At 41.1% G+C, this 115343-nt stretch carries 78 protein-coding genes (2 of these 78 running past the window's edge); 45 read left to right on the plus strand and 33 right to left on the minus strand.

All coding sequences use genetic code 11. From position 1 onward, the window contains the following. The 9 genes from BACINT_RS02985 to BACINT_RS03025 all read right to left on the minus strand — a co-directional run. On the minus strand, positions 1-2638 hold the 5' portion of the coding sequence (locus tag BACINT_RS02985; protein WP_007660517.1) for an alpha-mannosidase. Its footprint begins 584 nt before the window's first position; only the first 2638 of its 3222 coding nucleotides appear in the window; the start codon lies at positions 2636-2638; the stop codon falls past the left edge of the window. A gap of 211 nt (positions 2639-2849) precedes the next feature. Further along, positions 2850-4364, minus strand: coding sequence for a glycoside hydrolase family 71/99-like protein (locus BACINT_RS02990; protein ID WP_021968032.1), 1515 nt, complete (start codon positions 4362-4364; stop codon positions 2850-2852). Between the two features lie 92 nt (positions 4365-4456). Then, the gene (locus BACINT_RS02995) at positions 4457-5179 is read right to left on the minus strand and encodes a DUF3823 domain-containing protein (RefSeq protein WP_021968031.1); all 723 of its coding nucleotides are present in this window, start codon (positions 5177-5179) and stop codon (positions 4457-4459) included. A 27-nt stretch (positions 5180-5206) separates the two neighbouring features. After that, complete coding sequence (locus BACINT_RS03000) at positions 5207-7222, minus strand: RagB/SusD family nutrient uptake outer membrane protein (protein ID WP_007660520.1); 2016 nt, start codon at positions 7220-7222, stop codon at positions 5207-5209. Positions 7223-7240: 18 nt separating this feature from the next. Beyond that, entirely contained in the window at positions 7241-10420 is a 3180-nt protein-coding gene (locus BACINT_RS03005; protein ID WP_007660521.1) for a SusC/RagA family TonB-linked outer membrane protein, read from the minus strand. A gap of 80 nt (positions 10421-10500) precedes the next feature. Then, positions 10501-12219, minus strand: coding sequence for a PL29 family lyase N-terminal domain-containing protein (locus BACINT_RS03010; protein WP_007660522.1), 1719 nt, complete (start codon positions 12217-12219; stop codon positions 10501-10503). A 431-nt stretch (positions 12220-12650) separates the two neighbouring features. Further along, positions 12651-14357 carry a family 43 glycosylhydrolase gene (locus tag BACINT_RS03015; protein WP_007660523.1) on the minus strand — a complete coding sequence of 569 codons (1707 nt, stop codon included), beginning with the start codon at positions 14355-14357 and terminating at the stop codon, positions 12651-12653. Then, a complete protein-coding gene (locus BACINT_RS03020) occupies positions 14354-16678 on the minus strand; it encodes a glycoside hydrolase family 31 protein (RefSeq protein WP_021968029.1) in 2325 nt (774 codons plus the stop codon). The genes BACINT_RS03015 and BACINT_RS03020 overlap by 4 nt, the downstream gene beginning before the upstream one ends. Positions 16679-16688: 10 nt before the next feature. Beyond that, on the minus strand, positions 16689-19553 hold the full coding sequence (locus BACINT_RS03025) for a glycoside hydrolase family 3 C-terminal domain-containing protein (protein WP_044154684.1): 2865 nt from the start codon (positions 19551-19553) through the stop codon (positions 16689-16691). 213 nt (positions 19554-19766) lie between these two features. Between BACINT_RS03025 and BACINT_RS03030 the strand changes: the two genes are divergently transcribed. Then, entirely contained in the window at positions 19767-22364 is a 2598-nt protein-coding gene (locus BACINT_RS03030; protein WP_007660527.1) for a hypothetical protein, read from the plus strand. A 94-nt stretch (positions 22365-22458) separates the two neighbouring features. Here the strand turns inward: BACINT_RS03030 and BACINT_RS03035 are convergent, their stop codons facing one another. The 3 genes from BACINT_RS03035 to BACINT_RS24115 form a co-directional block, all read right to left on the minus strand. Beyond that, on the minus strand, positions 22459-23694 hold the full coding sequence (locus BACINT_RS03035; protein ID WP_007660528.1) for a glycoside hydrolase family 71/99-like protein: 1236 nt from the start codon (positions 23692-23694) through the stop codon (positions 22459-22461). 25 nt (positions 23695-23719) lie between these two features. Then, positions 23720-26149, minus strand: coding sequence for a glycoside hydrolase family 95 protein (locus BACINT_RS03040; protein ID WP_021967943.1), 2430 nt, complete (start codon positions 26147-26149; stop codon positions 23720-23722). A gap of 199 nt (positions 26150-26348) precedes the next feature. Further along, positions 26349-26561 (minus strand): hypothetical protein, encoded by a 213-nt coding sequence (locus BACINT_RS24115; protein WP_157448644.1) that lies wholly within the window; start codon positions 26559-26561, stop codon positions 26349-26351. Between the two features lie 102 nt (positions 26562-26663). Between BACINT_RS24115 and BACINT_RS03045 the strand changes: the two genes are divergently transcribed. The 8 genes from BACINT_RS03045 (at position 26664) to BACINT_RS03080 (ending at position 34179) form a co-directional block, all read left to right on the plus strand. Continuing rightward, on the plus strand, positions 26664-27911 hold the full coding sequence (locus BACINT_RS03045) for a glutamate-5-semialdehyde dehydrogenase (protein ID WP_007660533.1): 1248 nt from the start codon (positions 26664-26666) through the stop codon (positions 27909-27911). 58 nt (positions 27912-27969) lie between these two features. Next, positions 27970-28923: a Rossmann-fold NAD(P)-binding domain-containing protein gene (locus tag BACINT_RS03050; RefSeq protein ID WP_007660534.1), complete on the plus strand. Its 954-nt coding sequence runs from the start codon at positions 27970-27972 to the stop codon at positions 28921-28923. 190 nt (positions 28924-29113) lie between these two features. Continuing rightward, the gene (locus BACINT_RS03055) at positions 29114-29755 is read left to right on the plus strand and encodes a PASTA domain-containing protein (protein WP_007660535.1); all 642 of its coding nucleotides are present in this window, start codon (positions 29114-29116) and stop codon (positions 29753-29755) included. 59 nt (positions 29756-29814) lie between these two features. Then, positions 29815-30888 (plus strand): RluA family pseudouridine synthase, encoded by a 1074-nt coding sequence (locus BACINT_RS03060; protein WP_007660536.1) that lies wholly within the window; start codon positions 29815-29817, stop codon positions 30886-30888. Next, complete coding sequence (locus BACINT_RS03065; protein ID WP_007660537.1) at positions 30885-31859, plus strand: D-alanine--D-alanine ligase; 975 nt, start codon at positions 30885-30887, stop codon at positions 31857-31859. The genes BACINT_RS03060 and BACINT_RS03065 overlap by 4 nt, the downstream gene beginning before the upstream one ends. Before the next feature lie 73 nt (positions 31860-31932). Then, a complete protein-coding gene (locus BACINT_RS03070) occupies positions 31933-33090 on the plus strand; it encodes a hypothetical protein (protein WP_007660538.1) in 1158 nt (385 codons plus the stop codon). Between the two features lie 8 nt (positions 33091-33098). Then, positions 33099-33785: a NigD1/NigD2 family lipoprotein gene (locus tag BACINT_RS03075; RefSeq protein ID WP_007660539.1), complete on the plus strand. Its 687-nt coding sequence runs from the start codon at positions 33099-33101 to the stop codon at positions 33783-33785. A gap of 4 nt (positions 33786-33789) precedes the next feature. Then, positions 33790-34179, plus strand: coding sequence for a rhodanese-like domain-containing protein (locus tag BACINT_RS03080; RefSeq protein WP_117707097.1), 390 nt, complete (start codon positions 33790-33792; stop codon positions 34177-34179). A gap of 97 nt (positions 34180-34276) precedes the next feature. On the opposite strand, the gene rpmH is transcribed toward BACINT_RS03080, so the two are convergent. Beyond that, the gene (gene rpmH / locus BACINT_RS03085; protein ID WP_002558970.1) at positions 34277-34438 is read right to left on the minus strand and encodes a 50S ribosomal protein L34; all 162 of its coding nucleotides are present in this window, start codon (positions 34436-34438) and stop codon (positions 34277-34279) included. Between the two features lie 189 nt (positions 34439-34627). Here rpmH and efp point away from each other — a divergent pair, with 189 nt between their 5' ends. From efp to BACINT_RS03120, 7 genes are all read left to right on the plus strand, one after another. Beyond that, complete coding sequence (efp, locus tag BACINT_RS03090) at positions 34628-35194, plus strand: elongation factor P (RefSeq protein WP_007660543.1); 567 nt, start codon at positions 34628-34630, stop codon at positions 35192-35194. Positions 35195-35408: 214 nt separating this feature from the next. Further along, a complete protein-coding gene (locus BACINT_RS03095; protein ID WP_007660544.1) occupies positions 35409-36398 on the plus strand; it encodes a glycosyltransferase family 2 protein in 990 nt (329 codons plus the stop codon). Between the two features lie 19 nt (positions 36399-36417). Continuing rightward, entirely contained in the window at positions 36418-37104 is a 687-nt protein-coding gene (gene radC, locus BACINT_RS03100) for a RadC family protein (protein WP_007660545.1), read from the plus strand. Between the two features lie 246 nt (positions 37105-37350). Next, positions 37351-37662, plus strand: coding sequence for a metal-sulfur cluster assembly factor (locus tag BACINT_RS03105; protein ID WP_007660546.1), 312 nt, complete (start codon positions 37351-37353; stop codon positions 37660-37662). Between the two features lie 45 nt (positions 37663-37707). Then, positions 37708-38472: a UDP-2,3-diacylglucosamine diphosphatase gene (locus BACINT_RS03110; RefSeq protein ID WP_007660547.1), complete on the plus strand. Its 765-nt coding sequence runs from the start codon at positions 37708-37710 to the stop codon at positions 38470-38472. Between the two features lie 46 nt (positions 38473-38518). Further along, positions 38519-40378, plus strand: coding sequence for a serine hydrolase (locus tag BACINT_RS03115; protein WP_007660548.1), 1860 nt, complete (start codon positions 38519-38521; stop codon positions 40376-40378). Between the two features lie 114 nt (positions 40379-40492). Then, positions 40493-40702, plus strand: a complete 210-nt coding sequence (locus BACINT_RS03120; RefSeq protein WP_007660550.1) for a hypothetical protein — start codon at positions 40493-40495, stop codon at positions 40700-40702. Between the two features lie 124 nt (positions 40703-40826). Here the strand turns inward: BACINT_RS03120 and BACINT_RS03125 are convergent, their stop codons facing one another. From BACINT_RS03125 to pta, 3 genes are all read right to left on the minus strand, one after another. Further along, positions 40827-42227, minus strand: a complete 1401-nt coding sequence (locus BACINT_RS03125) for an alkaline phosphatase (protein ID WP_007660552.1) — start codon at positions 42225-42227, stop codon at positions 40827-40829. 181 nt (positions 42228-42408) lie between these two features. Beyond that, positions 42409-43611, minus strand: a complete 1203-nt coding sequence (locus tag BACINT_RS03130) for an acetate kinase (RefSeq protein WP_007660554.1) — start codon at positions 43609-43611, stop codon at positions 42409-42411. Between the two features lie 27 nt (positions 43612-43638). Next, positions 43639-44649, minus strand: a complete 1011-nt coding sequence (gene pta / locus BACINT_RS03135; RefSeq protein ID WP_007660556.1) for a phosphate acetyltransferase — start codon at positions 44647-44649, stop codon at positions 43639-43641. A gap of 308 nt (positions 44650-44957) precedes the next feature. On the opposite strand from pta, the gene BACINT_RS03145 reads away from it, so the two are divergent. The 5 genes from BACINT_RS03145 (at position 44958) to BACINT_RS03165 (ending at position 49787) form a co-directional block, all read left to right on the plus strand. Further along, a complete protein-coding gene (locus tag BACINT_RS03145; protein ID WP_007660560.1) occupies positions 44958-45296 on the plus strand; it encodes a CidA/LrgA family protein in 339 nt (112 codons plus the stop codon). Next, positions 45293-45988, plus strand: a complete 696-nt coding sequence (locus tag BACINT_RS03150) for an LrgB family protein (protein ID WP_007660562.1) — start codon at positions 45293-45295, stop codon at positions 45986-45988. The genes BACINT_RS03145 and BACINT_RS03150 overlap by 4 nt, the downstream gene beginning before the upstream one ends. A gap of 54 nt (positions 45989-46042) precedes the next feature. Further along, positions 46043-46960 (plus strand): DUF2156 domain-containing protein, encoded by a 918-nt coding sequence (locus BACINT_RS03155; protein WP_007660564.1) that lies wholly within the window; start codon positions 46043-46045, stop codon positions 46958-46960. A gap of 76 nt (positions 46961-47036) precedes the next feature. Beyond that, positions 47037-48080 carry a GNAT family N-acetyltransferase gene (locus BACINT_RS03160; protein WP_007660566.1) on the plus strand — a complete coding sequence of 348 codons (1044 nt, stop codon included), beginning with the start codon at positions 47037-47039 and terminating at the stop codon, positions 48078-48080. Between the two features lie 450 nt (positions 48081-48530). Then, the gene (locus BACINT_RS03165; protein ID WP_007660567.1) at positions 48531-49787 is read left to right on the plus strand and encodes a cupin domain-containing carboxymuconolactone decarboxylase family protein; all 1257 of its coding nucleotides are present in this window, start codon (positions 48531-48533) and stop codon (positions 49785-49787) included. A gap of 20 nt (positions 49788-49807) precedes the next feature. On the opposite strand, the gene BACINT_RS03170 is transcribed toward BACINT_RS03165, so the two are convergent. The 5 genes from BACINT_RS03170 to folP form a co-directional block, all read right to left on the minus strand. Continuing rightward, positions 49808-50272, minus strand: a complete 465-nt coding sequence (locus BACINT_RS03170; protein ID WP_007217031.1) for a cupin domain-containing protein — start codon at positions 50270-50272, stop codon at positions 49808-49810. Between the two features lie 79 nt (positions 50273-50351). Continuing rightward, positions 50352-51671: a TldD/PmbA family protein gene (locus BACINT_RS03175; protein ID WP_007660568.1), complete on the minus strand. Its 1320-nt coding sequence runs from the start codon at positions 51669-51671 to the stop codon at positions 50352-50354. Further along, a complete protein-coding gene (locus BACINT_RS03180) occupies positions 51671-53209 on the minus strand; it encodes a TldD/PmbA family protein (protein ID WP_044154688.1) in 1539 nt (512 codons plus the stop codon). Before BACINT_RS03180 ends, BACINT_RS03175 begins: the two co-directional genes overlap by 1 nt. Before the next feature lie 98 nt (positions 53210-53307). Continuing rightward, positions 53308-54072 carry a diadenylate cyclase CdaA gene (gene cdaA / locus BACINT_RS03185; protein ID WP_007660570.1) on the minus strand — a complete coding sequence of 255 codons (765 nt, stop codon included), beginning with the start codon at positions 54070-54072 and terminating at the stop codon, positions 53308-53310. A gap of 59 nt (positions 54073-54131) precedes the next feature. Then, entirely contained in the window at positions 54132-54998 is an 867-nt protein-coding gene (gene folP / locus BACINT_RS03190; RefSeq protein ID WP_007660571.1) for a dihydropteroate synthase, read from the minus strand. A gap of 125 nt (positions 54999-55123) precedes the next feature. Here folP and BACINT_RS03195 point away from each other — a divergent pair, with 125 nt between their 5' ends. The 3 genes from BACINT_RS03195 (at position 55124) to BACINT_RS03205 (ending at position 60590) form a co-directional block, all read left to right on the plus strand. Then, positions 55124-57091: a tetratricopeptide repeat-containing sensor histidine kinase gene (locus BACINT_RS03195; RefSeq protein ID WP_007660572.1), complete on the plus strand. Its 1968-nt coding sequence runs from the start codon at positions 55124-55126 to the stop codon at positions 57089-57091. A 149-nt stretch (positions 57092-57240) separates the two neighbouring features. Beyond that, complete coding sequence (locus BACINT_RS03200) at positions 57241-59190, plus strand: tetratricopeptide repeat-containing sensor histidine kinase (protein ID WP_007660573.1); 1950 nt, start codon at positions 57241-57243, stop codon at positions 59188-59190. Between the two features lie 101 nt (positions 59191-59291). Further along, positions 59292-60590, plus strand: a complete 1299-nt coding sequence (locus tag BACINT_RS03205; protein ID WP_007660574.1) for a UDP-N-acetylmuramoyl-tripeptide--D-alanyl-D-alanine ligase — start codon at positions 59292-59294, stop codon at positions 60588-60590. A gap of 11 nt (positions 60591-60601) precedes the next feature. On the opposite strand, the gene BACINT_RS03210 is transcribed toward BACINT_RS03205, so the two are convergent. After that, positions 60602-60994, minus strand: a complete 393-nt coding sequence (locus BACINT_RS03210; protein WP_007660575.1) for a VanZ family protein — start codon at positions 60992-60994, stop codon at positions 60602-60604. Between the two features lie 104 nt (positions 60995-61098). On the opposite strand from BACINT_RS03210, the gene BACINT_RS03215 reads away from it, so the two are divergent. Further along, entirely contained in the window at positions 61099-62469 is a 1371-nt protein-coding gene (locus BACINT_RS03215; protein ID WP_007660576.1) for a sodium-dependent transporter, read from the plus strand. Positions 62470-62472: 3 nt separating this feature from the next. Further along, positions 62473-63405: a helix-hairpin-helix domain-containing protein gene (locus BACINT_RS03220; protein WP_007660577.1), complete on the plus strand. Its 933-nt coding sequence runs from the start codon at positions 62473-62475 to the stop codon at positions 63403-63405. Positions 63406-63410: 5 nt separating this feature from the next. Here the strand turns inward: BACINT_RS03220 and BACINT_RS03225 are convergent, their stop codons facing one another. Next, positions 63411-63950, minus strand: a complete 540-nt coding sequence (locus BACINT_RS03225) for a hypothetical protein (RefSeq protein WP_229107114.1) — start codon at positions 63948-63950, stop codon at positions 63411-63413. Positions 63951-64172: 222 nt separating this feature from the next. On the opposite strand from BACINT_RS03225, the gene BACINT_RS03230 reads away from it, so the two are divergent. From BACINT_RS03230 to BACINT_RS03275, 10 genes are all read left to right on the plus strand, one after another. Further along, the gene (locus BACINT_RS03230) at positions 64173-66497 is read left to right on the plus strand and encodes a TonB-dependent receptor (protein WP_007660579.1); all 2325 of its coding nucleotides are present in this window, start codon (positions 64173-64175) and stop codon (positions 66495-66497) included. Positions 66498-66678: 181 nt separating this feature from the next. Next, entirely contained in the window at positions 66679-68958 is a 2280-nt protein-coding gene (locus BACINT_RS03235; RefSeq protein ID WP_044154689.1) for a GH92 family glycosyl hydrolase, read from the plus strand. A gap of 108 nt (positions 68959-69066) precedes the next feature. After that, positions 69067-71616 carry a hypothetical protein gene (locus BACINT_RS03240; RefSeq protein WP_007660581.1) on the plus strand — a complete coding sequence of 850 codons (2550 nt, stop codon included), beginning with the start codon at positions 69067-69069 and terminating at the stop codon, positions 71614-71616. Positions 71617-71799: 183 nt separating this feature from the next. Then, a complete protein-coding gene (locus BACINT_RS03245) occupies positions 71800-74901 on the plus strand; it encodes a SusC/RagA family TonB-linked outer membrane protein (RefSeq protein WP_007660582.1) in 3102 nt (1033 codons plus the stop codon). Positions 74902-74917: 16 nt separating this feature from the next. After that, positions 74918-76513, plus strand: coding sequence for a SusD/RagB family nutrient-binding outer membrane lipoprotein (locus tag BACINT_RS03250; protein ID WP_007660583.1), 1596 nt, complete (start codon positions 74918-74920; stop codon positions 76511-76513). Positions 76514-76530: 17 nt separating this feature from the next. Continuing rightward, positions 76531-77592, plus strand: coding sequence for a glycoside hydrolase family 99-like domain-containing protein (locus BACINT_RS03255; RefSeq protein ID WP_007660584.1), 1062 nt, complete (start codon positions 76531-76533; stop codon positions 77590-77592). 15 nt (positions 77593-77607) lie between these two features. Continuing rightward, positions 77608-78699 (plus strand): metallophosphoesterase family protein, encoded by a 1092-nt coding sequence (locus BACINT_RS03260; RefSeq protein WP_007660585.1) that lies wholly within the window; start codon positions 77608-77610, stop codon positions 78697-78699. Position 78700: 1 nt separating this feature from the next. Beyond that, the gene (locus BACINT_RS03265) at positions 78701-79828 is read left to right on the plus strand and encodes a metallophosphoesterase family protein (protein WP_007660586.1); all 1128 of its coding nucleotides are present in this window, start codon (positions 78701-78703) and stop codon (positions 79826-79828) included. Beyond that, positions 79828-80697 carry a metallophosphoesterase gene (locus tag BACINT_RS03270; RefSeq protein ID WP_007660587.1) on the plus strand — a complete coding sequence of 290 codons (870 nt, stop codon included), beginning with the start codon at positions 79828-79830 and terminating at the stop codon, positions 80695-80697. Before BACINT_RS03265 ends, BACINT_RS03270 begins: the two co-directional genes overlap by 1 nt. An 18-nt stretch (positions 80698-80715) precedes the next feature. Next, positions 80716-81867 (plus strand): alkaline phosphatase, encoded by a 1152-nt coding sequence (locus BACINT_RS03275; RefSeq protein ID WP_007660588.1) that lies wholly within the window; start codon positions 80716-80718, stop codon positions 81865-81867. On the opposite strand, the gene BACINT_RS03280 is transcribed toward BACINT_RS03275, so the two are convergent. The 3 genes from BACINT_RS03280 to BACINT_RS03290 all read right to left on the minus strand — a co-directional run bounded on the left by BACINT_RS03280 (position 81854) and on the right by BACINT_RS03290 (position 85528). Then, positions 81854-82522: an ABC transporter ATP-binding protein gene (locus tag BACINT_RS03280; protein WP_007660589.1), complete on the minus strand. Its 669-nt coding sequence runs from the start codon at positions 82520-82522 to the stop codon at positions 81854-81856. The genes BACINT_RS03275 and BACINT_RS03280 overlap by 14 nt on opposite strands. 126 nt (positions 82523-82648) lie before the next feature. Continuing rightward, on the minus strand, positions 82649-83359 hold the full coding sequence (locus BACINT_RS03285; protein WP_007660590.1) for a tRNA threonylcarbamoyladenosine dehydratase: 711 nt from the start codon (positions 83357-83359) through the stop codon (positions 82649-82651). Between the two features lie 33 nt (positions 83360-83392). Next, positions 83393-85528 (minus strand): cation:proton antiporter, encoded by a 2136-nt coding sequence (locus BACINT_RS03290; RefSeq protein WP_007660591.1) that lies wholly within the window; start codon positions 85526-85528, stop codon positions 83393-83395. Positions 85529-85681: 153 nt separating this feature from the next. On the opposite strand from BACINT_RS03290, the gene BACINT_RS03295 reads away from it, so the two are divergent. Then, positions 85682-86689 carry an aspartate-semialdehyde dehydrogenase gene (locus tag BACINT_RS03295; RefSeq protein ID WP_007217016.1) on the plus strand — a complete coding sequence of 336 codons (1008 nt, stop codon included), beginning with the start codon at positions 85682-85684 and terminating at the stop codon, positions 86687-86689. A 361-nt stretch (positions 86690-87050) separates the two neighbouring features. Here the strand turns inward: BACINT_RS03295 and BACINT_RS03300 are convergent, their stop codons facing one another. The 3 genes from BACINT_RS03300 to BACINT_RS03310 all read right to left on the minus strand — a co-directional run bounded on the left by BACINT_RS03300 (position 87051) and on the right by BACINT_RS03310 (position 93377). After that, complete coding sequence (locus BACINT_RS03300) at positions 87051-88100, minus strand: winged helix DNA-binding domain-containing protein (protein WP_007660592.1); 1050 nt, start codon at positions 88098-88100, stop codon at positions 87051-87053. A 164-nt stretch (positions 88101-88264) separates the two neighbouring features. Beyond that, positions 88265-89962 carry a RagB/SusD family nutrient uptake outer membrane protein gene (locus tag BACINT_RS03305; protein WP_044154717.1) on the minus strand — a complete coding sequence of 566 codons (1698 nt, stop codon included), beginning with the start codon at positions 89960-89962 and terminating at the stop codon, positions 88265-88267. Positions 89963-89984: 22 nt separating this feature from the next. After that, positions 89985-93377: a SusC/RagA family TonB-linked outer membrane protein gene (locus BACINT_RS03310; protein WP_007660594.1), complete on the minus strand. Its 3393-nt coding sequence runs from the start codon at positions 93375-93377 to the stop codon at positions 89985-89987. A 421-nt stretch (positions 93378-93798) separates the two neighbouring features. Here BACINT_RS03310 and BACINT_RS03315 point away from each other — a divergent pair, with 421 nt between their 5' ends. Next, positions 93799-95124, plus strand: coding sequence for an ATP-binding protein (locus BACINT_RS03315; RefSeq protein ID WP_007660595.1), 1326 nt, complete (start codon positions 93799-93801; stop codon positions 95122-95124). A 90-nt stretch (positions 95125-95214) separates the two neighbouring features. On the opposite strand, the gene BACINT_RS03320 is transcribed toward BACINT_RS03315, so the two are convergent. The 4 genes from BACINT_RS03320 to BACINT_RS03335 all read right to left on the minus strand — a co-directional run bounded on the left by BACINT_RS03320 (position 95215) and on the right by BACINT_RS03335 (position 103574). Further along, positions 95215-96657, minus strand: coding sequence for a glycoside hydrolase family 10 protein (locus BACINT_RS03320; RefSeq protein ID WP_007660596.1), 1443 nt, complete (start codon positions 96655-96657; stop codon positions 95215-95217). Between the two features lie 97 nt (positions 96658-96754). After that, on the minus strand, positions 96755-98167 hold the full coding sequence (locus BACINT_RS03325) for a DUF4623 domain-containing protein (RefSeq protein WP_007660597.1): 1413 nt from the start codon (positions 98165-98167) through the stop codon (positions 96755-96757). A 52-nt stretch (positions 98168-98219) separates the two neighbouring features. Next, entirely contained in the window at positions 98220-100082 is a 1863-nt protein-coding gene (locus BACINT_RS03330; protein ID WP_007660598.1) for a RagB/SusD family nutrient uptake outer membrane protein, read from the minus strand. A 12-nt stretch (positions 100083-100094) separates the two neighbouring features. Then, complete coding sequence (locus BACINT_RS03335; RefSeq protein ID WP_007660599.1) at positions 100095-103574, minus strand: SusC/RagA family TonB-linked outer membrane protein; 3480 nt, start codon at positions 103572-103574, stop codon at positions 100095-100097. Positions 103575-104048: 474 nt separating this feature from the next. Here BACINT_RS03335 and BACINT_RS03340 point away from each other — a divergent pair, with 474 nt between their 5' ends. The 7 genes from BACINT_RS03340 to BACINT_RS03370 all read left to right on the plus strand — a co-directional run. Further along, a complete protein-coding gene (locus tag BACINT_RS03340) occupies positions 104049-104897 on the plus strand; it encodes a hypothetical protein (RefSeq protein WP_007660601.1) in 849 nt (282 codons plus the stop codon). Positions 104898-105337: 440 nt separating this feature from the next. Continuing rightward, the gene (locus BACINT_RS03345) at positions 105338-108859 is read left to right on the plus strand and encodes a SusC/RagA family TonB-linked outer membrane protein (RefSeq protein WP_007660602.1); all 3522 of its coding nucleotides are present in this window, start codon (positions 105338-105340) and stop codon (positions 108857-108859) included. Positions 108860-108871: 12 nt separating this feature from the next. Then, the gene (locus BACINT_RS03350) at positions 108872-110695 is read left to right on the plus strand and encodes a RagB/SusD family nutrient uptake outer membrane protein (protein ID WP_007660603.1); all 1824 of its coding nucleotides are present in this window, start codon (positions 108872-108874) and stop codon (positions 110693-110695) included. A gap of 114 nt (positions 110696-110809) precedes the next feature. Beyond that, positions 110810-111457, plus strand: coding sequence for a hypothetical protein (locus BACINT_RS03355; RefSeq protein ID WP_044154692.1), 648 nt, complete (start codon positions 110810-110812; stop codon positions 111455-111457). Positions 111458-111678: 221 nt separating this feature from the next. After that, on the plus strand, positions 111679-112845 hold the full coding sequence (locus BACINT_RS03360) for an exo-beta-N-acetylmuramidase NamZ family protein (RefSeq protein WP_044154693.1): 1167 nt from the start codon (positions 111679-111681) through the stop codon (positions 112843-112845). Positions 112846-112886: 41 nt separating this feature from the next. Further along, positions 112887-114335 (plus strand): sodium:solute symporter, encoded by a 1449-nt coding sequence (locus BACINT_RS03365; RefSeq protein ID WP_007660606.1) that lies wholly within the window; start codon positions 112887-112889, stop codon positions 114333-114335. 22 nt (positions 114336-114357) lie between these two features. Then, a protein-coding gene (locus BACINT_RS03370; RefSeq protein WP_007660607.1) for a golvesin C-terminal-like domain-containing protein crosses the window boundary here: on the plus strand, positions 114358-115343 show its 5' portion. 2143 nt of this gene lie beyond the right edge of the window; 986 of the gene's 3129 nt are visible here — the first part of the coding sequence; the start codon lies at positions 114358-114360; the stop codon falls past the right edge of the window.

Consider the following 115343-nt stretch of genomic DNA (forward strand, 5'->3'; position numbering starts at 1 on the left):
GGTCGAAATTACCAGCACGATTAAACTCATCAGTTGTTAAGGCTACCGCATTATAGGGCAGTTCCAATGGTTGGCATTCAGGAACCGTCAGCAAAGGCTTTTGTTTGAATGTAACCCTAAATGTGCGGGGTTGAAAAGCTTTACCACTGACGATCAGCCTATTACCAGAGAAAGTAACTTCACCTTTTCCTTCCTCTATTCCGTTTACTTCTTTGGCATTTTCAATATCAGATGCAAACTCTATATAAGCTTGGTCGTAAGAACTGCCATAGATCTCATTGATACGAACAATATATCCGCGTCCATCTTCCGCTTTTTTAATAGCTTTCACAGCAATCTGAGGACGGTCTGTACGGGCAAATGAATAAGAACGCCCCAATTTACCCGCATGCTTAGTAGTGGTAAAAGCCAACAGGGGCTGATTGAAATTCTCCGCCTTCCAGGCAATGCCTGCTTGAGCAGCATCCTCTTTATGTCCCACAATGGCATAACGGAAAGCATGATGTCCATGATCCTGATGATCCTGATATGTATAATGCTTACCGGGTTGAGGAGTATGAAGCAATGTCAGACGGATGGTATTATTATCAGGCTTATCCCATCCATATTTAGATTCATTCAAAATGGATATGCCATAAGACGCATCATCGGCAGTCAAGTCGGCCCACTGATGTCCCAGTACCTCAAAAGAGTTCTCGATATTGTTGCCGCGCTTCACATAACCTAAACCCAAGTCATAAGTAGCTTTTTCATTGGAGATTGTGGTTGGAAACTCTGCTTTCAGCAAAGCTTTCTTTCCTTGCCAGTCAAATTCGTTACTGATCTCAATTCTATCATCCTCGGCTCCATCCGTTAACGTGATATATTGTACAAACCTAGAGTCTTCATGAGTACGTTCCACACGTAAAGATGCTCTCAACGGTCCATTCTCTGCCACGGTAATTTTAACATTGTCCGTGATGGAAATACTCGGCCCATCCAGAACTTTCTTGTAAATTTCCCAAGCCGGATAATCAGTAGAAAGATTTTCCGTAAACATCATCAGACGGAACGGCTTACCGGTTTGCACCAGTTCACGATTATTCTTTTTATCAAAAATGGAAGCTATGTCACCCTGTTCATTCAATGCTATCTTATAAATAGTGTTTTCAAGAGTTCCGTTCTTTGCCAGCAGTTTTCCGGAAGATGAAGTTCTTCCCGGTTGAATGCTATATACTGAGAAGCTAAGTGGATCTACTTGCGCTACAAACAAAACCTCGGCTATTCCATTCTCCCAAGAAATCAACTGTGCAGGCATATTTTCCCCTTTCTGAGAGGTTACTTTAATTCCTGACGGTCGTTTATCCATCTTAACCGTAGCCTTCACCACATCTCTCCGACTGGAAGCTACAGGATTATAAACCACAACCGGCATCCCTTTTACTTTGGTATCCAAAGCACGACTCACTGCCCCCACTGCTGTAGTAATGGTTTCTGCAAAACGTGTCTGAGCTATCAGTTCATCATTCCAGGAGAAAGTGTATGATTGCGGAATACTGGTTCCCGTCAGGTCATCGTGAAATTGATGCCACAGGAAACGCTGCCAGTTTTCACGCAAAGCATCGGAAGGATATTCCAAACCTCCCAATGTTTCCGCCACTACAGATGCTCTTTCGGCTGCATCCGCCAAGTGTTCGTTCCGTCGGTTGAAATGTTTCATTGCAGCCTGCGAAGTGTAGCACCCCACTCCATGCACATCCATCAGCAGTTCTCCGTCATAAACGGGTAGTTCGGGATGCTTTTCAAAAGGATAATAATCTTCATATATTTGTCCGGCTTTGGCACTGATAATTTCTAACGGGCCATCTGCCTTCAAACTTTTTTCTAATGAATAGACGGAAGGAAGCGTTGGCGATCCGCCACGGTCTCCTACACCATAATAACTATAAGCCGTATTATCAGGTCCTAGTTTAGCTCTTTCCAGAATGCGGCGATTGATACTGATATCATCGTAGTAATACGATGTACCGTATCCTCCGGCATCCAGTACTGCCATGATCCGCGCACCATCCAGACCTTGCCAAAGCCCTATCTTGAACGGCATTTTTTCTTTTTCTCCAAAATATGGATTTTTCCGCCACTGGAGTTTTTGGGTAGAGAATCCTATCAATCCGCAGTGTGCGGCGATGGTAGGCAATGTGTAACCGAAACCGAAACAGTCCGGCAGATAAATATCGTTTGATTTTACACCAAACTCTTTTTTATAGAATTCCTGCCCTAACAGGACATTCCTGAAAAAGGATTCGGAGGAAGGAATATTAGGGTCTGTCGCTTCCCATGCACTTCCCACTACATTCCAGCGTCCTGCCTTGATGTACTTCTTTACAAGCTCATACTCGTGCGGATAATACTCCTTCATCCACGCATATTTCTGAGCACTCTCAAAGTTAAAGATATAATTGGGGAAACGCTCGAAGAGCCAAAAGTTCTGTACCATTGTACGGTGCAGATAATCATCAATAGATTCGCGTACATCCCAGTTCCACTGCGTATCAAAATGGGCTGTTGCTACCAGATACGCCTTATACTCTTTTTGCTGGCTGTACAATATCTGTACGAAGCAAAACAGTGACAGAATGCAACATAGTATTTTTTTCATCTTTCACTTTTTTAGTTAGAGAAAGTTTTCGTAATAGATTATGGTATCTTTTAGAAATAAGAAGAGTATACCCGAACCGTATCTGAGCCCTACCTGAGCCCTACTTGCTCCGTACATTCTCCAGCCAGAAGTACCTCTGAGTGGAGAATCCCCGGAGATGGTACGGAGCAAGTAAGGCTCAGGTACGGTTCGGATATATAATTATCTACTTTTATCTGGCAGGCCAGGCATTCTTCAAAGGCACTTCGCCACGAAGCATCTTACGAGCCTGCCCCGTAAGCCACAAGTAGTGGTCGGTGGGCAGATCATCTTCAACCCCTTGAAACACGATGTTCAGTTCACTGGCCTTCTTGCACCAGCCACCTTCAAGCTGACTTTCGTCCTTAGGCGAGGAACCATGCCCATAACTGCCTTTCGCCTTATTATACCACACATAGTAATCCGTTTCAGGCACATTGCTCGGTACATCGCTTTTATTAAGGCATTTGAAGATGGCAGTGCCCTCGTCTATTTCATCAAACATTGCGACGTAAATCATTTCTGCTCCCAACTTGATGCCACCATAGATCTGTTCCCAGAAGAATCTTCCACCCAGACGCTCCATCACACTATTATTCGGATGCATATTCAGGTCAGCTCCACCAGGGAAACAGTGGGGAGCATAGTGTACTCCATTTTTCTTGCACCATTGAATGTCCGCATCAATGATAGGCTTGCGATGGCTATTATAAACCTCTATCGAACCATAACGACCTACAAACCAAGGGAAGATGACATTGGCACTCTTCACAATATCAGTATATTTGGCACGCGGCCATTTAGATGAACTATGCGTACGCCAATCATCGTTCACACCCAGCATGATGCTCCAACCCTGCTCTTTCAATGCAGCTATAAGGCTGGCTATCTGGTCTGCATTGAAAGGCTTTTCATCAAACCCCACACCCCAAAGAGCAAGCAACGGTTTGCCATCCTCATAGAGATAGTATTTCTGTTGGTTACGGTCTAACAATTGATACGTATCCATAATGGCCTTCGCATCGGCAAGCAACGCACTTTCATCACGGTTTCCTTCCATAAACCCACCTAAATCATACATCACGCTGATGGCTCGCTGAAATTGGTTACTTCCTTTCATCGCGTGCTTCAACACCATATCGAAATGATCTTTTCCATCAGGATTATTGATTACCTCACCTACAAAGCGTTGCATAAAGACACCATCAATGCCATATTCCTTCATCCATTTGAAATGAAGCAACACACTCGACTCATCGTAAGCACTGTACACCTGAGCTGCTTCACCATTGGGCAATATAAATTTAGAAGAGCGACCTTTAGGTCCATCTACACCCGGAGTGTATCTCTTTTCATATTCAGACATATCGGGCCACATATCAATAGAGTTCTGCAAAACTCCCGGCTTGAACACTTCACTTTCACGATAGTGATACCAAGCCGTGTTATCAGAATTGCTATGCCTGCATCCGTCACCCGGCGCACCAAACCATCCTTGATAGCCTGCCATCACCAAGCCACGATAGGTATCGAACGGTTTGCCGTCTTCATGGAGTTCAAAATCCGGCTTATTATAAACATCTTCTGCAGGAGGTGTTTCTGGCTCTTCTATTGCCGGTGGAATATAGTCACCTTTGTCATCACCACAGGCTACTAATCCCAGGAAAAGGGTACCCAACAGCCAATAATTTATCTTATTTTGTTTCATTATTTCCATTTTTTCAGTTAAAATAAAGGCCGGAAGAACAAACATACGTCTCCCTTCCGGCCATTGTCACAATCTTACTACCTCTGCTCCAACTACTCGTTGGGAACTTCTATCTTTACAATTTCTGTATAATTGTACTTTTCAAATTTATCCTTTACTTTGGCACCCATACGGACAAAGTAAATGTATCCGGGCTTTACCTGCAAAGACACTTCATACGCTATACTCTTGCCATCGTCCTCTTTAGGAATCTTATCCCAAGTTTTCATAACGTTAATCTTGCCGGGCTTATCGTAATAACCAATATGATTGGAAGCACCGCAGAAATGATTCAAACTGAGAAACGGACAAACATCCATAACTTGTGGGAGCCCTTCAGTAATCGGAGCATCCAAACGGCAGGACATGGTGAGTGTGGTTCCCTCAAGTTTCGTTTTGAAGTCAAACAACTTCAAATAAGGCGTCACCTCAAAATTTTGAGTAGTCTTGCTACCGATACCCATACGGATAGTATCAGAAGGCCACCAAGACCCTTCCGGTACCATATCATACGTTCCGGCAAAGAGTTTGGTATTATTGAACGTACCGTCTTCTTTGATGGCAAGATCCTGACTTCCGGGATTAACTTTATAACTCACCTCCCAGATGCGAATATGGCAATCTCCTCGATCAGAAACAATGCCTTCTCCGGTAGTGGAATCTATAATCTTCCCATAGAAATGGCAATCGGGAGCATCGAAGTTATCTACCCCCATGCAGGATACCACCAGCAATGCTGAAGCAGCACATATTAAACTATATATTAACTTTTTCATATCAATACTTTTCTATATAATTATTCATTAATGGCCATCATTACGAACCAGTAACGGATTCTTATTGATTTCACCACCCGGTATTTGATCGTAATAATCTTTCTTATTAAAATTCACCCTACGGCCTTCACGTTCCACTTCAGGCAAGAATATCCACATATATTTTTTATCAGGATCATCTCCCTCCTTCCAATCGGGATTGATTTCATCCAAAACCTGATAAGCCAGCAGTCCATGAGTATACACACCATCCATGAACATAATGTCGGCCACTCTCCAGCGACGAATATCGAACACACGGTGATTTTCAAAGACAAGCTCACGGGCACGTTCATCACGGATATATTGCAGGTTCTCGTCAATCGGGAAACCATAGATTTCGGAACCTATATCAGCCGGATTGGTAACCATTGCATGAGGATGGGCACCTGCACGATCACGGATTTCATTGATATGCTCAAAAGCTTCTGCCTTCAAATCATCACTACCGGTAATCAATCCCAGTTCATAAGCTGCTTCCGCCCAGTTCAGTAAAATTTCACCATAACGGAATACTTTCCAAGGTTGAGAATTGGTAAAGAACACACGGGCATTAGTACCTTCAGCCTGTACATACTTACGAATACAAGCACCCATACGAGAATAGCCTTCATCGCCCGTACCTTCCGCCAAACCATGAATACCGTTAATCTTCACATTGGCATGACCACCGACATCTTTGCGTGTACCGGGCTGAGCAGCTCTCACACGGAACTGAGCAGTATAGTCATTTACACTTCCTTGAGTTTCGGCAGTACCATCAGCTACAGTACCCGGATAGCTAGTATAGACACCAGCCTGAAAATCAAGTTCCGTACCGGACATGCTTTCTTTCATTCCGGTAAAGTAGTAATTGGCACGACATCTAGGTTCCATTTCACCGTTGTTCCAGAGTTCAGTCACACTTTTGAAACGAATGGGGTTCCCAGTTTCCGGATCGATAATGGCAGGCATCTCATACAACCCCATGATTTCCCATGCAGGCTGAAGCGCAACGCCTACGTCACCGGAGAGTCCTACACCCTTAGGCAATACCATACAGTCCCAGCAGTGGAACAAGTTGGTATCGAACGGCGTGCTGGTGTTGGGACCATACTGTTTTACCATGATATCTTCTACCGTATTCGGATTAAGGAATACTTCCGTATAAGCTTTCTCCTTATCAGCACCTGTATGAAGTCTGAATCCAGCATCTTTCAGGAACTTACAGGCATCGTATGCATATTGGAAGAATTCCTGTGCGTGATCTGCAGTCATGCACATCAGACCAGCATTTACAGCTGGACCGGTGACAGCCAAATACTGATTGTATTTGGCAACAGACCCAGCATATAACATGGCACGTGACATCAAAGCCGCAGCTGCATAACGATTGGCACGCCCCACCTCGTCTTTGGAGGCAGTAGCATTCTCCATAGCAAACTTCAAATCTTCATAGATGAACTTCCAGCAATCATACTCAGTATTACGCGGTTGCTGAAGTTCCTCCAATGGAGCCTTTGGGTCAAGTACCTTCTCTACAATAGGCACACCGCCATAGCGTTTCACCATTCCAAAATAGTAGAATGCACGCAAGAAACGCGCCTCACCTAAATAAGAATTATAAACATCTTCCGTAAAATTGCTTTGATACTCAGGCAATTTTTCCAACATATTGTTAAGTTCACGGATACGATCATAAGGCCAATAGTCAAAGCCGCCATAAGAAGTTGCACGACCTGCCGCCTCAGCAGCACAGGATGCTGCACTAGATTTCTGAGCCTGCCACTGATTTCCACCTTTGCTTGAAGTAGCATAACCTTTCTGGTCTCCATTCTGACCATAGTTAAAATCCTCAATGGGCAGATCATGATACGCCGAAGCAAGATACTTCTTGATGCCATTGTCTGATTGAAACAGCACATTCTCGTAAACAAGCCCTTTCGGCTCCAAATCCAAATCATAACAGGAAGTTGCCGTAAGTCCCAATGCAGCTGCTACAAATATATATTTTAATGTTTTCATATTCTATTCTTTTTATCTTTAGAATTTGATGGTTGCACCAATATTAAACGTACGGTTCACAGGGTAGTTATAGAACAAAATTCCAGAATCAGCATTATTGTTCGCACCGCCCTGACGTCCCGGACGTTCCGGGTCTATATTATCCAGACCTGTAAATGTCAAGAGGTTATAGGCATTGAAATAGATACGAAGATTCTGAATTCCTGCTTTGGCTATCCAAGTTTTAGGCAATGTATAGCCAACTTCCAGCGTTTTCAAGCGCAGATAAGATGTATTCTTGATACCCGTTCCGGCATTGCTAAAACTATGACCTGTGGCCGGATAGAGACCGGATACCCACTTCGTGTTCGGATTGAATGGGTCATCACTCGGATTAACCGTATGCCAGCGATCTAGATAAATATCCAATACCGCACCACCATTGAACGGACCTACCTCTGTGAAGACCTCATCGTATGAATTGTAAACACCTGCTGCGCCTTGCCAGTTCATAGATACATCAATGCCTTTCCAATCGGCTCCCATTACAAAACCATAGTTGAATACCGGCAAGTTGTAAGATGCCATCGGATGATTGTCCTCACCATTTATGATACCATCACCGTTCCAGTCCTTGTAATAATAGTCACCAGGTAAAGTTCCCTGCCCATATCCACCACCAGTAAGGTCGTGATAGCGAATTTGTTCATAACTGCTGAAACGTCCTCCTTCTTCATAAGAGAACCAGATATCTTTGTTACGTCCAGATACATCGCGACGCCTCCATGCATCCATAGAGTTGCTGGCCTGACTATCCAAACGATAATCCCAACGATTCTTTGTGGCAGAAATTTGTCCGCCTACCCAATAGTTCACATCACCCACACGATTCCGGTGATTCAAACTGATCTCCCAACCGAAAGTCTGGTCAGCATTTAAGTTCTCTTGAGGTAAATTTGCACCAACTGTACCCGGAACAACCGTTGAAGCTGTAGCAAGCAAACCTTCACGTTTACGCTTAAAGAATTCGACCGTACCACTCAATTTTTGATTCCAAAGGTCGAAATCTAAACCCAAATTCACCGTTTTTGAAGTATACCAAGTCTTATCTGGATTCGGAATGGCAGTTGGCTCTACACCAGTCATCAAAATGCCGTTATAAAACCAAGCGATCCTGTCTTTATTAATATTATAAGCCACCGCTGTTTCAGGATAAGTACCTGCAGCACCATCATCACCCATCTTTCCCCAAGAACCGCGAAGTTTCAAGTTGGTAAGGAAAGGGACTAACTCTTTCACAAATGGTTCTTCACTAATACGCCAACCGGCAGATACACCCGGGAAAAATCCCCATCGGCCATCTTTCGGATAGCGAGACGAACCATCTTCACGGAAAGAGAAATCTACCATATAGCGACCTTTGTAGTCATAGGTCAGTTTACCGACATAGGCCTGTCGGGTTACGTCACCTGCACCACCCATAGAACCAATCTGGCCTTCTTCTTCACCATAAATCAAGTATTCACCTACCAACTGCATGACACGTTGTGCATAGAAACTATCCCAATTGTTATACTGCTCTTCAAACAATACCATGGCACTCACATTATGATCACCGAACTTACGGGCATAATTCAAAGAGAGTTGCATTGTTGTTGCGTATCCCGGATCAGTGCTACGGCGCAAATTGCTGTCAGGATTACGTTCAAAGCTTTCCAAAGTACCATCTTCTCTCCTGTTATACAATTTATACGGACGTTTGTATTGTGTATTATTGGTAGAAGAATAATCATAGCTATAAAAAGCTTTTGCATTCAAACCCTTTACGCCTGGAATGTCGTAAGTCAATGTCAAGGAACCATTAAAGTTAACACGTTTCTCACGGCGATAACCGGTGAGATCACTATTGATAGCAGCTACAGGGTTTTCAGGTTCGCCCATTTCACTATCCCAGGCAGGATAGTTATGATCACCGTCTACATAAGCTTCTGAAGTCGGACGGTAAGTCCAAGCTTTCTTATATACGCTCCAAATATCGGTAAACGGTTGGTTCTTTTCATCCATATAACCACTAGCCTGTACAGAAGCCTTCAAACGGTTAGTAATTTTTGCATCAATATTGCTACGGAAATTCCAACGATCGTAATTCAAAGAACCACTTTTATAAGAACCTTCCTGTTTCAAATAACCGAGATTAAAGAAGTAGTTCACTTTTTCCGAACCACCGTTCACACTGATATTGTACTGTTGCTGCGGAACATTATCATCGAATAATTCTTTTGTCCAGTTCGTACTTTTCTTCTTTCCGGTACTATACTCCATCATTTGTTCCCAAGTATATTTAGCAGGAGTACGGTTAGGATAAGTATTGTCGCCGAAAGCATTATAGTATTTTTCATTGATAAGCAGCATGTGGTCTGCGGCACTTGCAGTCTGTGGCACATAAAGGAACTGTTGCCAACCATAATTAGCAGAGAACGTAATGTCGAACTTACCATTAGAAGCTTCACCACGTTTAGTAGTAACCAAAATTACACCATTAGCAGCACGCACACCATAGATAGCTGCAGAAGCATCTTTCAATACGGATACATTATCAATTTCATTGGCATCCATACGAGAGAAATAAGCCTTGTCACGAGGAACGCCATCAACCACAATCAGCGGTTCACCCATACCACGAATATCAAGGGCATTATCAAATTCACCAGGCTGCGAACTCTTTTGGAAAATACGCACACCAGGAATCTTACCTGAAAGCATATTTACCACATTCTCATTCTTGGTAATAGCAATTTCCTTATTATTAATGGCAGAAACCGCACCTGTCAATGTAGCTTTCTTCTGTGTACCATAACCTACAACCACGACTTCGTCCAAAGCTTGACTATCTTCTTGTAGTGTAATCTTCAAAGTGGTCTTATTTGCCGTAACCACAGCATCCACATAGCCGATAAAAGATACTGTCAATTTTTCATTAGCATCGGCAGCTATCTCAAATTCACCATTAATATCGGTTATGACACCTCGTGTGGTCCCATTGACCCGAACATTAGCTCCAATGACAGTTTCACCCGTCTGATCAACCACAGTACCGCGAACGATGCGGTTCTGGGCCGACATAGGTAACGTCATCAGGAAGCATAGAAGCACAAACATCATCGATTTCCATAAGGAGGATGCACTTCTATCATTATTATTCAGATTTATATTTTCCATGTTATTCTCTATCTATTTAGAAAAGGTCTATAAGAAAATCTCTATTTGCATCAAGAGATTTTCTTATTATTATTTTAAAATTACTCTTCTATCTTAGTGGGGTTATCTACTACACCCTCAGCACAATCACGACGATTGATCCAAAGGAAGCACAAACAGCCATCACTAATATCTCTAGAGCCATAAGCATATTCAAAGCGAACACCAAAGCCTACACGAAGAGCCCAGCCACCATAAGCCTCTGTTGTTTCGAAGTTACCCTCGTTTGTGATTTTAAGACCATTAGCCACCATAGTAGAACCATTAAGCCCATCAAATCCATTCAGAATTTCACCATTGCACTCAGCACCGGCAAACGCTTTCTTTTCATCGTCACTCATAGTCCAACTACGACGTTGAGAAGAAGCGATAGAAGTCTGGCGGTTATAATAGACAACATTACCTTGGAGTTGTTTACCAAAATCATCCACGACCAAAGACGAACCATCAGAATAAACAAGATTATCACCATCAACCTCAGCGATATACCCCTGAAGAGCCTCTACAATTTTGGCACCACCCTCACCATGTTTCAAAGACAATTTGCCATTGGCTATCACATCATATAAATTAAGACTGTTTACTCCAGGAGCAAAAACAACAGGAGCACCTTCGTTCGTACCTTCTGCAGGCATCTCACCATATTCCACATGTGGTTCACCTAAGCCTTTCAAAGAGCCTTTAAACACGTCATCTGCAACAACAGCCAACGGATCTGTTACTACTACATAAATTTTAGCCTTCACAATGTCATCTGCAAGCACGTTTATCAAGAACCCTGAACGATCTGTATTCTCATTAAAGCTTGTTCCCGGTCTTTCACTAAATTTCCACGTACCGTCAGCTTTCAAACTAGACTTCAGCATTTCAATTTTTTCCTGTGCTTTGCCCCCCGGTTGTTTACTTGCTGCTGCAATAGCAAACTCAGCCCTTTCCGGAAGTTCTGAGAACAAATCTTTAAAGTTCAAATCTTTCAATAAATCCAAACCATTAATTGTCATTTCCTTAAAACCATCCGCAAGATCTTGGGGATTATAATCCGCTTTAATCGTAACACCTCCTAAATCTTCAGCTATGGAAGAAAAGTCATCAGACACTTTCACAGTAAAGTAATTAGAGCCAATAATCGTTCCTTTTAAATTCAACTGAAGAGATACAGCATAAGTTTTTCCAGCTTCCGCTTCACCAAGAGCCTTAATAGGTACTTTTATGAAATCGCCTTCCAATGTCACATCTCCGCTCACTTTAAACTGTTCACCATCAGCTGCACGAGTAAGCACATGAGATTCAGCAATTGTAAATTCGGCACCATCCAAGCTTTTGAGAGCCGGTCTTGCCAAGAAATTCACTGTGGTAGCAGTATTACCGATCTCTACAATACCATCTATTGTCTCCGGACTATAAATCAAAGAATTCACTAAAGAACCTAATGGAAGGATATATTCTTCACCTTCTATTGTAATGATAGCCTCCGTATCAGTAACTACTATAGAGATATTTCCTCCACCCGGCTTAATTACAATCTTTTGCCCATCACTCAACGTTAATGTATACGTGCCATTACTTTCATCTACCTTCGTAATGCTCGCACCAGTCATCAAGGCTTTACTTAATTGAGTTTTGATGTCATCAATTGCTACCTCAATTACTGACACTCTTGACTTCAGATCATCAACATCATCATTGTCACATGAAACAAAAGTTCCTGTTGAAAGAACCACTGCTCCCAAAAGGAGCGCATTAAAAAATCGTTTGTTCATAATAATTAAATTAAAAGTTGGTAAATATATAAGTTAGGTCACTAAAAACCTTTATCTTTCTATTGTCATAAGGAAGATTATCCACAGGTGGATGCTTTACGTATACTTGTGCATTTTTCATATTTATTAATTTAGTGTTTTAAATTCTATGAAGGCAAAAGTATGGTACGAACGTTAAAATAGTCCTTAAAAAGACATTAATCGAAGTAGTTTTTTCAAAGGAAAACAAGGGTTTCAGAGCATTTTAACTCTTTCACATTAAAGAATCATATATAAATGGATTAATCGAAGAAAAATAGACCTCAGATAAAGGTTATTCTTGGATTATGTATTATAATTAAGCCTTTCATAAAAACGAAACTTGTGGCTATACAACCCATAAATCAGTTATATAACCACAAGCTTTAATTAAAGATTTCTGTATTGATCAGTTATTTGCCTACACCATTCTCATTAAAAGCACTCACAGAGAAGTAATATTCAGAATCCCTATTGAAATAACGAGCCTCATATTGATTTTCGTAAACCACCATAGAGTGAGTCAATTTCTCTTTTTGTATTCCCCAACGTAAAATATACCCTGTTACATTTTCCTGCGGATTCCATGTAAACCGGTAGATACGTTTATCATTATTATCACGTGAAGCCTGGAATCCTGTAACTTCGGCAGGCACCTTACCACCACCTTGACCAAAGACGCGCAAATCGAACAGAGAAAAACTACCTTCCATGTCTTTAGTGTTACAGATTTTTAGATATTGCACTTTCGCAGGAACATTCAAAGTATGCAGTTTATGAGGAGCATCCTGCAGATTTTTTTCTTCATCCACCAGACGAGTCCACTCTTTGCCATTTGTAGAACCTTCTATACAATATTGATAAACCACAGGATCATGGGGCGCATGTACATTAAAATTATGATCTGCGAAATTCACCTGAATGGCATTCACTTCCATTGGTTTCCCAAGATCTATTTGTAGCCATTCACCAACATTGCCAGTTTGAGCAGCCCACCAGGTTTCAACTTTTTCATCATTAGCCAATTCTGGTTCATACCCCTCAAAATGTGAAGACGAGGATACTTTTTTCTTATATGAAAGCAAGTTCCATCCCATATTAATATCTTCCTTTTCAAAATCGACCTTCCGATCAGGAATACAGAAAGGATAATCAGCAAAAGTTGTCAACGCATACATACCATACTTCTCAGAAACAACTACCGGGAATAAGCCTAAACGACGTTCAAACCAATGACGAACAGAAATAGTCATAGATGCTACATGCCAGTAATTACCATATTTATCTTTGAATGTATGTCCATGACCAGCACCACCGATGAAACCTCCGGGCTTAAAAGAGAATGGATTGTCTTCCACATATTCAAACGGGCCTAACGGATTATCACCAACATAATTACCATCACCATAAATACGGTATTGAGTACCGGGAGCTGCATATTGCAAATAATAGCGACCATTATGTTTCAGTACACATGGACCTTCATTCCAACCTTGACGTGGTTCTTCATTGTTCTTACCAGGAACTTCCCAACCATATTTATCACAATTATGTTGAATCAAAGCTTTAGGCTCTCCAATAGCTCGGAAGGCATCTTTGGGATCCACCTCTACTCCCATTATCGGATCCACATCCGAACATCCCCAATAAAAATACACCCTTTCATCATCATCTTTAAAGAATGCCGGATCATGTTGAGGAAACTCAAACTTTGTATCTACTTCTTCCCAAGTGTCCTTTTCAGGATGAGCGTTTTTATAAATACGGGTGTTTCCACTGGATGCCGTAAAATAAAGAGTATCACCATAAACAAGGATGGTCGGAGCATAATCTTCCATCGTTGGAATGGTTGTACAAGGGATATATTCCCATTTTGCCAGGTCTTCAGAACGCCAGTATCCACCGGATTTAGAGGCAAACATATAATAGTATCCTTTAAAATATTCCAGTACAGGATCAGCCGCTTCACGCCGTGACTCATCATTAGGTTGGAAACGATAGTTCAGATCAATAGGATTGGTTACAATTCTATCATTCTTAACCGGAACTTGCTCGGAAGTACAACTACTTATCAGTCCTGAAACTAAAGTTATACTCACTAATTTCGCTAATTTCTTCATGGTAGTTTTATATTTATTTTTTTCCCTTGGTATTCCACATTTACAGTATATGACTCATTATCCAACCCTAATCCGTCTTGTCCATTTACAAGAACAATATGAAATTTACGTTCTTGCAACATACCATTATAGTTACCTTGACGAGGATGGATAGTCAGTTTTCGCTCCTTATCATTCCACGTCATACGGATAGTGGAGTATTTACCTTTTTCATAGTTATAATTATCATCCTCATCTTCATACAGAGTAAATTCTCCATTAGCTCCTGGATAAATACGAAGCTGTAAATCGTCCCATGATTTCTCTGTTGCAAACTGAACAGTAGGACCAACAGGAATGATAGAACCAGCTTTCACATACAATGGAATTATATCAACAGGTGTTTCACGAGTGATTTCACATCCACCGTCTTGAACTTCGCCAGTCCAGAAATCAATCCACCGGGTTCCTGCCGGCAAATATAAAGAGCGACTTCTGGTCTCGCTGGTAACCGGAGCTACTAATATAGATTTTCCGAAAAGATATTCATCACCCAAATCCAGCACTTCCTTATCTTCAGGGAAATCTGAGAATAAAGCACGCATCAAGCTTTCACCTTCAGAAGTAATCTTCCATGAAGTTGAATAAATATAAGGCAACAGGCGATAACGGAGATTGATCATTTTCTCTTGTGCATCGAAAGCCCAATATCCACGTTCACCAAACATGAAGATTTCCCGAGGCGTGTTTGTACCATGCGAACGCATCATCCCTGTAAAAGTAGCAAATTGCATCCAGCGTACATACAATTCATGGAATGCCGGATCCTTTACACCTTCCGGAAATTTGTTGGCAGAGAAGAAACCACCAATATCCGAGTTCCAATAAGGAATACCTGTCAAAGAGAGATTTAACGCTGCAGATATCTGATTACGTAGCACACCCCAATCAGAAACCACATCACCCGACCACGCTTGTGCAGCATAACGTTGCTGACCGGCAAAGGCAGAACGAGTCAGAATGAAAACACGCTTATCAGAAGTTTCCTGTCTTTGATGATCATATACACCTCCCACGCTCACAATCGGAAAAGCATTACGAACCTTGCGGAAAGAGCCCAGATAAGTCTGAAAGTCCAAATCACCCTCTTTTATCGGACCATGTTCCGGTTCGGTTGCATCCAGCCACCAGCCATCCATTCCGATGCTGAACATATTCTTATTCATATATTTCCAGTAGATATCTCTTGCTACCGGATCATAGGTATCATATACTTTCACTCCATTATTCTGTGGAAAAGTCTCATGCACCATCAACTTATTCTGTGATTTCAATTCTGCATAAATCCCGGTTTCCGGACCAAAAGAAGGCCATACTGAAATAATGGCATGAGCATTCAAACGATGTACTTCTTCCATCATCTTTTTAGGATCAGAGAACTTCGGATTACGGAACTCAACTGCATTCCAGTCTTTATGATCCTCACCCCAGTAACGCCAATCCTGAATGATACCATCCAAGGGAATTTTTAAATCACGATACTTCCTGACCACGCCTACCAGCTCATCCTGACTAACATAGCGTTCTCTTGATTGCCAAAAGCCATAAGTCCAAAGTGGGAACATAGGAGCTTGTCCGGTTAGTTCACGCAATCCAGCCACAACTCCATCCGCTCCACCACCATAAACAAAGTAATAATCACACAAATCACCCACTGCCGAATCAAAGGTCATACCCTCTGCATTATCAGTGAAAGTTGTGGGAGAATAATTATCCCAAAATAAAGCATAACCTTTGATAGAATGAACCAAAGGAATACAGATTTCCGTATTCGCCTGTTGCAGGAAAATAGTCTGGTTACGCTGGTTCATCCGCCCCTGCTGGTGTTGTCCCAAACCATAAATGGCCTCATCACTATCCAACACGAAAGTCTGGCGAACCTGATAGGTAGAATTTCCCGCATCATTGAATGGAGTAAAACCAATAGAAGAAGGCTTCTCAGCTAACAAGACCTTACCATCTTTATCAGTAAAACGAACTTGTTTTTGGGCAATATCCATAATTGCTACTAATTCGGAAGTAGCAAGAATCACTTCACCTTTTGTCTCTTGCAATTTGTATTTTACCTTTTCTGGTTGCATAGTGACAGACAATGATTGCTTATCAGGTGTCTTTCCGACTGGATATTTCTTCACGCGGATGATAGAAGAAGAGAAACATTCCAACTCCATACAAGTCGTTCCAGTCTCTACTTTTACCCCATTTGGAGTACGCAGAACAGATTGCCCCCATGACGGGACAATCTGTACACAGATACATAAGAATGCTAATAGTTTTCTCATAGTATCAAAATTATATAGATAACACTTTATATTTGGTAGTAAATATAACTGGATCCGTATTCTCCTTATCTACACTGAAAGGTATCAGTTTCTCTTCTCCCGGAGCTAACTCATAATGAACGTTATTGCCTACTTTCTTACCTCCGACATACATTTCAATTTTTCCTGTATCCATCAAAGTTCCATTGTTTTTGACAGACACCCAAATAGTTTTCTGATTCTTTACCAAGTTTTCTTCCACTTTGAATAAAGTCAAACCGAAATCTGCAGCAAATTCATGAGTATATTCAAGCATACCGGACAAACCTCTTTTGGAATCTGCATAACCCACACTATCCTTAATACGGTCTTTGGCCACATACTGAGGACTTACACCTCCAACTAAGATTTTGAAAGCACCTTTCTCTACAACCCGGTCCATATGATCGTTCAACAGTGATAGTTCATAAGGTGTCAGTTCAAAAGAAACTGTTTTCGCTTCACCTGGTTTCAGATGAATACGGGTAAAGTCTTTCAATTCTGTAATACGTGTCTTCACACTGGCATACATATCCGTTACATACAGTTGTACCACCTCATCACCGGCCCGTTGACCTATGTTCTTCACAGTAGCCTGCACTGTAATATTACCATTTTCTTTTTCCTGTATTTTCAGACCAGAATATTCAAATGAAGTATAACTCAAACCATATCCGAAATAGTAAAGAGGATAATATTCCATATCCGAATATTCATAACGACGACCGGAAGTTTTAAAGTTATAATAGAGAGGGAGCTGACCTACGTGACGTGGAAAAGTCATCGGCAAACGACCGGCAGGATTATAATCACCAAACAGCACATCTGCTGTGGCCGGACCACCTTCTTGTCCCGGCAACCAATTCACAAGGATAGCCTTACACAACTCTGACGCCTTAGACAGATTATAAGGGCGCCCCGCCTGAAGAATCAATATAACAGGTTTTCCAGTTGCACAAACAGCTTCCAATAATTCCTGTTGTTTACCTGGCAAAATCAAGGTTGCATAATCATGGTTCTCACCGGATGTTTTATATACATCTGTCGTAGCCTCACTGGTTGAACAATCTCCCAAAACCAATAGCACCACATCTGATTGTGAAGCTACTTTTACCGCCTTTGCAATATTGTTTTCACCCAAGCTTGTAAAATCACAACCTTGCTCATAAATCACTTTTGTCTGTTTTCCTACCGCTTGTTTGATACCAGTCAACACAGATTTTAACTGACCAGGCTGAAGTTTAGGAGTGTAATCACCAGGCTGAAGATCATTTGCACCGGGACCTAACACAGCAATCGTACGCATGTCTTTAGACAGAGGTAAAATATTATCCTTATTTTCTAACAGTACAATAGATTCACGAGCAGCCTGACGTGCCATTTCTTTATGACTATCCGAATTCCACCCCGGATAAATCTTATTCCAGTCCAATGGCTTGTTTGGTGCTTTTTCAAACAGTTCATTGCGGAACATCATACGCAACATTGTGCGGCACACCTCATCAAGATTCTCCATATTGATACGTCCATCCTTTGCGGCCTGTATCACCTCCTTATCATTATAAGTATCACCACAGTTTGTAGCAATACCGGCAGCCAAAGCCTGGTTAGCAGCTTCTATTTTATTTTTAGCCGTATAATGCTTACGGGCAGTCAAGTTACCTATAGCACCACAGTCGCTAACGATAAAGCCGCTGAATCCCCATTCCTCACGCAAAATATTATGTAGTAATTCTCTACTTTTAGCTACCGGAACACCCAGGAAATCCGAATAAGCCATCATCAAAGATTGGCAATCATAGTTACGAATCACATGACGGAACGGAACCAAATGTACTTCGCGCATTTCACGTTCAGACAATCCTATATCATGAGAATCGCGTCCTCCCAACGGAGCACCATGACCACCAAAATGTTTCGGAGTAGTATACAACCCCATAGACTGGTAGCCTTTAATCCAAGCTCCACCAATTTGCGATACCAAAACCGGATCCTCTCCAAATGTTTCCTCACAACGTCCCCAACGGGCATCCTGAGCTACATCCAGTACCGGAGACCATGCCTGCATAGTACCTGCCGAAAGAGTTTCATCGCCAACTGCCATTGCCACTTCTTCCGTCAACTTCTTATTCCAAGTTGCCCCCATTGCAAGAGCCTGGGGAAAGATAGTAGCTCCACTACCATATGAGAAGCCATGTACAGCTTCCACCTTTGTAATGGGCGGTACATACAAATGAGGAATACCGGGAATGCCCCAGCCCTCACGTATCAGTTCCATTTTATCTTCCGGCGTCATCACAGACAACAGGCTTTCTACACGTTCTTCCACCGGAAGCGTAGGGTCCATATAGCGTAGCGAAGTCTTTTCTCCTTTCCGATCTTTCAATTCCTTATCAGCCAGAAGAACAGATACCTCCTTTACCATAAAAGGTTTAACACGATCACCTCCCTTAAAAGCCAACCGGACATGTGCCCCATATTTAGGTGAAAACTTCAACCGCATCTCTTTAGCGCTACCCTGTACCTGATAATCGACAGGCACTCCCAGATTCATAGGATCATATGTAACAAAGATATTCATCAGTTGCTTTAAATCCTCTTTAGAAACACCTTGCATCTGAACCCCAAGCTCACATACATCACCAGGAGTCTGGATAGTAAACATCAACCATTGGTCTGCTTTCAAGTCCTGACCACTAACTTCCCACATTGTCTTTTGATCCTTATCAAAAGCTAACGAAGCTTTTTCTACATTAGTCGATGCTGAAACGGACAAAATATCACTTGGCTGCTGAGCCATTAGAAAAGAGCAGGATAATATTCCTGCAAATAAGAATAAGTGCCTTTTTAAGTTCATATTATCAGATTTTAATCTATTTTTATGCAAAGTAAACGGCAACCGCTTAATAAAATGATAAAACAATAATTAATGAAACATTAAAATCCACTTAATGAATCACTTTTGCAGGAAAAGCGAAGCCTAGCCGTAATAATTGCATAAATAAGTAATCGGTTTTCACCAAAAAACACTACTTTTGTACGAGCTAATACTTCATTAAGGACATACAAAATGAAAAAGACACAATCTATTATCTTTCTTCTGTTGATGTGTATGCGTTCAGTCGCTCAGCTTCCTGAATATGGTTTGCATATCCAATCCTACCCGCTTCAGAATTCTGAGTTTACCAGTATGGTATTAGAAGATGGAAAGCCCATAGAGACTAAAGGAGACAAAATTACCCTGAGTTTTAACCTCTGGGTGAGACCCGATAATGTATTCGGAACCGTATTCCGCATCATTACTGAAAACAATAAGAATGTCGATCTGATGTACAGTGTCAGCGAAAACGACCGACGCTTCCCAATTCTGGTCACTGGAGATGCAGTACACCCCATTCAAAAAGAAGTGAGGCGTGAAACTTGGACTTCAGCCAGCCTGACCCTCGATGTTAAAGAGGGAAATATTACCGTATTATATGATAGTACGGAAATCAATGTGAATTATCCCGACCTGAAGGGTACGCAGAAACTACGCTTTGCTTTCGGCTATTGTCCCTATGAGGGCTTCTCTTTAGCCGATGTGGCTTCCGTTAATTTAAGAGATATCAGTATCAAGCGCGGATTACAGGAGATACGTTTGTGGAAAATGGCGCGCCATAATAAGGAAGTCTGTTATGACGAGATTTCCCACAGTCCGGCTTCCGGCAAAAATACCCGTTGGATTATAGACCAGTATATCACCTGGAAGAAGATTCATTCACAGCAATTCAAATCTTCTCCCTCTGTAGCATTCGATCCTACTGTCGGAACTTTCTACATAGCCAACAATAAACAAAAGCTGTATGTTTTCCATACGGATGAAAGGATAACTGACACCATTCAGGTAAAAGGCGGTGAGTTTGTAGCCAACTATCCCAACCAGTTGATATATCTACCAGAGCAACATCAGTTGTTATCCTACAACCTGAATGAAAATCTATATTCATTCTTTGATCCTGCTTCACAAAGCTGGAAAGGGACACAGGCAGCCGTACAAGAACATGACTATTGGAATAATACACTCGTTTATAATCCGGCCAATTCTTCACTGATCAGCTTCGGTGGATATGGACATTATCATTATAATAACAAGCTATTGATCTGCTATCCTTATGAGGATACCCCGCAGCGTCACCTCAATCTGACGAATATTCATCCCAGATACTCTTCCAGTTCTGTCATAGTTGACAGCACACTTTATATCTTTGGAGGACGCGGTTGCCCATCCGGACGGCAAGAATTATCTCCCCGCAACTATTATGATTTGTATGCTGTCAACCTTTTGACCCAGCAAGCCAATAAGCTATGGGAATTCACTCAGATTCCGGACGGAGGAGATTTTCAACCCAGTGAAAACATGGTTTATGATACTGAAAAAAAATGTTTTTACTTCTTCAGTACCCAGCAAGGTGGTACGTTGATGAAAATTGATACTCAAACACCACATTTTGAGCTCATGTCATTGCCTATAGGACTGAAATTAGAGGCTCAGTATATGTATACCAACATATACTATTCACCAAAACAAAAGAAGTTATATACAGTGATTCACCAAGCTGAAGTAAGCGGAAAAGCTGATATAGGCATCTATGAACTGAATTTCCCTCCGATTCCCATTTCATCCTTTAAGCAGCCTGATGTGGTTGCAGACAATACCAGTCAAAACGATCAGCCATCTATATGGCTGTACATTATAGTCGGAATACTGGTTATTGCCGGAATGGGAGTCTTCTATTATAGAAAGAAAAAGGCTGAAATAAACCGGGTCAAGACCGCCGCCGAGAACAACAAGAAAGCGGAAACAAACAGCCTCCAATCAGAAACAGCAGATGGCTCTCTAATCAATGATATATCTGAGATAAAAATAGAAATGCCTATACACACAGAGACAACGACATTCCACAATTATGATTTCTCCAAGGGATGTGTTTGTTTCTTTGGTGGCTTCCATGTTGTGGACAAAGAAGGCAATGACATTACAGCCTTATTTACTCCAACCCTTAAGGCTTTATTGATATTGCTTATACTCTATACCGGAAGAGACTCCAAAGGAATCATTGGTCATAAACTAATCCAGCTATTATGGTATGAAAAGACGGATGAATCTGCCAAGAATAACCGTAATGTATATATGAGTAAACTACGCGGTTTATTGGAAAAAGTAGGCGATATCAAAATATTGAATCAAAATGGCTTCTGGAGCATACAGTTTGAAGAAGGGACTATTTGCGACTATCTGGAAGCACTTCATTTATATAAAGAGAATAATAGTCAGAACTTAGAGAAGCTGCTTGAGTTATTGCTACGTGGTATGATGTTACCTAATATGGAAACCGATTGGATCGATACGTTCAAAAACGATTTTTCAAATAGCACTATCGATCTGCTTTGCAGATTACTGAAGCGGGAAGACCTCTCGGAGACGTTAAAGCTAAAAATTGCAGATACACTATTCCAACATGACTACATCAACGAGGAAGCTCTTTGTGTAAAATGCCGCATTCTTTGTCAGCAAGGCAAGAAAGGGCTTGCCAAGACTGTCTATGATGCTTTCTGCAAAGAATATGCTGCTTCGCTGGGAACAGAATACAAGTTCTCCTTAATGGAAATTATCGACGAACAAAACTGAAACAAATAGAGATACTCCAAAAGAAAAACGTCTGACCTGGATACTCCCAAGTCAGACGTTTCTTATTATATATCCGGATTCTACTTTGATTGATTTATTTACGTTCCGGTTGCTTCATTTCCAACGGTTTTTCTTTACGCAACATTTTACCGGCCTGACCTACCAACCATAAATAATGGTCACTTCCGATCCCTTCTTCAATGGGCACAAATGTACTGGCACCAACAGGAACTTTTTTAGCACACTTAAAGATAGCTGTACCTTCGTCTATTTCATCAAACATGGCTACATAAATCATTTCGGCCCCTTCCTTGATAGCACCGGATAACTGTTTCCAAAGGAACGAACCCTTATTGCGCGGTATTTGCACACTATTCTCATGACCTTTCATATTACGCCAGGAGAAGCCCGGAAAAGCCAGAGGAGCATAGTCTACTTTATTTTTCTTAGCCCAGGCAATATCATCTTTAATCAGTTTCTGATAACGGGGATATGAATTCTCATTATAACGTCCCACGAACCACGGCATCACAACATCACACCGTTTTATCAATTCATGCAAGCGAGGGTCCGACTCAGTATCACCATTCAGTTCACGCCAATGCGTGGGTACTCCCAACATTACATTAAACCCCTGTGATTTCAAACCATTAATAATCTTTTCTGCTTCGTTCAGACCATAACGGCGACGGTCATTGAACCCTACACCCCAGATTGTAACCAGTGGTTTCCCATTATGATACAGATAGGACGGGTTCTTAGCATGATCCTTTAAAGCATGGCGCTGAGCTATGTCGGCAATATCCTTTAGCAGGACCTCTTCATCGCCAGGGCGCATACCACTCAAATCATACATCACACAAATGGCGCGTTCATACTTATTAGCAGCCTTCATTGCTGAGTTCAGTACTACGTTGAAGTGATTCAATCCGCTCTTATTGCGAATCTCGCCTACAAAGCGTTGCATGAAAACTCCATCCAGCCCGTACTCTTTCATCCATCTGAAGTGAGTATCCACCGTAGATTCATCATGCGAAGAGAAAGTATAGGCCGGAGTTCCATCGGCAAACTTGAACTCCGTCTTATACAGCTTTTTATATTCCGATACTTCGGGCCAAAAATCAATCGTACAAGAACCGGGGCGAAAACCGTCGTGCCCGGTATAGTGATACCAACCACGGCCGGCACCGTCGTCAGGGGCATTGAACCACCCCTGATAACCGGCCATCACCAATCCTTTATACGAATTATACTGCTTGCCAGCAGCTTGTGCTGTAACACCTATTGAAAACAGCATACATACAATAAACCAATTTATTCTTTTTACCATAACCTATTTTATCTATATCACTTTTTTAAAACGCTCTTTGCAATGTGTACTTTTCTCCCGGTCGGGTCTGTATATCATACTCGTATATCCTGTACAGGATGGGGTACTGCGCCTTTAGGCCCTCTGCCACCAAGGGCTCCTTGATATCTCCACGTTTCATCAACGGGTTCGGGTTCTCACCTTTAGCTTCTTTCAAGCCGGCACCTTCCAGCGGTACATACGAACGTATACGCAGGTTTCCACCGATACGTGAAGTTACAATAGCCGTCGTCAGCTCACCGCCATCCCAGTCCATATCAACTTCGAAAGCACCACGTGCCACCAGACCTTTCACACTACCTTTGCTCCATGCCGTAGGCAGGGCAGGTAACAGGTGCAGAGCTTCATCATGGCTTTGAAGCAACATTTCGGCTACGCCTGCCGTGAAACCGAAGTTTCCGTCAATTTGGAAAGGCGGGTGTGCATCGAACATATTCGGATAAGTGCGTCCGTCAGGATTACCCTTCTCCACCAGCTTCAGCATATTTTTAATAATTGTATACGCATGATCTCCATCGAGTAGGCGTGCCCAAAGATTAATTTTCCAGCCGATAGACCATCCCGTAGCCATATCACCCCGATAGAGGAGCGAACGCTTAGCGGCTTGGAAAAGCTGCGGATGGGCATAAGGAGAAATCTGATTACTCGGATAAAGCCCATACAAATGGGAAACATGACGGTGATCATTATGCGGGTCATCCACATCAGCAAGCCATTCCTGCAACTGGTTATGTTTGCCTATCTGCATAGGAGGCAAGCGCTTGATCATGCCTTGCAGGCTATCGCAATACGATGTATGATCGGGATATAACAACTTCGTGGCGGACAGTACGGAAGTCAAAGCATCCAATACTATCTGAGTATCCATGGTACATCCAGCGGTCAACATGGTTCCTGTTCCCGGAGGACCTTGCTCGGGAGACATAGACGGTGCACAAACCATCCAACCGTACTTAGGATGCTCTACCAGGAAATCGAGGAAGAAATCAGCTGCCCCTTTCAAAGCCGGATAGGCAGTCTGTAGGAAAGCCTGATCTCCTGTATAGAGATAATGTTGCCACAAGTGCTGACTGAGCCACGCACCGCCCAAAGGCCAAACATACGAAGCACCATCCACCGGACCGGCCATGCGCCACAGGTCCGTATTATGATGCACCGTCCAACCCCGGCAATCATACAAAGTACGCGCAGTGCCTTGTGCCGACTCGGACAGTTCTTTCACCATCTGGAAAAGAGGTTGATGCATTTCGGGCAGATTAGTTACTTCTGCCGGCCAGTAGTTCATTTCCGTATTGATATTGATAGTATATTTTCCATCCCACGGAGCCAGCAATTCATGATTCCAAATGCCTTGCAAACCTGCAGGCTGCCCACCGGGTTGTGAAGAAGAGATAAGCAAATAACGTCCGAACTGGAACATCAGGGCTACCAATCCCAGGTCTTTTCCCTCGTTAAAGTGCTTAATGCGGTAGGAAGTTTCTTCTTTGCTGGAAGCACCTACATTCAGCGAGACACGTCCGAACAGCTTTTGATAAGCTTCCTCATGAGCTGCAAGGGCTTGTGCATAGGGGCGTTTCATGGCCTGCGACAAGAACTCTGTTGCACGGCGGGTTTCATTGGCACTTACGTCTTTATAATTGACAAAGTTAGTAGCAGCGGTTACATAGATCACTGCTGCGTCTGCTCCTTTCACTTCGATACAGTCGTTGGTGACGTTGACTTTGCCTTTCTCGGCCTTTATCTGCGTACGGGTTTCAAAGCGGATGGCACCCGGAATGCCTTCGTGTGCAGAGCCATGTCCGGACAGCAGCAAGCTTTTACCGTTCTTTTTTATTTCGTATTCTTTGTACGGAGTGCTATATCGAGTGGTAAAATTGACTGCTCCCGGTTTGTCGGCTTCGATACGCACAATCAGAGCATTATCTGCCAAGGATGTAAACACGGTACGAGTATAGTTTACTTCACCTATTTTATAACGTACAGAGGCTATCGCTTTCTCCAAATCCAGTTCCCTGCGATAATCGGAATAGTCAGCATGTCCTTCAAATTCCAGCATTAAACTGCCAATGGTTTGGAACGGCATACCATGTTGTCCGGTAAAAAAGTTATCGGCAATCACTTTTTCAGCTTCCTTCTCACGTCCGGAAAAAAGCAACTCCCTGACCGTAGGCAATACGCCGAGTGCCTTCGGACTATCGTTCCGGTGCGGACCACCACCCCAGACGGTCTCTTCATTCAGCTGTATTTGCTCGTTAACTACTCCGCCATAGACCATGGCGCCTAAACGCGAATTACCCAGAGGTAATGCTTCAGTCCATACTTTAGCCGGTTGCTTGTACCACAGCTTCAGATCGTCAGCTTTGACCATCATGCAACAAGCACACAGCAGGCACAGACTTATTAAACGGTTTTTCATGATTCTTAAAATTTACATTTTCCAAATGCAAAGAAAAGCGTATCTCATTAATAAATTCGATGAAAATGCATTAATATCGACTTAAAATTATATTAATGCATATCGGATGATGGAATTTACTCAAAATCGTACAAAAATGAACTAAATGCAATAGCTAACTCCGTTCTTAGGCATTCCTATACTTTTTCCCTTCCAACGGTTAGCCTTTTCCATCCGAACGTTTATTCTTTCCACCGTGGAGTTTCTTTCTTTCCACCATGGTGGAAAGAAAGTTTCCCCGTGATGGAAAGCAACTTTCTCCATGGTGGAAAGAATAAGCACCTACTACAATTTTCCTTAACCATCGTAGCGAAAAGAGATAAAAGTGGCGATGCGGCGGCTTAACCTCTAATGGTATATAGATCCCTGCCATCCCCTCCTTTCTCTACACATTCTTTTTCAAAGAGATAAAGCAGGCATTCCCAATATAATTACTACATTTGCAGAATAATCAACTACAAAAAGTACAAAGAAGATGGACTTAAACAGAGTATTTGCCACCGTGCAGGAAGCCAGTCGGAAATTGCTGTCGTTAAGCGACCGGGAAATCAATCAGATACTGCTGGCTGTAGCGGATGCCGCCTTGGCAAAGTCAGACTTTATTCTTGCAGAGAACAAGAAAGATCTGGAAAGAATGGATCCTAAAGATCCGAAGTACGACCGACTGAAATTAACCGCCGAACGCCTTCAAGGCATCGCAGCGGATACACGCAACGTAGCTACCCTCCCCTCTCCCGTAGGGCATATACTGAAGGAGAATACACACCCCAAAGGAATGAGACTTAAAAAAATAAGTGTTCCATTCGGTGTTATCGGCATCATATACGAGGCTCGTCCGAACGTTAGTTTCGACGTATTCGCACTTTGTCTGAAAAGCGGCAATGCCTGTATATTGAAAGGCGGTAGCGATGCTGACTACTCCAACCGGGCTATTATTAGCGTTATACACGAAGTTTTGGAACGTTTCCAAGTCACCCCTCATATCGTAGAATTATTGCCTGCCGACAGGGAAGCAACAGCCGAACTACTAAATGCAAGGGGGTATGTGGATTTGCTTATTCCCCGTGGCAGCAGCAGCCTCATCAACTTTGTGCGTCAGAATGCTACCATACCGGTTATTGAAACAGGTGCAGGTATCTGTCATACATTCTTCGACCGCTATGGTGATGTGGAGAAAGGTGCCGCCATTATCAACAATGCCAAAACCCGTCGCGTCAGTGTATGCAACGCTTTAGATTGCCTGCTGATTGATGAAGAGCGCCTCAGTGACCTATCGGTACTTTGTGCTCCGTTGCCAGATAGCCATGTGACAATCTACGCAGATACACATGCATACAACGTCCTGAAAGGCAGCTATCCCACCGATTTACTGAAAGAAGCTACGGAAGAAGATTTTGGAACGGAATTTCTGGATTACAAAATGTCTATCAAAACCGTCCAGTCTATCCGCGAAGCCATAGCACATATCCAAAAATACGGTTCCAAGCATAGCGAATGTATCGTAACAAATGATAAAGCTCATGCCGAACAGTTCTGCCGTGATGTGGATGCCGCCTGTGTGTATGTCAACGTACCAACGTCCTTCACGGACGGAGCGCAGTTCGGACTGGGTGCCGAGATCGGCATCAGTACACAGAAGCTTCACGCCCGCGGCCCGATGGCATTGGAAGAGCTCACCACATATAAATGGATTATCGAAGGCGAAGGACAGATAAGGGAGTGATAAGTGATCAGCCAAAGCTCCACCATAAATCATAAATTATAAATCATAAATATATAAGATGAAGAAGTTTACTTGTGTGCAGGACATCGGGAATCTGAAAGCTGCACTGGATGAAGCATTTGAGATAAAGAAAGACCGGTTCAAATACGTAGAGTTAGGACGAAACAAGACGTTGATGATGATTTTCTTCAACTCAAGCCTGCGTACCCGCCTCAGCACGCAGAAAGCTGCAACAAACCTGGGTATGAATGTAATCGTACTGGACATCAACCAGGGAGCATGGAAACTGGAAACGGAACGCGGAGTCATTATGGACGGTGACAAACCGGAGCACCTGTTGGAAGCTATCCCCGTAATGGGCTGCTATTGCGACATCATCGGTGTACGCTCTTTCGCACGATTCGAGAATAAAGAAGATGATTACAACGAAATCATCATAAACCAGTTCATTAAATATTCCGGACGCCCTGTATTCTCAATGGAAGCAGCTACACGCCATCCATTGCAAAGTTTTGCCGACCTCATCACTATTGAAGAATACAAGAAAACGGCACGTCCTAAAGTAGTTATGACCTGGGCACCGCATCCGCGTCCATTGCCACAAGCCGTGCCCAACTCATTTGCAGAGTGGATGAATGCTACAGATTATGATTTCGTCATCACTCATCCCGAAGGCTACGAACTCGACCCGCAATTTGTAGGACATGCCCGCGTAGAATACGATCAGATGAAAGCATTCGAAGGTGCAGACTTTATCTATGCCAAGAACTGGGCTGCCTATGCAGGCGATAATTACGGACAAATTCTAAGTAAGGACCGTGAATGGACAGTAAGCGACCGCCAAATGGCTGTAACCAACAACGCCTACTTTATGCACTGCCTGCCTGTACGCCGTAATATGATTGTAACGGATGATGTCATCGAAAGCCCCCAATCCATTGTAATCCCCGAAGCCGCCAACCGTGAAATATCGGCTACAGTAGTATTGAAAAGACTACTCGAATCACTTTAAAAGGTGATCCGGACAACGGACATTGAACTATTATATAAGTTTCGCCTTAGTTTGTCTTACACTCTAAGGCGAAATTTGTATTTTTGCTCAAAAAGCGAAGATAAGCTGCACCTCAGCATTAAAAATAAGCAAGCTTATTTTGTACTGCTTTCGGTTTGCATTATCTTTGCCCCAAATAACGCTAAGGATTATGACAATAAAAGAGTTTTTTTCTTTCCGACAGAATAAATTTTTCTGGGTAAACCTGATTGCAATGATCGTTGTGGTTGCCCTTGTACTGTTTGGAGTTTTGAAGGGACTGGATATATATACCCGTCACGGCGAAGCGGTAGTAGTGCCCAATGTAAAAGGCATGGGAGTGACTGAAGCCGAAAAAATGTTCCGCAACCAAGGACTGACCTGTATTGTTTCCGACTCCAGTTACGTAAAGAACTTACCCGCCGGATGCATCCTTGAACATAATCCTGCTGCCGGACAGAAAGTAAAAGAAGGACGCACCATCTATCTGACAATAAACACACTGAATGTACCTTTACAAATTGTTCCCGACGTAGCAGATAATAGTTCCATGCGTCAGGCACAGGCACGTTTATTAGCGACCGGTTTCAAGCTGGCCGAAAACGAATACATAGCCGGTGAGAAAGATTGGGTGTACGGCGTAAAGTACAAAGGACGCACACTGACCAACGGTGAAAAAGTTCCCGTAGGTTCCACACTTACCCTAATAGTAGGGGATGGCGGAGCCTTAGCTCAAGAGTCAGATTCTACAAATACGGAAACCACAGGTTCTGTTTCTTCCGGTGATTCTGCTACTGACGACTCTTGGTTCTAAACATTATATTTGGAGAATAAGCAACTTTCAATCATAATAACACATAGAAAAAACGAGGAATGATAGAAGAATTGCCGGATGACATAGCGATTGATGATGACCTGGACGACGTAGAGCCTGTCGGTGATGAGGCCCAACTCTATGAACACTTCCGTGTGGTAGTGGACAGGGGACAGGAAATGATGCGCGTAGATAAGTACCTTTTCGATCGTCTGACAAATGCTTCACGCAACCGCATTCAGAAATCAGCAGAAGCAGGTTTTGTAATGGCTAATAATAAGCCTGTCAAAAGCAGCTATAAAGTGAAGCCTATGGACGTCATTACCATTATGATGGATCGTCCACGCTACGAAAACGAAGTCATTCCCGAAGACATTCCACTCAATATTGTTTATGAGGACAAATACCTCATGATAGTGAATAAACCTGCCGGACTTGTTGTGCATCCGGGACACGGTAACTACCACGGAACTCTAGTGAACGCCATAGCCTGGCACATGAAAGATAACCCCGATTACGATGCCAACGACCCGCATGTCGGTCTGGTGCACCGCATCGACAAAGATACCTCCGGTTTGCTCGTTATAGCAAAGACACCGGACGCCAAAACCAATCTCGGCATACAGTTCTTCAACAAAACCACCAAACGACGTTATCGTGCATTGGTATGGGGAATCGTTGAACAGGACGAAGGAACCATTATAGGTAACATCGGCCGGAATCCCAAAGACCGTATGCAGATGACCGTGTTGCCCGACGACCAGGGTAAACATGCTGTTACCCATTACCGGGTATTGGAACGTCTGGGTTACGTCACCCTTGTGGAGTGTATTCTCGAAACGGGACGTACCCATCAGATACGTGTACATATGAAGCACATCGGCCACGTACTCTTTAATGATGAGCGCTATGGCGGACACGAAATTCTGAAAGGTACTCATTTTAGTAAATACAAACAGTTTGTAAACAATTGCTTCGATACTTGTCCACGGCAGGCATTACACGCAATGACGCTGGGCTTTGTACATCCTGCCACTGGTGAGGAAATGTACTTCACTTCTGAAATGCCCGACGACATGACCCAGCTAATAGACAAATGGAGAGGCTATATCAGTAACAGAGATTTAGAATGAAACGCACGATTGCTATCGTTTGCGGAGGTGATACCTCCGAATTCCAGGTTTCCCTGCGCAGTGCGCAAGGAATCTATTCCTTTATTGATAAGGAGAAGTATACATTATATATCGTCGAAATGCACGGACTCGACTGGCACGTGCAACTTCCTGACGGCAACAAAGCTCCCATCGACCGGAACGATTTCAGTTTTCAGGTAGATGGCAAGAAGGTGACATTTGACTTTGCCTATATCACCATTCATGGAACTCCGGGTGAAGACGGACGTTTGCAAGGTTATTTCGACCTTCTTCATATCCCTTATTCCTGTTGTGGTGTATTGGCAGCCGCACTTACTTACGATAAGTTTGCGTGCAACCAATATCTAAAAGTATTCGGTGTGCGCATTGCAGAGTCTTTAGTACTCCGTCAGGGACAGTCTATTTCCGATGAAGATGTAATAGAGAAGATTGGTTTGCCTTGTTTCATCAAGCCCAGCCTGGGTGGTTCCAGCTTTGGCGTAACCAAGGTGAAGACCAAAGAACAAATACAGCCTGCCATTGTTAAGGCATTTGGTGAAGCACAGGAAGTCCTGGTGGAAGCCTTTATGGAAGGTACGGAAGTAACCTGCGGTTGCTATAAGACAAAAAAGAATTCAGTAGTATTCCCTATTACGGAAGTAGTAACAGAGAATGAATTCTTCGACTACGACGCCAAGTATAACGGACAGGTTTCTGAAATTACTCCCGCCCGTATCTCCGACGATCTGACTCACCGGATACAGACTTTGACTTCAGCCATCTATGATATCCTGGGAGCTTCCGGCATCATCCGCGTAGATTATATTATCACTGCCGGAGATAAAATCAACCTGCTGGAAGTGAACACTACACCCGGAATGACGGCCACCAGTTTTATACCCCAACAGGTACGTGCTGCAGGTTTAGACATTAAAGATGTAATGACTGATATAATTGAGAACCAGTTTTAGTGACTAAGGGTTAATGATCAGTGATTGGCACTCAGCAGCTTCACTATTCACAACCAACTAAACGTTAATCATTATGAATATGGAATTTGATGAAATCCGCCCTTATCATGACGAGGAACTCCCTCAGATTTACGAGGAATTGATTGCCGATCCGGCTTTCCAGCAGGTGGCGTCTGCTGTCTTTCCAGAAGTTCCTTTTGAGGCGCTTGCACAGAAAATGCGTGCTTGCAAGACAAAATTAGAGTTTCAGAAAGCATTCTGTTACGTTATTCTGAGAAAGTTTTCCCGAGATACGACTCAGGGAGTGACTTTAGACCATACAGCACAGCCGGAGCATAAATCTGCTTACACTTACATCTCTAACCATCGCGACATTATTCTTGATTCTGGTTTCCTGTCAGTAGAATTGATAGACAAAGGCATGGACACGGTAGAAATCGCCATCGGTGATAATCTATTGATCTATCCTTGGATTAAGAAGTTCGTACGTGTCAACAAATCCTTCATTGTACAACGTACCCTGACCATGCGCCAGATGTTGGAATCCTCCGGACGCATGTCACGCTATATGCACCACACCATTAAGGATAAGAATCAATCCATCTGGATTGCCCAGCGTGAAGGACGTGCCAAAGACTCCAATGACCGTACCCAGGAAAGTGTGCTCAAAATGCTTGCCATGGGCGGAGAAGGCGATATTATTGATCGTCTGACCGAAATGAATATTGTCCCATTGGCCATTTCATATGAATACGATCCCTGTGATTACCTGAAAGCACAGGAATTTCAGTTGAAACGGGATATACCGGATTACAAAAAGACGCAAGCTGATGACTTGAAGAATATGCAAACCGGACTGTTCGGTGCAAAGGGACATGTACACTTCCAGGTGGCTCCCTGCATCAATGGAGAACTGGCTAAATTAGATCGTTCTCTTCCCAAACCGGAGTTATTCTCAGAAATTGCTGCACTCATAGACCGGAATATTCATGCGAATTATCGTTTGTATCCCGGTAATTACATAGCCCATGATTCTTTATCGGGTACTGAAACCTTCGCCGGTCAATACACGGCCGGAGAGAAGAAACATTTCATGGATTACATTGACCAACAACTTGCCCGCATCGAATTGCCTAATAAAGATATGCCGTTCTTGCGTGAAAAGATATTGCTGATGTATGCCAATCCGTTGACGAATTATTTGGATACCCAAACTGATAATCCGAAATAGAATAAACAATGAAAGGTAAGTTACAATTTCCAGTTTCTTTATCCTGGCTTTTGCCTATACTGTTATGTGTACTGGTTTCCTGTAGCGATGATGACGACTACTATTATCCATCTGTGAAACTGGACTTCCTGACTGCCCAAGCAGGTGCCGACGGTAGTTTACAGTCCATATTGACAGATGAAGGTGAGACGCTTGCAGTAGTGGAAGATGCATCAAACACACGTATAGATGCCAATTCTTCCCTCCGCATTGTCAGCAACTATGGCAAGGCAGCAACTGCCAATGGAGAGTCCGGAGCAAAATTGTATGCAGTACTGAAAGCAATATCTCCTGTTCCACAACCCGAGGATAAATTTAAAGATGGAATAAAACGTGATCCGGTAAATGTATTAAGCATCTGGATGGGCATTGATTACCTGAACTTAATGTTGGAAATCAAATCACAAAATAAAAGCCATGCGTTCCACTTTATAGAAGATGAAATCATCACGGACATAGAAACAGGAACCCGGACAGTACGCCTATCCCTCTATCATGATGATGGCGGAGATGTACAGGCTTATACCAAACGTGCTTATGCATCCGTCCCATTACGGCAATATGCTGAGGATGGAATCAATAAGATAACGGTTTATTTCAGCATCAACACGTATTCTGGCAAAGAAGCGACTTACGAATTTGAATATAATCCTTAATAAGATGAAAATGAATTCTTTTATTGCAGGCATTTGCCTGTTTTTCTCATCACTTTTCTCCTGTCAGCAGAAAGGAGACTTTAAGTCCGTCTCTGTGGAAGATTTCTCCACACTGATTGCCGATCCTGAAATGCAACGTCTGGATGTACGCACCTTAGCCGAATATTCAGAATCTCACATTCCAAAGAGCATCAACATTAATGTGCTTGATAAGACTTTTGCCGAAATAGCAGATTCAACCCTGCAAAAAGATAGACCTGTAGCCTTGTATTGCCGTAGTGGCAAACGCAGTAAGAAAGCTGCCGCCATCCTTAGTGAGAAAGGTTATGTGGTTTACGACCTTGATAAAGGTTTCGAAGAATGGAAGAAGGCAGGAAAGGAAATAGAAGAATAATATAGAGCAAGAAACAAATTGGCGCAAATAGAAAAGCCGCAAAGCACTTTATCAGTCCTTTGCGGCTTTCTTATTCTTTATTACAAAGAGAGTTTGCTTATGCTTTTACTCCGTTGTATTCGTCAGAAACAGTCAGTTTCTTGCGGCCTTTAGCACGACGTGCAGCTAATACTCTGCGACCGTTAGCGGAAGCCATTCTCTCACGGAAACCGTGTTTGTTTTTTCTCTTTCTGTTAGAAGGTTGAAATGTTCTTTTCATTACTGTATATTGTTTTATGTTATTATTTCACGTAATCGGGCTGCAAAAATAGGGACTTTTTTCAAAATAACCAAGAGTTAAGTCTTTTTCTCTCAAAACTTTTTGCGATTTTTACTGATTTCCATTACTTTTGCACCCGCAAAGCTCACTGAAGACAATTATATAACATCTAAAATAAAAAATATTAGTATGATTAATGCCCAAGACATTAAAATCGGAACTTGCATCCGTATGGACAACAAGTTGTATTTCTGTATTGACTTCCTGCATGTAAAGCCGGGAAAAGGTAACACTTTCATGCGTGTTAAACTGAAAGACGTAGTGAATGGCTATGTACTGGAACGTCGTTTTAATATCGGTGAAAAACTGGAAGATGTACGCGTAGAGCGTCGTCCTTATCAGTTCTTATATAAAGAAGGTGAAGATTATATCTTCATGAACCAGGAAACTTTTGACCAACATCCTATTGCTCACGACCTGATCAACGGTGTTGACTTCCTGCTGGAAGGAAGTGTACTGGACGTAGTATCGGACGCTTCCACTGAAACTGTTCTTTATGCTGATATGCCCATAAAGGTTCAGATGAAGGTTACTTATACAGAACCGGGTGTGAAAGGTGACACTGCTACAAATACATTGAAACCTGCCACTGTTGAGTCTGGTGCAACTGTACGCGTTCCATTGTTCATCAACGAAGGCGAAATGATTGAAATCGATACTCGCGACGGTTCTTATGTAAGCCGTGTGAAGGCATAAGCCGTTTCCCGAGTACATATAGTACGATTATACAAACTGCCTGTCAGAAGAATTAAGCACTTCTGGCAGGCAGTTTTTTCTATAGGGGAGCAAAAGAATATACGATTGGGAAGATTATCGGAAAAGAATGATTTATCTTTGTAAGCAATAAGCAATAGAATTGCACCATGAGTAAACTGATAAAGACAGACAATGAACTAAAAGATTAACACCTATGAGATACTCCGTCATTATTCCTGTATATAATCGTCCCGATGAAGTGGACGAACTCTTGCAAAGTCTGACCGAACAAAATTTCAAAGACTTTGAAGTCGTGATTGTGGAAGACGGTTCCTCTATCCCCTGCAAAGAAGTAGTGGACAGGTACCAGAAGCAACTGGACATACACTATTATAACAAACCCAATTCCGGTCCCGGACAAACCCGCAACTATGGTGCCGAACGGAGTACCGGAGAGTATCTGATCATTTTAGATTCTGACTGTATCCTGCCCAAAGGCTATCTTGCCGCCATCGAGAAAGAATTGCAGGTTACCCCTGCCGATGCCTTCGGCGGACCGGACCGGGCACATGAGTCTTTTACGGATATACAGAAAGCTATCAACTACTCCATGACTTCCTTCTTCACTACCGGAGGCATCCGGGGAGGAAAAAAGAAAATGGATAAATTCTATCCACGCAGCTTCAATATGGGGGTCAAGCGAGATGTATATGCCGCATTGGGGGGATTCTCTAAAATGCGTTTCGGAGAAGATATAGACTTCAGTATCCGCATATTCAAAGGCGGTTATCGCTGCCGGCTGTTTCCTGACGCATGGGTGTATCATAAACGTCGCACAGACTTAAAGAAGTTCTTCAAACAAGTACATAATTCAGGGATTGCACGTATCAATCTGTATAAGAAATATCCAGAGTCTTTGAAAGTTGTTCATCTCTTGCCCGCTGCATTCACATTGGGAGTAGCTATACTATTACTTGGTAGTCCTTTCTGTCCTTACAGCCTGACGCCCATCGCTTTATATGCGCTACTGGTATGTGCAGATTCTTCCATCCAGAACCGAAGCCTGCGTATCGGCATCTATTCCATTGCAGCCTCCTTTATCCAACTTATCGGATATGGCACGGGATTCTGGAGAGCCTGGTGGAACCGCTGTATACTTGGCAAAGATGAATTCGAAGCTTTCAAAAAGAACTTTTATAAGTGATTAGCGATTCACAATCAACATGGAAAAACTAACTATCAACCAGTGGGCGGAAGAAGACCGCCCGCGAGAAAAGATGATGCTGAAAGGTGCAGAAGCCTTAAGCGATGCCGAATTGCTTGCCATCCTTATCGGTTCGGGAAACACAGAAGAAAGCGCAGTATCACTTATGCAACGAGTACTTTCCGCCTGCAGTAACGACCTGAACCAATTGGGTAAATGGGAAGTACAGGACTTCTCCCGTTTCAAAGGCTTCGGTCCTGCCAAAAGTATCACCATCATGGCAGCACTGGAACTGGGCAAACGTCGCAAACTACAAGAGCGTCCGGAACGCACCACCATCCGCTCTTCCAAAGACATCTACGAAATCTTCCACCCGCTTCTCTGCGACCTGGCACACGAAGAGTTCTGGGTTTTACTCCTCAACCAAGCCTCCCGCGTCATCGACAAATCCCGCATCAGCCGAGGTGGTATCGACCAGACTACTGCTGATGTACGCAGCATCCTGCGTGAAGCTTTAATGCAGCGTGCCACACAAATAGCCCTGATACACAACCATCCTTCGGGCAGCCCTCGCCCCAGTACAGACGACCAACGTCTGACGCAACTTGTCCAGAAAGGAGCCCAAACCATGAACATCCGTCTCATCGACCATGTTATTGTAACAGACGGAGTATATTATAGTTTTAACGATGAAGGAATGATTTGAGAGAAGCATCTTTTACATCAGCACAATAAAGGATGCAAATGAAAGGGAGTAATGTTTGATGGGAAAGGCTTTAATAATCTGTTTGCTGAGTATCTATAACAGGCTTTTTCAAAACCCGTTCCTTTGTAGTTTCAATTTATTTCTTTAGCTTTGCTTTAAGAAGATAGTCTGTGCTCAGCATAATGCAAATAAATTTGCTTCTGTTTTCGGTTTCAACTATCTTTGCCTAACTAAAATAATACGAATATGACCAAGTTTGAAATAGAAGAAAAAATAGTGGCGATGCTCAAAACCGTATTCGACCCGGAAATTCCGGTAAACGTGTACGATCTGGGACTTATCTATAAAATAGATGTCTCCGACAGCGGAGAAGTTAACATTGACATGACCCTGACAGCTCCCAACTGCCCGGCAGCCGACTTTATAATGGAAGACGTGCGCCAGAAAGTGGAATCAGTGGACGGTGTCACTGCTGCCACCATCAATCTGGTATTCGAACCGGAATGGGACAAGGATATGATGAGTGAAGAAGCCAAGTTGGAATTGGGATTCTTATAAGTACTCAAGTAGTAAGCAATTAGTAACAAGCAGAATAGCACGGTTATGAAGAATGTATATTTCCTTTCGGATGCACACCTCGGCTCACGTGCCATCGAACACGGACGCACACAAGAACGACGCCTCGTCAACTTCCTCGACAGTATCAAGTACAAAGCTTCTGCCGTGTATTTGCTGGGCGATATGTTCGACTTTTGGTATGAATTCAAGACCGTTGTGCCGAAAGGCTATACCCGTTTCCTGGGCAAACTATCCGAACTGACGGATATAGGAGTGGAAGTACACTTCTTCACAGGAAACCATGACATTTGGTGCGGAGACTATCTGACTAAAGAGTGCGGTGTCATTATGCATCGCGAACCGCTTACAACGGAAATATACGGTAAGGAGTTCTACCTCGCCCACGGTGATGGTTTGGGCGATCCTGACAAGAAATTCAAGTTCCTGCGTTCCATGTTTCACAACGAGTTTCTACAAGTTCTTTTTTCTGCCATACATCCCCGTTGGAGTATGGAATTGGGACTGAACTGGGCCAAGCAAAGTCGCTTGAAACGCATTGACGGCAAAGAGCCCGAGTATATGGGTGAAGACAAAGAATTCCTGATACTCTACACCAAAGAGTATCTGAAAAGCCATCCGAATATTAATTACTTTATCTACGGACACCGTCACATCGAACTGGATCTGATGCTGAGCGCTACCGCCCGTATCACCATACTGGGAGACTGGATTAATTATTTCTCTTATGCCGTTTTCGATGGTGAGAACCTTTTCCTTGAGAATTTTATCGAAGGAGAAACCAAACTATAATCCTCCCCCGGCAACCTTAAAGTGCCAACCAACCGTTTGATCTGATATGAACCTTTTAAGTCACAAATATCTCTTTGCCGGATGTTTACTTATCGCAGGCACTCTTTCGGCATGGGGACAGTCCGCTCCTTCCCTTGCTATCCGCATTGATGACCTCGGAGCATTCCATTCTGTCAATGAAGCCTGTATTGAAACCTACCAGTCGGGTATCGCCCGTTCTGTAGAAGTAATGCCCGTAGCCGCCTGGTATCCGGAAGCAGTCCGTCTGCTAAAAGAGAACCCGGGATTGGATGCCGGTTTACATTTAGTGATTACCAGTGAATGGGAAAATGTAAAATGGCGTCCCTTAACCCATTGCCCCAGCCTGACGGATGAGAACGGATACTTTTATCCGATGATGGGACCCAATCCCGCCTATCCGGGACAATCGGTTATGGAAAATAAATGGGATATAAAAGAGGTAGAACAGGAGTTTCGCGCACAGATTGAGATGGCACTGAGAAACATTCCCCAACTCAGCCATATGACGGGGCACATGCTGTCCACCGGATTCACTAAAGAAGTGAATGAACTGGTGCTACGCCTGGCAAAAGAATACAATCTTCCTTCCATTGATCGCATGGATTCACCACAAGATTATCAGTTCACTTACATTGGTTATGACGGTCCGAGCCGGACCTCTGCCGAAAAGGAAGAAAGCTTCATACGTTCCCTGAATAAGCTGGAAGCAGGCAAACGATATCTGTTCCTCGATCATCCGGCACTGGACAATGAGGAGATGAAAACCGTCTTTCATATCGGCTACGAACAGGTAGCACTCGATCGGCAAGGCGTCACAGACTTACTTACCAGTCCGCGTGTAAAACAAGTCATCGAGGAGAAAGGCATCAAGCTGATTTCTATCAATCAACTCACCAAAGGACTGCCCCGTAGCACTCCCTCCAAGAAACTGGAGAAAGCAATGGAAAAATACCTGGAAGCGGTGAAGAATGCCGGCCAAGACCTGCATAGCATCATGATTGTACAGCATGGCAATGTACTTGCAGAAAAATGGATGAGCGAAGGAAAAGAAGACGAGCCCCATGTACTAAACTCTGTCAGCAAGACTTTCACAGCCTCAGCCATAGGATTTGCAATAGCCGAAGGCAAACTAAAACTAACGGATAAAGTAATTTCCTTCTTCCCGGATCAGCTGCCTGCAAATATAAGTGAGAACCTGGAAGCCATGACTATCCACGACTTACTAACTATGACTTGCGGACATGACGGTGATCTCAGGAGTAATGAACGAGCAGCAAGAAATGCAGATAAAGGTTGGGTGGAACAATTTCTTGCCTATCCCGTAGATCATAAACCAGGAACATTCTTTGCATACAACAGTCCTGGTACTTATATGCTCTCTGCCATCGTACAGAAAGTAACTGGAGAAAAGTTAGTGGACTACCTATACCCTCGCCTGTTTCGTCCACTGGGGATTGTCAATGTGAAATGGCAGGAAAGCCCGGAAGGCATCAATTGCGGTGGCTGGGGTTTGTACCTCAAAACTGAGGACCTTGCCAAGATGGGCCAACTCTTCCTGCAAAAAGGAAAATGGGATGGACAGCAAGTGTTACCGGAGGAATGGATTGCCGAGGCATCTGCCAAACAGATTGCTTCTTTCCCGGCAGGAATGGATCCCGAAGCAGCCAAGAAATCAAAGATTAGTGAGAATACGAACGACTGGATGCAAGGTTATGGTTATCAAATGTGGCGTTGCCGCCACAATGCCTACCGCGCTGATGGAGCAGACGGACAATACATTCTCATAATTCCTGAAAAAGATGCCGTTATTGCCGTAACAGCGCATATCGGAGATATGCAGGCGGAACTGGATTTAATCTGGAAATACCTGCTCCCAGCACTGTAAACAGATGCTTCGTCTATTTAATCTTCTGTAAATGTCCCCAAGAAAAAGGAAATAAACGAAACCTTTTCATTTTAATCTTGTAATATATCCATAAACCATTAAAAATATACAGTTATGGATGATTTGATTTATAGGAATAATGCAATTGCCGAAGAGAATATCGACCCGCATGGTCGTCCGGCAAAGGATGAATTCGAGGAATTCAGTGAAGAGGTCTCTGAGCATACAGATCTTGGGTACAAGGATCAGAAAGTAAAGTCTGCAAAAGAGCGAAAGAAACGTCTCGAAGAAATGGACGAAATAGTCAAGGAAGACTTAAAGTAATAACAGCTAATATGAGTGTAGAAGTAGCAGCACGTTATTATACAACAAGCGCGGATTATGCGGATACGGATTGCGTAATCCGTATCATCCGCTTAATTCGCGCCTGAAACAAATCAATATCTGATTATTTATATCCCGCAACCTTTGCTATACGCTTCGGAATTTCCGTATTATCATATTTGCCAGCAAATTCCTTAGAGCCTGCACCCACCGCATATACAGGTACATATCCTGCTGTATGGCTGCCGCTTGTCCAACCTACCATAGCAATCTGGCTCATTACTTTTCTTGCAGAAGCAGCCAGCGGCTCAGTCTTTGAGTAAAGAGTTTCCTCGAACACGACCTTGTTCTTTACAAACGACTGTTCAAACTCATCACGCAATATCTTTTCCTGTTCCCAAGTCAAAGGCAACTCTTTCCAAAAGCCCATCTTTTCTGTTAACAGTGCTTTGGCATCTTCCCAAGTTACATCATGTCCTTTTGCCTTACGCAAATCAGTGATAGCAACAGAAAGTAAATCCTGAGATTGTTTTTGATTCTTCAAGGCTTTCAGATGCAATTCATACTTGCCTGTACCCAATCCTAAACCACCAGTTTCATGATCTGCCGTTACTACAATCAAAGTTTCTTTGGGATGCTTCTTATAAAACTCATACGCAACTTTGATAGCATTATCCATATCTATCACTTCTTCGAAAGTAGTAGCAGGATCATTTGAATGGCAAGACCAGTCTATCTTTCCACCTTCTACCATCAGGAAGAAACCTTTATTCTTACCCTTAGTCAAAAAAGAAATAGCACTTTCAGTTATCTCTGCAAGAGTCAAGTCTCCATCTTTGCGGTCAATAGAATAAGGCAGGCAAGAAGGGTTGGCATCATCTTTCTGAATCAGCACCATCTTATCAGCCTGAGCAGCTTTAGCTTTAAAATCGTCTACACCTTTTGCAATCGTATAACCGGCTTCCTCAATGATGGGGAAAATGCTTGGAGCTTCTTTCTTGTCAGCCGTAGTAGTTGGCTTCAAGAAACCACCACCTGCATAGAAATCAAAGTTAGCCTTCGGCAAGTCAAGAGCAATCTCGTAATACATATTACGATTAGGCTGATGCGCATAGAAAGCAGCAGGGGTAGCATGATCCACACTGACACTGGTAGTTACACCAACTTTCTTCCCGGCTTTCTTAGCTTTCTCGGCAACAGTCTGAATCACATTCTTCTGGTCATCCATACCGATAGCACCGTTATACGTCTTCACTCCGGTAGCCAGAGCTGTTCCGGCAGCAGAAGAGTCCGTTACAGAGTTGGTTGCAGAGAAAGTAGTAGCAACACCCACAGCCGGGAACTGAGTAAACAACAACGGTTTCACACCAATGCGTCCTTCCTGTTCGGCCAGATACATTTCCGTACCGTTCACCTGGTTCACTCCCATTCCATCACCGATGAAATAAAATACATACTTTGCCTGTTGGGCATACGTCACACCTGCCAACAGGACAAAGAACAATAAATACATGAATCTTTTCATAAATTGGTATATTTAAAGTAGTTTGAATAAATGTCGCTTTCTCTTAAGAGACAAGCAAAGATAAGGATTTTAAGCCAGTGCTTGGAGCAGATACTGTTAAAAAATAAAGCCGGAAGGCAATCTGCATTGCTTCCGGCTTCATTGTTACATCGCGATTGCGAGATTATTAACTTTTCAAGGATTATTTCTTATTTAAGATAGCCATAGTATCCGAGGCAATCATCAGTTCTTCGTCAGTTGGGATAACTACAACTTTCACTTTAGAGTCGTCAGCAGAAATCACCGCTTCTTCTCCACGAACCTTATTCTTTTCCATATCCAGTTTCACACCCATGTATTCCAGACCTTCGCATGCACCTGAACGACAAGAAGCCTGATTTTCGCCTACACCACCTGTAAACACTATAATGTCCACGCCACCCAAAGCAGCAGCATAAGCACCGATATACTTCTTAATACGGTAAAAATACATATTTTCAGTCAGGTCGGCCATTTTATTGTTTCCGGCAGCAACAGCAGCTTCCAACTCGCGCATATCACTGGATACTCCAAAGATACCTTTTACACCACTCTTCTTGTTCAACAGGTCAGATACACCGGCAGCAGTCAGGTTCTCCTTTTCCATAATGAAAGTTACGGCACCAGCATCAATGTCACCGCTACGTGTACCCATCATCAAGCCTTCCAGCGGAGTCAAGCCCATACTGGTATCAATACTCTTACCATCTTTTACAGCAGTGATAGAACCACCGTTGCCAATATGACAAGTAATAATCTTCTTTCCTTCAGGGCTCACACCCAGGAATTCACACACACGTTGTGAAACGTAACGGTGAGAAGTTCCGTGGAAACCATAACGACGTACGCCATACTTCTTATACAATTCGTAAGGAATAGCATACAAATAAGCATAGTCAGGCATAGTCTGGTGGAATGCAGTATCGAATACACCAATTTGCGGTACGTTGGGCAATATAGCAGAGATAGCGTTTACACCTTTCAGGTTAGCAGGATTGTGAAGCGGAGCCAAATCGTTGCAAGCGGTAAAAGCATCCAGTACTTCCTGCGTCAGTAATACAGATTCACTGAATTTCTCCCCCCCATGCACCATACGGTGACCTACTGCGTTAATTTCATTCAAAGACTTGATAGCACCATATTCAGGACTGGTCAATGTATCCAGAATAAATTCTACCCCTACGGTATGTTCGGGAATATCTTTTTCCAGAACTTTCTTTTCACCGTTAGGCAAAGTAAATTTCAGGAAAGAACCTTGCAGGCCAATTTTTTCGATACCACCCTGTGCGATCACTTCTTTATGATCCATATCAAACAATTTATATTTGATGGACGAACTACCGCAGTTTAATACTAAGACTTTCATTTTATATATTCAGATTTAATAATTATTTTATTCTTTGGCTCCAATAGCCTGGTTGGCAGTGATGGCAATCATGCGATAAATATCTTCGATGGAGCAACCGCGTGACAAGTCGTTCACCGGACGGGCAATACCTTGCAAAATCGGCCCTACTGCATCTGCATGACCTAAACGTTGTACCAATTTATAAGAAATATTACCTACTTCAAGGCTCGGCACAATCAGCACATTTGCGTTTCCTGCAATCGGAGAGCCCGGAGCTTTGCTGGCACCTACTTCAGGAACCAATGCAGCATCAGCCTGCAACTCACCGTCTAGAGCCAAGTCAGGAGCCATTTCATGAGCAATTCTCACAGCTTCAATTACTTTATCCACAACCTCATGTTTAGCAGAACCTTTAGTTGAAAAGCTCAACATCGCTACTTTAGGTTCCATACCTACCACTGACTTAGCAGTGCGAGCGGTACAAACCGCAATCTGCGCCAGTTGTTCCGCATCCGGAACCGGTGTAACAGCTACATCACCCATCACCAAAATACCGTTCTTTCCATATTCGGGAGCGTGCGTCAGCAACAGCATTGCACCAGATACACAAGTGATGCCCGGAGTTGTCTTAATGATTTGCAATGCCGGACGCAATACATCGCCCGTCGTATTGCGTGCACCTGCCAATTGACCGTCAGCATCACCATTCTTAATAATCAGACAGCCCAAATAAAGTGGGTTAAGTACCAACTTACGAGCCTCTTCGATAGTCATACCTTTTTTCTTGCGAAGTTCACACAACAATTGTGCATACTCTTCTTTCTTCGGATGATTCTCCGGATCAATAATAGTAGCCTTACTGATGTTTCCAAGTCCCCATTCTGTTGCACAAGCGTTAATTTCGTCCGGATTACCCAGAAGAATCAAGTCAGCAACTCCATCTGTCAAAATTTGATTGGCAGCTTTCAAAGTACGTTCTTCCGTTCCTTCAGGAAGAACAATACGTTGGCGGTCGGCTTTCGCGCGCTCAACGATTTCATTAATTAATCTCTGCATATATATAAATTGTGTATAAAAATTCGGTAGATGTGTTATTCACGCCGCAAAAATACACAATTTTGCAATATCAACATTGCAATTCGGGGCATTTTTGTGGCCCAAAGCGCAATTATTATAATATTTAACACTAATCTGGCACAAAATGTACAAATAGAAAGAAATATCGCAGGAAACTGTGACAGCCAATTTGCAAAACACCTAACTTTGCAGCGTTTTCAGTAAACAATTCAACTTTTGGTCAGTTATTAAGAAGGTTATTGCCCAAAGAGAGTTGAATTTAATAATAATAAATAGGTAATAGTAGTATGATTCGTCAATGCGCCATCCTTTTCGGATGCCTGGCTTTGGGTGAATTGGTTGTTTTTCTTACGGATATCAAGCTTCCGTCCAGCATCATAGGTATGCTGTTGCTCACCCTTTTCCTGAAATTGGGTTGGATTAAACTGCAATGGGTGCAGGGTTTGTCCGACTTTCTGGTTGCTAATTTGGGATTCTTCTTTGTTCCTCCCGGTGTAGCTCTCATGCTATATTTTGATATTATCGCTGCCCAATTCTGGCCGATAGTGATTGCTTCTTTAGTTAGTACCCTGTTGGTTTTAATCGTTACAGGGTGGGTTCATCAATTAGCACGCAAAATCAAATGAGTTACTTAGACAACGAATTCTTCTTGTTAGCCGTTACTTTCGGCGTGTTTTTCTTTTCAAAACTGTTGCAAAAGAAAACTGGTATTTTATTGCTTAACCCCATTTTGTTGACTATCGCCATCCTGATTATCTTTCTGAAAATGGCGCATATCAACTACGAAACCTACAACAAAGGCGGATACCTCATTGAGTTCTGGCTGAAACCGGCAGTAGTAGCTCTTGGCGTACCCCTATATCTACAATTGGAGGCCATAAAGAAACAATTGGTCCCGATCCTGCTTTCACAATTGGCGGGTTGTATCATCGGGGTAGTTTCCGTAGTGGTGATTGCCAAACTGATGGGAGCACCGCAGGAGATTATTTATTCATTGGCACCTAAATCTGTTACTACCCCTATTGCCATGGAAGTAGCAGATACATTAGGCGGCATTCCAGCACTAACGGCTGCCGTAGTGGTTTGCGTCGGTTTACTGGGTAGTATTGTCGGAATAAAAACCCTGAAACTTACGCGTATTAAGAGTCCTATTGCCCAAGGATTATCCTTGGGAGCTGCCGCCCATGCCGTGGGAACTTCCACCGCCATGGATATCAGTAGCAAATACGGAGCTTACGCCAGTCTTGGACTTACACTGAATGGTATTTTCACCGCCCTACTTACGCCGACTATTTTGCGATTATTAGGGTTGCTATAACAATTTCTCCTTATCTTTGTTATTCTTTATATTCAAACTAACGAAAACGACGATATGATATCATTTAAAGACATCGAACTTAAAGATAAAGAGCTCATTACATCTTATACACAGCATAGTCCTCGACGCAACTGTGACCTTTCATTCTCCAATCTCTGTAGTTGGCGTTTCCTTTACGACACCAAGTTTGCAGTACAGGACGGTTTCCTGATACTGAAATTCTGGGCAGGAGAAAAATTGGTATATATGATGCCAGTCGGGAACGGAGACTTAAAGAAAGTGCTGGAGGATATGATAGAAGATGCCAACCGTGAAGGTGAACGCTTCTGTATGCTCGGAGTATGCGCAGGCATGCGCGCTGACTTGGAAGCCATAATGCCTGATAAGTTTCATTTCGAAGCGGACAGAGATTATGCCGATTACCTGTATCTTCGGACCGATCTTGCCACATTGGCGGGTAAGAAATTCCAAGCTAAACGGAACCACCTCAATAAATTCCGCCGGACCTATACTAATTATGAATATGTTCCTCTCACTTCCAACCGTATACAGGAATGTCTCGATCTGGAAGCCGAATGGTGCAAAGTGAACAACTGCGACCAGCACGAAGGTACGGGTAACGAACGTCGCGCCCTTATCTATGCACTGCATAACTTCGATGCCCTTGGCCTGACAGGAGGTATTCTTCATGTAGATGGTAAAATTGTAGCTTTCACTTTCGGTATGCCCATCAACCAGGATACTTTCGGCGTACATGTAGAAAAAGCAGACACTACGATTGATGGTGCCTACACCATGATAAATTATGAATTCGCCAACCATATCCCCGAGCAATATACTTATATCAACCGGGAAGAAGATTTGGGCATCGAAGGTCTGCGCAAAGCCAAACTATCCTACCAGCCAGTGATTGTCCTGGAGAAATATATGGCTTGCCTGAAAGATACCCCTGTAGATCCGGTGAAATGGTAAGATTCTTTTAAGTAGTTAATAGCAAGTAATAAATAATCAATAAAGATAGTAAGCATCTGAATAGGAGATAGAAATAATGCGTGAAAAGGTAAAGAAGCTGTGGAAGCTTTGTTTTAACGACAATGACGAGTTTGTGAATATGTACTTTAACCTTCGCTACAACAGCGAAGTGAATGTTGCCATCGAAAGTGGTGATGAAGTCATTGCCGCCTTACAGATGCTTCCCTATCCGATCACTTTTCATGGTAATAGTATACCGACTGCATATATTTCGGGAGCTTGCACTCACCCCGACTACCGTAGCCGGGGCGTTATGCGAGAATTGCTATCGCAAGCATTCGGGCGCATGTATCGTAATGATATCGCATTTACTACCCTTATTCCTGCCGAACCCTGGTTATTCGGTTACTATGCACGCGTAGGTTATGCAACGGCTTTCCGTTACGGTAAACGCACTTTTCATTTGCCAACAGATGAAACGGATGCTCCTTCTCTCACTTCATCTGCCGAGACTGGTTGGTGCTTTCAGGCTTACACAGACTATGATGAAGATGTCTACCAATATCTGAATCGCAAAATGCAGGAACGCCCTTGCTGCCTGCAACATACAAAGACAGACTTCTACGTCATACTGGCCGACCTCAATCTGAGTTGTGGGTGCATTTTCACCCTTTCGGATGAATCTGGAATTGCCGCTCTTGCCATTGTCTATCCCGATGAAGAAGCTTCCAAGCTCTATATAAAGGAATTACTTGCAGATACTCCCGAAGCAGAACATTCGTTACTTACTCGCATTTGCCAGAACATGCATACCGAAACCCTCGATATCATCATGCCTCCCATAAAAGATCAATCCTCTTTTGATCTGGGTATGATACGCATCATTCAGGCCAAACCTGTACTGCAACTTTATGCAGCCGCACATCCCGAGGAAGAAATGAACATTGATCTCATTGACAACGAACTTTCAGCCAACAATGGTTATTATTACCTGAATAAAGGGAAATGTATGTATAGTCACAGACGGCTTCCGGGCGCACATGAGCAATTAACAATCGGGCAATTAACAGAAAAAGTATTTGCTTCGGAACAAGCATACATGAGTTTAATGCTAAACTGACATTACCCCAAATGGTAACTTTGTTAACCCCACACAGTAACTCCATTTACATGCTGAGGTAAAGGTCGTTACATGCCGAGGTAAAGAGCGTTACAATAAGCGGTAAAGGTCGTTACATACGGCGGTAAATGCTTTTACATCGCAAGGGAAATAGCTTGTAAATACTATCTATTGATAATCAAACAATTATCTAAAGCCATTGGTAGTACTAATTCATTTCCGAAAAGAAAGGAAGGAAATGATAAATCCCCATTTAACTCATAACCGCACGGTTATAAACTCATCCCGCCAACCGGTAAAAACAGTAATTTAGTTACTTTTATCTGTAATCTGTATACAACGTTTACGGAATATCTTCGGTAATTTTGCATTGTAAATGAAGCGAATGCAGAATCCCATAAATATTGATTTAATAAACAATAGAACCTATCATCATAAAAACAAAACATTATGAACCTGAAAAGAATAATCATTGCCATAACGGTTGTTTTAATCGGTACAGGCAATATAAACGCACAAGATATGAAAACAGAAGTTCCAAAAATCAGTGATTTCCCAGTAGGGGAAGAGAATACTGGCTACGCACAGTATTTTACAGGTAAATCCTGGCTGGCACCTTTGACTACCAGTAAAGAATTGAATGTCCCGATATCCAACGTTACGTTTGAGCCCGGTTGCCGCAACAACTGGCACAGTCACACAGGCGGGCAACTACTAATTGCCGTAGGTGGTATAGGCTATTATCAGGAACGCGGAAAGGCTGCACGCCGTCTGTTGTCCGGTGATGTAGTAGAAATCGCTCCTAACGTAGAACATTGGCACGGCGCCGCACCCGATAGCTGGTTCTCACACCTTGCCATAGCGTGCAATCCGCAAACGAATCAGAATACCTGGCTTGAGGTGGTGAATGATGAAGAATATGCGGAAGCTGTAAAAGACAGAAGCAGTAAGAATGAAAAGGATGAGAATAGAATTGAATTATGTAAAAAGAACTACACCCAACTATTCGGTGGAGAAGCTTTAACCGGAGAAGGTACAGATCCGGAAATGATGAATATACTTCAGAAATATATATTTGGAGAAGTGTTCAGGACGGGGGATCTAGATATGAAAACGCGTGAGATGATTACTTGCGTATCATTAGCCGCCATGCAGCAACTGCCACAGCTAAAGAGTCATGCCGGAGCTACACTAAACGTAGGGATAACTCCTATAGAACTGCGCGAGGCTATCTATCAATGCGCTCCCATTATCGGTTTCCCAAAAGTATTGAATGCATTAAGTGCAATAAACTCCACATTTACGGAAAGAGGCATCAAGTTACCTTTGGAAAAACAGGAGACTGTGACGGAAAAAAATCGTTTGGAAAAAGGCCTTGCTATTCAAAAGCCACTTTACGGAGAGGCCATGAAGGAATTTCTAAAAGATGTTCCGGGCGGCATGGGAGCCGACGTAGCACGTTTCCTGACTGAAGTTCACTTCGGAGATTTCCAAACCCGAAGCGGACTAAATACCCAAACGCGTGAATTGTTAACTTTCTGCGTGCTGACTGTAATTGGTGCAGAGCTCCAACTCCAATCACACCTCCAGGCCAATCTGAAAGTAGGTAACAGTAAGGAAATGCTGACTGCCGCTGTCATACAATGTATGCCTTATATCGGTTTTCCGGCAGCAATAAAGGTACTGGATATTATCAAAGAAGCATGATACTTTCTTCCATAAATTCTTTATTGACACAACCGTTTTAGCAAATCTTCATGATCCGGGTAAAGTTTCGATAAACGATCGAACGTACCCAACTCAAAATCATCGAAGGTAAAACCGGGAGCAACGGCACAACTAACCAGTGCATATCCGAAATGCGAAGGCAATTCGGCAGCAAACCAACATCCGGGTTCGATGGCAACCTGCTGTTCACCCGAAAAGTCAGCAGTCATCAAGTGAGTAACCAATCTACCATCGGGATGGATCACATGTAACATCAGGGGATATCCCGCGTGGTAGTACCACACTTCGGGGGAAGTCAGTCTGTGGAAAGCTGATTTGTCTTCATTTTCCAACAGGTAATAAATGGAGGTCATGGCTGATTTATCGTTATCAATCAGTTTTTCGGAACGAAATATTTCTTTGTAGTATCCACCTTCAGGATGGCGACTCATATTCAGATGATTTATCCAGTCAATTGCTTTCATACCTATATTATTATTAATCAATCCCGCTCTTCCGTGACAAACATCATAGAAAAGCGGGATTTCTTTTATTTAGAATCTCTTAAAGTCCACTGAAGTCAACTCCTTCAAACACTAATGAAGGAACCAGCCAGCTACGATCTGTACGGGCATCATTACCGATAGCCGCCAACGAATTCCACAACGTCAGGAAGTTTCCGGTAACATTCATTTCATTGACAGGTTGCGTCAATTTACCGTTCTCTATGAGGAATCCTTCGATACCGTAAGAGAAGTCACCTGTGTTGCTATTGCTGTTACCACCATTCAAACCGGTAACAAGGATACCATTGGCTACATCAGCAATCAAACCATTAAGATCTTTATCACCCGGAGTAAGTACCAGACGTGACGGACCGCTAATAGTAGGAGCTACCCCCATCTTCTTGGCATTATAAGTATCAAAGAAGTAAGTCTTCAACACACCATTCTCAAAGATCGGACGATGTTCCGTTGCCACACCTTCGTTGTCGAAATAACGCGAACCATTGGCACCTATCACATGCGGATCATCCATTACAGTCAGCTTATCAGAGAATACTTTCTGATCCAGTTTATCAATCAGGAAAGAGTTCTTTTGCTGCAAAGAGGAACCATAAAGAGCACTCAATACTGGACTCAACATACGTCCCGAATTTATCGGATCAACCACCATTGTGTATTTACCAGACTTAGCTTTCTTCTGTCCCAATTTACGCAATACACGTTCCAGTGCTACTGAACCGATATCTGTTTTAGGCAATTTATCATAGAACAAGGAGCTTCCATACCAATAATCAGACGGACGGGCTTCACCCTCACCTTTGATGGCTACACTGGCAGAAACTGAATACCAGGTTGATTTGGACTCACCCTCAAAGCCATTACTCATCAGGCGATAAGAAGCATTTTCACCATCACTGTATGAGGTCTCTACTGAGATGATACGGTCATTCTTACCCATAACTTCTCCGGCGGCAGCACGGGCCAAAGCTACTTTATCATCCGGATTGATGCCAAAGATCTTATCATCGAACATCTGCAAATCGGGTTTCCCACCTGTATAATAGCGGGCAGGATCTGCCAATACACGGAATTCATCCGGAGCCAGATAACGGGTAGACTCAATACCATTCTTGATAAATGTTTCAAGTTCTTTCTTATCCAGACGATTGGTAGAATAATTACCGTAACGTCCGTCTACATACACGTTGATTCCCATGCCACTTTCAGAAGCCTGTTGCAGACGATCCATCTTAGCATCGCGCAATTCAAAAGAAGTGTTTGAATTGGCATACAATACAACTTTGGCTGCCTGGCAACCATTCTTCAGAGCGAAATCCATCGCCCATTGAGCCAGTTTTTTATTATTATCTGTTATCATCAGTTTTCTCCTCCTACAGTTAATTTACTTACTAAGGCCGAAGGCATACCGCAGGTCACCGGACAAGACTGTCCGTCCTTACCGCATGTCCACGTACCGTTATCGATCTGGTCATTGCTTGCCACCATCGTGATGTCTGCCAATGCTTTGGGTCCATTACCGATAATATTGATATCTTTGATAGGTTGCGTCAGCTTACCGTCTTCAATCATATAACCGAATTTTACGAAGAACGTAAAGTCACCTGCACCAATCTGCACCTGTCCATTGGTGAATTGTTGTGCATAAATACCATTCTTTACAGTAGAGATGATATCTTCTTCCTTCATATCTCCGGCTTCCATATACGTAGCACGCATACGAGGAATAGGTACATTACGGAAAGTATCGCGGCGTCCGTTTCCGGTAGGAGCCACACCGTAGTGTTTAGAACTGATACGGTCGTGCAGGTAACTAGTCAATACACCATCCTTCACGATATAAGTCTTCTGTCCTTCTATACCTTCATCATCGAAGTTTACAGAACCACGATTGAAAGGAATCGTACCGTCATCTACCACACTGATATGTGCATTACATACTTTCTTGTTCAACTGATCGGCAAAGATAGAAACATTCTTACGGTTGAAATCAGCTTCAAACGCATGTCCGATAGCTTCGTGCAACAAAATACCCGAACCGCCGGATGCCATCACCACAGGGAGTTCACCACCTTTAGGCTTAATGGCTTTAAACATAATTGCTGTATTGTCTACAACTTCGCGAGCTATCACTTCGATGATATCATCCGTCATAAATTCAAAACCTTTACGATAGGAACGAGTGGCATAGTTATTTTCCATACGTCCGTTCTCTTCCATAATACAGAAAGCCATATAGGATACCATCGGACGATAATCATAGTAAGTCACACCTTCTGAATTACAGAACAGCACATGTGTTGTGTTGTCGCTCAAAGAAGCCTGCACCTTACGTACACGATTGTCCAACGCAAAGACTTTATCATTCAGTTTTTGCAGATAAGGCATTTTCTCTTTCAAACTCACTTCTTCCCAAGGAGTAACTACAGAATAACGGTCTCTTTCAATCGTCTTCTCCTTAAATGCAACAGGTTTTCCTGCCTTACCGGAAGAAGCAATGCGGGCAGCCGTACGTGCGGCACGCAACATTTCTTCCAACGTCACACCTTCCACATAAGCATAACCGCTTTGGTCACCGGCTAATACACGGACACCCATACCGAAGTCAATATTTGAACTGCAATTGTTCACTTTGCCGTCCATCAGGGCTACAGCATTATTAAAAGAGTGTTCAAAATAAAGGTCCGCATAATCCCCACCTTTTTCAAGTGCAGCAGTCAGCACCTTCTTCAGGTCTGCCTCCGTTACACCGAAATGGTTCATAGCCGCAGCTACAGCAGATTTGTTATCCGTGCCTCCCAAAGCTCCCCGTACCGTATCAGGCAAGGCAAGCGACGGAGCAGCCAGCGAACCTAATACTGCCAGACTCCCCATCCGTAAGAAATTCCGTCTATCCATCTTTCTTTTTTTTAAGATTGCTAATAATATGTTCTTTATATAAGTTCTGTTTTTCAGTATATAAGACGTTATTTAGTATTATTTTGTCACACCCGAAACTAATTTTCTTTTGTCAACAGGCTTTCCAATTCTTCCGCATTCAAACGTAAGTGGAATTGTCCTTTATAGGCTACAGAAATGGACCCGGTTTCTTCGGACACAATAATAGCAAGTGCATCGGATTCCTGAGAAATTCCCATCGCTGCACGATGGCGCAATCCCAGTTCCTTCGGTATATCCAGATTATGCGATACCGGCAAAATGCATCCCGCTGCCTTTATACGACCTTTACTGATAACCATTGCGCCATCATGCAAAGGGCTGTTCTTAAAAAATATATTCTCTATCAGACGCTGGTTAATATCAGCATTGATAATTTCACCCGTACGCACCACATCATCCAAAGGGAAGTTATGTTCAATCACAATCAAGGCTCCCACTTTCTGTTTGCCCATACTGATACATGCCATAACTACCGGCATGATTTCATCGTGCTGCATGCTCTCCTTCTTATTCCCTGTAAAGAAACGTACCAAAGCACTGGCATGCTGGTGTGAACCAAGCGTCAGCAAAAAGCGCCGTATCTCATCCTGGAAGAGGATGATAAGTGCTACTACTCCTACACTCACCAACTTGTCAAAGATGGAACCAAGCAGTTTCATCTCCAATACCTGTGACACTACCAACCAGATCAATATGAATATCAGGATACCTGTAAACACATTGATGGAACCGGAAGCTTTCATCAGCTTATACGTATAGTAAAGCAGAAATGCAACCAGAAGAACGTCAATAATATCTTTTACTCCAATATCAAAAAACATAAGAATTATGATTTAGAATCTATGAATTATGAGCTAAGTGACTTTCCTTATATCACTTATCACTCTATCACCTTATCACTATTTTTCCGCATTGCCTCCACAATCTTCACCGTTTCTACGGCTTCGCGTACATCATGTACCCGGAGAATATCAGCTCCTTTCAACAGACAAATAGTATCAAGTACCGTTGTTCCGTTCAATGCATCCTGCGGAGTGTTACCCAATAAGCGATAGATCATGGACTTACGGGAAATACCTACCAACAAAGGTAATTCAAAAACACGAAATTCTTCGAGATGCGCCAGAAGTTCATAGTTATGTTCTACCGTCTTACCGAAACCGAAACCAGGATCAAGAATAATATCCTTCATACCCAGGTCACGTAACTGCTGCACCTTCTGAGCAAAATACAAAAACACCTCTTTCAGAAGATTATCGTAGTGCGGATGTTGCTGCATATTCTGCGGAGTTCCCTGCATATGCATCATAATGTAAGGCACATTCAGCTCGACCACTGTACGAAACATATCCCCATCCATCTCTCCGGCAGCAATATCATTGATTATAGCCACTCCATATTCCTCCACACACATCCGTGCTACATCCGCTCTGAAAGTATCAACAGAAATAACTGCTCCGGGGTGTGTCTTGCGCAAGATTTCCAATCCCATACGTAAACGTTCCATCTCTTCACGGGGAGAAACGTTTTCTGCATTCGGTCGGGAAGAGTATGCACCGATATCTATAATCCCGGCACCTTCATCCAATATCTGTTGCGCCCGTGCAGCTATTTCAGCTTCAGTTTGCATACGTGAACCGGCATAAAAAGAATCAGGAGTAATATTCAATATTCCCATAACGCAGGGCCCAGAAAGGTCGAGTAAAGAACCGTTGACATTGATATATTTAGAAGATAATGTTTCCATGGATAGTCCTTTTTCGTTTATACTTTGCAAATGTAAACAAAAAAGGTCAGCATAATCCTATAAAATATAAAAAAACAAATTAACTTTGCTCAGGATTGTCAACTAACAGGCAAAAGTAGTAAACTATGAAAATATACAAGATGGGCAGATTATCCTCTCTCTTCTTACTCTTTTTCTGGTTGCTTATTCCGTGGCAGCTTTGCGGACAAGAAACAAGCGAACAAGAAAAGTATCATGTAGACAGTACATTGTTTGTGTACTATCAACATTGCAAGGCAGAAATCAAATCTTCATCTGTCATGCAAATGCTTGATACACTCTTTCTTATGGCCAAAGAAAAAGGTGATATACGAATGCAGGCAGTAGCCATCTCCAGCAAAACAGACCATTTCTATTTTAGTCCGTCCTTTGAAGGCCAAGAGGACAGCCTGATATTGTATACCAACACCATCAAAGACTTTGCCCGGAAAACCAATCAGCCCCAATATTATTATTTTGCCTGGGCCAACCGCCTCATAACTTACTATACAAGACAAAAGAAATTAAACCTGGCTCTCTATGAAGCCAACAAAATGCAGCAAGAATCGGAAAGCCGGGAAGAAATCGATGGTATGCAGAATTGCTATCAGGCCCTATTACGCATCTATCAGAGCAAAGAACTCTATAAGCAAGCCACTGTATATGCCCAAAAGCTGATAGATCTCACATTAAAATATAATCTGAATAAGTATAATCTGACAAATAAATATCTTGAATTAAGTAACTGCTACCTCCGTACCAATGAACCGGAAAAGGCTTGGGAAGCTCTTGAAGAAAGTAAATTGTATATAGGTAATGAACTAAACCAAGGAGCTTATCTATGCGGACTACTCCGTTATTACATCCACACCCAAGATATGGTCAAAGCCCGGGAAACATTAAAAGAAACCACACAACTTTTCAGCAAGAATACAGAATTACGTATTAAGCGCACCACTAATCTACTAGAAATTGAAACCAATTATTACATAGAAACCGGTGAATTCGATAAAGCCCTAGATGTATTCCAGCAAGCCTTTGAAAAGCTTAGTCAAAATGGATTTATCACCCCTACACTATATCGCACACGTGGGTCCATCTATACTGCTAAAAAGGACTATCAGAAAGCAATTGAGAGTTATGAAAAAGCTTTTGCACTCAGTGATTCACTGAATAGTGCTCAGGAAGATATAGCTGTAGGAGAGTTCGCAACCATTTTGGGAATGGAACATCTTAACCTGGAAAACAAAGAGTTAATACAGAAAAATCAAGAAATACAATTAGAAACACGCCGGTATATTATCATTCTATTATGTATCATAGTAGTAATTGTCGGCATTATGTTTTTTCGCGAAACCCGGCTGAATAAAGTTCTACGCCGTGCTAAAGATGCAGAACAGAGTGCCAGCCGTATGAAAACTGAATTCATACAGAATATGAGCCATGAGATACGTACACCACTCAATTCCATAGTTGGTTTCTCGCAAATACTCAGTAGCAAGATTTCTGAAGAAGACGAAGAATCGAAAGAATATACAACTATCATCGAGCAAGGCAGTAACCATCTGCTTCAATTAGTAGACGACGTATTGGAATTATCCAGTCTTGATAGTGGCACTACCATCCCTATCGACACAAAGAGTGAGCTAAATGAGCTTTGTCTACAATGGATGGAACGCGTAAAACGCCTGGTTAAACCCGGAGTCGTTCTTTCTTATCAACCTGAACAGAACGAACTCTATCTGTATACAAACCCAGCACGTCTTGGACAGGTAGTATTACAATTACTGCACAACGCAGCAAAATTTACAGAAGAAGGTGGTATTACACTTAGTTGGCGCATTCTTCCCAAACAAAAGCAAATCATGATTTGCATCACCGACACCGGCATTGGCATTCCCCAGGATAAACAAGAATTTGTGTTCGAACGATTCGCCAAATTAGATACATTTTCAAAAGGTACCGGATTAGGACTTGCCCTCAGCCGTCTCATTATGGAAAGGATGGGTGGTAATCTTGCACTTGATGCCCAATATATGGATGGGTGTCGCTTTATACTGACTTTACCTATATAATAGACACCAAAAAGTGTCATAAAAACTTTTTATTCCAATAAAGAAAAGCTAAATTTGCAAAAAGAGTTTTACCAATAATGAACACAAAGAAACCGCCTTTACCTATTTTCATTTTTTTGTTTTGTCTCGGCATCTTATGCAGTTTTCCAATGCAAGGGCAACAAAGAGACACACAAAAAGAATATAATGTAGACAGTACATTGTATGCCTATTATATGCGTTGCAAAGCTGAAGTAAGTTCTCCTATCGTTATGCAAATGTCAGATACTCTTTTCCTTATGGCAGAAGAGCAAGGGGATCAGCGTATGCAAGCGGTAGCATTATGTAATAAACTCGATTATTATTATTATAAAAACAACCAACCGGACAGTATCAACCACTATGTAGAAATAGTAAAGGACTTTGCCAAGAAAACCAATCAGCCTAAATACTACTACTTCGCATGGAGCAAACGGCTCATCAACTACTACATCAAGCAACATCAAAACAACATAGCACTATATGAAGCCAACAAGATGATGCAGGAAGCGGAACAGGAACAGTACATGGATGGCATTGCCAATGCCTACAATGTGCTAAGCAGCATTTATCAACTCAAAAGACTGTACAGCCTGGCCATCGATAATAAAAAGAAAGAAATAGAAATTACGCTGGAATACGGCTTGGACAAATATAACTTATCCACCACCTACTCGATGTTGGGAGGGCTCTACAGCCTGACAGGCAAAACAGATGAAGCCCTCGAATGCCTCAACAAAAGCGCTACCTGTATTTATAGCAGCACACAGGAATTCTATTATTATGTCCGCCTCGCCCAATATTATCTTTTAATTAACGATAATGCCCAGGCATGGGACTACCTAAAAAAAGCCAAAGACTTATCCAACGCTAAAAAAGAAGTGCAGAAGAATCTGCAAGAATATGCCGGAGTCCTGAAACAATACTATATAGCAACCAAACAATACGAGAAAGCCCTGGAAGTTCAGGATCATATCATCAGCGTATACCACCAAAATGATAAAAATTATATTGAAGACATTCTCAATCGGGCTGCAATATACTATGAAATGGGCGATTTGTCCCAAGCTGCCCAATATTATAATAAATACTATACTCTAAATGACTCAGCCCAGATAAGCAATGAAAATATCACGGCAGGAGAATTCGCCGCTATGTTAGGGGTAGAGCGTCTAAATCTGGAAAAGAGTGAACTGCAACAACAAATGCAGCAACGCGATCTGGCGAACAAACAACGTATCATCATTTTCCTGATTGCATTACTAAGTCTCGGCTTTATCATCTTCTACCGCGAACATCTCCTCAATGGGCGACTACGCATATCGCAAAAGCGACTCAGCGAAAAAAACAATGAATTACTCTGCTCTCAGGAGGAACTAAAATACGCTAAAGAGCAAGCAGAAGACGGCAGCCGCATGAAATCAGAATTCATTCAGAACATGAGTCACGAAATACGTACGCCGCTCAATTCCATTGTAGGCTTCTCACAAATTCTCAGCAGTTACTTCAGCGATAACGATGACACTAAAGAATATGCCCATATCATTGAACAGAACAGTACCAGCCTTCTGCAACTCGTCAATGACGTGCTCGACCTTTCCTATCTGGATGGTGAGCGGGAGATACCTGCACAGAGCATTGCGGAGATCACAGGCGTCTGTCAAACCTGCATAGACCAAGTACGCTCCAAGCTTAAACCGGATGTGCAACTGATATTCACCCCCGAACGTGAAAACTTCACCATGCAGACAAATCCCGACCGTATTTCGCAGATATTAATGAATCTTCTACAAAATGCGGCAAAGTTCACACAGGAAGGTAGTGTCACCCTCACATACCATATCCGTGAGGAAGAGAAAGTAATCCTGTTCAGTGTGACCGATACGGGTATCGGCATCCCGGCAGATAAGCAAGAAGCTGTGTTTGAGCGTTTCACCAAATTGGACTCATTTGTCCCCGGCACAGGATTAGGTTTATCCATCAGCCGCTTGATTGCCGAAAAGATGGGAGGTAGCCTTCTGATTGACTCAACCTATACAACTGGCTGCCGCTTTATCCTGACTTTACCTTTGAAAGAATAAAAAACATTTTCACTATAAACGTACCACCGTAACGGAGAATATCTATCTTTGCAACGTTTTTAGACAATAGAATATAACAACGTTTCAAAAAGGAGATAGTTATGGATATCACCGCCCTTTACAAGATATTTCTGGAATGCACTAGTGTAACAACCGACAGTCGCAACTGCCCTGAAGGCTCTTTATTCATTGCACTAAAAGGTGACAATTTCAATGGGAACGCTTTTGCTACTAAAGCATTGGAATCAGGAAGTAACTACGCCATAGTAGATGAAGTAGAATATGCACCTGCAGGAGATCCACATTATATACTGGTAGATAGTTGTTTGCATACTCTGCAAGAACTGGCTAATTACCATCGCCGTCAAATAGGAACACGAATCATCGGTATCACAGGGACTAATGGAAAAACTACTACCAAAGAACTGATTGCTGCTGTTCTTTCCCCAAAATACACTATACTTTATACGCAAGGAAATTTGAATAATCATATAGGAGTCCCTCTCACCCTGTTGCGTCTGAAAGCAGAGCATGATCTCGGCATCATAGAAATGGGAGCCAGCCATCCGGGTGACATAAAGGAGTTAGTGGACATTGCCGAACCTGATTACGGAATTATCACGAATGTAGGTAAAGCGCATCTGGAAGGTTTCGGTTCTTTCGAAGGGGTCATCAAAACCAAAGGTGAACTATATGATTATCTTCGTGAACGTAAAGATTCCACTATCTTCATCCATCACGACAACTTATATCTAAGAAACATAGCCTGGGGATTGAACCAGATTTCCTATGGAAGTGAAGATGGATTATACATCAACGGACACGTTACGGGCAACTCACCTTATCTGACTTTTGAATGGAAAGCAGGCAAAGACGGTGAGCATCATGAAGTGAAGACACAGCTAATCGGTGAATACAACTTCGCCAATGCACTTGCCGCTGTTACTATCGGGCATTTCTTTGATGTAGAATCGGGGAAAATAGATACTGCTCTAAAAGAATATACTCCGCAGAACAATCGTTCACAACTGAAACAGACGGCAGATAATACATTAATCATTGATGCATACAATGCGAACCCTACCAGTATGCAAGCCTCAATCAGCAACTTCCATAACATGGAAATTGACAATAAAATGCTGATATTGGGAGATATGAGGGAATTAGGAAAAGACGGTCCGAAAGAACATCAAAAGATTGTAGACTTCCTGACGGAATGTGGTTTTAAAGATGTAATGTTGGTAGGTGAACAGTTCGCTGCTGCAAGACATGACTTCCCGACTTATCCGGACGCCCCGGCAGTTATCGAAGCTTTACAAAAAAATAAACCTCATGGAAAAACCATCCTGATTAAAGGATCCAACGGAATTAAACTGAGTACAGTGATTGATTACTTATAATCGATCACTGCTTATTGTTTTTTCGCCATCCACGGACGTAGTACAAAATAGCCTATCATCGAGGCTATGAATGCTCCTGTTGTATTCGCTACAAAATCCAACCAGTCCCCGCCACGGTAAGTTGTACAATATTCCTGCAACAACTCCACCATTCCACTGAATAATACGGGGCATACAAATGCCCCTACCCATGCATGCCATAGAGGAGAATCATTTCTACGATGTGCTCGCAGGAATTCCAGCCACAACATACCGGACATACCTAAATACATACAAATATGTACAATTTTATCAATATTCGGTATTCGGCTTAATTCCGTTGTTGGCGGTTTAAAGAACGACAGATAAATCACTGTCAGTATAATCAGCAACGATACCGGATATTTTTTAATATAGTATAGCATATCTCAATTTATGAACGATTTGTGCGCAAAAGTACAGAACATTTTCTATATTTGCATGTTCTAGTAGAGAATAATAACGAAATGAAAGAAAAATCTACTTTTTTATGACTAAAAATGACAGAGCCAATTTTGGGAGCAAATTAGGCGTCATACTTGCTTCGGCAGGTTCCGCAGTCGGTCTGGGTAACATCTGGCGGTTTCCCTACGAGACTGGCAATCATGGCGGTGCTGCGTTTATTCTCATTTACTTAGCATGCGTACTTATTTTAGGAATCCCTATCATGGTATCCGAATTCCTTATCGGACGACACTCACGTGCCAATACAGCAGGAGCTTACCAAAAGCTGGCACCGGGTACACAATGGCGCTGGATAGGACGCATGGGTGTATTAGCAGGGTTCCTGATTTTGAGTTATTACTCTGTGGTAGCCGGTTGGACACTGGAATTTATAGGTGAAGCTGTTACCGATAACTTTGCCGGAAAAACGTCAGCCGATTACATCAATACCTTCAATTCATTTTCTTCTAATCCTTGGCGTCCGGTTATCTGGCTGGTACTCTTTCTTCTTGCCACTCATTTTATCATCGTAAAAGGGGTGGAAAAAGGCATCGAGAAGTCTGCCAAAATAATGATGCCAATGCTATTTATCCTGTTGATTATATTGGCAGGCTGTTCTATTGCATTGCCGGGTTCAGGTGCCGGTCTCGAGTTTCTCTTGAAACCGGAATGGGATAAGGTGAATGCCAATGTGTTCTTAAGCGCTATGGGGCAGGCTTTCTTCTCACTAAGTTTGGGAATGGGGTGCCTTTGTACCTATGCATCCTATTTCAAAAAAGATACGAATCTGACAAAAACCGCTTTTAGTGTCAGCATTATCGATACATTCGTCGCTATATTGGCAGGACTTATCATCTTCCCCGCTGCATTCTCGGTAGGTATCCAGCCGGATGCAGGTCCGAGCCTCATCTTCATTACGCTGCCCAATGTATTTCAACAAGCATTTAGCGGAGTACCTTTATTAGCTTATATATTCTCAGTCATGTTTTATATTCTTCTGGCAGTTGCCGCACTGACTTCCACTATTTCCATGCACGAAGTGGTAACAGCCTATCTACACGAAGAATTCCATCTGAGCCGCAAACGTGCAGCAAGCTTTGTTACAGGCGGTTGCATCTTCTTAGGTATTTTATGTTCACTGTCACTCGGTGTAGGCAAGGGTTATACTATATTTGGCTTGAATTTATTCGACCTGTTCGACTTTGTCACAGCCAAGATCATGTTGCCATTGGGTGGTTTGTGTATTTCCATCTTCACCGGCTGGTACCTGAACAAGAAGATTGTCTGGAAAGAAATAAGCAATAACGGAACACTGAAAGTGAAATTTTACAAATTGCTGATATTCATATTGAAGTTTATAGCTCCGATAGCAATTACACTCATTTTCATCAAAGAATTGGGTTTCTTGAAATTGTAGGAGATGCAGAATCTATTTAAAGATTACTTTTACTTTTCTCGGGGAGAAAAACGAGGTATCCTAATGCTCATAGCAGCTATTTGTATCGTTTTTCTCGCCGGGTATCTTATATCTGCTTGGCAACGAAGGGAGTATATCTCTCCGGATGATATGGTCATACAAGCCGATGCCGAACAAGAATATGAAGAATTCATAGCCTCGTTGAAAGAGAAAGAACAGCACCGTGAAAAGCACTACACGACTTATAAGAAACAAGAAGAGAACCCTCCTGTAATCCTGGCTTCTTTCAATCCAAACACTGCGGATTCCATCACATTCCGACGCTTAGGATTGCCAGCCTGGATGGCTAAGAATATCCTGCACTATCGGGCAAAAGGTGGAAAATTCCGTAAACCGGAAGATTTTAAAAAGGTATATGGGATGACAGAAGAACAATATTCTGCTCTTTTACCTTACATACATATTCCACCGGAAGATACAGTACATCACATCCCACAATTGTACATTGCCCAAAACGTACCGATGGAAAATATCAAGTATGAACCCGGAACCATTCTTGATCTGAATCGCGCCGACACCACTGAATTAAAAAAGATTCCAGGTATCGGAAGCGGCATTGCTCGTCTGATAGTTGGTTATCGACAGCGATTAGGTGGATTCTACCAAATAGAACAACTAAAAGATATCAACCTGAATATTCAGCAATTGCGAGCTTGGTTCAGCATCGACCCGGCAAATGTCCACCGCATCAACCTGAACCGTATCAGTGTAGACAGATTGCGCTCCCATCCCTATATTAACTTCTACCAAGCCAAAGCCATCGTAGAATATCGCAAGAAAAAAGGCTCGCTAACGAGCCTTAAACCTTTCTCCCTCTATGAGGAATTTACAGAAACGGACCTGGAAAGAATCGGTCATTATGTTTGTTTTGAATGATTCAATTACTTTTCCCAAACTCCTGATTTTATTGCAGTATCACGTTCATTCTTCAGGCGCTCTTTTTCCTGTTTATACTTATTTTTAAGAGCTTTTACCTTAGCTTTCTTTGCGTCTTTAGATAAAGAGCTATTTTCAATTGCCTCTTTTTCCTTTTCAAAATTGGCTTCCAATTGATCCAATCGATGATCATAATCACCTTTCATGATACCACGCAGACCTTTCCTATTATCCATACTTCCGTAATGCTCTTCCCATAACTGAACCTGCTTCTCTGACAAAATAGCTTTAATGGCAGCTTTGTGTTCAAGAGCCAATGCTCTTTTCTTCTGCCCTTTTTCGTACCCAGGAAGATTACTCTGTCCGATAGCTTTAAACTTGGGGCCAACTTCCCTATTTAGTTTCTTGATTTTTGCAATTTGATCGGCTGACAGGTTCAACACCTTATCCGATTCGATTCGTTTGAAAGAATCGAAAGTTACATCCTGCGCATATGCAAATGACACAAATGCCAATGTAACTAAAGTAAGAACTACTTTTCTCATAATGTAATCTATATAAATTATAAAAATCGGGGTAAAGGTATAACAAAATGTCATAGATACTAGTTGCCCATTATAGAAACGAACTAAAAAAAGTTTGTTTTTCTAAATAAAAAAATAGTAATGGATGCAACCTTACTCCCCTTTTCTTCGTCTAAACAACAGTAAACAATCTGAAACAGGACTGGCCATTCTGGAATAAGGAATTAAAATCATAAAACGACAATGAAAAGATTATTAATAGCCATACTGTTAAGCAGCATGGTACAGGGAATCTTTGCCCAAAAGATAGAAATAAAAGGTACTATACGTAATACCACAGATAACGAAGCCGTAGAATTTGTAAATGTGGTGTTACAAACCATCGACTCTACATTCGTAAGTGGAGTATCAACTAATAACAACGGCAATTTCATTTTCAATAAGATAGATGCAGGAGATTACAGATTAGTACTTTCCAGCATCGGCTACAATACACAATATGTTACGCTGAATGGAGTGAAGCGTAATACAGATCTGGGAGATATTCATATGGAAGATGCTGCTGTAGCATTGGAAGGTGTAACCATCAATGGCTCTAACCAAATCAGTCGTCCGGACCGGAAACTGGTATTCCCTTCCGAGCGACAAATGAAAGTCTCTACCAATGGCGTCAACCTACTACAAGAACTAATGCTTCCGCGCATTCAGGTTAACCCGATGAATAATGAAATCGGAATATCCGGTGGTGGCGAATTACAAATACGTATCAATGGAGCAAAAGCAGATATCAATGAAATAAAGGCTTTACGCCCAGCTGACATTATCCGCATAGAATATCATGACAACCCAGGATTACGTTATGGTAATGCCGAGATCGTACTCGATTACATCGTTCGTCGCCCCGATACGGGCGGAAGTTTCGGCACAGATCTTAGCCAGGGAGTCAATGCTATGTGGGGAAATTACAATGTATTCGGTAAGGTCAACCACAAAAAATCCGAGTTCGGACTTTCTTATTACATGGGTCCCCGGGATTTCTATGGCATGTACCGGGATAATGAAGAAACTTTCCGCCTGGCAGATGGCAGCACCATTCAGCGAATGGAAAAAGGAGAGCCCAGTCATGCTATGTTATTTATGCAAAATCTGAATGTGAATTACAGTCTCCAAGCATCCCAGAATTCTTTATTCAGCGCTACCTTCCGCCTGCGCGGTAACAATCAACCGAATTGGGATTATCAGGGAGTACTTTATAATGTAAATGATGAAACGGATATGGTAAATATGATAGACCGTACAAAAAATAGTTGGACGCGCCCATCCTTAGATCTCTACTTTCAACAAAGCCTGAAAAACAAACAGACTTTGGTATTCAACTTGGTAGGAACCTATAACCGGGAAAAATCACACCGTATCTATCAGGAAAGTCTTCACGATGAAATGCTGACCGATATAAACAATGATGTATTGGGCGACAAATACTCCCTGATTGGGGAGGCCATTTACGAAAAGCAATTTTCAAAAGGTAATGCGCTGAGCTTCGGTTTGCAGCATACCCAATCTTACTCTAACAACGAATACCGGAACGGGCATAATTACGATACCCAGATGAATCAGGGAAATAGTTATATATTCAGTGAATACCGTGGCAAGATAAACAAACTGGATTACAGATTAGGAATCAGCTTAACCCGTTTCTATTACAACCAAAGCGGAAATGATGATTCTTCTAAAAAGTACAGTGTAAACCCTAAAGCTACGTTACATTACACTTTTTCTGACAACTCATACCTCCGTTGGAAAGCCGAAGTATTCAATGCAACTCCTTCATTGAGTAACCTGAGCGCTATAGAACAAACTATAGACTCTTTCCAGATACGCCGTGGTAATCCGAACCTGAAATCGTACATGTGCTATCGTACGGAACTGACTTATGAGTGGAAAAAAGGTATTTTCTACAGTAACCTATGGGGTGCATACGATTACCGTCCCAATGCCATTATGGATGAAAAGTTACAGGAAGGCAATAAAATAGTACAAACGTGGGATAACCAGAAAGACTGGCAAAAGTTATCCGGACGTCTGATGCTCCGCGTAGGGCCACTATGGGATATGCTGCAACTTTCATTCACAGGAGGAGTCAATCATTATATGAGTCATGGAAACAATTACTCTCACACTTATACCAACTGGTATTACGAAGGACAAGCTTCATTCAATTACAAACGATTCTCCTTATTCTGGCAAATCAATACCAATTGGAACAACTTTTGGGGAGAGACCCTTTCAGGAGGAGAAAACATCCAGATATTAGGTCTATATTATAAATATAAAGATCTCCGTTTAGGTGTAGGTGCCTTCAACCCATTCACTGATAATTATAAAGTAGAGAATGAAAATTGGAATCAATTTGCCTCATACAAAACTAAAAGCTATATTAAGGAAAGCTCACGTATGTTTATGGTCAGCTTATCCTATAATTTCTCTTTCGGACGTAAGTTCAAAGTAACACAAAGAAAAGTAAACAATAGCGATAATGACTCAGGAGTAATGAGTACGGGAAAATAACAGACATTACAGACAACCATCACAAGAAAGTTTTTTCGAACAAAAATTATATGGTTTACAAGGATTAATAAAAAAATCCATGTAAACCATATAATTTTCTATATTAATTCAGCCTTTTAAGAGAGATTTCATATGTTTTTAAGCCTCCAAATCTACATTTGTCGAAAACAATTGTATACCTATGAATATAAAAAATTATTTCTACATCTTTTGTTTACCACTTTTGCTACTATATTCTTGTAAGCAGGTAAGCTCCGTATCTGAAAAAACTCCGGTTGATTACGTTAACCCATACATGGGAAACATCAGTCATTTGTTAGTTCCAACGTATCCAACCATACAATTACCCAACAGCATGCTACGCGTATATCCCGAACGCGCAGACTTCACTTCCATAAAGATGAAAGGACTACCTATCATGATGACTAGTCATAGAGGCAAATCAGCATTTAATTTGAGTGCAGTACAAACAGAAGCCAATGATTCCATACCCCGAGTGATGTACTATGAATACGACAATGAGGTTATTAAACCTTATCTATATCAAACTCACCTTTTAAATGAAGAAATAGATGTCAAATTTGCTCCTTCTCACCAATCTGGTATATACCAACTAAAATTTGAGAAAAAAGTACCACCTTATATATTATTGAGTTCCAATAATGGGCAGTTAACAGTAAAAGATAACATTATATCAGGATTCCAGCAGATAAAGAATTCCTCAACAAAGGTCTTTATTCACCTGGAGGTTCAAGAAAATCCAGAAATAGCAGGAGCTATTATCAAAGGGAAAATGGATTATAAACAGCAGACAGCAGAAGGCTACAATGCAACAGTAGGAATGGCCTTTCCCAAAGACACCAAATACGTATCTATCCGCTACGGGATATCTTTTATTAGTACAGAACAAGCAATGAAAAACTTGTATCGAGAAATCAAAAATTATGATCTTAATCAAATTGCCGAATATGGAAAAAGAATATGGAACGAAAAGTTAGGCAAAATAGAAGTATCAGGGACAAGTGAAGAAACCAAAAATGTATTTTATACATCTCTTTACAGAACCTATGAACGCATGGTATGTATTTCAGAAGACAACAAGTTCTGGAGTGCTTTTGACAATTCCGTACACAATGATAGTGGCGTACCATTTTATACAGATGATTGGATTTGGGATACTTACCGTGCTTGCCACCCTTTGCGGGTATTAATAGAACCCAAAATGGAAACCGATATGATTCGTTCATTCATTCGCATGGCTGAACAAATGGATAATTTTTGGATGCCTACTTTCCCTGAAATTACAGGAGACAGCCGAAGAATGAACTCTAATCACGGAGTAGCAACGATTATAGACTCTTATGTAAAAGGTTTAAGAGACTTCAATATAGAAAAAGCATATTATGCTTGTAAAAATGCAATTACAGAAAAAACGCTGGCTCCCTGGTCGGCTCAAAAAGCAGGTAAATTAGACCTATTTTATAAAGAAAATGGATACATGCCCGCATTGCGTCCGGGAGAAAAAGAAATAATTCCGGAAGTACACAGCTTCGAAAAAAGACAACCGGTAGCAGTTACCTTAGGAACCGTTTATGATGAATGGTGTCTCTCTCAAATTGCTTTTCAATTAAACAAAAAAGAAGACTATAAATACTTTAGCCAACGATCTTTATCTTATCATAAACTGTTCAATCCTCAAACTAAATTTTTTCACCCCAAAGACGACAGGGGCAACTTCATTACTCCTTTCAATTACACAACTTCCGGAGGATTAGGAGCACGTGAAGCATATGGAGAGAACAACGGCTGGGTGTATAGATGGGATGTGCCACATAACATTGCTGATTTAATCAATTTAATGGGAGGAAAAAATGAATTTGTAAACGAATTAGACAGTACATTCTCTACTCCGTTAGGCATAAGCAAATATATTTTTTATGCACAACTACCAGATCACACTGGTAATGTTGGCATGTATTCGATGGCAAACGAGCCTAGCCTTCATATCCCATACCTATACAATTATGCAGGCCAACCTTGGAAAACTCAGAAAAGCATAAGAACTTTGATTGATCAATGGTTCCGTAACGATCTTATGGGAGTACCTGGCGATGAAGATGGCGGAGGAATGTCTGCTTTTGTAGTATTCTCCACTCTCGGATTCTATCCTGTAACTCCCGGACTACCGATGTATGTGATTGGAAGTCCTTTCTTTGAAAAGGCAATCATTCATCTGGGTAATGGCAAAACTTTTAAAGTCATCGCAATCAATAACAGCAAAACAAACAAATACATTCAGTCGGCCAAGCTGAACGGTAAAGTATGGAATAAAAGCTGGATCTCTCACAAAGATGTGATAAAAGGTGGAATTCTTGAATTAACAATGGGCAACAAACCCAATCGAAACTGGGCATCAGCAGATGAAGATATCCCGCCTTCCTTCGAAATGTACCATCCATGAAATAGTATTCCAGACTTTTCAATATCTTCTATTTAAAAAGAGAGTGAAACCTTTCCCCACTCTCTTTTTTTTGCTATTTTTGTTTCCGTTAATCATATTGATATTATCGTGAAACAGACTATTATCTACATATTATCATTATTTATCCTCACCTTCGATTTAAAAGCAGAAGGACTTTATTTTCAATCTTATGAAGTAAATAAGGACTTACGAACCACTCTAAATCTCACTCCGGAAGAAACTCTTTCATTGGCAAAAGGCTTTTCTATGGATTTTGATTTAAAGTTACGACGGGAAAAGCATAACTTCGGTTATATATTTCGTATGATAATCAATGATAACCAAAATTTAGATTTGGTTGTTCGTTCCTCTTCTCCTAGCCGTTCGTATTTTCTCATTGTTGGCAATGAAAACAGGCTAACTTATTCTTGTGAGAATAACAAACAAGACGATATAGAATGGACACACATAACAATCTGTTATACTAAAGGTAATGACGAACTCACTCTAAAAATTGGTGACACGGTACAAAAATTAAAACTTAACGGAACTATTCCTTCATTTACAAATGTGAAGCTTTTCTTTGGAGAAACTAAACACCACATATATTCTACAACAGATGTTGCTCCTATGACTATAAGAAATATTGAACTGAAGCAAACTGGAGGAAAGCACTTCTTATGGGAACTTTGTAAACACTGCAAAAATGAAATCCGAGACAAGTATCATAATACTAAAGCAACCGTAACACATCCCGTTTGGTTAATAGACCAGAAAGCGCATTGGAAAAAATGTGCCACAGTTTCAGCTACCCAACGGCATTTCTGGGCTTTTAACGAAAAAGACTCTAAAATATATATTGCAGGTCCTCAAAATTTATATATTTACGACCTTGACTTAAATCAGTTTTTCGATACGATTGTATCAAAGAACAGCTCTTGCTTCTATAGTGATGCAGCCCGGTTACTATTTGATTCAGGAAAAAGTAAGTTATTATCTTACGAAATAGATTCCACACATATAGAATCTTTCGATTTTGTTCAGAACAGATGGGAATCTAAACATAGCACTTCATCATCTCCCCGTTTTTGGCATCATAATCATTTTATCTCTTCACAAGACAGTTCATTATATTGTTTTGGAGGATACGGTCAGCATCTGTACAAAAGTATCTTAAAGAAGTTTTCTTTCAAAACTAAACAATGGCAAGAAAAAGACTTAAGCTCATATATAACTCCAAGATATCTTGCTGCATTAGGACAATCTTCCGGTAAAGTCTACATTTTCGGAGGATATGGTAGCCAAACTGGAGAACAACAAGTATCACCACGCTATTTTTATGATTTATATGAATTGAATCCTCAAAATTATGTGATAAAAAAGATATGGGAATACGATAACTTAGAGAATAGTTTCGTGCAAGGTAATTCAATGGTCATCGATTCTGAAAAGAAATGCTTTTATACTCTCTGTTATCCCAGTGAAAAATATCACTCATACATCTATCTAAATAAATTTTCTCTAGAGAAGCCAATTAGAACAATCTTGGCAGATTCCATTCCTTTCTTGTTCAATGATACGGAATCCATGTGTGACCTCTATTTTGACAAAAAATCGCACAAGTTTATTGCTTTAGTCCAAGAATTAAGTACACAAAACCAATATGAGATAAGCATTTATAGTCTAAATTTTCCTCCTATAACACACTCTGAGATATATCAACTTCAAACATCATCTTCTAATCATAGCGTCATTTACCTTATTAGCCTTTTACTTTTCGCTATTACATTATTGATTTTCTGTTATCTACACAAAAAAAGGAGACATTCTCAAAAGAAAAAGCCTACTTATCCAATTATAGAAAAGTTTACCACCAACATGGAAGAAACTAATACAGAAATAAACACACCTCACATCCTGAAAAAAAGACAATCTTCCATTACATTCCTTGGAGGCTTTCAGGTCATCGGCATTAACGGAGATGATATTACAGGCGCGTTTACCCCTACCCTAAAGAATTTACTGGTACTAATACTACTTAACACAATGACCAAAAAGAAAGGGATCTCCTCTGAAATGTTAATTGAGCGCTTTTGGTATGACAAAAATGAGTCCAGTGCTCGTAACAACTTAAGTGTGAATATTAAGCGGTTACGTTCCTTATTAGAACAAGTTGGACCTATCCAAGTAGTTCATTCAAACGGATATTGGACAATTGAATTATCCGATTCTATCACATGCGATTACAAAAATGTAAGCCAATCACTGGAATCTATCCAAGAAAATCCAAATTTTTTATCTGAAAATCAAATAAACCAGATACTTAATCAATTAGCATTAGGCACCTTATTACCTAGTATACAAAATGAATGGATTGACGAATACAAATCCAATTACACGAACCAAGCTATTGAATCCTTAAGACTGCTATTAGACATAGTAAGCATCTCCAATGAATTAAAATGCAAAATATGCAATACGATTTTAATGCTCGACTCGCTGGATGAAGATGCTCTTATAGAGAAATGCAAGACACTCTATATTCTAGGAAGAAAGGGACAAGCCAAAAATACCTATGACACCTATTGCAAAAACTATTTAGCACTATTAAACACAGAATTCAAAACATCATTTTCTGATATTATTCAAAAGAAATAGCCACAATAGCTATTACAATAACTCACTCATTCGTAGCCAGTATTACATTTACATAACATTTCCCATTAAAATGATTTTAATGGCTTATTTTCATCGTTTTTTAAGATGATTTTAATCCGTCATAATGATATTTGTCCAGTCAATCAGACAACAATTAAGTTATCAAATTAAAACTATCATTTTATGAAAAGACACTTAATCATCCTGACAGCCTATCTCTGTGCTTGCCTAAGTTTGTTTGCACAGCAACGTACGCTAAAAGGGAAAGTAACCGATCAGGCTGACAATTCGCCAATTCCTGCAGTCACTGTCACCACATTTGATAAAAATGGGACAAGACATGGAGTTTTAACTGACATGGAGGGAAACTACTCAATCCAAATTCCAGAAGGGGCTACGACCTTAAAATTTTCTTTTATTGGAATGAAAGAAGTCACAGAAAAGATTGGTAACCGCACAATCATTAATGTGATTATGGAGGAAGATGCTATCACAACCGATGAAGTGGTTGTTACAGCTCTTGGGATTAAACGCGAAGCCAAAGCTTTAAGCTACTCAACACAAGGAGTTAATATGGATGGAATAAATGATGCAAAAAGTTCAAACATTGTATCATCTCTTTCTGGAAAAATTGCAGGTGTACAAATCACCCCTCCAGGCATGAACAATGGCTCTGCACGTATTGTTATCCGAGGTAACAATTCAGTCACAGGCAATAACCAACCACTATTCGTTGTGGATGGCATGCCGATCGACAATTCGGATGGCGAAAATGGTAATCTGGATTATGGAAACGGAGCAGCAGATATTAATCCTGATGACATTGAAAATATCGAGGTTTTAAAAGGTGCCAACGCATCTGCATTATATGGTTCAAGAGCAGCAAACGGAGTAATACTCATTACTACCAAAAAAGGAGGTGAAAAATTCAAAGTAAACATAAACTCCAACTGCATGTTCCAGACTTTAACAGAGTTTCCAGAATATCAGAATGCCTATGGAGTAGGAACCAGCTTCTATATTGACAATAAGAACAATCCTCCCCTATCTAAAACAAATTATAGAAGTTGGGGAAGTCCAATGATGGGACAACCTGTTATTGGTTTGGATGGAAAGTTAAAAGCATACCTTCCGGAACCAGATAACGTAAAAGACTTCTATCAAACAGCAACAATGTGGACTAATTCTATTTCTGTAGAAGGTGGAAACAATAAAAATCAGTATCGCATATCTTATACAAATAATCACTCTAATAGCGTTGTCAACAATTTCAATATTGACAACAAGTCAACATTCAATTTAAGACTTAACAATCAATTCACTAGTTGGTTAAGTTTAGATTCTAAAATTACATATATAGACGACAGAGTAACTAACAGACAATATTCTAAAAGTGACAATAAAAATCCAATGAATTCATATATCCATATGGCACGGAGCACATCTCTATCCGAACTATATACATGGAAAGATGCAAATGGGAACGAAATTGGTACACACCGGAATTTCAGTAATCCATATTGGATTATCAATGAGAATGAGAATAAAGATACAAAGAAACGTGTAATCGGATCATTTGTACTAAAAATTGATTTTAGCAAAGACCTATCTCTCCAAGCCAAAGCAGGCATCGATACGTATAATTGGAACGGATATACCTTTAACAATAAAGGAAGTATGAATGATGCAGACGGACAGATGCAAACATTCCAACGTGAACTAGAAAATTATAATATCGAAGGATTACTAACTTATAACAAAAGACTTAAGAAGTTTTCTGTGATGGCCAATGCCGGTATCATCATGTATAGTACTAATCAGACCCGATATACCCAAAAAATCAATTCCTTATTACAGCCGGGATTAATTAATATTTCAAATTCAGCGGAGTACCCAACAGATACACAGGAGCTAAGTGAAAAGAAAATTAACTCTATCTTTGGAGCTGTGTCCCTTGGATTCAATGATTACATATATCTAGATATCACTGGTCGTAATGACTGGTCCAGTACATTACCTGCTAAAAACAATTCATATTTTTATCCTTCTGTTGGAAGTAGTTTTATCTTCTCAGAAGCTTTTAAAATGGATAAGAGCATCGTTTCTTTTGGAAAAATCCGTGGTTCATATGCTATCGTAGGTAGCGACACCAGCCCTTATAGAGTATATGACAGCTATTCCTTCAATGGGATATTTAATGATGCAACTTTAGCATCATTATCTACCACCATGAATAATCCGGATCTTAAACCAGAAAAAACATACTCATGGGAAATAGGAGCTGATATACGCTTCTTCAAGAACCGATTGGGCATTGACTTCACCTATTATAATACCACAACTAAAAATCAAATTATCAATGCACAACTCCCGACTTCATCCGGTTACCAAAAACGTTATTATAATGCTGGGGAAATTCAGAATAAAGGTATTGAGTTAATGGTATATGGAACACCGGTTAAAAACAAAAATTTCTCATGGGAAGTTAATCTAAATTGGGCAAAAAACAACTCTAAAGTAATAAGTCTGATTGAAGGTGTAGATCGTTTTCAAATAGGTAATTACTCCAGCTATATTTACGTTTATGCAGAAGTAGGGAAGCCATATGGATACATGCGGGGACTTGGAGTTAAACGTCATGAAAACGGCAAAATGATTATGGAAGACGGAGGTGGATTACTAATGAAAGACCCAGACAAAGAATTTGGAACTTCTACACCGGATTGGGTTGGTGGTATTACTAATACATTCCGTTACAAGAATTTCGACTTCAGTTTTCTCATCGACGTCAAAAAAGGAGGAATTATTTACTCAGCCTCTACTGGTAAAATGCTCACTAATGGTATGACCTCAGAAACTCTTTTCGGACGTGACGACTATTATATCCGCAAAGAGATATGGGGAGAAAGCGACTCAGAGCTTTCGGGAGGTGCATGGTTTGATGCTGTCTACTCAGATGGTACTCCAGCAAACAAATTCATGAGTCCCCAAAGCTATGCATATTGTAAACCTAATTATGCCGAGTTTACGATTTATGATGCATCATACGTAAAACTCAGAGAACTAACATTAGGATATACATTCCCCAATCAATGGATGAGTAAAATTAAGATACAAAGACTCAGATTAGCATTTGTAGGACGAAACCTTTGGACTATCCACAAAAAAACACCACAAGGTTTCGATCCGGAAGCTTCACAGACATCAGGCAACGGACAAGGGATAGAAAACGGTTCTCTGCCTCCTAATGCCGTATATGGTTTTGATATTAAACTAACATTCTAAAAAACATAGTACAATTATGAAAAAGTTATATATTGTAATGACCTTCATCGTAAGTTTATCTCTATGGGGATGTTCCTTTACTGATTTTGGAGATCTCAACGAAAACCCTAATAATCCCACAAGAGTAGAACCTGACTTCCTCTTTGCAACAGCAATCAAAGAATCAATGAATCTATACGGCGGAGCGATGAACCGGGTTATATTCTTTAATTACACACAACAATTCTCAGGCTTCAATGGAAGTTGGCAGCGCTTTAATTATAGCGATAGCGAAAATAATACATATTGGAAAGCAGCTTATGTTTTGTGTATGCAACCAGTAAACAAGATCGCAGAAATCTTTTCAGATAACCCTGACTATAAAAACAGAGTATTAATTGCCAGGATCTGGAAAGCTTATCTCATCTCACAAACAACTGCTTTTTACGGTCCTATACCTGCTTCACAAGCACTGAAAGGCACTCCTGATATCGCCTATGATTCAGAAGCGACAATATACAAGTATCTGTTTGACGAATTAAAAGAGTGTGCTGATAATCTGGAAAAGGGAGGAGATCAATACAGCAAAACATACGATTTCATATATGGAGGAGACATCACTAAATGGAGAAAATTTGCGAATTCTCTTCGTCTACGTTTAGCCCTACGTATCAAAAATGCCGATGAAACTCAGGCAGCCACTGTAGCTAAAGAAGTATTAGCAGATGAAACAAATACAATCTGTAAAGAAGATGAATCTGCAACTTCTCATTGGGGAACTACCAGTTTGACTTGGAGTCCATTATACGATAGAGTAGTATTCAATGAGCAAGCCAATCTAGCTACGCTACCTGTTTTATGTGAAACAATGGTCTATCATACTAAACCTTATAACGATCCCAGACTCACTATCTACGGACAACCGGCTAGCCAAGGGCCTTATAAAGGAGAGTATTTTGGTCAGAATATTTCTTATGGAGGAAGCCCGACAGGATTTCCAACAGAAGAAAATCCACATAAAGGAATGTCACAAAAAGATTATTCGGCCATTGGAGCCCGTTTCTTAAAGCCAGACGCAGAATGGGTATTCATATCATATGCTGAGACAGCTTTATTAAAAGCCGAAGCAGCCTATTATGGCTGGGGTGGTCATAAGACCGCAGAACAATACTATTATGAGGGTATTGACGCTTCTTTTGCCAAATACGGTTTAACAGAGCATGTAACCACCTACAAAGACACTCCAGGTATTAAATGGGGAACAGCTTCTGATACAGAAGGGCGTGAAACCGAATTCCAAGATTTTGCACATATTTGCAGTAGTGCTATCTCCTCAGGCGATTATCTTCGCCAGATCATAATGCAGCATTGGTTAGCCATACCCATGCAATGCGCAGATGCTTGGGAGTTATTAAGACGGACTCAGATACTAGAATTCCAACCGATGTTTTCTTCTTACGAAGGAACTACTTTATACATGCCTGACCGTCTATTATACCCAAGTGACGAATATCAAGCCAATACCACGGAAGTAAATAAAGCCGCTGCAACATTAAATGGACGCGACTATTTATTTACGACATTATCATGGGGGCTTCCAGCCAAGAAAAATCCGAATTTGCCAAATGAATAACTTAAAATATTATACTTATGAAATCAATATATATCTATTTAGGAGCTATAATTTGCCTGTTATGCGCATGCTCAACCGATGAACATCTGCCGGACGTGAGTAAATTCTACTATCCCATACCAGCCACCCCCTTAAAAGAAGCTGTGAACTTAGGTGCATATTACTACACCTATAAAACTAATGACTGGAACAAAGGATATCCGGAAGAACCTGAACTTGGAGAATACGATATATTTTCCAATCCACAACTGATGAGCCGACAGTTCGAATGGGCAGTTCAAGGTGGATTAAATTATTTCATACTTAAATGGGACAATGCTGACAATGATCAGAAATTATTAACCCAGTATGCCCAATATTATACGCCAGAAGCACCTAAAATGGTCATATGTTACAATATAGCTCACCTGAAGGGAACAAATGCGTCCCCTATTGCAGAAAAGAAATTAGCACAGATGGTTACAGAACTAAAAGAACTATATAATGACCATATGTCAAAAGCCCATTATTTCAAAATCGACAACCGTCCGGTCATTATGATAACCTCTTTAATTCCCAGTTCCTCACAGCCGAATGCCATTGATTTCAATACAGTAATGAGCACAATACGGCAAGAATTTGCAAACATGAATGTCAACCCTTATTTTATCGGAGAAGTCCCAACAGGTTGGAAGGCTCCTCAGACTTATAAAAAAAGTATCATTACAATGGATGCCATCACATTGACTAGTTGGGCACCCAACGACTATGATCGCAGCTATGCTTTCTGCTCTTTCAATGACATTAGTTGGAAAAACTGGTGCGATTCCACTTCTGCTTGGAAAATGGATTATATACCATGTATATTTCCTGCATATAATGATTTGGTATCCAATCCAAAATCTAAAAACCTTATTGTAGAAAGAACAGAAAAGTTTTTCATAGACTATTGTAATGTAGCCAAAAGGAATCTTGGCAGTAAACGCTTTGTCATCGTAAATTCATGGAATGATTTTGGCAAAGGAAACGCACTGGAACCGGCCAAAGAATATGGCACAGTAAGCCTAGACATATTAAAAAAGCAATTTACCGTTAACTAATAAAATACTTATATTATGACAAAAAGATTTTCAACCTTTTTACTGTGCCTTGGTCTTGGAATATGTATAAATACCCATGCACAAAGCCAAAGTTTTCTAATATTAGGTGATATTCACTATGATTTATTAGAGAACCACGATATGGAATGGCTTCAAAAAAAGCCCGATGACCTTAGACAGGTAACGACAGAATATACCCAATTCACCAAAAAAAATTGGCCAGCATTTAGTAAACAACTCAGAAATAGAGTCAAAACCTATAAACCCGAAATAAAAGCTATTTTACAATTAGGAGACATCTCAGAAGGACTTGCAGGAAGCGAGCAGAAAGCAGAACAAATGGCACAATCTGTAGTGAAAGCAGTAGATGCTGTAGCCATGTCTATACCTTGGATAATCACCAAAGGGAATCATGACATTACAGGTCCCGGAGCACAGGAAGCCTTCATAAAATATTATATACCAATGTTTCAAAAACAACTGGATCGCACTGATATCGCTTCCGCCAACTACGCCCATCAAATTGGTGAAAATCTATTTGTTTGTTTTGATCCTTGGGAGAAAAAAATTGATGTATTAGAGCTTTTGGAGAAAAATCTAAAATCATCTAATGCTAAATATAAGTTTGTCATGTTACACGAACCTGTAATTCCCATCAATGAGCGTTGCTGGCATGTCTTCCGTAAAGACCCGGAGAAAAGGAAGCGCCTGCTTGAGATTATAGCCAGAAACAAAGCAATCGTATTAGCTGCACACATGCACCTGTTTTCAATAGTAAAAAGAGAGACACAATATGGCCCCATTATTCAATTAATGTGCAATAGCGTAGTAAAGGACTTGAAGCGTACTACTACTAATAAAGTTCTCACTCGATTTGGCTCCAATTTAGCCAAAGAATGTCCAAATTGGCAACCGACTTCTATGGAAGAGCGTATCAAATGGCTAGATGAAGAAACACCATATATATCTTATTTCAAACAGCAAGATCTCCCCGGATATGGTATATTAACGACTGACTGTAGTAAAGGAGAAATATACTTTGAATATTACGCAGCGATGGGTGACAAACCTTATGAAAGAATTTGTATCTCAGATCTTCTGAAATAAAATGCAATACAAAGAAAAAAAGAAGCTTATTTGGTTGGTTGCTATCCTATTTGGAGCAGCCAGCCAATTATTTGCCCAAGATGCTTCACTACTAGTTCTAGGTGATCTGCATCTGGATAAGTTCGAGTGGCATGATATGGATTATGTACACACGCGTCCACAAGATTTTGCACAAATCTCAAAAGAATATCCTTTTTATACAGCTACATATATGCCTCATTTATTTAAACTGATCCAAAAGCAAACCAAAGAAACCAAGCCTGAAATAAAGGCTATACTTCAATTGGGAGACTTAATGGAAGGGGTGGCTGGCAATAAGGAACTTGCAGAGAAAATGGGACAAGGGTGCACTGATATACTTCTTAATATACAATCAGACGTTCCATGGATCCTTACCAAAGGCAATCATGATGTGAGCAATAGTCCGGGACAATCAGAAGCTTGGCGCAATACAATATTGCCATTCATCTCCGCACAGGCTCAAACGACATTGGCCAATGGAATGTACACTTATAAAGTGAATGACGACATTCAACTATTTATTCTCGAACAGTTCTTCAGTAACGATGAAGGACTTCCAGAAACGAGCATTATAGATTTTCTGAGTAAAGAGCTCCCTAAGTCGAAGTCAAAGTACAAAATACTCTTAACCCATCAGCCCGTGATACCTGTAACAGAACGTTGCTGGCACTTATTCAGCGGACTCCGCAGACCAGTAAAAAACATAGAATTAAGAAATACTTTTTTGGAGTTACTTGCCGAATATCACGTAATTGTGTTCTGTGCACATTTACATCAATATTCTAAGCTAATCAGAAATACCCCTAAAGGTCCCATAGTACAATTCATGTTCAATAGTGTCATTCGCGATTTTGGAATTCCTCCACAACCTAAAGTCACAACTAGCTTTCCGTCAATAAAGGATATGAACCAGACCTGGCAAAACCATACATTGGAAAAACGAGTGCAAATTTTAAAAGAAGAAGCAAAATTCATTCGTTCCTATTACAAGGAAGAGAGTTACGGATATGGGATAGTATCATTAAAAGATGGAATACTAACAGTTGGCTATTATCGCGGATTGACTGAGGAACCTTCTGATTATACAATCATAAATCAATTATACTAATGAAAAAACTTCTAACTATCTGCTTTATTCTGATTCATACATGGAGCCTCGCCAGTAACAATGACCAAGCCCCATGGTATATTGTACAAATCAGTGATCCACAACTGGGATTCATAGAAAAAAATAAATCCATTGAACAAGAAACGATACTCTTAAAAAAAGCTATACAGAAAATCAATTCCTTACAACCAGAAATACTTGTCATAACCGGAGACTTCGTTAACTCTTCGCATAATATAGAACAAATAAAAAAATTCAAAGAGTTATGCCATCTTATTTCTCATGAGATACTCCTATACAAAGTACCAGGCAATCATGACATAGGAAATAGTTGCAATAAAGAAAATGTCGATTTTTACAATGCTCAGTACGGTGAAGATCACTTTTCAATTCTTCACAAAGGGGTACAATTAATAGGTATCAATAGTTGTCTTATTAAAGACGATGCTCCTCAGCAGAAACATCAGCTCCAATGGCTCCACAAAGAACTAAAACAAAAATGTAAAATAGAACAACGTATTATTTTCGGTCATCATCCGTTTTTCCTCTCCAACATATCCGAGAAGGAAAGCTATTCGAATATGCCTATAAAAATACGTACAATCTATAATGCTCTTTTCCTAAAGTACCATGTATCGCATTACTTTGCGGGGCATTTACATAATAATGCAACAGCCGAAAACAATGGGATTAAGTACATAACTACTTCTGCATTAGGAAAACAATTAGGTAACGCCCGTTCAGGTATTCGCATCATACAAATTAAAAATAAGAAAATAAGTCACCTTTATGTTCCCATAGAAGATATTCCGGCATCTCAGACAGAATTAGACCAACTATTTAACAATTTATTTAATCATACATATTAATTTAAAGGAGATATAATAATGAAAAAGCTAAATTTATTATTTGTAACACTGTTTACACTTATCCAATGTAACTTGGCAATTCATGCTCAAGAAACAAATAACCTCAAGTATAAAAATCAAGACTATCATCAAGCATATATTCCCAAAGGAGATGATATTCTTAAGAATAATCCGGTAAAAAACGTAATTTTAATGATTGGAGATGGAATGGGACTGGCTCATCTTGCTTCAGGCATGTATGCCAACCATAATGAACTATCCATTACCAATATTTCAACAATCGGTCTAATAAAGACACAGTCCGGTGATAAATTCACAACGGATTCTGCAGCATCAGGAACCGCCTATGCAACTGGACAAAAAACACATAATGGAGCTATTGGTGTGGATATGAATGATGCCTTAATAAAAAATATCCCGGAAATAGTTACCCAATCGAAATTTGTTGCCGGAGTGGTAACTACTGACAATATCTCCGGTGCTACCCCATCCGCCTTCTTCGCTCACCAAAAAGACAGAGGCATGTCCAAAGAAATTCTGACAGACTTACCTAAAAGTAAATTGTCTTTTATTGCCGGTGGTTCAGATGAACATTTCATGAAAGTTTACCCTCAGTATAAACAGATACTAGCGGCTCAGGACTTTATCATCCTTAACGATTATAAGGAGGTAAGCAACAACCTAAGAAATGCAAAAATAGCATTAATAGCATTTCAAAAAGATGTGGACAGCAAACAAAATGGAAGAGGTGAATTCTTACCTAAAACAACCAAAAATGCAATAGAATTCCTGAACAATAAGAAAGCAACAGGTTTTTTTCTTATGGTAGAAGGAGCACAAATAGATAAAAGGGCACATGAGAATAATTTTGCAGGTGTAATACAGGAAGTATTAGATTTCGATAAAGCGGTAGCAGAAGCCATTGCTTTTGCAGACAAAGATAAAAACACTTTGGTCATTGTTACCGCTGACCATGAAACGGGAGGACTTAGTATCAAAAAAGGAGATATCGCCCAATCATCCTTAGAAGGAAATTTCAGCAGTAAAGGACATACACCAATTATGGTTCCTATTTTTGCATATGGTCCTTCTTCTGATAATTTCAAAGGTGTGATGGAAAACAACGAAGTTATGAAGAAAATTATTTCCGTACTTATCAAACAGAAATAATTCCTTTACTGATCTCTCCATCCACCATATGCACTGTGCGGTCTGTAATCTGCGCCAGTCCTTCATCGTGGGTGACAATGACGAATGTCTGTCCGAAACGGCTACGAAGGTCAAAAAATAGCTGATGCAATTCTTCCTTGTTATGAGTATCAAGGCTGCCCGAAGGTTCGTCGGCCAATACCACAGCAGGATGATTAATAAGGGCGCGGGCTACAGCCACACGTTGTTTTTCTCCGCCGGAAAGTTCATTGGGTTTATGCCCGGCACGATCTGCCAAACCCATGAATTCGAGCAATTCCAAAGCAGATGCAGTAGCTTCTTTTTGACTGACACCGGCAATAAAAGCAGGTATCATCACATTCTCTAATGCTGTAAATTCGGGCAATAACTGATGAAACTGGAATACAAATCCGATATGCTTATTACGAAAAGCGGATAACTCCTTTTCTTTCATCCGGCTGACCAAAGTACCGCCGATAGTTACCGTCCCGTTGTCAGGAGCATCCAATGTTCCCATAATTTGAAGTAAAGTAGTCTTTCCCGCTCCACTCGGTCCAACAATACTAACAATCTCGCCCTTATCTATATTCAAATCGATCCCCCGCAAAACTTGCAGGCTACCGAAACTCTTGGTTATTCCTTGTAATTGTATCATATATGCTTCATTTTTGTCTAATGAATGATTACTTAAGTACTAATTCTTTGCCATCGCATTGGCAAACTTTTGCCACACTGCTGGCAAAGTTGTGCCAATACGGTGGCAAAAGATTGCGCTTGCTGATCATAATCTCTTCAACACATACTCCGCCAGATAGCATCCAAATACCGCCGGCATATAGCTGATTGTTCCGCATGTTGATTTCTTATTCATTTCATCTTCTGTCAGCAGTACAGCTTTCGAATCCGCTTGTTCCGTACTGAATACCACCGGAAGTTTACGTTTAATTCCCATTTTCTGAAGTCGTTTTCTGACTGCCTTGCTCAGTCCGCAATGATAGGTATCCCATATGTCGGCAAAGCGGACCTGGGTTATATCACTCTTTGCTCCGGCTCCCATACTAGAAACAATCTTAATATGTCGCTTTAAAGTTTCTGCAATCAAATGACATTTCGGAGCCAGCGTATCAATGGCATCCACTACAAAATCATAGGATGCTGCATCCAGCAGTTCGGGAATATTCTCATCTTTCAGGAATACCGGCAACACCGTCAATTCTATTTCCGGATTAATATCCCGGAAACGTTTCTCCAAGATTTCCGCCTTGCTCATTTCCAATGTAGAATGCAAGGCCGGAAGCTGACGATTGATATTCGTAGGCTGCACTGTATCCGCATCCACAATCGTCATGCGTCCTACTCCGGCACGACAAATCATCTCCGCTGCATACGCTCCTACTCCACCAAGACCCACTACGAGCACGTGTGCCTGCTGCAAACGTTCCATCTTCTCCTCACCCAATAAGAGCCGTGTCCTCTGTCTCCAATCCTCCATTTCACTAATCACTTATCACTTTGTTGCTAATCACTAATTACTCTTCTTGAACCATTTATAGAACCATTTGCCTACCTTTTCATAATGCTGATCTTCATTATTACCACGTGGATTAGAGAAAGACAACATATCTTGCGGTTCACCCAACTGATCCGGATAGAGCACTATCAAACTATTGTTGGCAAAATACTTTCCTAACTGAGCAGGAAGTCTTTCGAATGCAGGATCATAAGAAATAGAACCACGGCGGGCGCTGATAATCACCAGTAAATGATCATAATTCACTTGTCCGGTCAACAACAGTAAATCCCCCCAATCATCCAAACGGGAGAAATCAGTCATTGTCGAGCTAAACCTCTTCTTTACCAGTATTTGTAAGAGCGTAGTAGTTTCTTCATTAGCGAAGAAGTGTACCCGGCATCCCAATGTACTTCCCATACGGCAGAAATGTTCTACCCACTTCTGGAAACCCGCTTCATATTCTGCTTTCGGCGGAACAGCAATATTAATTCTCCGTATAGTATTAATCGGCATCAGGAACTTTGCAATCATCACTTCCCGGTGCAAACCTTTCAACAGGTTCTCCGCCAACATACCAAAGAAGGAATCCACAATATTAACTTTACGGTGCAAACCAATAATCACATCCGTCACCCCATGCTCTTTTGCCGTATGAATGATACCTGAAGCAATATTCAAGTCATAACGGCTGATTTGTTTCAGCGGCACATCCACCGATGCCGTTATCATGGCTGCCTTCTCCAGATAACGTTTTCCGCGAAGTTCCAGAGCTTCCGATGCATTATTATCATTAATCACATTCAATGCCACCAGATTATCTCTCTGTTTAGGATCACGTATCAACAAGGATAGACTCACCAAATCTTCAATCGTATCCGGATTGGCAACCGGTATTAAAATCTTTTCCAGCTCTACCGGACGTTTTTCATCCTCCAGATGGGCCTCATCGATAGCGATCTTACGGGCAGCACGTTCAGTAATAAATGAACTTACCACACAGGTCACGAGGATTAGCAATACAGTACCATTCAGAACATCGTCGTTCAGCAGTCTTTCACCATTAGGCAAAATTATATTATATCCGACCAGTACAGCAGCCAATGTAGCCGCCGCCTGGGCATTGCTCAAACCGTACATCAGTTCCCGCTCAATAGCTGCCATTTTATATATCTTCTGCGTCAGCCAACAAGCAATCCATTTACCAGTCAAAGCAACAGCGATCATTACTCCAGCCACTTTCAATGCATCACCATGACCAAAAATCACATGTATATCAATCAGCATTCCCACGCCAATCAGAAAGTAAGGAATGAAAAGTGCATTACCCACAAATTCCAGATGATTCATCAATGGAGAAACATGCGGAATAAGCCGGTTCAAGACCAAGCCGGCAAGGAAAGCTCCGAGAATGCCTTCCATCCCTACAAATTCCATTAAGCCTGCCCCCAAGAATACCATGGCAAGCACAAAAATGAATTGCATCACATTATCATCGTATCTGCGGAAGAACCAACGCCCAATGCGAGGGAAGAAGTACATAATCAATCCACCCAGGAAAACCACTTTGACAACCAGCCATACCCAGAACAGTCCACCGGATTCCCCCTTAAACATACCACCTACCACAGCCAAAACCAACAGCGTAAGGGTATCAGTCACCGCCGTACCTCCCACTGCAATACTTACACTACGATGTCGGGAAACACCATATCGAATCACGATAGGATATGCCACCAGCGTGTGCGAAGCATACATACTTGCCAACAGAACAGAAGTGATCAAACTATATTTCAGGAAGGTCATGTTCACCACGAGACCGATCATAATTGGAATGATAAAAGCCAGTAACCCTAACATTACGGCCTTTCCCCTATTTTGCTTGAAGTCTGACATATTCATTTCCAGACCAGCCAGAAACATGATATAGTATAAACCCACCTTGCCAAACAACTCGAAACTACTATCCCGTGCTAAAATATTAAACCCATGCTCGCCAATTACCAATCCTGCCAATATCATACCGATAATATGTGGGATACGAAGCCTATTCAACAAAATAGGAGCAAACAATATAATAAGAAGTACAAGGAGAAATATCCATGTAGGGTCGGTAATGGGAAGTTTTAGACTGAAGTCAAATAAGTCCATGGGCTTCAAGTTTTAGGTTTACGTTGCAAAATAACAAAAAACTTTTCATTTTATACGTTGTCATACAGCAAATTGTTATAAATTTGCAGCCAATTCTATCGTTTTTAAGCATAGAAGAACATTTTTATAAACTTAATTAAAAAACAAAAGAAAATGAAAGTAGCTATTGTTGGAGCAAGCGGAGCCGTGGGACAGGAGTTCCTGCGTGTGCTCGATGAAAGGAATTTCCCGTTGGATGAGTTAGTGTTGTTCGGTTCTAAACGCAGTGCCGGAACAAAATACACATTCCGCGGTAAACAGATCGAGGTAAAACTCTTGCAACACAACGATGACTTTAAAGGGGTTGATATCGCTTTCACTTCCGCAGGCGCTGGTACCTCTAAAGAGTATGCCGAGACCATCACCAAACATGGTGCTGTGATGATCGATAACTCCAGTGCTTTCCGTATGGATAATGACATACCTTTGGTAGTTCCCGAGGTAAATGCTGCCGATGCAAAAGATCGTCCACGCGGCATCATCGCCAACCCTAACTGTACCACTATACAAATGGTAGTGGCACTGAAAGCCATCGAACAGCTTTCTCACATAAAGACTGTACACGTTTCTACGTATCAGGCTGCCAGCGGTGCAGGTGCTGCCGCTATGGATGAATTGTACACACAATACCGCCAGGTGTTAGCAGGTGAATCTGTTACTGTTGAAAAGTTTGCATACCAGTTGGCATTCAACCTCATTCCTCAGATTGACGTATTCACCGATAACGGATACACTAAAGAAGAAATGAAAATGTTCCACGAGACCCGTAAGATTATGCACTCCGACATTAAAGTAAGTGCAACTTGCGTACGCGTTCCTGCTCTTCGCTCTCACTCTGAAAGCATTTGGGTAGAAACAGAACGTCCTATTTCAGTGGAAGAAGCTCGTGAAGCTTTTGCAAAAGGCGACGGCTTGGTATTGCAGGATAATCCTGCCGAAAAGGAATATCCAATGCCTCTGTTCCTTGCAGGCAAAGATCCCGTTTATGTAGGTCGTATCCGTAAGGATCTGGCTAATGAAAACGGTCTGACTTTCTGGATTGTGGGTGACCAGATCAAGAAAGGTGCCGCACTGAACGCAGTACAGATTGCAGAATATTTGGTAAAAGAGAATGCTCTCTAAGCATTACCAATAAAATAGAACCATTAGAGAAATGGTTGTAAACGAAAAAAGAGGTTATCCCGAACGAGATAACCTCTTTTTCATACTAACCCATTGGCGGGATTCATTCATCTCGGCATGGAAATGAATTAAAGGTTAGTGATATGATTTTGTTAGTTTACTGATAACCAACTAATAGTATTTACCAATTAGTTACTACAATATGTAAAAACATTTACTGCCGTATGTAACGACCTTTACCCCTTACTGTAACGACCTTTACCTCGGCATGTAACGCCCTTTACTTCGGTGTGTAAATGGAGTTACCGTGTGGGGTTAACAAAGTTACCATTTGGCGTAAACTGAATTTCCATATGAGGAATCAACTTTCATGAAACAATAGGCATTCCTTTATAGCTTTTTCGACAAGCTTCTTTGCAGCAGGCCTGCACCCTGGGAAGAAAGATGTATCAAAAACTCCTTTCTTTGAGGCCTTACGCCAATTCCCGGTGATACGGCCTTGATGAAGAATAACAGGTTGGAATATACCAAAATTATTATAGGCATACTGAGCGTGCGATTCCTTTATACAGTCAAAGCGGTTTTTATAACTCACCAGATATTCATCAAACGGCGGAAGAAACTGAAGAATACTTTTCTCATCAACTTCCACCTCCTCGGTAAGTCCGGGTGAAGAGACATGTATCATCATCTCCCTGTCATTATATCGTTCTGTAATAATTTCCTGCCCAAGTGACGCTATAGCGCTACGTGCTTCACGTATGTTCAATGCAGACCACCAAACGAAATCTTCCAGTGTTGCCGGACCGTGGCTTCTGAAATACCTTCGGGCGAGTTCAGCAAGAGCCTCCTCACGAGAGAGTTCTATAGCATCCGGAATCCTTTCACTGGTCAATGCATAGGTATGTTTCCCATTCTTCTCAATGCCACTGCATATTGTTCCGTCCGCCTCACCAAAACTTAGATGCATTTTAACGATGGGTTCACTGAGAGTTATACCTTTCAACTGAAGCTGTTCAAGAGCTTCCTGGCACGTCAGATGTTGTCCGGTCAGAATTTCTTCTATTTGGGGCTTGTACAGCAAACAATCCTCTTTTGTTAGGCCATGATGCTTTGCATAAAAGCTGAACTTTGACAACATACTCTTAGCAGACAATTCAGTCATCCATTTTATATCCTTTCCCGGAATATAATGCCACGTAGGACGCATCACATGAGTACGCAAAATCCGCCCTGAATCCAATGCTTCCTGAACAGCCGTCAACGAAGGTTTCGCTATACGCAAACCGACTGCCCACTTAGCCGCCCTGATCTCTTGCGCCTGCATAGCACCCATCCATTCAACAACCTCCTCCGGCCTTTCAAACCGTGGTCCTGCAATTCCCTGTGATAACATTCTTAATTTAAGCATACTTCTAATGACAAAATTATTATTTTACTAACAGACAGCTTTTTACAAAGATAGAAAATATTTTATGATATCCAACCATCCCCCTATATCACAGCAAGAAAAGAGGTTGAACTCTAAGTAAATAGAATTCAACCTCTTTCAGTTACACCATTAACAATCTCACCTTATTTCCAGAACGGATTCTGTTCCATATTCGTATTCAAAGTCAGCTGAGTTGTAGGTATCGGATAGAAATAGTGCTTTGGTTCGTAGGTACGTGGCTGGTTAAGAGTGTTAGAACCAATCATATATCCATCATTATTCACATCGACTTCCGGATTCTCCACATTCTTCATGTTAGCTCCAAGATAGATCGTAGGATTTTTGGAGGAATCAAGTAAATCAAGTTTATGCCAACGAATTAAATCCCAATAACGAGTCCAGTTATCACACATCAACTCACAACGACGACAACGGCGGATCTCCCATATCAAATTGCTAACTCCCATATTGTTGGCTGGATCAGCTTCCGGTTGAGTGGTCATACCGGGTAGCCCGGCACGCTCTTGCAACTTATTAATGGACTTGTCAAGATCAGCTTGCGTCAATGTTCCAAGTTCTGCCTTAGCCTCAGCGAAGTTCAGATAGACAACAGACAGCCAGAAAAGCGGACAGTCAGTATATTGCTTGTTGATACTGTTACGGTCACTTACCGCCAACTCCTCCGGATTATCATATTTAGCTATACCGTAACCAGTAGTAGAAGTGAACCCTGCAACTCCGGCACGACTATAAGCACTACCCTTGAAGCATAACACAGGATCGAGAGTAGCCGCCAATCGCTTGTCGCGAACAGCAAGAACAGACTCAAGATTGTATTTACCATCTGCATCTTTCACTGCGGCATCATTGGTATCCATTGTAGTGGTTGCTTTAGGTTTACCGTCAAGGAACAAGTAATTATCGAAAGCATTTTTGGTCATACCGCTAGTACCACTTGTATTAACAGTATAGTCAATGGTAGAATGCATGAAAACATTTTGAGAATAAGGCTTGTAGAAAATCATTTCAGGATTAGAACTAAGCGATATTGAATTATAGTTTCCCTTATAACTCGGATTCAATGAGTATCCCTTAGTCATCAATGCTTCACAAGCAGCCACACATTCACGCAAGTACTTCTCAGCGCGAGTGTTATCAGCAGCTTTACCGGCATTGTCACTTGCATTACGATACTTACAGTAGGTACCTTCATACAATGTGATATCAGCTTTCATTGCCAACGCCATGTCAGCACTAAAGCGTTGTTTGTTAGTGCCCGTAATTGTACTTGCAGCATAGTTCAGGTCTTCTAGGACATTGTCCATTACAATATCTCGATCCGTACGTGGTCCGTAAACCACATCCTTGTCTGCCGGATCCACAACTGTAGTAATCCACTGTACGTCACCATACATGCGAACCAATTGATAATATTCCCATGCACGGTTCAAACGTGCCAGACCTTCATAATTAGCCTTAACAGCATCATCAAGAGAAGAAGTTTGCAGTCCTTCAATAATATAATTGGCACGACGAATTTCTGTGAAAGGATCGGACCAATTTGTAGAAGTGGCTACTACACTTGTATAAGTCCAGACTGTCGACTGATAGTCTACCTGATCATCACTCAATGTTTTGAAATAAAACCATCCGCCACCGCTGCCATTTCCATAACCCGAATAGTTGTTATAGAATGTATTGCATTGGTTGTCAAGGTTACTCGTATTACTCCAATATGCAGGAGTATTGGTAAAGGCATCCAAAGGTGCTTTGTCGAGAAAGTCATTACAACTTGTCAAGGCCATCAGTGCCATTGTTCCGTATATGAATAGCTTTTTCATCATTCTTATTGTTTAATAGTTATTATAAGGTTACCTGAATACCGAATGAGAAGGTACGAGTGATAGGAGTTGTACGTCCCCAGCCTCCATAGGTAAGGCCATCACCAGTACTGATTTCCGGATCAACAGGAAGATCACTGCCCTTGTAGAGCAAGAAGAGGTTACTACCACTAAAGTAGATACGTGCCTTTTCGATGAAAGCTTTACGGGTCCACTCCTTCGGTAAAGTATAGCCAACAGTTACGTTCTTTAAACGAAGATAAGACATATCAGTCAAGTAACGAGATTGCGGATAATAGTTATTGGAACCGTTTGCAATACCTGACACAGTACCTTTGGCTTCATTTCCCGGATATAAACGAGGATAAGTATTACTCTGGTCAATATCATAACCGGTAATCGTTTTCCAATCATCAGTATAGAATACTCTATTGAAACTTTTTTGATTATCGTAGATAGCCAAGTCAGCTGCACGCATCATCGGGAAATTCAAAGAAGAAATAGTCCAATCAGAACGTTTTCCCACACCTTGGAAGAATAAATCTAAGTCAATGCCTTTCCAGTTACCACCCAGGTGGAAGCCATATTCATAACGAGGGAGTGAATTACCGATAATCTTCAAGTCACCATGATCATCAGCGGTTCCTTTTCCACCGTCAATCGCGCCACTGCCATCCAAATCTTTGAACTTAATATCACCAGGACCATAATGGAACGGAGCACGCTCAAGTGCAGATTGACCAGCAATACCCGGCTTGTAGTTCCATGAACCATCTGCATTCTGACCAGTAAAGTCAGATTCTTCAAAATAACGATCTGTTTCGAAACCCCAGATATCACCATAATTCTTGCCCGAATAGTAAGAACTGAGCAACTTAGTATCATTATTCCACTTTGTTACTTTTGTCTTTGAATCACTAAGATTGAAGTTAGCATACACATTAAATTCACCGAATTTATGATGCCAATCGAGGTTTAATTCCCATCCACGGGTGCGCAGTGTACCTGCATTATCGTAAGGAGCAGTAGCACCTACACTGTTCGGAAGAACCTGGGCAGGAGCAAGCATATCACGATTTTCACGTTGATACCAGTCAAATCCTACAGTTAATTCATTATTCAGGAAACCTAAATCCAAACCAATGTCAGTAGTGCGGATGCGTTCCCAAGTAAGAGACTTTGACACCAGTTTAGGCATATTGTACTGAGTCAATCTATTTGCATTAGCTCCATTGCCATCCACCCAATAAATATATCCTGTAGATGATGTATTTTCTCGTTGGCTGATCAATGCTTCAAACATATAATCTCCAATGGCTTCATTTCCGATTTCACCATAGGATGCACGTAACTTAGCATTACTAATCACTTTCTTCAATGGTGCAAAATAAGCCTCTTCCGAGAAGCGATATCCGATAGAAGCAGAAGGGAAGAATGCCCATTTATCATTATGTGGAAATCTGGAAGAACCATCGTAACGTCCATTTACTTCCAACAGATAGATACCCTTGTAATCATAGTTGATACGTCCGAAATAACCGGCTGAAGCACGGGAAGTATGCGACCAGTTTATTTGTTGTCCATCTTGGCTTGCCAAATTCAATTCAGGGTATGCTTCATCATACAATCCTTTACGGTATCCATATAAATAAGTGTAATCTACTTCTTCAGCATTAGCTCCGACCATTACATTCAAATTATGGCTCTTTGCAAAAGTTTTGGCATAGTTGGCATATGCATTCAAAGTCCAAGTATTCTGCTTGGAATTATCACGCCAGATTGCTGAGTTACTTTTGGTAACAATATATTTAGGAGTAGGCATTCCCGACCAGTCAATACCATAGACCGAGAAGTCTTCAGAGCCACTGTTCAAGTTCTGAATTGCATAAGTGAAATCAGCATTCAAAGTAAGTCCTTTTACTATTTCTGCTTTCAAGAATCCATTCAAACGGGTAAGGTCAGTTATTTCCTTACGGTCGGATGCTTGCTTACGCATAGACATAAGACGAGTATCATAACCATCAATGGTACCTGAAGGAATGAAGAAAGAACCCCAACGCCAAAGGGTCTGATAAGTACTACTGTAAATGTCAGGACGCTGATAAGCCTTACGAGAGTAATTGACACGTGCACCTACTTGCAACCAATCATATAAATTGGTCGTTACATTCACTGAAACATTGTACTTCTTCAATTCATCGGGACGTACTTTCATAATACCTTCTTTCTCATCATAACCAAAAGAAAGGTAATAGTTCGTCTTACCAGAACTTCCCTGAACAGATATATTATGGCTTTGTGAAGGGGCTGCTTTACTATAATAAATATCCTGCACATCCCAGTCTGCATAATAATAAGGAGTTCCGTCAATGATATTATAATCCCCCACATTGCTGTCACTCTGATACGGTCTCATTTCACCATATTTTAGTTTTCTTCCTCCATTCTGTTGTGCCCACTTTTCGGCATAAGGCAATAGTTTATCAAAATACATACCAAAGAGTTCCACTTCATATTGGTTAGCATTGGCCTTAGCCTCCAATGCAGCCCGAAGTTGTGTAGGAACATCCGGGAAATTCGGAAGATAAGTTGCTTGATCCCACGCGAAATTATTACTATAATTTATAGTAACCTTTTCCGTCGGCTTAGCACTTTTCGTATTAATCAAAATAACACCAAAAGCTGCACGTGTACCATAAATAGAGGTAGAAGCAGCATCTTTCAGTACAGAGATACTCTCAATATCCTGTGTATTCAAGAAAGAAATGTCATCCATCGGGACTCCATCCACAACAATCAACGGATTACTCTTTTCAGAATTACTTAACGTACCGACACCACGAATACGCATTGCAGCACTCCCGTTGATATCACCATTTTCAGTCGTGATACTCAAACCAGGAACCGCACCTTGCAGTGCTTTGGTTACATCTTGCTGAGGGCGGCCTGACATCGTTTTATTCAAGTCCACAGTAGTAACTGCACCTGTTAAATTGGCTTTCTTTTGTGTACCGTAACCAACTACTACTACTTCATCCAATAATTCCGTATCTTCCTTCAACACGATTTTCATAGTAGGTGTAGCCTTTACTTCTTGGGGCTGATAACCCACGAATGATATTTTTAATATTGCTCCTGGCTTCACACTCAAAGTAAACTTTCCGTCAACGTCAGTAACAATGCCATTAGTTGTCCCTTTTTCTACCACACTGGCACCGATAACCGGCTCGCCTGCCGCATCTACAACCAAACCTGTAACATTGATAGATTGTAACTGCTCTGTTACTTCTGAAACATGATCCGAAGCAACCTGGTTAGCCATCGCATTACCGCTTCCTAAAAACAGTGCACTGATGGCTACTGCTGTGAAGAATTTGCTATTTGCTAATCCTCGTTTTTTGCGATCTTCATTCATAAATGATTGATAATTTTGTTGTTAAATAAAATAGTTCTCTCAAAAATTAGGGTAAGGATAATCAGATAGAAATAGTTAGTCAGATCTATTTCTTCTGTCAGACAAGTTTTTCTTCCATAGGCGTTTTTTCTTATTTATAGGTTTAACTTATATTTTATCTCTCTTATTATTTTTAGAGGTTTACCAAGTTCCAAGAGAACATTGCTGAAAATGTGTAGTAATAAAGATGAGCAAAAAACGTGTTGGTCCTGAATATCACCTATAGTAATAGCTGATAAGGTTAAAAAATGCCATATAGAATATGTTGAGAGAATAATTATCCGATTATTATTTGTTTATGTTCCGATTATTGGTAGTTTTGCCAAAAACAGGAACCTGTTTTGTGTGATAATGCCAATAATCGGAACATAAGACTGTAGCTATGGAATTGTATCGGAGTATAATAGAAGATTTGAAAGCGTGGAAACGCAATTCTGAAAGAAAGCCCCTTATATTAAAAGGAGCACGTCAAACCGGAAAAACTTGGATTCTTGAATATTTTGGGAGAACAGAGTTTAAGTACACGGCCAAATTTAATTTTGACAAGGATCATTCTATCCATGAGATATTTGAAACAACTAAAGAACCCTCCCGAATTATCTCACAATTGTCATTGCTCATTGACAGTCCTATTCTGCCGGGCGAAACCTTACTTATTTTCGATGAAATTCAAGAATGCAATCCTGCCCTGAACGCATTGAAGTATTTCTACGAAGATGCGTCTGAGTATGCTGTTGTAGCGGCAGGCTCTTTGTTAGGTGTAGCTTTGTCGAAGGGAGATTCATTCCCGGTAGGCAAAGTTGAGTTCTTGAATTTATATCCTCTTACATTTAAGGAATTCTTGAAGACGATCAATGAAAAACTATATAGCTATATTGAAGAACTTACTGAAATCGCTCCTTTATCACAATTCGTTACTGACAGGCTTAGTGAACTGTATCAACAATACTTGGTCATTGGTGGAATGCCCGCCGTAATAAACTATTTCCTCGAAAATAAAGGTATGGAAAAAGTGAAAAAGGAACAGCAAACAATACTGAATGCCTATACTCTGGATTTTTCAAAACATGCAGAAAATAAAGATATTCCCCGTATTACTCATATTTGGAATTCCATTCCCAGCCAGTTGGCTAAAGAGAATAGAAAGTTCCTATATAAATTGGTTAAGCCCGGTGCACGTGCCCGTGATTATGAAGACGCTTTGCTTTGGTTGGAAAGTGCCGGTTTGATTTACCGGGTATTTTGTACAACAAAACCGTTTCTTCCTTTGAAAGCCTATGATGATTTGTCAGCATTCAAAGTCTATCTATCCGATGTCGGACTGTTGCGTGAATTATCCGGGCTTCCATCTGAAATTATATTTTTGGGTAACGGTGCATATACGGAATTTAAAGGAGCTATTGCTGAAAATTATGTTTTGCAGAGTTTAGTTCCTCAATATGATATTCTTCCACGATATTGGACTTCTATAGGGAAAGCTGAAGTTGATTTTGTCATTCAGTCTGGTAGTGAAATTATCCCTGTTGAAGTAAAAGCTCAAACTCGGTTAGGAGGTAAAAGTTTGTCCGTTTATGATGCAAATTATCATCCGGCATGTAAGTTACGCTATTCATTGAATAATCTAAAACAAGATGGCACGCTGATTAATATACCTTTATATCTGGCAGATTGGACAAAGAAGATTGTTAATTTTTTGACCTTGCACTAATTAAATTAATGATTATTTAATTAGTGCAAGGTCTAAAAGTATCTGCTTATGTTCTGATTGTCAAGGAGTATTTTGCAGGATGAACCTATTTTAATAGTTTACAGATTCCGATAAATCACTTTCTGCATTTTTCTTATTGAGTGCTGTTACGAAATAAGTTCCTTTTTCATTCAGTTTGAATGTGGTATCTTTAGTGGTCCCTATTAAACTGGCTATTTGGTTGATACCATTATCTTTATACACTGCATAATAAGCAGCTTGTACTCCACTCCATGATAAATTACTTCCACTTACGCGGACATTAGTAGGAGTGTTTGGCTTTTCAGCTATGGTTCTGCCTAAGTAGGGGAGTAAGACAGGGGTTTTATATACATTCCTGATTACATCCATAATCCTAACTTTATTTTCTACCAAATATTTAACGCTATACAAAACACTTCCTTTTACTTTTGGTTTTGTTTTTGCAAAGTCGAACTGTTTCTGCAGATCTTCGGACGACTGGAATTTACTACCATATGCCGGGTCACCAAATTTATAAACTCCATATCCTACTAAAAGATGATTCTCATAAATATATTGTGACCATAAATTTAGTCTCTGGTTAAAACTACTTTCTTCCGTACCCGTAGCAAAATACAATTGTGGAATTACAACATCCACCCAGCCTTCTTTCGACCACTTTTTCACATCTGCAAACAAAGTATTATAGTTACTATCCATATTGGCAGCAGGACTGATGGAGAAAATAACATCAGGGCGAGTCTCGATAATAGTCTTTTGAATATTCTGGATTACTACATTTACGTTATTTCGTCTGAAATCAGCAATATTATCAAATTGTGCCTTACCATATTTTTCATATTCCACATTATCATTCATGCTCTCAGATGCTTCTAATGCAGGATAGAAATAATCATCCATATGAATACCGTCAACATCATATTTAGTAATAATTTCCTTGACGATTTGTGTGATACGGGTTTGCACCTCGGGTAAAGCCGGATTGTAAATCCGAATCTTTTCGTAATCCTTAGTCAGTTCAGAAGGAATCTTTGGGTCCAACTGAGGAAATGAGGAGTTCTTATTTGCCCGGGTTGAAATACGATAAGGATTCAACCAGGCATGGAATTGGATGTTTCGTTTATGAGCTTCTTCAATAAGAAATCCCAGAACGTCATAACTTGGCTTAACTCCGGAAGTTCCTGTGATATACTTACTCCAAGACTCATATTGCGAATCATAAAATGCATCTGCCATTCCCCGAATCTGGAAGAATATTGCATTCATTTTGTTTTCGACTAATAAGTCCAGATAGTCAATATACTTTTGTTTCTGAGCTGTAGCATTGTATTCCTCCATGGGCCAGTCGATACCCCAGGCTGTAGTTACCCATACTCCACGTAACTCTTTTTGAGGCAAAGTCGCAGGTGTATTTTCTTCCGGTGGCGGTATAATATCATCGTCATTGTCCTTACTACAAGATGCGACAAATGCAATGAAAATAATCAAGGTTAGATATTTCAAATATTTCATTCCTAAATTCAGAATAATGAAGCCGCCTAATTCTCACTCATTAGACGGCTCCTATGTTAATACTATAATTTATTTGATTAAAAAACGAAGATAGTTATTAATCTTCTTCCTCTTGTTTGATAGGGAATTCACAGATTACAAAACCAGAATCTGTACGCGAGCCGAAAATGCAGAGTTTAGCATCCTTTCCATTTTCATCTTTCTCTATAAGATAATCTGTTTGTGCAAGAGCTGCTCCATTACCGCTTCCACCCAAGATGAATTTATAATCAGGATTATGATTATCTCCTTCATCAAACTTCTGCATTGCTTCAGCCACTGTACTCCCCTTGGTCAGATTGTAAACAACCAAGGAAGGAGTTGCTTTAGATGCACTTCCTTGTCCGGCACTACAAACTATCAGATAACGTTCCTCATTAAAGGTAAATATCCTGGGGGCAACCGCTTCTGTTTCCAAGTTCGATTTGTTCATTGCATATTTACTTCCAAGAGATTCATCAACCAACGTAACAGGCAATCTTACTCCTGACCATACATATTGCTCTGTATCTTCTATCCTATACACATTGGTAACCATAGTCGCATCAGCGCTTGAAGTCAGTACTTTCGGTTCACCTATTGTCTTATGATTACTTACGGTCAGTCTCAAAAATTTAGTAGATGCATTATCTCCGAAGAAGATAAATCCATTACCGTTTTTATCAATATTGACTGATATATTATCTCCATGTCTGTTTCCAGCTCCAGGAATATCCGATACTTTGATATCGGCAATAACTTCAGGTTTAGAAGTTGGTGTATCCCAATAATAAATCTTCAATGGTGATGCTTGAGAACCTGATAGAGATGCAATATATACATGTCCGTTTGTCAATGCTCCCATATTGTAAGAATAGGTTCCACCCGTTACGCCTGTAAGATCCAACATTATCGGTTTAATTTCACCTTTCTTCAGTTCAGACACCTTAAGAAGATGTGGAGCAGTTTTTCTGCTGACAATCAATACATGTTCACCATCATAAGAAGCACATCTTGTTAATAGGCTTCCATAATCAGGATAGATATTGTCTCCGGAGAAATCATATACTGTAGGCTTCTCAAAATCAGCTCCGTATACCGGAATTCTTTTTCTGACTCTTATAAAATATTCTTTGTATCTCTTTTGATTTACTATCCGAAGAACCAAAGTCTTAGAAGCAGTTTCTTCATCCATAGAAAAATCCAATACCGAATTTTGAAGAGTAGCTCCATCAGAAAGCTTCGCGTCCAGATTAAGAGCAGAGAAGTTCGTTGTCATATCCAAGCGAGGGAAATTGATGATTTTATTGTCTTCATCAATAGTTCCTTCTACCACTGTATTGCCATCTGCACCTGCATTGGTTATTTTGATAGAAAGAAGTTCGGTATCATAAGGTGCTATATGGCTTTTCGGATAATCCTCATCGCAGGATACCAGACCAAGTCCCAGCAATACAGCCAAAAATCCTATATTTCTTATTAATTTATACATAATCTCATGTTTTAGTTTAAAATAATTTCCATGATTTCACTGATTCATATTGTCAATTGATGCCTGTAGGCCAACCTTCAGTCTGAGTCAAAGTATATCCTTTATTCTTATAGTCCGAAATTTGATTCGTACCAATAGGAGAAAGATACGGATTAACATTAGGAACATTCAAGAACGGCAGTCTACCCTGATTCTGTGTAGGATAGAAGAAACCATTCATCTTAGCTGCATTGGTTCCGTCATATACCGTAAAGCTTCCGTCTTTGCCCATTACCCTGAGTTTCCCTTTATTCTCATCCTTCAACTCGCTTTTTACTTCATTGTTGAAATTAACCCAGGTACCAATCAGCAAATCTTCATTCTTGTCGGTATCCATGTATTCCAGCTTTTTCCAACGCCTTAAGTCAATGATACGTGAGAATTCAAAAGCAAATTCCATTCTTCTTTCCCGTCTGATCTCCCAAAGTAGTGCCGGTACGGTAGGATCTCTATGAGGATCTTGTGGAAGTGCGTCCAATTTCATTTCAGCTGTCATAGTTACTCCTAAAGCTTTGGCTTCTTCTGCTATCGGTCTTTTGCGAATCTGATTGATAGATATATCTATATCAGACTGAGAAACCTCTGTACCACCCAATGTTGCAAGTTCAGCTTTCGCTTCAATCCAGTTTAGTAGGACTTCAGCATAGCGTAGTACCGGATAACCAGTCACGTTTTTCTCACTCTGGAATTCTGCAGCCGGAGAACCACCACTTTCAATATAACTCAGTCCACTTCGTGGGATAAACTTTGTTACATATAAATAGCTACTCTTGGCTCTTGGAGTAGGTTTAGTATAGAAGCTGGCTTCAAAACGAGAATCTCTTGTTTTAATCAAATTGCTAAGAGTAAAATCATCTACATTTTCCAAAGAAGAAGTCTGCCAATCTTTACCATCTGTACAGATGAACGCCTTAATCAAATCTAGGTTTGGACCAACATCAGTAGGGTCATTCATATTACAAGTCGATGCGATGGAATGCGTAACGTTTTGAGCAGCATCATATTTTCTGTATAAAATGCAATCCTTACTGTTGGTTAAGTCAGTAGAACCGAATAATTTACGGAAATCTTCAACAATACCATATTTGCCACTATTCATAACCATTTCTGCTGCAGCAACAGCTTGATCGAAGAACTTTTTAGCCCGTTCGTTATTTTTATAATAATATTTCTGCCAGCTTGCCTCAAACAGAGCCCATCTTGAAACCATGGCAGCTACTACGTAACGATTCACATATTGACCTCCATCATTCAAACGAACGTTATGTAATGCATACTCAAAATCGTTGTAAACTGCATCCATAACCTCGTTTCTCGGAGTGCGGTCTTTGTATAAACCATCCTTATCCGTATTCTGTACTTCTGTGTCGTAATAAGGAACATCGCCAAAAACATTTACCAGACGAGCATATTCCAGTGCTCTGAAGAAGCGTCCAACACCTGTCCAATGGTTGTATTGTTCGTCTGTCAGTATTTCAGGCATCAGGTTAGTGATGCGGTCAATCATAACATTTGCTTTTCTAACCCAGGCAAAATTCCATGTAGGACCGGTAAATTCACTTTGCCACATCATGTCCAGACTTGTACTTCCTTTAGATGTAGGAACCGTACGCCCAAATTGTGTTTGAGTGGACATCCTCACTGCATCGTCATTAAACGTATAATTGGCGTTAGGAGCATAAGTCGTTGTATACTTTAATCCATACCCCACAAAGAAGTTTGTGTAAAAAGCATTAGCATATAGACGTACTCTATCTTCATTGGTCCAATATGCATCATCCTCAGCCGTAGTCAATGACGGGCGGTCGAGCACATCATTGCAGTTCGTAAACAATAAAACGACACTGGCTAAAATTATAAATATTTTTAATTTCATAATGATTCTATTTTAGAAGGTTAATTGAACACCACATGACAAACTTTTGAATACCGGTGTACCGGTACCTGTACGTCCAAGGTTATAGTTGGTGGAGAACATAGAATATCCTGATATAGCTTCCGGATCAATAGGCAATCCTCTTAGGTTATCAAATGTAAAGAAGTTCTCCAATGACATATAGACTCTCGCTTTGCTGATGTATATCTTAGATAAAATATTTGCCGGGACGGTATATCCTAATGTAATATTCTTAATTCTTAAATAAGACATATCCAGTAGATAGCGGGATTGTTTCTGCATAGCAAATCCAGTATTGCTGCCACCTAAGTCCCATGCTCTGGGATAGAAAGCGTTGGTGCGTTCTTCTGTCCAATAGTCTGTTGTAAAAGTTTTAGGCAATGCACCTTCCTTAGCATTATACCCGGGAATTGCTAATTGGCCGCTACCCCAAATCTTGCGTTTTCCAATACCTTGGAAGTAAATAGAAAAATCAAAGCCTTTATAGTCAGCACCCAATCTGAAACTGTATTCATAACGAGGAGTAGTATTACCGATAACGGTTTGGTCGCCTGGATTACCATTTGTACTGGTTCCCGGAGTGATGTAACCATCACCGTCAATATCTACAAATTTGGTATCACCAGGAGAGAATATTAGCTTATTTCCATCTTCATAATGCACCTGATAAACCGGATACTCTGAAGATTGCTTATAGGTGGTGCGAGCTGTTCCATTATAAATAACGATAATCTTTTCAATCTGACCGTCTGCTCCATATACAAAATCTTCTTTTTGGAATAATCTGTCGGTAACAAAACCATAAATATCACCATAACGTCTACCTGTTGAGTAGGTAGTTCCTAAACTTCGATCTTCCCACGGAGTCAAGTAGTCAGCACCTCTTGTGATAAAAGTAGAAGCGTCTGAAATAGATGCTGTTGCATTAATACCCAATCCGTTAGCAAAACGATGGTTGAAGTCGGCTGACAATTCCCAACCCTTAGTTCTCAGGCTACCATAATTGCCACTGGGAGCAGCTGCGCCAAGAGTTACTGGCAGGCTTTCACCAGGGATAATCATGTTCTTTGTATCCCGTTGGAACCAGTCGAAAGTGACTCCGAACTTATTATTAAAGAATCTGAGATCGATACCAAAGTCCAGTGTTTCGATTTGCTGCCAGCTAATATCGCTGTCCACCAATGATGGGGTACCGAACATAGGTGTTTTATTTCCACTTCCATCCAGCCATGATGATTGACCATCTGACAATATGGATTTATACAGAGTGTTTGAAACAGATTGGTCACCGATACTACCCCATGAAGCTCTGAATTTACCGAAGCTTAAGATATTGTTAATAGGTGCCATAAACTTTTCATTGGTAAATACCCAGCCGGCAGAGAAAGAAGGGAACCACTTCCAACGCAGATGCTTTGGGAACTTGGATGAACCATCCCTACGTATATTTGCTTCAACGAAATATCTATCTTCAAAAGAATAGTTGAGACGGCCAAAAAAACCTAATTGTGCTTCCCAGTTCCGGTTTCCTTCAATAAATTGATCTCCGGATGCCAATGGGAATTGCGGATTTGTCAAATCAATCAGATTTGTTTTCCAACCTTTATATGAACTCCATTTATTGGTAACTCTGTTCATACCTGCCATAAACTTGAATGCATGTTGCTTTTCTGGACCCAGCAACAAGTTATAAGTGGTATAAATGTTGAAAGTATTGTTATCAATAGATTTACTGTTATTGCCTACCTGACTGGCACTTGGCCCGGAACTGTTATAGTATTTGTTCACAGGGAAGCGATATGCAGGCATACCACCGGTATCTACTCTCTCTCCTTGTTCGTTAACAAATACTTGACTGCCGTTTTCCATCCAGGCAGTGGGAGCATACCACATTTCACCCGCCTCATATTGCATTACGGATGAATTCGTTTCAGTAGTTTGTCTGTCATATGTATAGTCAAACTTGACATCCCAATTTTTGGTCAAATTCAGTGTGAAACCTAAATTAATATTGTAGTATTTATTTTGCAGATTATCCGTATTGGCAGCTGCCATTTCGTAGGTAGGTTCCTTCAACGGATTGCCATTTTCAGTCACTCCCATAGGCATTAGTGGACTCCAACGATAAAGATATAACCATGGGTCGGCAGTTGTATTTCCAATTCCCGGATAGCGTTTGTTACGATCTGAATAGATTGAGCTTGCCCTTACAGTAATATACTTATTGATTTCTGAAGTAACACTAACCGAAGCATTGTATCGTTTGAAGTCATCTTTCTTAGCCGTTTTTGACATACCGCTCTGATCCAGATAGCCTAATCCGATATTATAACTGGTCTTACCACTCTTACCATTAACAGACAAGTTATGAGTCATTGTCGGTGTCCAATTTTTAATCATGGCTTTAGCACCGTCATAAAGTCTGTATCCATATTTGTCTTTTCCGTCATAGAACCAGTCACGGCCATACACTACCGGATCATTCCATTTAACTTTTCCACCGTACAGGTTTTGCCATTCAATGGCCTTTTCCAGGCTTTCAGGACTAATACGCCAGAAACCGCCGGCTGGCATTGGTTCTCTTCTGTTTGTTTGTGCATCCAATGTATATTGTAATGCTTCTATACCGCCAATCTCAATTTTCTTAGCAGGGTCTTGCCAAGAAAAGTTATTCGAATAACTTATTTCAAATTTATCACTTTGTGCCCCTGATTTTGTGGTTATTAGGATTACACCAAACGCAGCTTTAGAACCATAGATAGAAGATGAAGCTGCATCTTTCAAAACAGAAATAGATTGAACATCATTAGGATTTACCATCTGGATACTTGGGATTTCCACGTTGTCCAATAAGATGAGTGGTGTATTGTTTCCTGAAATAGAGCCAACCTGACCACGAATTTTAATCAAAGGATCTGATCCTACTTCACCGGTTGGTATTGTGATATTAACTCCTGCTACCGCACCTTGTAATCCACGACCAATATCAGCGATAGGACGACTGTCTAATGTCTTATTTACATCGACTGTTGCCACTGCTCCTGTCAGGTTAGCTTTCTTTTGTGTGCCGTAACCAACCACTACTACTTCTTGCAGCAATTCGCTATCTTCTTTCAGGATAATTTTCATAGTCCGGGCAGCTTTCACTTCTTGAGTCTGATAGCCTATGTATGAAATCTTTAAGGTAGCTCCTGGCTTTACAGTCAGCGTAAATTTACCATTAATATCCGTAATACCACCATTTGTGGTTCCTTTCTCTATAATACTGGCTCCAATAACCGGTTCACCGTTGGCATCTACAACTAAGCCGTTAATCGTTTGAGTTTGTAGTTGCTCTGTCACTTCCAAAGGGTTGTCGGAGGCAACCTGAGTAGCTAGTACATTTCCACTGTTCAAAAACAGCGTACCGATAGCTACTGCCATGAGGAGTTTGCTATGCGTTAATCCTCGTTTTTTGCGATCTTCATTCATAAAAGATTGATGATTTTGTTGTTAATCAAAATAATTTTCTCAAAATTTAGGGTAAGGGTAGTGAATTAGAAATAAACGGAATTATTTCTTCTATTAGGTAAGCTTCTGTTCCATAGGCGTTTCTTCTATTTATTAGGTTTGACTTATATAGTATCTCTATTTGTTTTTATTTACCGTTCCAAGAGAACTTAGTAAAATCGTACTTGGAAGTATGTTGCAACACTATTATACTCTATCTGTTCCATATCTGAGACATACTTGCTCCATAGTTTCCCCGTAACTTCAGGTGTGTTTCGGGTAGATACTGGATGATAAGCAAATCTTTTTTCTGAAAACCGGCTACATCTGATCAATGAATGGTTCTGAAATAGTCCCGGTATGGGAAAAAAGCCATAAAATGAAGTTTTGGAAGTTTTTGTACTGGTATATTAAAAAAAACTATATATTTGTATCCAATTCTAAATCCAACTGCGTATGAAACTGATTGCAGAAAGTGGTTCAACAAGAACTGAGTGGGCCTTAGTTGAAGACAATCACCTGATACAACGTGTTTTTACTGAGGGACTTAATCCTTTCTTCCAAACCCGAAGAGAGATCAGCCGAAGTGTGCGTTTAGGTTTACCCGAGACTTTTTTCAAAAGAAAGCTTGAGCAAGTATATTATTATGGTGCTGGTTGTACTTCTTATGAAAAAAAGAATGTATTGGGGGCCTCATTAGTAGCACAGTTCAAAACTCCGATTCAAGTAGAAAGCGATTTACTTGCGGCTGCCCGTGGTCTATTTAAATGTGAAGCAGGAATTGCGTGTATTTTAGGTACAGGTTCCAATTCTTGTTTTTATAATGGGAAAATTATAGTAAAAAACGTCAGAGCTGGTGGGTATATATTGGGTGATGAAGGCAGTGGGGCAGTGCTGGGCAAGCATTTTCTTTCAGACGTATTAAAAGGTTTAGCACCCAAAGATATTATGGCCGATTTCTTTGAGAAGTTTCGTATTAGCCCAAATGAAGTAATGGAATCTGTTTATAATCGTCCATTTCCTAATCGTTTCCTCTCTACTATTTCGTATTTTCTGGCAGATTATACAAGCGATGATTATGTATATGATCTAATAACTACTAACTTACGCAATTTCTTCATAAGGAATGTTTGCCAATATGATTATAAGAACTATCCAATCCGTTTTGTTGGATCATTGGCTTATAGTTATGCCAAAATTTTAAGAGAAGTTGCCAATGAGTTTGATATTGAACTGGATATTATTGAAGAAACTCCAATGAATGGTTTAATTGACTTCCATTCTTTAAATATTGAAGAACCTTAAAATTTGTATATAAAACATATTAGCGAGGGTATAACAATCTCTCATTTGCAAACTTATAAATATAAAGTTAAATAAATGCAAAGGAATGTTCTTGATATTAAATTATAATATATCTTTGCTAAGAAGAAACGAAGAAATTGCGTTTCATCACCTTTGTTAATAACGAGTTTATCTCTTAAAACGACCGACTAAATCGTAACAGTATTTAGTGTATTTTAATTTTTAACCGATAGCAGAATTACTAAGTTCTCTTGGGACTTAGTTTTTAGACAATAAAAGCAAGAGAGATAAAATATAAGTTAAACCTTTAAATAGAGAAACGCCTATGAAGCAAAGAACTATCTGACAGAAGAAATAGCCTCGCTATTCCTATACTGCCTATCCTTACCCTGATTTTTTGAGAAAACTATTTCAATTAACAACAAAATCATCAATCATTTATGAATGAAGAACACAAAAAACGAGGAATAATGCATAGCAAATTCTTCACAGCAGTAGCCATTAGTGCACTGCTTTTAGGTAGCAGTAATGTGATGGCTACTCAAACTGCCGAAAGCAGTATCTATGGAGTAGCTGAGCAACTGCAAACTATCACTGTTACAGGTGTAGTATTAGATGCTACAGGTGAACCCATTATTGGTGCCAGTGTAGTGGAAAAAGGAACCACCAATGGTGGTATTACTGATATTAATGGCAAATTCACATTAAGTGTAAAGCAAGGAGCTGTGCTGAAAATATCATATGTAGGCTATCAAACACAAGAAGTGAAAGCCGTCAGAACTATGAAAATCATCTTGAAAGAGGATAGCGAAATACTCTCGGAAGTAGTAGTTGTAGGTTACGGTTCTCAAAAAAGAGCCAACCTAACAGGTGCCATTGCAACAGTAGATGTCAGCAAGACTCTGGAAGGACGCCAAATAGCCGATATCGGCCGCGGTTTACAAGGTACAACGCCGGGATTATCTGTTGTTATCCCAAGTGGTGAAATCGGTTCGGACCCAACCATAAAGGTACGTGGACAAATAGGTTCCATTGATGGAAGCTCTACTCCGCTAATTTTGTTGGATAACGTGGAAATTCCCTCTATCCAGATGGTGAATCCCGATGATGTTGAATCTATCACCGTATTAAAAGATGCAGCTTCCGCTTCCATCTATGGAGCCAAAGCCGCTTTCGGTGTAGTATTGATCACTTCCAAAAAAGGTGCCAGAAACGAAAAAGTAGAAGTAAGTTATTCCGGTAACTTCTCTTGGCAAAACATTTCCAAGAAGATGGAAATGGCAGGTGTCGATGGTATTCAATACCGTATTGATGCCCTGAAACGTGCCAAAGGAACTCTTTACGGCGCATTCTGGTATGTAGATGAAACGAGCCTTGAAAGAGCTAAGGAATGGGAAAATACTTGGGGTGGCAAGTTAGGCGTTAACGATCCGTTCGTTTATGGACGCGACTGGTACGTGGACGCTTCTAATCGCAAATTCTCTATACGTACTTTCGATCCGTATGATTATATGATTCGCGAATGGACTCCTTCACAAACCCACAATATTTCACTGAGTGGTAAAAGCGGCAAAACCACATTCAATGTCGGTTTAGGTTATCTGGACCAGAACGGTCTGATGAAAGTGGCTAAACATGATGATTTTCGCCGATGGAACGGCTCCATACGTTTAAGTACAGAAATCAACAAGTACATTACAGCTCGTGCCGGAGCTAATTATTCAAAACGCAACAAACGTTATGCTTATGCCACAAATTCTACGACGGCTGACCCATGGCTCTATCTCTATCGTTGGGACAGCACTTATCCAATGGGATACGATGAGAATGGAAACGAAATGCGTAGCCCTGTTTCTGAAGTGCATCAGGCTAACACTGCAAACAAAGAAGACAACTACCTGAGTTTCAATGTAGGTGCTACTTTAAAAATAACAAAGGACTGGAAATTTGATATTGACTACACCTATGCCGGTGAAGATCAGATTTGGAAAAAGAACGGTACTAAGTATACGGCCGCTGATACTTGGACAGCTCCTGTCAAAAGGCTAGACGGCAATGGCAACCAAATATATGTCAATAATAAAGGAGAAGTAGTATCCGCAGGTAGCCAAGGGGCTATGCCTGCCTATGACCTAAACTATCGTCAATACACAGCGGATGGCGGAAACCCCGACCACATACGCCGCCAAGTGACCAATGCCAAACGGCATACGCTGAATATTACGACTGATTACAATTGGCAGATCAACAAACAAAACAATTTAAAGGTATTGGCTGGTATGAACCGGACAGATTGGGAATCTGAGGACAACTGGTCACAGATCACCAACCTGACTGACATCAACAACCTCAGCTGGGACAAGACAATCGGTACGCAGACTTCCAGCGGTAACCTTTATTGGGACGGTCAGCTTGGTTTCTTTGGGCGTGTCAATTACAATTTTATGGATAAATACCTGTTGGAAGCAAATGTCCGCTATGATGGCTCTTCCAAATTCCCCAGCAGCCTGCAATGGAGAGCATTCCCTTCATTCTCCGCAGGATGGCGTCTCAGTGAAGAAAAATTCATGACTTGGTCTAAACCAATTCTTTCTTCTTTGAAGCTTCGCGGTTCTTGGGGTATGATTGGCGACCAGACTGTATCCAGTTCATTATATGTACCAACTATCAGCCAAGGACAGGTAAGCTGGCTCGACCCAAGCGGCAACAAAATTATTTATGCCGGAACTCCCGCTGCTGTAGACCCCAGTATTACCTGGCAGGATATCGCTACTTTAGACTTCGGTTTCGACGCACGTTTCTTTGAGGGTAGTTTGGGTATCACATTCGACTGGTACCAACGCGATACGAAGAATATGATTGTTCCCGGTGAAGGCGTTACATGGACTTTCGGCGCAGGATCGCCGAAGGGTAACTTCGGTTCATTAAGGACAAGAGGTTGGGAACTTTCCATTGACTATAACCACCGTTTTGAGAACGGATTAGGGCTCAATGCCATGTTTACAATTTCTGATGCCCAGACAGAAGTTACCGCATACGGTGATACCAAGAGCATTAGCAGTTGGTATGTCGGAAAGAAGTATGGAGAAATCTGGGGCTACCGCACAGACCGACTTTATCAGAAGGATGACTTTGTATATGAGAACGGCAAGCCGGTAACTGTTTATGCTTTGAATGGTAAAGAGGTACCCGCCAATACTCCCGGCGCCAAAGAAATGAACAAGTTAAAAGACCCGAATGGCATATATCAAGACTACTTCCAAACAGGAACGATCAAATTCGGCCCGGGTGACGTAAAATATAAAGATATAAATGGTGACGGGAAAATAGATGCGGGAGCCCGTTCTGTAGATACCGTAACAGACAAAGACGATCCCAATTATGGCAAACGTAATACCGGTGACTTGGAAGTAATTGGTAATTCTACTCCACGTTACGAATATGGTATTCGCCTGGGTGCTGATTACAAAGGTTTTGACATCTCTATCTTTATGCAAGGTGTGGGCAAACGTGACATTTGGGGAGCAGGCTTCCTTGCAATACCGGGCTTCAATACAAGTGACGGTGCTATGCCTCAGGCTATTGCCGAGAACTACTGGAGAGAAGACCGTACCAATGCTTTCTATCCTGCCGCTTACAATATGGCAGGTTCAAATACCGGTTTCAATATGCAAACTCAAGACCGTTACTTGCTCAACATGTCTTACTTCCGCATCAAGAATATTACATTGGGATATACATTACCTGCCGTATGGACCAAGAAAGTATTAATCAACAAAGCCCGTATTTATGTTGCATGCGAGAACTTCTTTACATTTGATAATTTGAGAGGCCTGCCCATTGATCCGGAAGAAATCTCAGGCTTCTCTATGTTCAACTCTACAAACTACAATTCCGGTCGTACAGGTGTTGGTACACCTACTATGAAGAACATGTCTGTAGGCATTCAATTAAACTTCTAAAAACATACCATTATGAAAAAATATATATTCACTATACTCTCAGTGGCAGTTCTAATGACTACATCTTGCGATGACATTCTGGACCGCCCGCAATTGAACACTCCGACAGACGGCACATTCTGGAAAACCGAAATGGATGCCCGTCTGTACGCCAACGGTTTTTACCGGAACTATTTTGTCGGTTATGCCGACGGGTGGGCTACCAACTATACCCCTTTGCGTGGTATGTCTTTCTCTGACGATTTAGCCTCTACCGGACAACAGTCATCATTCAGCAACTCAATACCTACGAGCCTTGGCAGTTCAAACGCAAATGACTTGGCAACTTATCAAACCCAGTATGTCGGGCCGACCTGGAATTTCACCTGGATACGTAAAGCAAATGTATTTATGGAACGCTTGGAAGCCAATATGAAAGGAAATGTAACGGAAGAGGCATTTAACCACTGGCATGCCGTAGCAGCTTTCTTTAAGTGTTTCTCATATTCCCGACTGGTAGCTGTATTTGGTGATGTGCCATATTATGAAACCTCATTTGCCAACAGCGACCTGGAGGCTATGTATAAAGACCGGGACAGTCGTGTGTTTGTAATGGATAAGGTTCACGATATGTTAAAGAACGAAGTACTGGTCAACATGCGCAACAACGATGGCGCCAATACCCTAAATCGATATGTGGCAGCCGCATTTGCCTCCCGCTGGATGCTTTTTGAGGGAACATGGCAAAAATATCATGGTGGAGACCAAGCTGCTGCAACCAAGTATCTGCAATTGGCCAAGGAAGCAGCTGAAATAGTAATCAATAGTGGCAAATTTGCTATTGACACTCCATTCCGCGAAGTATTCGGTTCACAAGACTTAAAGGGTAACAAGGAAGCCATCATGTATCGGCACTATACATTCGAAATGCTTAAACACCATATTGCATCTTATTCCAACGGAGTAGAAAGCCAAGCCCCAGCTCCCAATCTCGCCCTAGCAAAGTCCTTCATCTGCCAGGATGGTAAGGTTTATCAACATTCGGATATAGAAAATGCAAAATTGCTGAGCATTGCTAATCTGGCAAAGACCCGTGACCCACGCTTTGAAGCTACATTCATTGACCATGTAAATACAAATTCTGTTACATTGCTTTATGCTTCCAAGTTCATTGATCGTGAGGCACTGACAATGGACAATCCGAAAAACAACCCTATTTATGATTCTAATACTAACACAAATGATGCCCCAGTTATCCGCTACGCAGAGGTCTTATTGAACTGGATCGAAGCTAAAGCAGAATTGGGTGGAGTAACTCAGACCGATATTGACAACTCCATTAATCAACTGAGACGTCGCCCACTGGATGCTACTGCACAAGCTAAGGGATTAAAAAATACTGCTGACATGAAATTATCTGATATCACAACAGACTTTGATCCTGCAAGAGATCAGGACGTTGATCCTCTAATTTGGGAAATCCGCCGTGAACGCCGTATGGAATTAGTCTATGAACATTGCCGTTTACATGACATCAAACGTTGGAAAAAGCTGGAATACATGAACAATAGCAAATATCCGGATACGATGACAGGACCTTGGGTCGATATGCCCAAAGAAGTTCCAACCTATTTAGACGATCAATATATTGGTAAGCGACAGGTAAAGAAAGAAGATGGTAGTATTATCACTTTTGATGGGACCAATGCTGCTGATATGGTAGGCTATTATCTGCCAACGAATGCCTTGCCACGCAACACCTTTAGTGATCGCAGTTATTGTTCTCCTGTAGGCGAACAAGAAATCAACACTTATGCGGAGAAAGGCTTCAAACTAACACAGACAAAGGGTTGGTAATTATGCACAATACTCTCTAAATCACTCAGACTAAAAAGAATAATGCCTACCCATTTGTGTTCCTGCATAAATGAGTCAGGCATTATTGCTTATTCACTAAAACATAATAACGCTATGAAACAATATTTACTTTTATTCTATTTGGCATGCTCCGTATGCATGCTTCATGCTCAAGACAAGGAGAGTTCCCCTTATCTTTTTAATGATTTTCAAGAAGCAACCGTTTACTTCAAAGACGGTTCACAATATCACGAAAAGATGAATTACAATCTGTTAGTGGACAAGTTTTATTTTATTGACCATATAGACAATAAAGTAAAAGTATTAAGTAATCCACAGGATATACAGATTATAAAGTTTGGTAATCGAGTGTTCTATACGGAAGGAAATTATGGGATTGAAATTCTGCCGACAAATCCCGTATTGTATATACAATATAAGGGGAATATGCGTAAAGAAGCCTCAAAAGGCGCCTATGGTCAACCCGCAGAAACATCTTCTGTAAAAACATACGGAGGGACGTATGCAGGACGTGGAGAACGCTATGAATTCGATCCGGAAAAATTGATACTTGGACGTCGATACAATATTTATTGGGTAGAAAAGAAAGGGAAGAAAAAATCTTTCAAGAACTTCAAACAATTCCTGAAATTATACCCTAAACATAAAGAGGAGCTAAAATTATTCATCAAAGAGAACAATATAGACTTTAATAATGTGCAACAGATCTCAAGATTGTGCATTCACGCAGATTCACTCTAATATACTTACTCCAAAACCATGTTCCCTCAATAACAAAGATAACATCGCCCATTCATTTCATATCTTTTGAATATGAATGGGACTTTTTCTTTCATTAAGCCCTCACCCTTGAGTTGCAAATTAATAATTATAATACTAAAAATAATAAAATAAGTGTTTTTGATATTAAAATAAAGTCTATCTTTGTTGCTACGAAAATCCTCCTTAACAATAATACTATTATGAAGAAACTTCTGCTACTGGCTCTTTTATTGTGCAGTGCCTTCTTGTGTCAAGCGCAAAAAGATCGAATCATTTTGGGTGACGAACAGACTTCCGAGTATTTTCCCATCCTGAAAGATAAGAAAATCGCTATATTCTCCAATCATACAGGAATGATAGGAGACAAACATTTATTGGATGTCCTTTTAGAAAATAAGTTCAATGTAGTTGCCATTTTTTCACCGGAACATGGATTCCGTGGAAATGCAGATGCAGGAGAACACGTATCCAGTTCAGTAGACTCAAAAACGGGTGTACCTATCCTTTCACTTTATGAAGGTAAAGATAAGAAGCCAAGTAAGGATTCAATGCAAAAGTTCGATATATTAATAATAGATATACAAGATGTAGGGCTACGCTTCTATACCTATTATATAACAATGTGCAGGCTAATGGATGTTTGTGCGGAATATAATAAAAAAGTCTTATTGTTAGATCGTCCCAATCCAAACGGACATTATGTAGATGGACCAATTCTGGATATGAAATATAAATCAGGTGTGGGATGGTTGCCGATTCCTATTGTACACGGAATGACATTAGGGGAACTTGCATTAATGGTAAATGGAGAAGGCTGGTTACCCGGTTCACGCAAATGTGATTTAGCTGTTATCAAGTGTAAGAACTATACACACCAGACAAGGTATCAGTTGCCAATTCCTCCATCTCCTAATCTGCCGAATATGAAGTCAATATATTTATATCCGTCTACTTGTTTCTTTGAAGCAACACCTGTCAGCTTAGGCAGAGGGACTTCACTGCCATTTCAGGTGTATGGACATCCCAATATGACCGGATATAATTATAGCTTCACTCCAAGAAGTATTCCCGGAGCAAAGAATCCGCCTCAGTTGAATAAACTATGCCATGGCGTAGATCTGAGCAATATGAGCGATGAGGAAATCTGGAAGCGAGGAGTAGATTTAACCTATGTCATTGACGCCTACCGTAACTTGAATCTGGATGACCATTTCTTCCGCCCGTTCTTTGAGTTGTTAGTGGGAAGAGATTATGTACGGAAAATGATTAAAGAAGGAAAAAGTGCTGATGAAATTAAAGCCATGTGGAAAGGTGATGTTGAAAAGTTCAAGGCACAACGTAAACCATATTTGCTTTATGAAGAGTAAGTTTATTACCGATATAAATTGTCCAATCGTAAAATAATAGTATGAGCCCGATATCCGTTATTATCACCATTGCCGCTTATTTTGTGATACTGTTCACTATATCCTACATAGCCGGTAGAAAAGCCGACAATGAAGGTTTCTTCGTTGGTAACCGTAAATCGGCCTGGTATGTTGTGGCATTTGCCATGATTGGGTCCAGCATCTCCGGAGTGACGTATGTATCAGTGCCGGGCATGGTAGCTGCCAGTAGTTTTGGTTATCTGCAAATGGTATTGGGATTTGTTGCGGGACAACTAATCATTGCATTCGTATTGACGCCACTGTTCTATCGGATGAACTTGGTGTCCATCTATGAATATCTGGAGAATCGTTTTGGTATGTCTTCCTATCGGACAGGTGCATGGTTCTTCTTCATATCTAAGATGCTGGGAGCCGCAGTACGTTTGTTCCTCGTATGTTTGACACTGCAACTGCTGGTATTCGAACCGTTTGGATTACCTTTCATTTTGAATGTAGCTATTACCGTAGCATTAGTATGGCTCTATACGTTCCGGGGTGGAGTAAAATCCCTGATCTGGACAGATTCACTCAAAACATTCTGCCTGGTGGTATCGGTAGTTCTTTGCATCAGTTATATTGCTTCTGATCTCAACCTGTCGCTAAGCAGTATGATTAGCACCATTGCAGATAGTGACATGTCACGCATCTTCTTCTTTGACGATATAAACAGCAAGCAGTATTTCTTCAAACAATTCTTTGCCGGGGCATTCACAATGATTGCCATGACAGGACTGGATCAGGACATGATGCAACGTAACCTCAGCTGCAAGAACTTCAAAGATTCACAGAAAAATATGATTACGAGTGTTATATCACAGTTCTTCGTAATTCTGCTGTTCCTTATGCTGGGGGTATTGCTTTACATCTTTGCTGGTAACCAAGGTATTCAGGTGAAAAAGAGCGATGAACTCTTCCCGTTGATAGCCACCGGTAACTACTTCCCTGCAATTGTAGGTATCCTGTTTATCATCGGACTTATTTCTTCGGCTTATTCCGCTGCCGGCTCAGCACTGACAGCTTTAACAACTTCCTTTACAGTAGATATCCTCGGGACAAAAGGCAGGACGGAAGAAGAAATCGTAAAGATACGTAAGCGGGTACATATTGGCATGGCTGCAATTATGGGTATCACGATATTCGTATTCAACCTATTGAATAACACAAGTGTGATCGATGCCGTATATATACTGGCAAGTTACACATACGGTCCCATCCTCGGATTATTCGCATTCGGTATATTCATGAAACAGCAGGTTCGCGATAAATATATCCCATTGGTAGCCATCCTTTCGCCTATCCTTTGCTTCATCCTGCAAAAGAATTCGGAAGCCTGGTTCAATGGGTATCAGTTCAGCTACGAACTGTTGATATTCAACGCTCTGTTCACGTTTATCGGACTCTGTCTGTTGATCAGAAAAGATAAGAACTAATAATTAACTTAATACATCATCCATGAATGTAAGACTTCATTTTTTGTTCACTTTGCTCACCGCCTCCCTGATCCCCCAGACGGGAGGCGCGCAAGAGCTTTCGACGGATGTCCGCCAGAAAATCGGTAAGTTTCTGGACGCAACTGCACGGAAAGAGGTTTCCGTAGGACGCATCCGGATTGACTCTGTTTCCATTGAAGGAAATACGTTGCAATTGTTTGCTAACATGAACTGTGCATATATTCCTTTCCGGGAAGATAATGTGACAGAGATTTACCAAGGTGTGCAGGCACTGCTCCCGGCAGAGTTTTCAAAGTACAACCTGCAAATCCGCACGAATAAGCGTAGCATTGAAGAATTAATTCCCCAAGCACTACGCAGTAAAAAGGACAAAAAAGCCAAAACATTCAATCCTGCCGGAACAAAACCCTTAGTAACGGCCCTTTCTACCCCCTATACCCCTACAAATGGCTTAAAGAACCGTCACATTGCCTTGTGGCAGAGTCACGGCTTCTATTATGAGCCTAAACTGACACGTTGGGAATGGCAACGCGCCCGCATCTTCCAGACGGTGGAAGATTTATATACGCAAAGTTATGTACTGCCTTTCCTGGTTCCCATGTTGGAGAATGCAGGAGCTAATGTGCTGATACCCCGTGAACGGGATAGTCAAATAGCAGAAGTTGTTGTAGACAATGACGGTTGCCTTCACTCCCGTTCCGTTTATACAGAAAAGACAGGCGATAAGAACTGGATGCAAGGTACTGGTGAAGGTTTCGCCCATCTGCGCGATCAATATATCAATTTTGAGAACCCATTCCGTGAAGGAACTTTCCGCACAGTTAAGACGGTAAAAGGTAAGAAAGAGAAAGAAAGCACTGCCGAATGGATTCCTGAACTTCCGTCAACCGGACAGTACGCCGTTTATGTATCCTATAAATCATTGCCAAACAGTACGGATGATGCTCTTTACACTGTTTATCACAAAGGAGGAGTATCCCAATTCAA

Origin of the sequence: Bacteroides intestinalis DSM 17393, from assembly GCF_000172175.1 — a bacterium.
GTDB classification, from domain to species: Bacteria; Bacteroidota; Bacteroidia; order Bacteroidales; family Bacteroidaceae; genus Bacteroides; species Bacteroides intestinalis.

Bases quoted from the DNA above. Each gene is read 5' to 3' on its own strand.
- BACINT_RS02990 (WP_021968032.1), bottom strand. From the start codon at position 4,364: ATGAAACAAAATAAGATAAATTATTGGCTGTTGGGTACCCTTTTCCTG.
- BACINT_RS02995 (WP_021968031.1), bottom strand. From the start codon at position 5,179: ATGAAAAAGTTAATATATAGTTTAATATGTGCTGCTTCAGCATTGCTG.
- BACINT_RS03000 (WP_007660520.1), bottom strand. From the start codon at position 7,222: ATGAAAACATTAAAATATATATTTGTAGCAGCTGCATTGGGACTTACG.
- BACINT_RS03005 (WP_007660521.1), bottom strand. From the start codon at position 10,420: ATGGAAAATATAAATCTGAATAATAATGATAGAAGTGCATCCTCCTTA.
- BACINT_RS03010 (WP_007660522.1), bottom strand. From the start codon at position 12,219: ATGAACAAACGATTTTTTAATGCGCTCCTTTTGGGAGCAGTGGTTCTT.
- BACINT_RS03015 (WP_007660523.1), bottom strand. From the start codon at position 14,357: ATGAAGAAATTAGCGAAATTAGTGAGTATAACTTTAGTTTCAGGACTG.
- BACINT_RS03020 (WP_021968029.1), bottom strand. From the start codon at position 16,678: ATGAGAAAACTATTAGCATTCTTATGTATCTGTGTACAGATTGTCCCG.
- BACINT_RS03025 (WP_044154684.1), bottom strand. From the start codon at position 19,553: ATGAACTTAAAAAGGCACTTATTCTTATTTGCAGGAATATTATCCTGC.
- BACINT_RS03030 (WP_007660527.1), top strand. From the start codon at position 19,767: ATGAAAAAGACACAATCTATTATCTTTCTTCTGTTGATGTGTATGCGT.
- BACINT_RS03035 (WP_007660528.1), bottom strand. From the start codon at position 23,694: ATGGTAAAAAGAATAAATTGGTTTATTGTATGTATGCTGTTTTCAATA.
- BACINT_RS03040 (WP_021967943.1), bottom strand. From the start codon at position 26,149: ATGAAAAACCGTTTAATAAGTCTGTGCCTGCTGTGTGCTTGTTGCATG.
- BACINT_RS24115 (WP_157448644.1), bottom strand. From the start codon at position 26,561: ATGGCAGGGATCTATATACCATTAGAGGTTAAGCCGCCGCATCGCCAC.
- BACINT_RS03045 (WP_007660533.1), top strand. From the start codon at position 26,664: ATGGACTTAAACAGAGTATTTGCCACCGTGCAGGAAGCCAGTCGGAAA.
- BACINT_RS03050 (WP_007660534.1), top strand. From the start codon at position 27,970: ATGAAGAAGTTTACTTGTGTGCAGGACATCGGGAATCTGAAAGCTGCA.
- BACINT_RS03055 (WP_007660535.1), top strand. From the start codon at position 29,114: ATGACAATAAAAGAGTTTTTTTCTTTCCGACAGAATAAATTTTTCTGG.
- BACINT_RS03060 (WP_007660536.1), top strand. From the start codon at position 29,815: ATGATAGAAGAATTGCCGGATGACATAGCGATTGATGATGACCTGGAC.
- BACINT_RS03065 (WP_007660537.1), top strand. From the start codon at position 30,885: ATGAAACGCACGATTGCTATCGTTTGCGGAGGTGATACCTCCGAATTC.
- BACINT_RS03070 (WP_007660538.1), top strand. From the start codon at position 31,933: ATGAATATGGAATTTGATGAAATCCGCCCTTATCATGACGAGGAACTC.
- BACINT_RS03075 (WP_007660539.1), top strand. From the start codon at position 33,099: ATGAAAGGTAAGTTACAATTTCCAGTTTCTTTATCCTGGCTTTTGCCT.
- BACINT_RS03080 (WP_117707097.1), top strand. From the start codon at position 33,790: ATGAAAATGAATTCTTTTATTGCAGGCATTTGCCTGTTTTTCTCATCA.
- rpmH (WP_002558970.1), bottom strand. From the start codon at position 34,438: ATGAAAAGAACATTTCAACCTTCTAACAGAAAGAGAAAAAACAAACAC.
- efp (WP_007660543.1), top strand. From the start codon at position 34,628: ATGATTAATGCCCAAGACATTAAAATCGGAACTTGCATCCGTATGGAC.
- BACINT_RS03095 (WP_007660544.1), top strand. From the start codon at position 35,409: ATGAGATACTCCGTCATTATTCCTGTATATAATCGTCCCGATGAAGTG.
- radC (WP_007660545.1), top strand. From the start codon at position 36,418: ATGGAAAAACTAACTATCAACCAGTGGGCGGAAGAAGACCGCCCGCGA.
- BACINT_RS03105 (WP_007660546.1), top strand. From the start codon at position 37,351: ATGACCAAGTTTGAAATAGAAGAAAAAATAGTGGCGATGCTCAAAACC.
- BACINT_RS03110 (WP_007660547.1), top strand. From the start codon at position 37,708: ATGAAGAATGTATATTTCCTTTCGGATGCACACCTCGGCTCACGTGCC.
- BACINT_RS03115 (WP_007660548.1), top strand. From the start codon at position 38,519: ATGAACCTTTTAAGTCACAAATATCTCTTTGCCGGATGTTTACTTATC.
- BACINT_RS03120 (WP_007660550.1), top strand. From the start codon at position 40,493: ATGGATGATTTGATTTATAGGAATAATGCAATTGCCGAAGAGAATATC.
- BACINT_RS03125 (WP_007660552.1), bottom strand. From the start codon at position 42,227: ATGAAAAGATTCATGTATTTATTGTTCTTTGTCCTGTTGGCAGGTGTG.
- BACINT_RS03130 (WP_007660554.1), bottom strand. From the start codon at position 43,611: ATGAAAGTCTTAGTATTAAACTGCGGTAGTTCGTCCATCAAATATAAA.
- pta (WP_007660556.1), bottom strand. From the start codon at position 44,649: ATGCAGAGATTAATTAATGAAATCGTTGAGCGCGCGAAAGCCGACCGC.
- BACINT_RS03145 (WP_007660560.1), top strand. From the start codon at position 44,958: ATGATTCGTCAATGCGCCATCCTTTTCGGATGCCTGGCTTTGGGTGAA.
- BACINT_RS03150 (WP_007660562.1), top strand. From the start codon at position 45,293: ATGAGTTACTTAGACAACGAATTCTTCTTGTTAGCCGTTACTTTCGGC.
- BACINT_RS03155 (WP_007660564.1), top strand. From the start codon at position 46,043: ATGATATCATTTAAAGACATCGAACTTAAAGATAAAGAGCTCATTACA.
- BACINT_RS03160 (WP_007660566.1), top strand. From the start codon at position 47,037: ATGCGTGAAAAGGTAAAGAAGCTGTGGAAGCTTTGTTTTAACGACAAT.
- BACINT_RS03165 (WP_007660567.1), top strand. From the start codon at position 48,531: ATGAACCTGAAAAGAATAATCATTGCCATAACGGTTGTTTTAATCGGT.
- BACINT_RS03170 (WP_007217031.1), bottom strand. From the start codon at position 50,272: ATGAAAGCAATTGACTGGATAAATCATCTGAATATGAGTCGCCATCCT.
- BACINT_RS03175 (WP_007660568.1), bottom strand. From the start codon at position 51,671: ATGATAACAGATAATAATAAAAAACTGGCTCAATGGGCGATGGATTTC.
- BACINT_RS03180 (WP_044154688.1), bottom strand. From the start codon at position 53,209: ATGGATAGACGGAATTTCTTACGGATGGGGAGTCTGGCAGTATTAGGT.
- cdaA (WP_007660570.1), bottom strand. From the start codon at position 54,072: ATGTTTTTTGATATTGGAGTAAAAGATATTATTGACGTTCTTCTGGTT.
- folP (WP_007660571.1), bottom strand. From the start codon at position 54,998: ATGGAAACATTATCTTCTAAATATATCAATGTCAACGGTTCTTTACTC.
- BACINT_RS03195 (WP_007660572.1), top strand. From the start codon at position 55,124: ATGAAAATATACAAGATGGGCAGATTATCCTCTCTCTTCTTACTCTTT.
- BACINT_RS03200 (WP_007660573.1), top strand. From the start codon at position 57,241: ATGCAAGGGCAACAAAGAGACACACAAAAAGAATATAATGTAGACAGT.
- BACINT_RS03205 (WP_007660574.1), top strand. From the start codon at position 59,292: ATGGATATCACCGCCCTTTACAAGATATTTCTGGAATGCACTAGTGTA.
- BACINT_RS03210 (WP_007660575.1), bottom strand. From the start codon at position 60,994: ATGCTATACTATATTAAAAAATATCCGGTATCGTTGCTGATTATACTG.
- BACINT_RS03215 (WP_007660576.1), top strand. From the start codon at position 61,099: ATGACTAAAAATGACAGAGCCAATTTTGGGAGCAAATTAGGCGTCATA.
- BACINT_RS03220 (WP_007660577.1), top strand. From the start codon at position 62,473: ATGCAGAATCTATTTAAAGATTACTTTTACTTTTCTCGGGGAGAAAAA.
- BACINT_RS03225 (WP_229107114.1), bottom strand. From the start codon at position 63,950: ATGAGAAAAGTAGTTCTTACTTTAGTTACATTGGCATTTGTGTCATTT.
- BACINT_RS03230 (WP_007660579.1), top strand. From the start codon at position 64,173: ATGAAAAGATTATTAATAGCCATACTGTTAAGCAGCATGGTACAGGGA.
- BACINT_RS03235 (WP_044154689.1), top strand. From the start codon at position 66,679: ATGAATATAAAAAATTATTTCTACATCTTTTGTTTACCACTTTTGCTA.
- BACINT_RS03245 (WP_007660582.1), top strand. From the start codon at position 71,800: ATGAAAAGACACTTAATCATCCTGACAGCCTATCTCTGTGCTTGCCTA.
- BACINT_RS03250 (WP_007660583.1), top strand. From the start codon at position 74,918: ATGAAAAAGTTATATATTGTAATGACCTTCATCGTAAGTTTATCTCTA.
- BACINT_RS03255 (WP_007660584.1), top strand. From the start codon at position 76,531: ATGAAATCAATATATATCTATTTAGGAGCTATAATTTGCCTGTTATGC.
- BACINT_RS03260 (WP_007660585.1), top strand. From the start codon at position 77,608: ATGACAAAAAGATTTTCAACCTTTTTACTGTGCCTTGGTCTTGGAATA.
- BACINT_RS03265 (WP_007660586.1), top strand. From the start codon at position 78,701: ATGCAATACAAAGAAAAAAAGAAGCTTATTTGGTTGGTTGCTATCCTA.
- BACINT_RS03270 (WP_007660587.1), top strand. From the start codon at position 79,828: ATGAAAAAACTTCTAACTATCTGCTTTATTCTGATTCATACATGGAGC.
- BACINT_RS03275 (WP_007660588.1), top strand. From the start codon at position 80,716: ATGAAAAAGCTAAATTTATTATTTGTAACACTGTTTACACTTATCCAA.
- BACINT_RS03280 (WP_007660589.1), bottom strand. From the start codon at position 82,522: ATGATACAATTACAAGGAATAACCAAGAGTTTCGGTAGCCTGCAAGTT.
- BACINT_RS03285 (WP_007660590.1), bottom strand. From the start codon at position 83,359: ATGGAGGATTGGAGACAGAGGACACGGCTCTTATTGGGTGAGGAGAAG.
- BACINT_RS03290 (WP_007660591.1), bottom strand. From the start codon at position 85,528: ATGGACTTATTTGACTTCAGTCTAAAACTTCCCATTACCGACCCTACA.
- BACINT_RS03295 (WP_007217016.1), top strand. From the start codon at position 85,682: ATGAAAGTAGCTATTGTTGGAGCAAGCGGAGCCGTGGGACAGGAGTTC.
- BACINT_RS03300 (WP_007660592.1), bottom strand. From the start codon at position 88,100: ATGCTTAAATTAAGAATGTTATCACAGGGAATTGCAGGACCACGGTTT.
- BACINT_RS03305 (WP_044154717.1), bottom strand. From the start codon at position 89,962: ATGAAAAAGCTATTCATATACGGAACAATGGCACTGATGGCCTTGACA.
- BACINT_RS03310 (WP_007660594.1), bottom strand. From the start codon at position 93,377: ATGAATGAAGATCGCAAAAAACGAGGATTAGCAAATAGCAAATTCTTC.
- BACINT_RS03315 (WP_007660595.1), top strand. From the start codon at position 93,799: ATGGAATTGTATCGGAGTATAATAGAAGATTTGAAAGCGTGGAAACGC.
- BACINT_RS03320 (WP_007660596.1), bottom strand. From the start codon at position 96,657: ATGAAATATTTGAAATATCTAACCTTGATTATTTTCATTGCATTTGTC.
- BACINT_RS03325 (WP_007660597.1), bottom strand. From the start codon at position 98,167: ATGTATAAATTAATAAGAAATATAGGATTTTTGGCTGTATTGCTGGGA.
- BACINT_RS03330 (WP_007660598.1), bottom strand. From the start codon at position 100,082: ATGAAATTAAAAATATTTATAATTTTAGCCAGTGTCGTTTTATTGTTT.
- BACINT_RS03335 (WP_007660599.1), bottom strand. From the start codon at position 103,574: ATGAATGAAGATCGCAAAAAACGAGGATTAACGCATAGCAAACTCCTC.
- BACINT_RS03340 (WP_007660601.1), top strand. From the start codon at position 104,049: ATGAAACTGATTGCAGAAAGTGGTTCAACAAGAACTGAGTGGGCCTTA.
- BACINT_RS03345 (WP_007660602.1), top strand. From the start codon at position 105,338: ATGAATGAAGAACACAAAAAACGAGGAATAATGCATAGCAAATTCTTC.
- BACINT_RS03350 (WP_007660603.1), top strand. From the start codon at position 108,872: ATGAAAAAATATATATTCACTATACTCTCAGTGGCAGTTCTAATGACT.
- BACINT_RS03355 (WP_044154692.1), top strand. From the start codon at position 110,810: ATGAAACAATATTTACTTTTATTCTATTTGGCATGCTCCGTATGCATG.
- BACINT_RS03360 (WP_044154693.1), top strand. From the start codon at position 111,679: ATGAAGAAACTTCTGCTACTGGCTCTTTTATTGTGCAGTGCCTTCTTG.
- BACINT_RS03365 (WP_007660606.1), top strand. From the start codon at position 112,887: ATGAGCCCGATATCCGTTATTATCACCATTGCCGCTTATTTTGTGATA.